Raw genomic sequence first — 114,783 nt, forward strand, 5'->3', positions numbered from 1 at the left:
AGCCCGCACCTGGAGTCGATCCGGGAGCGGATCGTGCTGGACGGCGAGCCGGTGAGCCCCGAGCGGTTCGTCGAGACCTACGAGGACATCGCGCCCTACGTCGAGATGGTCGACGCCGCCGGCGAGCACCCGCTCTCCTTCTTCGAGGTCATGGTCGGCATGGCCTACGCGCTCTTCGCCGAGGCGCCGGTCGACGTCGCGGTCATCGAGGTCGGCATGGGCGGCAGCTGGGACGCCACGAACGTCGCCGACGGGCGGGTCGCCGTCGTCACGCCCGTCGACCTCGACCACGCCGAGTACCTGGGGCCCGACGTCGCGACCATCGCGGGGGAGAAGGCCGGGATCATCAAGGCCGACGCCATCGCCGTGCTGGCCCACCAGCAGCCCGGCGCCCTGGACACGCTCGTCCGGCGGGCCGTCGAGGTGGAGGCCGTGGTCGCCCGCGAGGGCACCGAGTTCGGCGTGCTGGAGCGGCGGGTCGCCGTCGGCGGCCAGCAGGTGCGCCTGCAGGGCCTGGGTGGCGAGTACGAGGAGGTCTTCCTCCCGCTGTTCGGCGCGCACCAGGCGCAGAACGCGGTCACCGCGCTGGCGGCCGTGGAGGCGTTCCTCGGTGCCGGCGCCGCCACCGGGCCGATCGAGCAGGAGACGGTGCGAGCGGCCTTCGCCGGCGTCCGCTCCCCGGGCCGGCTCGAGCGGTTGCGCACCAGCCCGACGGTCCTGGTCGACGCCGCGCACAACCCGGCGGGCATGGCGGCCACGGTCGACGCGATCAAGGAGTCCTTCGACTTCACCCGGCTGATCGGCGTGGTCAGCTGCGTCAGCGGCAAGGACGTGCACGGCATCCTCGCCGCGCTCGAGGACGTGTGCGCCGAGGTGGTCGTCACGCAGAACGGCTCGCCGCGTGCCATGGCCGCCGACGAGCTCGGGGCCCTGGCCGTCGACGTCTTCGGCGCCGACCGGGTCAGCGTCCAGCCACGGTTGGCCGAGGCGCTGACCGAGGCGATGGAGCTGGCCGAGGCCGGTCCGGACGACGCGCTCGGTGGGTCCGGTGTCCTGGTGACCGGCAGCGTGATCACCGCCGGCGAGGCGCGCGCCCTGCTGGCCCGGCGGCCCGCATGACCGCGCCCGACCCGGTGCGTGCCGGTCGCGCCCTGGCCGGGGCGGCCGCCGGCGTCCTCGTGCTCGAGGGGCTGGCCGTGCTGTTCGTCCCCCGGGGCATCGCGCAGACCGGCGAGGGGCTCACCGGCGGGCGGCTGACCTACCTGCTCGTGCTGGCCGTCGTCCTCGTGCTGGCCGCGGGGATCCAGCGCCGTCCGCGGGGGGTGCTCGTCGGCACGGCGCTGCAGGTGCCGCTGCTGCTCACCGGGCTCCTGGACGGCGTCATGTGGTTCGTCGCCGGGGCGTTCGTGCTCATCTGGCTCTACCTGCTGCAGGTGCGCAAGGAGCTGCTGGGCTCGCCGTTCGGCCCGGTCGGGGTGGCGGTGCGGGGCGACGACGGCGGGGCGCCCGGACCCACCCCGTAGGCTGCCGCCCCGTGACCGAACGCACTCTCGTCCTCGTCAAGCCCGATGGTGTCGCCCGCGGCCTGGTCGGCGAGGTGATCACCCGCCTGGAGCGCAAGGGCCTGCGGCTGGTGGCCGCCGAGCTGCGCACGCTGAGCCGCGAGACCGCCGAGACGCACTACGCCGAGCACCGGGAGCGGCCGTTCTTCGGCTCGCTCGTCGAGTTCATCACCGGCGGCCCGCTCATGGCCCTGGTGGTGGAGGGGCCGCGGGCCATCGAGGCGTTCCGTGCGCTGGCCGGCGCGACCGACCCGGTGAAGGCGGCGCCCGGCACCATCCGCGGGGACTTCGCCCTCGAGGTGCAGAACAACATCGTGCACGGCTCCGACTCGCCCGAGTCCGCCGAGCGCGAGGTGGCGCTCTTCTTCCCCGACCTCGGCTGACCCGCCACGATCAGCCTCCCTGATCATCGGGCGTCCTCCCTCACGTCCTGCGGTGGGGGAGGACGCGTCATGATCAGGGGCGCTGATCGTGGCGTGTCCCCGGTGGGGGCGGCGGGTCAGAGGTCGGCGTCGGCGGGCTCCTCGGGGGAGGTCCAGGCCAGGTGCCAGTAGGTCAGCAGGCCGCTGGCGAACCACAGCAGGAACCCGAGGCAGAGCGCCAGCATCACGTGCCCGGTGAGGCCGACGACGGCGACCGCCCCGGTCCACGCCGCGAACGTCAGAGCCGTGCTCGGCCACGCCACCGCGGTGTGGGACCGTTCGCCGAGCCGCCGCTGGTGCTCGTCCAGCGATCGCTTGTCCCGGTCGAGGACGCCGCGGATGCCGAGGTTCAGCAGCGAGTGCAGCGGGATGAACCCGAGCATCCCGACCATCCAGGCGACGAAGAACCACGTCGGCCACTCCTCGTCGGTCGAGGCGGCGACGAGCGTGGCGGCCACGAGGGCCACCACGAGCGCGACCTCGGCGACGACGGCCCGCCGGCGCACCCGCGGCTCCCGGGTCCAGGCGTAGCGGTCGTCCTCGAAGGTCCGGGCGAGGTAGGTCTGCGCAGGGGAGTTGCTCACGACGTCCTCCTGAGGAGTTCCTGGCTGAGTGAGGGCAGGGGGTCGAGGGAGAAGATCGCCTCGACCGGCAGCTCGAAGTAGCGGGCGATGCGCAGGGCCAGGGCCAGGGACGGGCTGTACTCGCCGCGCTCCACGTAGCCGATGGTCTGCGGGTGGACGCCCACCGCCTCGGCCAGTTCCTTCCGGCTGACGCCACGGTCGGCACGCAGCACGCCGATGCGGTCGTGGACCTTGTCCGCCTCGCTCTTGGGCTGTCGTCCCATACGACGGACCGTAGCATTAATCGTACGAAGATACGCAACTGTGTGCGCTCAGGCCCGGTTCCATGCCCCGAAACCGGGCTCCAGCGCACGCGCTCATCGGTGTGGGACGGCGGCTACCCTGGGACGGTCATGACTGCAGAACTCCGCGCCTCCGCAGGCGAGTCGCTCTACGCCCGCCTCGAGCCGCTGCTGGCCCAGATCCAGAAGCCGATCCAGTACGTCGGCGGTGAGCTCAACTCCCAGGTCAAGCCGTGGGAGGACGCCGCCGTCCACTGGGCGCTGATGTATCCCGACGCCTACGAGGTGGGGCTGCCGAACCAGGGCTTGATGATCCTGTACGAGGTGCTCAACGAGCGCCCCGACGCCCTGGCCGAGCGCACCTACGCCGTCTGGCCCGACCTCGCCGGCCTCATGCGGGAGAACGGCGTCCCGCAGTTCACCGTCGACGGGCACCGGTCGGTGCGCGACTTCGACCTGCTCGGCGTCAGCTTCGCCACCGAGCTGGGCTACACCAACCTGCTGGAGGCCCTCGACCTCGCCGGCGTCCCCATCCAGGCCGTCGACCGGGACGAGTCGCACCCGGTCGTCGTCGCCGGCGGGCACGCCGCCTTCAACCCCGAGCCGGTCGCCGACTTCGTCGACTGCGCCGTCCTCGGCGACGGCGAGCAGGTCGTCGGCGACATCACCGACGTCGTCAAGGCGTGGAAGGCGCAGGGGCGGCCCGGCGGCCGGGTCGAGCTGCTGGCCCGGCTGGCCCGCGTCGACGGCGTCTACGTGCCGCGGTTCTACGCCGTCTCCTACGGTCCGGACGGCGCGATCGCCGGCGTGCAGCGCACCCGCGACGACGTCCCGGCGAAGGTCGGCAAGCGCACCGTCATGGACCTCGACGAGTGGCCCTACCCGAAGACGCCGATCGTGCCGCTGGCCGAGAGCGTCCACGAGCGGATGAGCGTCGAGATCTTCCGCGGCTGCACCCGCGGCTGCCGCTTCTGCCAGGCCGGGATGATCACCCGCCCGGTCCGGGAGCGGACGATCACCGGCATCGGCTCGATGGTCGAGCAGGGCCTGAAGGCCACCGGCTACGAGGAGGTCGGCCTGCTGAGCCTCTCCAGCGCCGACCACTCCGAGATCGGTCAGGTCGCCAAGGAGCTCGCCGACCGCTACGAGGGCACCAACACCAGTCTCAGCCTGCCGAGCACCCGGGTGGACGCCTTCAACGTCACCCTGGCCAACGAGCTCTCCCGCAACGGACGGCGCAGCGGCCTGACCTTCGCCCCCGAGGGCGGCAGCGAGCGGATCCGGCGGGTGATCAACAAGACGGTGTCCAAGGAGGACCTGGTCCGCACGGTCACCACCGCCTACGCCAACGGCTGGCGCCAGGTGAAGCTCTACTTCATGTGCGGGCTGCCCACCGAGACCGACGAGGACGTGCTGGAGATCGCCGACCTCGCCGTCGAGGTGATCAAGGCCGGCCGGGAGGCCAGCGGGCAGAAGGACATCCGCTGCACGGTGAGCATCGGCGGCTTCGTGCCCAAGCCGCACACGCCCTTCCAGTGGGCGGGTCAGGCCAGCGCCGAGACCATCGACCACCGTCTGCGGCTGCTCCGGCAGAAGATCAACGAGGACCGCCGCATCGGCCGGTCCATCGGCCTGCGCTACCACGACGGCAAGCCCGGCGTGATCGAGGGACTGCTCTCCCGGGGCGACCGCCGGGTCGGCCGGGTCATCGAGCGGGTCTGGCGCGAGGGCGGGAAGTTCGACGGCTGGAGCGAGCACTTCTCCTACGACCGCTGGACGCAGGCGGCCACCGAGGAGCTGCAGCCGTTCGGCGTCGACCTCGACTGGTACACCACCCGCGAGCGCACCGAGCACGAGATCCTGCCCTGGGACCACCTGGACTCCGGGCTGGACAAGGAGTGGCTCTGGGAGGACTGGCAGGAGGCCCTCAACGAGGAGGAGGTCGCCGACTGCCGGTGGACCCCCTGCTACGACTGCGGCGTCTGCCCGACCATGGGCACCGAGATCCAGATCGGGCCGACAGGGCGCAGCCTGCTGCCGCTCACCGTCGTCTGATGGCCCGCCAGCCCGAGGGCCCGCCCCCGCCGCCGACCGTCCAGAAGCTGCGGATCCGCTACGCCAAGCGGGGCCGGCTCCGCTTCGCCTCCCACCGCGACCTCGCGCGCACCCTCGAGCGCGCGCTGCGCCGCGCCGGGGTGCCCATGGCGTTCTCCGCCGGGTTCAGCCCGCACCCGAAGATCTCCTACATCGGGGCGGCCCCGACCGGATCCGCGAGCGAGGCCGAGTACCTGGAGATCGGCCTGTCCGTGGCCTGCGAGCCCGAGGCGGTGCGGGCGGCGCTGGACGGCGCCCTGCCGGCGGAGATCGCGATCCTGGACTGCGTGGCGGCGGGGGAGGGCACCGGGTCGCTGGCCGACCGGATCGACACCTCCGTGTGGCGGGTGGAGCTGCCGGGTGTCTCGCTGGCCGAGCTGCAGCCGGCCGTCGAGGAGTTCCTCGGGCGCGAGGTGGTCACCGTCGCCAAGCGGACGAAGAACGGCCTCAAGGACATCGACGCGCGCGCCTCGGTCGCCAGCGCGTCGGCGGCCGAGGAGGCAGGTTGTGCCATACTGCACATGGTCGTCCGGCAGCTGACGCCCGCTGTACGACCAGACGACGTGTTGGCCGCCCTGGCTGCCGTCGCCGACCTGCACCCGCCGTTGCCCGCCCGGGCCGTGCGTGAGGCGCAGGGCCGGCTCGACGACACCGGGACCGTGGCCGATCCGCTCGGTCCGGACCGTGCGGCGCGCATCCCTCGGGAGCACGCGGCGATCTGACCGGTGGGTCCCCGGAGGTCTCGCGACGTCGAGCGCCACGGCTGCCAGGCGTGACGCGCCCCGATCCGGGCCACCCGGTCCGGACCACGCAGACCCTCGCACCACCGACGGACCAGCACACGAACCGCACCACCACACGAAGAGCACCACCGCACCGGAGTTGCACCCGGGGCGGGCACCACCGCAGTCCGGCTCCCGCCGCGGCAACCGTCGCGCGGAGGCCGACATCAGACTTCCGCAGGGCGAGCCACCCCCGCCGTACCCCGTGCGACGGCCCGCCCCGCCCAACCCGTGCTCCTGCGCGGCCGCCAGTCATCCGATCGGCGCCCGGGAGCACATGAGGAGACGAGCCCTCGTGGCCGATTCAGACAGCACCCCCACCGACACGAACGACGACACCGTCGCCGGACCCGCCGCGGACAGCGAGGTCACCGAGCTCCCGGCGGTGTCCGAGGACTCCTCGGTTCCGGAGGACCCGGCCGACGACGAGACCGCGGCCGACGACGAGACCGACGCCGAGGCCGCCACCCCGAGCGAGACCGACGCCGAGGCCGCCGCCCCGAGCGAGGCCGCCGCCGAGCCGGCCGACCCGGAGCCGGAGCACGAGCTCCCGCGGTTCGCGACGGCGTTCAGCTCCCCCGAGCCCACCGCCGTGGTCGCCCGGCCGCGGCGCCGGGCCACCCGCGCGGTGATCGCGGCCGACCCCGACTCCGTCGAGGCGCCGGCCCCCGCCGCCCCCTCCATCCCCGCCTTCGTCAGCTTCGTGGCGCCCAGCGAGACCGACACCCCGCCCCCCGCGCGTCGCCGCGGACGCCGTCCCGCCGAGACGCCCGAGGTCGCCGACGCCGACGCAGGCACCGGCACCGAGGAGCCGGCGGCGACCGGCACCGAGGACACCGGTGACGGCGACAGCGGGCCCTCGCGCCCGCGCCGCAGCCGCTCCCGGCGCCGCCCGGCCGAGCAGCCGGACGCCGACGACACCACCGGGGACGGCGACACCGAGGACTCCGACGACACCGACACCGACGAGACCGGGGACCGCGACGAGGGTGGCACCGGCAGCCGCCGGCGTCGCCGCGGCCGCCGCGGGCGTGGCCGGGGCCGCACCGGCGAGGACAACGGCGACGAGGACTCCACCGAGGACACCTCCGACGACGACGAGGACGGCGAGTCCGCCGAGGACGACGCCGCCGACACCGACACCGACTCCGACGAGTCCGAGAGCGGCTCCAGCACCCGGCGCCGCCGGCGTCGGCGCCGGCGCAGCGGTGGCGGCGGGGGCGGCGACTCCGCCGGGGACGACTCCGACGACGACGACCGGCCCGAGCGCGCCGGCCGCAACGGCCGGCTCACCAGCGACGACGACGTCCGGGGGGTCGCCGGCTCCACCCGCCTCGAGGCCAAGCGCCAGCGCCGCCGGGACGGCCGGGACACCGGGCGCCGCCGCGCACCGATCCTGACCGAGAGCGAGTTCCTGGCCCGCCGCGAGGCCGTCGACCGGAAGATGGTCATCCGCCAGCGCGGCGAGCGCACCCAGATCGCCGTCCTCGAGGACGACGTGCTCGTCGAGCACTACGTGACCCAGGCGTCGGCGACCTCCTTCGCCGGGAACGTCTACCTCGGCCGGGTGCAGAACGTGCTGCCCAGCATGGAGGCCGCGTTCGTCGACATCGGCAAGGGGCGCAACGCCGTCCTGTACGCCGGCGAGGTCAACTGGGACGCCGCCGGCCTGTCGGGCAAGCAGCGCTCCATCGAGACCGCCATGAAGTCCGGCGACAAGGTGCTGGTGCAGGTCACCAAGGACCCGATCGGGCACAAGGGTGCCCGGCTGACCCAGCAGATCAACCTGCCGGGCCGCTTCCTGGTCTTCGTCCCCGGCGGCTCGATGACCGGGATCAGCCGCAAGCTGCCCGACACCGAGCGGCAGCGGCTCAAGGACATCCTCAAGAAGATCGTCCCCGAGGACGCCGGCGTGATCATCCGGACCGCCGCGGAGGGCGCCTCGGAGGAGGAGCTCACCCGCGACGTCAACCGGCTGACCGCGCAGTGGGACGTCATCCAGAAGAAGGCCGAGTCGACCTCCAGCGCGCCGACCCTGCTCTACGGCGAGCCCGACCTGGCGATCCGCGTCATCCGCGACGTGTTCAACGAGGACTTCAAGGACCTCGTCGTCCAGGGTGACGACGCCTGGGACACCGTCGAGGCCTACGTCGCGCACGTGTCCCCGGAGCTGACCGGCCGGCTGACCCGCTTCACCGGCGAGGGCGACGTCTTCCACGACCTGCGCATCGACGAGCAGCTGGCCAAGGCGCTCGACCGCAAGGTGTGGCTGCCCTCGGGCGGCTCGCTGGTCATCGACCGCACCGAGGCGATGACCGTCGTCGACGTCAACACCGGCAAGTTCGTCGGCTCCGGCGGCAACCTCGAGCAGACCGTCACGCGCAACAACATGGAGGCCGCGGAGGAGATCGTCCGCCAGCTCCGGCTGCGCGACATCGGCGGCATCATCGTCATCGACTTCATCGACATGGTCCTCGAGAGCAACCGCGACCTCGTGCTGCGGCGGCTCACCGAGTGCCTGGGCCGGGACCGCACCAAGCACCAGGTCGCCGAGGTGACCTCGCTGGGCCTGGTCCAGATGACCCGCAAGCGGGTCGGCCAGGGTCTTCTCGAGGTCTTCTCCGAGCCCTGCGAGCACTGCCGCGGGCGGGGCGTGATCGTCAGCACCGACCCGGTGGACGAGAAGCGTCGCGGTGGCGGTGGCGGTGGCGGGAACGCCGGCGGCGGCAGCGGCAACGGCGGCAGCAGCCGCCGGGACCGTTCCGGTGGCCGCGACGCCGGCAAGGACGCCGGCAAGGACACCGGCAAGGACACCGGCAGGGAAACCGGCAAGGAAATCGGCAAGGACGCCGCCAAGGACGACGCGACGCCGGTCGACGCGCCCGGTCAGGCGCCCGCCGACGCCGTCCCCGGGGACGGTGAGGAGTCCGAGGGCTCGCGTACCGGTGGCCGCCGCAACCGGGGTCGCCGCAACCGTGGCCAGTCGGGCGAGGAGCGTGCCGCGGAGGACGCCGCCGTGCTGACCGGAGCCGAGGACGGCGCCACGGACGGGGGCGCGGCCGAGGAGCCGGCGGGCACGCCGACCGAGGCGGTCGCCGAGCAGTCGCCGGCCTCGTCGGAGCCGGCCGCAGTCGGGGGAGCCGCCGACGAGACGGCTCCGGTGCAGTCGACGGCCGGAGAGCCCGCAGCCGAGCAGCCGGCAGCCGAGGAACAGGGTGTCGCGGCGCCGGTGGCGGCCGAGGCCACCTCCCGTCCGCGTCGCCGCCGGGCGGCCAGCCGACCGGCGGGTCCGCCGGTCTCCTGAGGCGTCGCCGGGGCCGTCGGGGTCACATCGACCGGCGCGGGGGCCTCAGGTACGCTGGTCGGGTTGCACCGCCACCGCGCGGGCGCCTTCGGGTGCCGCCGGGCAGGCGTACGCAGCCCGTCCAGCACCCGGCGATCGCTCCGGTCTGCGCGCCGGAACACAGAGCTAGCAACGAAGCGATACGAGGAGTCAGTGGTGTACGCAGTGGTGAAGGCCGGTGGCAGCCAGCACAAGGTGGCCGTGGGCGACACGTTCACGATCAACCGCCTGCAGGGCGCTGCCGGTGACACGGTGGCCCTCCCGGCCATCCTGCTGGTCGACGGCGACACCGTCACCAGCGACGCCGCGGCCCTGGCCAAGGTGACCGTGACCGGTGAGATCCTCGAGCACGGCAAGGGCCCGAAGATCCACATCCACAAGTTCAAGAACAAGACCGGGTACCACAAGCGGCAGGGGCACCGTCAGCCCCTGACCAGCGTCGTGGTCCGCGACATCTCGAAGGGCTGACGCCGACATGGCACACAAGAAGGGCGCTTCGTCGTCCCGCAACGGTCGCGACTCGAACGCCCAGCGCCTCGGCGTGAAGCGGTTCGGTGGCCAGGTCGTCAAGGCCGGCGAGATCATCGTCCGCCAGCGCGGGACCCACTTCCACCCGGGCCTGGGTGTCGGTCGCGGTGGCGACGACACGCTGTTCGCGCTCGCGCCGGGTGCGGTCACCTTCGGCACCCGCCGGGGGCGGAAGACCGTCTCCATCTCGGCCGTCGAGGCTTGAGCACGGTCCCCGCTGCCTTCGCAGGCTCGGGGAGGGCCCCGGAGCGGGGCCACACGCACGTTCACCACGCAGACGAGCGCACGGGCCAGCGGGCCCGTGCGCTCGTGGCGGTTAACAGCTAGGAGGCGGCGGACATGGCCGCTTTCGTCGACCGGGTAGTCGTGCACGTCGCCGCCGGGAACGGTGGCCACGGCGTCTCCTCGGTCCATCGGGAGAAGTTCAAGCCCCTCGGCGGGCCCGACGGGGGCAACGGCGGCGACGGCGGGGACGTCGTCCTCGAGGTCGACCCCAGCGTGCACACGCTGCTGGACTTCCACCACCGGCCGCACCAGAAGGCCGGCAACGGCCGCCCCGGTGAGGGCAGCAACCGGCACGGCGGCAAGGGCGAGGACCGGGTCCTCAAGGTCCCGGCCGGCACGGTGGTCAGCACCCCCGACGGCCGGGTCATCGCCGATCTCGTCGGCGCCGGCACCCGCGTGGTGCTCGCGAAGGGCGGCAAGGGCGGCCTCGGCAACGCCGCGCTGGCCAACGCCCGGCGCAAAGCGCCCGGCTTCGCCCTGCTCGGCGAGGAGGGCGAGGCCTTCGACGCGGTCATCGAGCTCAAGAGCATCGCCGACGTCGGCCTGGTCGGCTTCCCCTCGGCGGGCAAGTCGTCGCTGGTCGCGGCCATGTCGTCGGCCCGCCCGAAGATCGCCGACTACCCCTTCACCACGCTGGTGCCCAACCTCGGCGTGATCCGCTCCGGCGACACCGTCTACACGATGGCCGACGTCCCCGGCCTCATCCCGGGCGCGTCGGCCGGCAAGGGCCTCGGGGTGCAGTTCCTCCGGCACGTCGAGCGCTGCGCCGTCCTGGTGCACGTCGTCGACATGGCCACCATGGAGCCCGGCCGTGACCCGGAGAGCGACATCGAGGCCCTCGAGCACGAACTCGCCGAATACGGCGGGGACGAGCTCGACCTCGTGGGCCGGCTGCAGATCGCCGTCCTCAACAAGATCGACGTGCCCGACGGGCGCGAGCTGGTCGACCTGGTGCGCACCACGCTGGAGAAGCGCGGCCTGGACGTCTACCCGGTCAGCGCCGCCACGGGAGAGGGGCTCCGGGAGTTCGGCTTCGCCCTCGCCGCCCACGTCGAGGCGCACCGCGCGAGCCTGCCCACGATGGAGCCGGCGCGCGTCACCATCACGCCGAAGGCCGTGGACGACTCGGGCTTCACCGTCGAGCGCGCGCCCGAGTGGGAGGACGGGCCCGACGACCGGGCGTTCGTCGTCCGCGGTGTCCGGCCGGAGCGCTGGGTGCGGCAGACCGACTTCAGCAACGACGAGGCCGTCGGCTTCCTCGCCGACCGGCTCAACCGGCTCGGTGTGGAGGAGCAGCTGGCCAAGGCCGGCGCCCGCGAGGGCGACGCGGTCACCATCGGCGGCGTCACCTTCGACTGGGTGCCGACGCTGCCGGCCGGGACGCTGACGGTCGAGGAGTCCGCCGGGCTCGGCGGGCGCGGCACCGACTCCCGGGTGGACGCGCCGCACCGCGTCCGGGCGCAGGAGCGGCTGGCCGCGAAGAAGGCCCGCCGCACGCCCTACGAGCTGGGCGAGGAGACCTGGACCGACACCGATCTCCCGGACGACGCCCAGTGAGCGTCGCGCGTCCGCAGATCGCCGGTGCCCGCCGCGTCGTCGTGAAGGTGGGCTCCTCGTCGCTGACCACGCTGCCCGGGGGGCTCGACCCGGCCCGGCTGTCGGCGCTGGTCGACCACCTCGGTGCGGTCCGCGCCGCCGGGCGGGAGGTCGTGCTCGTGTCCTCCGGCGCGATCGCGGCCGGCCTGGCACCGCTGCGGCTGGACGGTAGGCCGCGGGACCTGGCCACCGCGCAGGCGGCGGCGAGCGTCGGTCAGCTCCGGCTGGTGCAGACCTACGCCGATGCGTTCGCCCGGCACGACATCACCGTCGGCCAGGTGCTGCTCACCTCCGACGACCTGACCCGGCGCAGCCACTACCGCAACGCCCAGCAGACGGTCGAGAAGCTGCTCAGCCTCGGCGTCCTGCCGGTGGTCAACGAGAACGACACCGTGGCCACCGAGGAGATCCGGTTCGGCGACAACGACCGGCTGGCGGCGCTGGTGGCGCACGTGGCCCGGGCCGACGCCCTCGTGCTGCTCTCCGACGTCGACGGCGTGTACGACGGCGACCCGCGCGTGGGCCCCGCCCAGCTGGTGGACACGGTGACCGCGCCGGCCGATCTCGCCACCGTCGCCCTCGGCACCGCGAAGCGCAACGGGGTCGGCACCGGCGGCATGGCCACGAAGGTGGAGGCGGCCTTCATCGCCGCCCATGCCGGCGTCCCGGTCGTCGTCACCTCCACGCCCCAGGCGGCCGCGGCGCTGGCCGGGGAGCAGGTGGGCACCCTCTTCACCCCGATGGGCCGCCGCCCCAGCGCCCGGCAGTTCTGGCTCCGCTACGCCAGCCGGCCCCGCGGCCGGGTGCTGCTGGACGAGGGCGCCGTGCGGGCCGTGCGGGAGCGGCACGCCTCGCTGCTGGCCGCGGGCATCACCGGGGTGACCGGCGACTTCCTGGCCGACGACCCGGTCGAGCTGGTCGGTCCGGACGGCGTCGTCGTCGCCCGCGGGCTGGTCGCCTACGACGCCCGGGAGATGCCCGCCCTGCTCGGCCGCAAGACCGGCGACCTGGCACCGGAGTACCGCCGCGAGGTCGTGCACCGCGACGAGATGGTCCTGATCGGGCGGCACGTCGGGCGCTGAACGGGAGCTGAGAGACTGCTGCCCGTGACGATCCGCCCCATCCGCGAGCTCGGCGACCCGGTCCTGCGCACCCCCTCCGACGAGGTCACGGCGTTCGACGGCTGGCTGGCCGCGCTCGTCCGCGACCTCCTCGACACCGTGGACCACCCCGGCCGGGCCGGGGTGGCCGCACCGCAGATCGGCGTGAACGCGCGCGTGTTCTCCTACAACGTCGACGGCGTCATCGGGCACATGGTGAACCCGGTGATCGTGGAGCGGTCCGAGGAGATCCAGGACGGCGACGAGGGCTGCCTGTCGGTCCCGGGCATCTGGGCGCCGACGGTGCGGGCGCTGAGCTGCGTCGCCGAGGGGTTCGACGTCGACGGCAACCCGCTCCGGCTGGAGGGCGAGGGCCTCATGGCCCGGTGCCTGCAGCACGAGGTCGACCACCTCGACGGCACGGTGTTCCTCGACCGGCTCACCGGCGACGCGCGGAAGGCGGCCCTCCGCGCGCTGCGCGACCGCTGATCAGCCGCGTCGGCTGCAGTCCGTGCAGGTGCCGAACACCTCGACCTGGTGCTGGACGTCGGCGAAGCCGTGCTCGGCGGCGATCCGGGCGGCCCACCGCTCCACCGGTGGGTCGGTGACCTCCACGGTCGTGCCGCACGAGCGGCAGACCAGGTGGTGGTGGTGGACCGGGGAGCAGCGGCGGTACGCCGCCTCGCCGTCGTCGCTGCGGAGGACGTCGAGCTGGCCGTCGTCCACCAGGGCCTGCAGCGCGCGGTAGACGGTCGCCAGCCCGACCGGGTCGCCACGGTCGCGCAGGAGGGCGTGCAGGTCCTGGGCGCTGCGGAAGCCGTCGAGGTCGTCCAGGAGGGCGAGGACGGCGCTGCGCTGCCGGCTGGGACGCCGGGCGCCGGCCCCGGCCGGCTCCGGGGCGCTCATTCGGCACCTCGTCCCGGGGACGCCGGGGCGGCGGCCTGATCCCCGTGCTCGTCGTAGTGCACGCCCGCGCCCGTCAGGTGCGGTGCGTGCCGGTGGCCGTCGTGGTCGTAGTCGACGTGGTCGCCGTGCGGCACCGGCTCGTGCCCGCACCCCGCGCCGTGCTCGTGCGGGTGGGCGGCGTGGACGTCGCCGCGCCGGTGGTGCCGGCGGTGCGCCGTCAGGTCGCGGAGGGCCACGCCGAGGGAGACCAGCAGGAACAGCGCGATGGCCAGCAGCACGATCGTCCCGCCGGACGGCGTGCCCGTGTAGTAGGACGCGGTCGTGCCGGAGAGGCTGACGACCAGCCCGATCGCGCAGGCGAGGTACAGCGCCTGCCGGAAACTGCGGGCGAGGAGCTGGGCGATCGCGCTGGGGACGATCATCAGCGCGCTGATCAGGAGCAGACCGACCACCCGCATCGAGAGCACGACGGTGGCCGCGACCAGGGCGGCGAGCAGGACGTTCAGCGCGAGCACCGGCAGACCCACGGCCCGGGCGTACTCCTCGTCGTCGCTGACCGCGTAGAGCCGCTGGCCGAGCAGCCCCACGACGGCGAGGACGAGGACGGTGATCACGGCGAAGACCGCGAGGTCGGCGGGTGCCGTGGTGGTGATCGCCCCGAACAGGTAGGCGTCGAGGTTGGTGGCCTGCCCGCGCGGGGCCAGGCTGAGCAGCACCACGCCACCGGCGATCCCGCCGTAGAACAGGACGGCCAGCGCCACGTCCCCGCTGGTCCGCCCGCGCGCCCGGATCAGCTCGATCAGGACGGCGCCGAGGACGGCGGCGACGAGAGCCGCACCGACCGGCGCGGTCGAGGTCAGCACGCCGACCGCGACACCGGTGAGGGCCACGTGCCCAAGCCCGTCGCCGAGCAGCGAGAGGCGCCGCTGGACGAGGAAGATGCCCACCGCCGGGGCGACCAGGCCGACCATCAGGGAGGCCAGCAGGGCGCGCTGCATGAAGCCGTACTCGAGCACCTCCACGTCAGCGGCTCCCGCGCGACCCGGTCGTGACGGTCGGCTGGTCGAGCCGGTAGCCGGTGCCGGCCGGCTCGGCCGGCGGGCCGCAGTGGTCGTGCCGTCCGGGGCCGGCCGCGGCGTCGGCGCCCGCCAGCGGGCCGTCGTAGCGGATGCGCCCGTGGTCGACCACGACCGCCCGCGTCAGCACACCGGACAGCGGCCCGGTCTCGTGGGTGACCACGAGCAGGGTGGTGCCGGTGGCGGACACGCGGGCGAGGACCGCGGCCAGGGCGTCCTGGCTCGCCGCATCCACGCCGGCGGTGGGCTCGTCCATGATCAGCAGCTCGGGCTGGGCCGCCAGGGCCCGCGCCACGAGCACCCGCCGCTGCTGCCCGCCCGAGAGCGAGGCGACCGGCTCCTCCATGCGGTCGGCCAGGCCGACGGCCGCCACGGCCTCCCCGACGGCGGCGCGGTCGGCGGCGCCGAGCCGGCGGAAGAGGCCCAGCCGGGCCAGCCGTCCGACCGCCACCACCTCGCGGACGGTGGCCGGCACCGCCCCGCTGACCGTGTGCCGCTGCGGCACGTACCCGACGCGGCCGCGCTCGCGCAGCCGGCCGACCGGCGCCCCGAGCAGCTCCACCTCGCCACCGAGGACCGGTGCCAGGCCGAGCAGGCCGCGGGCGAGGGTGGTCTTGCCCGAGCCGTTGGAGCCCAGGACCGCCAGTGCCTCGCCGTAACGGACGGTCAGGTCGACGCGCGAGACGATCGGGACGTCGCCGTAGCCGATGCTGGCATCACGGAGTCGGACGGCGGTCCCGGCCGCGGGGTGCTGGCTCATGCGCAGGACTGGCCTTCCTGCAGGGTGGCGAGGTTCGCGCGCATCACCTGCAGATAGTCCTCGCCGTCCGACTCGTCCGTCAGCCCCTCGATCGGGTCGAGCACCGCCGTCCGCACGCCGGCCTCCTCCGCCACCGTCTCGGCGACCGCGGGGTCGACCAGCGTCTCGGTGTAGACGGTGGTGACCCCGCGCTCCCGGACCAGCGTCGACAGCTCGGCCAGCTGGGCGGGCGACGGCTCCTGCGACGGGCTCAGCCCGCTGATGCCGACCACCTCCAGACCGTAGCGGTCACCGAGGTAGCCGAACGCCTCGTGCCCGGTGACCAGGGTGCTCACCGCACAGTTCGACAGGCCCGTCTCGATCTCCCCGTCGAGCTCCTCCAGGTCGGCCCGCAGGGCGGCCGCGTTCTCCTCGTAGGTGGCGGCGTTGTCCGGGTCGAGGTCGGCCAGCCGGTCGGCGAGCGCGTCACCGACCGATGCCAGGCGGGTCGGGTCCAGCCAGAAGTGCGGGTCGACGGCGTGCTCGTCCTCGCCGTGCTCGCCGTCCTCGTCCTCCGCGTGCTCGTGCGGGCCGCCCTCCACGAGGTCGGCCGCCTGGCCGGCGTCCCAGGCGGAGTCACCGCCCTCGGACCCGGCGGCCTCGTCCAGCGCCGGCTGGAAGCCGTCGAGGTAGACCAGCAGGTCGGCCTCCGAGACGGCGGCGACGTCGCGAGGTGCGAGCTCCAGGTCGTGGGCCTCGGCCCCGGGCGGGGTGAGCGAGGAGACGGAGACCAGGTCCCCGCCCACCCGGGCCGCCGTCCACTCGAGCGGGTAGAAGCCGGCCAGGACGGTGAGCCGGTCGGTCCCGCCGTCGGTGCCCGCGCTGTCGCCGGCTGCGCCGCAGCCGGTCAGCAGGGCGGCGGAGGTCGCGGTGAGGACGGCGGCCCAGCGGGCGGCTCGGGTGCTCATGAGAATCATTCTCGCATACGCGGGACGATGGCTGCCGGGGCCGTGCGCGGCGGGCATCCGCGTACCCTCACGGGCGTGTCCGACGTCTCTGCACTGCCGCTGATCGGTGCCGCCGCGCTGCGCGCGCGGGCGGCCGCCCGCACCCTGCGCACCCTGCCGACCGACGTGAAGGATGCGGCCCTGGGCGCGATGGCCGACGCGCTCGTCGAGCGCACCGAGGAGGTGCTGGCCGCCAACGCCGCCGACGTCGACGCGGCGGCGGCCGACGGCACGCCCGAGTCCGTGCTGGACCGGCTCCGCCTGGACGCCGGCCGGGTGGCCGGCGTGGCGGCCGCGCTGCGCGACCTGGTGGCCCTGCCCGACCCCGTGGGTGACGTCGTGCGCGGCTCGCGGCTGCCCAACGGGCTGCAGCTGCGCCAGGTCCGGGTGCCGCTCGGCGTCGTGGGCATCGTCTACGAGGCGCGTCCCAACGTGACCGTCGACGCCGCCGGGCTCTGCCTCAAGAGCGGCAACGCTGCGCTGCTGCGCGGGTCGGCCTCGGCCTTCCGCACCAACGCCGCGCTGGTCACCGTCCTCACCGAGACCGCCGAGAAGGCCGGGCTGCCCGCCGGCTCCGTCGAGCTGCTGCCGGCCGACCGGGCCTCGGTCGGGGAGCTGCTGAACGCCCGCGGCCTGGTCGACGTCGTCATCCCGCGCGGCGGGGCGTCGCTGATCGAGCGCGTCGTCCGCGAGTCGACGGTGCCGGTGATCGAGACCGGCGTCGGCAACTGCCACGTGTACGTCGACGCCTCCGCCGACGCCGCGATGGCCGAGGCCATCGTGCTCAACGCCAAGACCCACCGGGTGAGCGTCTGCAACTCCGCCGAGACCCTGCTGGTGCACCGCGACGTCGCCTTCCTGCCCCGCCTGCTCGCGGCGCTCGCCGACGCCGGGGTCACCCTGCACGGCGATGACCGGGCGCGGGCCGCGCACGATGCCGTCGTCCCGGCGACCGACGAGGACTGGGCCACCGAGTACCTGTCGATGGACATGGCCGTCGGGGTCGTCGACGACCTCCCGGCCGCGCTCGAGCACATCGACCGCTGGGGGAGCGGGCACAGCGAGGCGATCGTCGCCGACTCCGCGTCGGCCATCGCCGACTTCACCGCCGGGGTCGACGCCGCAGCCGTGCTGGTGAACGCCTCCACCCGGTTCACCGACGGCGGGGAGTTCGGCTTCGGCGCCGAGATCGGCATCTCCACCCAGAAGCTGCACGCCCGCGGGCCGCTCGGCCTGCCCGAGCTGACGTCCACCACCTACGTCGTCACGGGCAACGGCCACACCCGCTGACCCGTCCCCCTCGAGGAGCCCTGCCTTGCCCCGTCCGCCGTCCCAGTTCCCGCAGTTCTCCTCGGTCGCGGACGTCAGCAAGCGACTGTCGTCGGCGGGCTACCTGCCCGACGCGCAGATCGCGACGACCGTCTTCCTCGCCGACCGGCTGGGCAAGCCGCTGCTGGTCGAGGGTCCGGCGGGGACGGGCAAGACGGAGCTGGCCAAGGCGCTGGCCACGGCGACGGGCTCGGAGCTGATCCGGCTGCAGTGCTACGAGGGCCTGGACGAGGCGCGGGCGCTGTACGAGTGGAACTACAAGAAGCAGCTGCTGCGCATCCAGGCGTCCCAGGGGAGCTCCGGCGACGGTGGGGGCGCGGACTGGGACACCGTGCACGACGACATCTTCGGCGAGGAGTTCCTGCTGTCGCGGCCGCTGCTGACCGCGATCCGCCGCACCGAGCCGACCGTGCTGCTCATCGACGAGACCGACAAGGCCGACGTCGAGGTCGAAGGGCTGCTGCTGGAGGTGCTCTCGGACTTCCAGGTGACCATCCCCGAGCTGGGCACGATCACCGCCGCCCGACGGCCGATGGTCGTGCTCACCTCGAACGCCACCCGCGAGCTGTCCGAGGCGCTGAAGCGCCGCTGCCTCTACCTGGCCCTGGACTACCCGTCGGCCGAGCGCGAGCGGGAGATCGTGCTGTCCCGGGTGCCCGACCTCGCGCCCGGGCTGGCCGAGCAGCTCGTGCGCACCGTGCGGGCCATGCGTGCGCTGGAGCTGAAGAAGTCGCCGTCGATCTCCGAGACCCTCGACTGGGCCCAGACCCTGCTCGAGCTCGGGCTGGACACCCTGGACGAGTCGGCCGTGCGCTCGACCCTCGGCGTGGTGCTAAAGCACGCCAGCGACCAGGACCGCGCCGCCGCCGAGCTCCGGCTGAACTGATGACGGTCTCGGCCGCGCGCGACGCCGAGCCCGGCGGGCTCGCCGGTCACCTGGACGGGTTCGTCCGGGCGGTCCGGGACGCCGGCATCCCGGTCGGCATCAGCCAGGCCGTCGACGCCGCCGAGATCCTCACCGTCGTCGACCTGCTCGACCGCGAGCAGCTGCGGCACGGCCTGGCGGCGGTGCTGCTGCAGCGCGCGGCGCAGCGCCCCACCTACGACGTCCTGTTCGATCTCTGGTGGCCGCTGTCGGACCGGCCACGTCCCGGCGGGGAGGACGGTCCGGAGGGCGAGGCGGAGGGCGACCCGGGGGATCCCACCCTGGACGTGCCGGGGGACGACGGCGCCGACCTGGCCGTACTCATGCGGGAGAAGCTGCTCCAGCTCCTGCTGGACGGCGACCCCGAGGCCCTGCGGCGCTTCGCCCGCGAGGCCGTCGAGCTGCTCGGGCGCGGCCAGCCCTCGCCGTCGGGCCAGTCCTTCTTCAGCTACCGGGTCCTGCGCGCGCTCTCCCCGGACACCCTGGTCGCCCAGCTGCTCGCCGGGCTGCTCGCCGAGGGTGACCGCGGCGGCCTGGCCGAGCAGGTCGCCCGCCAGACCATCCGGGAGCGGCTGACCGCGCTGCGCGCGGCGATCGAGTCCGAGGTCCGCCGGCGGACCGCTGCGGAGAAGGGCCGCGACAAGGTGGCGAAGAACGCCGTCCGGCCGCTCGCCGACCAGGTCGACTTCCTGCGTGCACAGGCTGCCGACCTGGCCGAGCTGCGCCGGGCGGTCGCACCGCTGGCCCGCCGGCTCGCGGTCCGGCTCTCGGCCCGCCGGCGACTGGGCCGGGAGGGGCGGTTGGACTTCCGCAAGACGGTGCGCGCCTCGCTGGGCACCGGGGGAGTGCCGGTGGTGACCCACCACCGGCCGCGCAAGGTGCACAAGCCCGAGCTCGTGGTCCTCTGCGACGTCAGCGGCTCGGTGGCCGGGTTCAGCCACTTCACCCTGATGCTCACCCAGGCGCTGCGCGAGCACTTCACCGGCGTGCGGGCGTTCGCGTTCGTCGACACCACCGACGAGGTGACCCGGTTCTTCCGGCCGGGTGCCGACGTGGCCGACGCGGTGTCCCGGATCGGCCGCGAGGCCGACGTCGTGGGCTTCGACGGGCACAGCGACTACGGGACGGCGTTCGAGGTGTTCGCCGACCGGTACGCCTCGGCCGTCGGGCCGAAGACGTCTCTGCTGGTGCTCGGTGACGGCCGGACCAACTACCGGCAGCCGGGCCTGCCGGTGCTCGCGGACCTGGTCCGCCGCTCCCGCTCGGCGCACTGGCTGAACCCGGAGCCGCAGCGGCTGTGGGGGAGCGGGGACTCGGCGGCGAACCGGTACGGCGAGGTCATCGACATGGTGGAGTGCCGCAACGCCGCCCAGCTGGCGGACTTCGTCACCACGCTCTGACCCCGGCGCGCCGCCGGGCCGACATGTCGCCGTGTCGGCTGGTCGATCCGGCGCTCCGTCGCCTGGTCGCCTCGTCGCCTCGTCGCCTCGTCGATCCGTCCGGCGCCTAGCGCAGGTGTGTCGACCGCCACGAGGCGACACGCCGAAGGGCCGTAACCCATCCCGTGACGGTGCGTTGGTCAGCGCGGCGCCGGGGTGACCGACCGCGCCGAACGATCCGTGCGACGACGCACGGCGCGGACTGCGACCGGCTGCACGGGGGAGCCGGTCGCGGCGGATCCGTGGTCCCGCCTGCGGGCGGGCGCCCGGACCGTGCACCGGGGCCGGTCCTGGCGGGGCCGGCCCCGGGGGTCCCGGCTAGGCTCGTGCGGTGGCAGGTGGCCGGGTCGGGATCATGGGCGGGACGTTCGATCCCATCCACCACGGCCACCTGGTCGCCGCGAGCGAGGTCGCCGGGCTCTTCGGTCTGGACGAGGTCATCTTCGTGCCGACCGGCCAGCCGTGGCAGAAGAGCGAGCGCGAGGTCAGCCCGGCCGAGGACCGCTACCTCATGACGGTCATCGCCACCGCATCCAACCCCCGGTTCTCCGTCAGCCGCGTGGACATCGACCGGGGAGGGCCGACGTACACCATCGACACCCTCACCGACCTCCGGCAGCAGCGGCCCGACGCCGAGCTCTTCTTCATCACCGGCGCCGACGCGCTGGCCCAGATCGTCAGCTGGCGGGACAACCAGCAGCTGTTCGACCTGGCCCACTTCGTCGGGGTGACCCGGCCCGGATTCCACCTCGCCGACGCCCACCTGCCCGAGGGGGTCGTCAGCCTCGTCGAGGTCCCTGCCCTGGCGATCAGCTCCACCGACTGCCGTGACCGGGTGGGCCGCGGGATGCCCGTCTGGTACCTCGTGCCCGACGGCGTCGTGCAGTACATCGAGAAGCGGGGGCTCTACCGCGAGCCCCCGCGCCGCGCGGTCGCCGACGGTGCCCGCCGGCACGAACCCCAGCCCCCCACCGACCACCTCCAGGAGGTACCCCGATGACCGCCTCGGCCGAGGCGCGGGACACCGCGCTGCTCGCCGCACAGGCGGCTGCGGACAAGCTCGCCACCGACGTCTCCATCGTCGACGTGAGCGACCGACTCGCCATCACCGACGCCTTCGTGCTGGCCGCGGCGCCCAACGAGCGCCAGGTGCAGGCCATCGTCGACGCGGTGGAGGAGAAGCTCCGCGAGCGCGGGATCAAGCCCGTCCGCCGGGAGGGGGTCGCCGAGTCACGGTGGGTGCTGCTCGACTTCGTCGACGTCGTGGTGCACGTCCAGCACGCCGAGGAGCGGGCCTACTACGCCCTCGAACGGCTCTGGAAGGACTGCCCGACCATCCCGTTCGTCGACAACGCGCGGTCGGCGACCGCGGGCGACTCCGCGCCGGTGCCCGCGGACGCCCCGACGTCGGGCAGCACGGCGCCCGACGGTACGACGCCGGACCACGCGGCTCCCGGCGACGGGGAGACGGCCACCCGGTGACCCCCGGAGCGCTGCCCGCCCTGCCCGTCCCGCGCCTCGTCCTGTGGCGGCACGGGCGGACCGAGTGGAACGCGGCCGGCCGCTTCCAGGGCCAGCTCGACCCGCCGCTGGACGAGCGGGGCCGGCGCCAGGCCGCCGCGGCGGCGCCGTACGTCGCCGCCGGGCTCGCCCCGCAGGACACCGTCGTGGTCTCCAGCGACCTGGTCCGGGCGGCGGAGACCGCGCGGACGCTCAGCGGGCTGCTCGGTGTCGAACTGCGGCTCGACGAGCGCCTGCGCGAGCACGGGATGGGTTCCTGGGAGGGGCTTACCCGCGACGAGGTCGCCGACCGGTTCCCCGAGCAGTACGCCGACTGGGTGGCCGGTCGACCTGTCCTGGGCCGCGGAGGGGAGCTTCCCGCCGAGGTGGCCGAGCGCGCGGTGGCGGCGCTGGCGGATCTTCCCCCGGCGGCGACCGCCGTCGTCGTGACGCACGGGGGCACGGCCGGGCGGCTGCTCGAACGACTGCTCGACCTCGGGTCGGACCACCGTCGCGTGTTCGGCCCCCTGGGCAACTGCGCCTGGAGCGAGCTGGTCGTCCAGGGTGACCGCTGGCGGCTGCTGCGGCACAACAGCGCCGTGCAGCAGCCCGCAGGGCGGGTGGAAGGCCTCGGACCGGCGCCCGCCGCGGATGCCCGGGCGACACCGGAGGCCGGTGCTCCGGCGCCACCCGGGGACGCCGACGCCGTGTGAGCAGCCGGCCTGACGTCCGCGGCCCGTGCGGGTGCCCGCGGACGGCGGGCTAGCCTCGCCGCGTGTCCGTCGCCGTCGTCACCGATTCGTCGGCCTACCTCCCCGACGAGCTGGTCGAGGGCTACGGGATCCACCTGGTCCCGCTCTACGTGGTGCTGCCCGGCTACTCCGGCCGCGAGGGGCAGGAGATCGGACCCGACGAGGTGGCCCGGACGCTCGCCGTGCGCGGGCAGACGGTGTCCACCTCCCGCCCCACCCCCGGCGATTTCGTCGCCGCCTACCGCCGGGCGCTGGACGAGGGCGCGGAGCGGCTGGTCTCGATCCACCTGTCCGCCGAGCTCTCGGGCACCTGGGACGCCGCCCGGCTGGCAGCCTCCCAGGTGGGGGAGCACATCGTCACCGTCGTCGACTCCCGGTCGGCGGCCATGGGCGCCGGGTTCGCGGTGCTCGCCGCTGCGCGGGCCGCTGCGGCGGGTGCCGACGCGGACGCCGTCGCCCGGACGGCGCGGGACACCGCCGCGGCGACCACGACGCTGTTCGTCGTCGAGACCCTCGAGCACCTGCGCCGCGGGGGGCGCATCGGCGCGGCCGCCGCGGTCCTGGGCTCCGCCCTGGCCGTGAAGCCGGTGCTGCACGTGCAGGACGGCCGGGTCGTCCCCCTGGAGAAGGTGCGGACGTCGGCGCGGGCGCTGAACCGGCTCGTGCAGCGGGCGGTCGAGGCGGCCGGCGAGGGCGCGGTCTCCATCGCGGTCCACCACCTCGCCGCACCGGAGCGGGCGGAGCGGCTGGCCGCGGAGCTGCGCGACCGGTTGCCGCAGCTGCGCGAGCTCCACGTCAGCCAGCTCGGCGCCGCGATCGGGGCACACGTGGGACCGGGTGCCGTCGGCATCGTCGTGGCGCCGTTCTGGCAGGGCGCCGACAGCGACGTCTTCCCGGCGGAGGGCTGAACGCGGGGCCTGGCTGGGCATGCGGAGCAGCCTCCCGCCCCGCTGGGCGAAGCGGTCGGCGGTCGTCCACAGGTGGCACCCCGATCCACAGATCCATCGACCGACCGGCCCCGCGCGACCCGGCTCCCTAGCGTCCCGTCGGTGCGCTTCCCTCCCCGCCGCAGTGACGACGCCGACGTCATCCGGGCGCGGCTGCGGCTCCTGCTGGCCGAGCGCGACCGTGCGAGCGGCTGGGTGCCCGAGGACGCGGAGGAGGGCCTGGACGCGGAGGGCCTGGACGCGGAGGGCCTGGACGCGGAGGGCCTGGACGCGGCCGAGCGCCGGACGGCGGGGGGTGGCCCGGAGGCATCCGAGGGCGTGCGGAGCGCTCCCCGGTCGTCCGGCACCCGCCGGCCGGGGGAGGACACCGTCACCGGACCGCTGACCGACGGGTCCCCGACCGGCACGGACCTCCCCGGCGGGATCGGGCGGCACCGGGTCCCCGGCACGGCGGCGCGCTGGGACCCGGGCCGCCCGGGCGCGCGGGCGCTGTGGCTGTCCGGTCTGATGGCCGCGCTGGCGCTGGCCGGCTGGACGTGGCTCGAGCGGCCCCGGGTCGAACCCGTGTCGGGGGTGCCCGTGCCGTCCAGCGCCCCGGCCACGACGGCCGTGGGTGAGGCGGCCGAGACGTCGGAGACCGTCGTGGTGTCCGTGGTCGGGCAGGTCACCAGTCCCGGTCTGGTGACTCTCCCGACCGGTGCACGGGTGGCCGACGCGCTGGCGGCCGCCGGCGGGCTCCTGCCCGGGGCCGATCCCGCGTCGGTCAACCTCGCCGCCGTGGTGGTCGACGGCGAGCAGCTCGCGGTCGGGCTCCCCGGCGCGCCACCCCCGGCCGCGACCGGTCCGGCCGGCGCGGGCTCCGGGGGGCGGGTCGACCTCAACACGGCGGACGTCGGCGCGCTGGACGCGCTGCCGGGGATCGGCCCGGTGCTCGCCCAGCGGATCGTGGAGCACCGCACCCGCGAGGGCCCCTTCCGGAGCGTCGACCAGCTCGACGACGTTCCCGGCATCGGGCCGACGATCGCCGCGGAGCTGGCCGACCTGGTGGACGTGTGACGGCGCCCGGGACGGCGCGCTGGACCTGGGTGGACCTGCGCCTGGTCCCGGCGGCGGCCGCGATCTGGGGGACGACGCTGCTGGCACCAGGGCTCGGAACCGTGGCATCCGGCTGGCTGGGCGTCGTGGCGTGCTTCGCGGCGCTGGCGGTCCGGCGGCGTCGGGAGCGGGCGACCGCCGCGGTGCTGGTGCTCCTGGCCGGGGTGGTGGCCGCGTCGTGGACGGCGGCTGTCCGGGGCGCCGCCCGCGACGTCTCTCCGCTGCGCGTCGTCGCCGAGGAGGAACGGACCGTGGAGGTCACCCTGGAGCTGGACGGTGATCCGCACGTCCTGGCGGGCGCCGGAGCCGTGCGGGCCGTCGTCGACGCGACGGTCACCCGGTTCGGTGACGGCGCGACGACGGTGGTGCTGCACGCGCCCGTCGTGCTCTTCGGGCCGGCGGCCGACTGGCGGGAGCTGCTCCCTGGCCAGCGGGTCCGTGTCCGGGCCGGGGTCAGGCTGCCCGGGGCAGGGGACGACGCGGTGGCCGTGCTCTCTGCCCGCGGGCCCCCGCGGCCGGTCGGCGGACCCGGCCGGCTGCAGTCCGCGGCGGGGAATCTCCGGACGGGGCTGGCCGCCTCCGCTCAGCGCGTGCTCGAGCCCTCGGCCGCCGGGCTGCTGCCGGGGCTGGTCGTCGGGGACACGCGGGCCATGGACCCGGTGCTGACGGAGGACTTCCGCCGGGCCGGCCTGGCACACCTCACGGCGGTGTCCGGTGCGAACGTCGCGATCGTGCTGGCCGGCGTCCTGCGGCCGCTGCGCCGTCGGGCGGTGGACCGGAGGGTGCAGGCCGTCGTCGCCGGCCTGGCGCTCGCCGGGTTCGTCGTGCTGGCCCGTCCCGACCCGAGCGTCGTCCGCGCGGCCGCGATGGGTGCGGTGACCCTGCTCGCGCTCGCGTCGGGCCGTCCGCGCGCGGCCGTCCCGGCCCTGAGCGCGGCGGTCTGCGTCCTCCTCCTGCTCGATCCCGGGCTCGCCACCGAACCCGGGTTCGCGCTGTCGGTCGCGGCCACCGCGGGGATCGTGCTCCTGGCCCCCGGCTGGTCGCGCCGGCTCCGCGCACGCGGCTGCTGGCCCCTCCTCGCCGATGCGGTGGCCGTGAGTGCCGCTGCGGGCGTCGTGACCGCCCCTCTCGTCGCCGGGGTGTCGGGAACGGTCAGCCTGGTCTCGCTGCCGGCCAACCTGCTCGCCGCGCCCGCGGTGCCCGTCGCCACGGTCCTCGGGCTGCTGGCGGCGGTGGTGGGCGTGCTCCTGCCCTGGGTGGCCGACGCGCTCGCGTGGGGGGCGGGGTGGCCGACACGGTGGCTCGTCCTCGTGGCCGAGCGGGCGGCCGCCGTGCCGGACGGCGCCACGGCCTGGCCGGCGGGGACGGCCGGTGCCGCCCTGTTGACCGCCCTGCTGGTCGCCGGCGGCTGGATGCTGTGGCGGTTCCGGGCGCTGCGCCCCCTCGCGCTCGCCGCGCTGGTGGGGCTGCTCGTGCTCGGCTGGCCGGTGCGGCAGGCCGTCCGGGGCTGGCCACCGGCCAGCACCCTGGCCGTCGGCTGCGACGTGGGGCAGGGGGATGCGTTCGTGCTGCCCACCGGCGCCGGCTCCGGGGTGCTGATCGATGCCGGGCCCGATGTGGCGGCCGTGGACCGCTGTCTCGACCGGCTCGGCATCGACACGCTGCCGCTGGTGCTCGTCTCGCACCTGGACGCCGACCACGTGGCCGGCCTGGCCGGTGCGCTCGCCGGACGCGACGTGGGCGTCGTCGCGACCGGCACCCTGTCGCCGGCCGACGACCGGGCGGGCGCCTTCGCGACCCTCGTCCGGCGCGCCGGCGGCCGGTCCGCAGTGCTGGTCCCCGGTGACCGGCGGATCGTGGGCGACGTCGACGTGGAGGTGCTGGCCCCCGCTCCCGAGCGGGCCACCGCCGCGGCGGAGGCCAACGACCTCTCCCTCGTCGTCCGGGTGACGGTGCGGGGCGTGCGGATCCTCTTCACCGGCGATCTCGGCGCCGAGGCCGAGGCGCGCCTCGTGTCGGCCGGGACGGACCTGCGCGCCGACGTCCTCAAGGTGCCGCACCACGGCAGCGGGGACGCCGATCCCGGCTTCCTCGCCGCGAGCGGCGCCCGGGTCGCGCTGATCTCGGTCGGCGCCGACAACACCTACGGGCACCCGACGGGCCGGCTGCTCAGCTGGCTCACCCGGGCCGGCATGCGGGTGCACCGCACCGACCGGGAGGGCGACCTGGCGGTGGTCGGCACGGGGGAGAGCTGGGGAGTGGCGGCACGGGGTGACACGTCCGGGCGGTCGGCCGCCGCCGGGCCGGGAGAGGTGCCCGGCCGGCCGGTCGGCATCGAGGTCGGCCGCCCCGCGCCCCGGCGGGACCGTCGGCCCTCCGTGGCACCATGCGGACGTGGCCGCTCAACCCGTGGAACCCACCTCCCGGCTGCGCGTCGTGATGGGGGAGGAGGAGCTGCTGCGGTCACGGGCCGTCGGCGCCGTCCGCACCGCCGTGCTCGGCCGCCACCCCGACGCCGAGGTCCACGAGCTGCCGGCCGCCGGGCTGCCGATCGGTCAGCTGGCCGACGTCCTGGCGCCGTCGCTGTTCGGCGAGCACCGGCTCGTCGTGGTGCTCGGCGTCCAGGAGGCCGCCGCCGCGCTGTCGGACGCCCTGATCGGCTACGCGAAGGACCCCGACCCGGAGCTGACGCTCGTGATCGTCCACTTCGGCGGGAAGCGGAACGAGGCGCTGGTCAAGGCCTTCACCGCGGCCGGGGCAGCGCTCGACGAGTGCCCCAAGCTGAAGTCACCCGGCGACCTGGCGGCGTTCGCCCGCAACGAGGTGCGCCGGCTCGGCGGTCGCATCACCGGGGACGCGCTGAGCGCCCTCGTCGACGCGATCGGCAACGACCTGCGGCAGCTCTCGTCGGCGGCGAGCCAGCTGGTGTCGGACTTCGGGGGCAGCATCGATGCGGACGCCGTGGCCCGGTTCCACCGCGGCCAGGCGGAGGTCTCCGGCTTCACGGTCGCGGAGCGGGTGCTGGTGGGCGACCGGGCCGGCTCGATCGAGATGCTGCGCTGGGCGCTGGAGCGTGGGGTGCCGCACGTCCTCATCGCCGACGCCATCGCCGACGGCGTGCGCACGGCGGCCCGCGTCGCCTCGCTCAGCTCGACCAACATCGGTGAGCTGGCGCGCACCCTCAAGATGCCGCCGTGGAAGGTGAAGAAGGCGCAGGCCCAGTCGCGGGGCTGGAGCATCGACGGCCTCCAGCAGGCGATCGGTGTCGCCGCCGGGCTCAACGCCGACGTCAAGGGGGTCGCGGCCAGCGCCGACTACGCGCTCGAACGGGCCGTCCGCCGCATCGTCACCATCCGGGCCGAGACCGGCCGCGGTGGCCGCGCGCCCTACACCGGGCGCTGACCCCCCGGAACGCGACGAGCCCCCCGTCCCGCAGGGGGAGGGGGGCTCGTCGCGGCCGCGCCGGAGCACGGCTCACCGGCTCAGAGGCCGGCGACCTGCTTGGCCAGACCGGACTTGCGGTTGGCCGCCTGGTTCTTGTGGATGACGCCCTTGCTGGCCGCCTTGTCGAGCTGCTTCGCGGCGACCTCGTAGGCGGTCGCCGCGGCGGCGGCGTCACCGGACTCGGCAGCGGTGCGGACGCGCCGGACGGCGGTCTTCAGGGCGGACTTGACGGCCACGTTGCGCTGGCGCGCCTTCTCGTTGGTCTTGATCCGCTTGAGCTGGGACTTGATGTTCGCCACGCGTGAGCCTCGGTGTCTCGACAGGAGGGAGTACTTCTGACAGTCGTTCGTGCGTCCGGGCGGCATGCGCCACAGGACCGGCCTGCAAGATTACCAGCGTCGTCCTCCGGAGCCCAACCCGCCGTCCGGCGACCCTCGGCACATGCCGCGCGGCCGGCCGTGCGGCCCCGGGGCGCACCGGTTTCGCGGTACTCGCCCGGGCCGGCCCCGGGCCGTGGGACGATGGCCGCACTGTGACGACTCCTGCCACCACCGATCCGGCCCTCATCCGGAACTTCTGCATCATCGCCCACATCGACCACGGCAAGTCGACGTTGGCCGACCGGATGCTCGAGGTCACCGGACTCGTCGAGGGGCGGCACATGCGCGCCCAGTACCTCGACCGCATGGACATCGAGCGCGAGCGCGGCATCACCATCAAGGCGCAGAACGTCCGGCTGCCGTGGACCCCGCGCTCGGGCGCGCACACCGGCACCGAATACGTGCTCGACATGATCGACACCCCGGGCCACGTCGACTTCACCTACGAGGTGTCCCGGTCGTTGGCGGCCTGCGAGGGCGCCGTGCTGCTGGTCGACGCGGCCCAGGGGATCGAGGCCCAGACGCTGGCCAACCTCTACCTGGCGCTGGAGAACGACCTCACGATCATCCCGGTGCTGAACAAGATCGACCTGCCGGCCGCGCAGCCGGAGCGGTACGCCGAGGAGATCGCGCACATCATCGGCTGCGAGCCCGACGACGTGCTGCGGGTCAGCGGCAAGACCGGGATCGGCGTGCCGGAGCTGCTCGACCGGATCGTCGAGGAGATCCCGGCGCCCACCGGAGAGGCGCAGTCCCCGGCCCGGGCGATGATCTTCGACTCGGTCTACGACATCTACCGCGGCGTCATCACCTACGTCCGCGTCGTCGACGGTCGCATCTCCGCCCGGGACAAGATCAAGATGATGTCGACCGGAGCGACCCACGAGCTGCTGGAGATCGGCGTCATCTCGCCCGAGCCCAAGCCGGTGGAGAGCCTGGGCGTCGGCGAGGTGGGCTACTTCATCACCGGCGTGAAGGACGTCCGCCAGTCCCGCGTCGGTGACACGGTGACCCTGCAGCACAAGCCGGCGGCGGAGTCGATCGGCGGCTACCGCGACCCCAGGCCGATGGTCTACTCCGGCCTGTACCCGATCGACGGCAGCGAGTACCCGCTGCTGCGCGAGGCGCTGGACAAGCTGCTGCTCAACGACGCCGCCCTGACCTACGAGCCGGAGACGTCGGCGGCCCTGGGCTTCGGCTTCCGCGTCGGCTTCCTCGGCCTGCTGCACCTGGAGATCGTCCGCGAGCGGCTGGAGCGCGAGGCCGGGATCAGCCTGATCTCCACCGCGCCGAACGTCGTCTACCGCGTGGTCATGGAGGACGGCACCGAGATCACGGTGACCAACCCCAGCGACTGGCCGGCCGGCAAGATCGCCGCCATCTACGAGCCGATCGTCAACGCCACGATCATCGCGCCGAGCGACTACACCGGCGCGATCATGGAGCTGTGCCAGGCCCGTCGCGGCCAGCTCGGCGGGATGGACTACCTGTCGGAGTCCCGCGTCGAGCTGCGCTACACCCTGCCGCTCGGTGAGATCATCTTCGACTTCTTCGACGCGCTGAAGTCGCGCACCCGCGGCTACGCCTCCCTCGACTACGCCGAGGCCGGTGAGCAGGAGTCGAAGCTGGTGAAGGTCGACATCCTGCTCCAGGGCGAGGCCGTCGACGCGTTCAGCGCGATCGTGCACAAGGACAAGGCCTACAGCTACGGCGTGATGATGGCCGGCAAGCTCCGCGAGTTGATCCCGCGCCAGCAGTTCGAGGTGCCGATCCAGGCCGCCGTCGGCTCCCGGGTGATCGCCCGGGAGACGGTCCGCGCCATCCGCAAGGACGTCCTCGCCAAGTGCTACGGCGGTGACATCACCCGCAAGCGGAAGCTGCTGGAGAAGCAGAAGGAGGGCAAGAAGCGGATGAAGATGGTCGGCCGCGTCGAGGTCCCCCAGGAGGCGTTCGTCGCCGCGCTCTCCACGAACGAGTCCACCGCCAGCAAGAAGTGAGCGAGCGGGCGAGCGCACCGGTGAACGGCACACCGGGCGGAACCGGCCGTCTCGAGGCGGTCTGCGTCTCCGCGGCGCGGCCGATCCGGCTGCCACGGGCAGGGGACACGCAGAGCGCGATCGACAAGCGGCCGGTCGACGGGCGGGTCACCGTCGGCCCGCTCGGCCTGGACGGTGACGTCCAGGTCAACCAGAAGTTCCACGGCGGGGAGGGGCAGGCGCTCTACGCCTACGCCCAGGAGGACGCCGACCGGTGGGCCGCCGAGCTCGACCGCGACCTCCCGGCCGGCCGCTTCGGCGAGAACCTCCGGACCAGCGGCCTGGACCTGACCGGCGCCGTCCTCGGTGAGCGCTGGCGGATCGGCGGGGTGCTCGTGGAGGTCACCGCCCCGCGCACCCCGTGCGCGAAGCTCCAGGCGCACTGGGGCGTGCCCCGGCTGATCAAGCGCTTCACCGAGCGCGGTCTGCCCGGTGCCTACCTGCGGGTCCTGCAGACCGGTGACCTCGGCGCCGGGGACGCCGTGGAGATCGTCGAGCGGCCCGACCACGGGATCACGATCGGCACGACGTTCCGCGCGTTCACCACCGAGCGAGCGCGGCTCGCCGACCTGGCTCCCGCGCGGTCCGCCCTGCCCGCGCGGAACCGGCCCGCGGTCGACGCCGCGGTGGCCGCGCGGGCGGACGTCGGCGGCTGACGACGGCCGGCGCGCTACTGTCCGCCGCGGTACGCCGGGACCCGGAACCCGGCCCACGGGAGGTCTCCATGCGCCGCACGGCGGTACCCCTGCTCGCCCTCGCGCTGCTCGCCGGCACGGCGCTGACCGCCTGCGGGGGATCCGACGCCGCCGACACCGAGTCGGCCGCCGACCTGCTGGCGCAGGCCAAGCAGACCCTCGACGAGGCCGACAGCGTGCACTTCCTGCTCGACAGCGAGGGCGCGCCCGACACCGGTACCGCGCTGGTCGGTGGCGAGGGCGACATCGCCCGGCCGGCCTCGTTCGAGGGCACGCTCCAGGTGCTCGCGATGGGTTCCACGCTGGACCTCGCGGTCGTGTCGGTCGACGGCACGGTCTACGCCGAGCTGCCGTTCACGTCCGGCTTCAGCGTGGTCGACCCGGCGCAGTTCGGCTTCGGGGACCCGGGCGAGCTCATCGACGCCGACACCGGCATCTCCCAGCTGCTGTCGTCGGCCGAGTCCGCCGAGCTGGGCGAGGAGCGGCGGGTGGACGGCGAGGTCGTCCGCGAGGTGACGGCGGAACTCCCCGGGGAGCTCGTGGAGCAGCTGCTCACCAGCGAGGACCCGAGCCGGCCGGTGCAGGCCCGCTTCTCCATCGCGGCCGACAGCGGGGAGCTGCTGCGGGCCGACCTGACCGGGCCGTTCTTCACGGCCGAGGACGACGCGACGTACACCCTCGAGCTGAGCGACTACGGGGCCGATGTCGAGATCACCGCACCGACCACCGGCTGAGCAGGCGGTCGGTGCGCGTCGACCGGCACCCGGCCTCCCGCTCGTCGTCCTCGCCACGCTGGCGGTGCTCGTCACCGCGGCCGACACCTACGTCGTGGTCCTCGCGCTGCCCGACATCCTCGCCGGCGTGGGCGTGGGGCTCGACGAGCTGCAGCGGGCCACCCCGATCGTCGGCGGCTTCCTGCTCGGGTACACCGCCACGCTGCCGCTGCTGGGGCGCCTGGCCGACCTGCGCGGCCGGGTGCCGGTGCTGGTCGGCTGCCTGCTGCTGTTCGCGCTCGGCTCGCTGCTCACCGCCACCGCGGACACCCTCGGTCCCGCCGTCCTCGGGCGGGGTCTGCAGGGCGTCGGCGCCGGCGGGCTGGTGCCGGCAACCCTCGCGCTCGTCGCCGACCGCTGGCCGCCCGAGCGGCGGGCGCTGCCGCTCGGGGTGGTGGGCGCGGTGCAGGAGGCCGGCGCGGTGCTCGGCCCCCTGGCCGGGGCCGCCGTGCTGGCGTTCGCGGACTGGCGGGCGATCTTCTGGCTGAACCTGCTGCTCGGGCTGGCCCTCGCGGTCGGCGCCGCCGTGACCGGAGGGGTGCGCCGCCCGGATCCGTGGGGGCTGGTCCTCGCCGTGGTCACCGCGGTCGCGCTCGGTCTGCAGCTCGCGGCGCCGGTGGCGCTGGCGGAGGACGTGACCCTCGGCCTGCTCTACGTGCCCGTCGTCGGATCCCTGGGATGGACGACACCGCTCTGGCTGGCCGCGATCGTGACCGGGGCCGCCCTGGTGGTGCGCAGCCTGACGGCGCCGGTCCGCGCGGTGCTGCCGCTGCGCGGGCTGCGGCGGCTGGCCCGGCAGATCGACGTGCTCGGCTCGGCGCTGGCCGTCGTCGCGCTGGGCAGCCTGGTCTGGGCGTTCGCCGCCGCCGACCCGGCCACCCAGGTCGTCGCGCACGGCCCGGTGCTGCTCCCGGTCGCCGTCCTGGCCACCGCCGCCTTCTTCTGGCACGAGCGCCGGACGGCCGAACCGGTCCTGCCCCTGCGCGCGCTCCGGCCGGTCGGCGCGTGGGGCGCCCTGCTGGTCAACCTGCTGGTCGGGGTGGCGCTGGTGGCCGCCCTCGTCGACATCCCGCTCTTCGCCCGCGCCACGACGACGCCAGGCGACCAGCTCGGCGCCGCGCTCGTGCTGCTGCGGCTGCTGGTCGCCGTCCCGGTCGGTGCGGTCGCGGGCGGCTGGCTGTGCCGCACGGTGCCCGCCCGCGCCGTCGCCGCCGGCGGGACGGGGCTGACCGCGGTCGCCTTCGTGCTGATGACCACCTGGGACGCCCGGTCCCTGGACGGGGCCGCCTCGACCGTCGTCCTGCTGGCCGCCGGTCTCGGGTTCGGGCTGGCCATCGCACCGGTCAACGCGGTGCTGCTGGGCGTGACCCGCGCCGAGGTCCACGGCAGCGCCAGTGCGCTCGCCGTCGTCGCGCGCACGGTGGGCATGCTGACCGGGCTGTCGCTGCTGACCGCGGTGGCGCTGCGCCGGTTCACCGCCGAGGTGGACGCCATCGGCAGCCCCTTCGAGCTGTGCCCCGACACGCCCGCCGACTGCGCCGCCTTCGACGCCGCCACCGACGCCGCACTGCTCACCCAGCTGCACACCGTGTTCGCCGGGGCGGCGGTCGCGGCCGGGCTGGCCGCCGTCGCGGCGCTGGTGCTCCTCCGCGACGAGCGGCACCCGGCGAGCTGAGACACTGGTCGGCGAGCCGTGATCCGGCTCCCGGACGAGGGGTGCCGTACCCGGAGTGCGACAAGACGGCGCCGGGGAGGCCGTCGTGTCGTGGTTGGTGCTCGTCGTGTCCGGCGTGCTGGAGGCGGTCTGGGCCACGGCCCTGGGCCGGTCGGAGGGCTTCAGCCGCGTCGTCCCGTCGATCGTGTTCGGGATCGCGCTGGTGCTCAGCATGGCCGGGCTGGCGTACGCGATGCGGGAGCTGCCGGTCGGCACGTCCTACGCCGTCTGGGTCGGCATCGGCGCCTCGCTCACCGTCGTCTACGCGATGGTGACCGGCACCGAGCCGGTGTCGGTGGTCAAGGTGCTGCTGATCCTCGGGCTGATCGGGTGCGTGGTCGGGCTGAAGCTCGTCCACTGAGCCCGCCGCCGGTCAGTCCGCTGCGAGCGTGGCGGTCAGGTCGCGGCGGAGCTCGACGGGATCGACGCCGCGATCGGTCAGCACCCGCATGGCCAGTCCCTCGCTCTCGCGGAGCAGCCCCAGGGTGATGTGCCCGTCGGAGATGCTCTTCGACTTCATCGCGAGGGCCTCCCGGAGAGCCAGTTCCAGCACCTTCTTGGCCCGGGGGGTGAACGGGATGTGCCCCGTCGGACCGCGGGAGCCCGCCGGCCGGTCCAGGGCGCCCGGACCGAAGCTCGCCTCGACGGAGCTGCGGACGGCATCGAGGTCGATGCCCAGCACCGTCAGCGCCCCGGCGTCCAGGTCGTCCGATCCGACGTATCCGACGACGGCCTCGGCGACGGCGTCCTGGCTCAGCCCGTGGGCCTTGAGCACGGCCGCGCTGGCGGTCGGCTGGCGGACCAGGCTGAGCAGCAGGTGCTCGGTGCCGATGCGCCCGGAGTGCAGCCGGCGTGCCTCGTGCTGGGCACCGACCACGGTCTGCCGGGCCTCGAGGGTGAAGCGCTCGAACATGGGTCAGTCCTTCCGCCGGAGCGGCCCGCGACCGCTCGCGTACTTCTTGTGCACCGCCTGCCGGGTCACGCCCAGGAGCTGGGCGATCTGCTCCCACGTCCAGCCCTGGTCGCGCGCATTGCCGACCTGGAGCGCCTCCAGCCGCTCGACGAGCGTCCGGAGGGACCGCACGGCCCGCAGGCCGATCGCCGGATCCCGGCTGCCGGCGGCCGATGCCACCTGCGCTGTGTCCGCCATGGCTGTCAACGTAAGTTGCCTCAGGGCGCCGTGTCAACCTTTGTTGACTCGGCGCTCGAGGGAGCAGTTGCGGGTCGCCGACACGCGCGGACGCGCCGAACGGAACGACCACAACTGCACGCTCGTCCGGCCGGGGCGCCGCTCAGGGTTCGGGGTGCACCTCGAAGTGCGTCGCCGTGGTCTCCCGGTCGACCAGGTACCGGTCGTCCTCGGGGTAGAAGACCGCGCGGGCGATGTCGCTCCCGGCGAAGCCGACGATCACGTCTCGGGAGTCCCAGAAGCTGAGCGTCACGATCTCGGTGCGGCCGTCGTCGAGGTCGCGGGTGAGCAGGTGGGCACCGCGATTGTCCGGTGTCCGGCGGTACTCCGCCATGCCGGTGTCCTCGACGTAGCCGGCGTAGGCGTCGCGGTCCACGGTGGCGACCCATCCCCGCCACATCCGAGCGATCACCACGCCACCTCCGGGTCTTACAGCGTGAAGACGATCTTTCCGTTGGTGCGGCCCTCGAGCATCCGCTCGAAGCCCTCGCGGGCCTGGGGCAGCGGCAGCTCGACGTCGATCTGCGGCCGGATCCCGGTGACGCTGCACAGCTGGATCAGCGACTCGAGCTCCGACTTCGTACCCATGGTCGAGCCGATCACCGACAGCTGGGTGAAGAACACCCGGTTGAGCTCGGCGCCGGGATTGAAGCCCGTCGTCGCTCCGGAGGTCACGATCACGCCGCCGGGCTTGAGCGACTTGACGCTGTGCGACCAGGTGGCTTCACCCACGGTCTCCATGACGCCGTCCACCCGCTCGGGCAGCCGGGCACCGGACTCGAACGCCTGGTCCGCGCCGAGGGCGAGCGCTGCGGCGCGCTTCTCCTCGCTGCGGCCGGTCACCCAGATCCGGTAGCCGGCGGCACGGCCGAGCACGATCAGCGCCGTCGCGACGCCGCCGCTGGCGCCCTGCACCAGGACGGTCTGGCCCGGACGGAGCCCGGACTTCACGAAGAGCATCCGGTAGGCCGTGAGCCAGGCCGTGGGCAGGCAGGCGGCCTCGGCGAAGGAGAGCTCCGCCGGCTTGGGCAGCAGGTTCCGCGTCGGGACGGCGACCTTCTCCGCCATCGAGCCCTGGTGCACCTCCGACAGCAGCGAGCGCTTCGGGTCGAGGGTCTCGTCGCCCGTCCAGCCGGGGGTGGAGATGACGCCGTGCACGACGACCTCGTTGCCGTCCTCGTCGATCCCGGCGGCGTCGGTGCCGAGGATCATCGGCATCCGCTCGGCGGGCAGCCCGATGCCCTGCAGGCTGAACAGGTCGTGGTGGTTGAGCGACACGGCCTTCACCTGGATCGTCGTCCAGCCCTCGGGCGCCTCCGGTTCCGGCCGGTCGCCGACCTCCAGCACGGAGAGCGGGTCCTTCGGGGCGGGGGCGGAGACGAAGGCAGCGAGCATGATCGGACGCTAACCGAGTCGGCGGCCGGCAGCGACGTCGGGGACCGTCGTCGCGACCGGTCCCGGCGGTCAGCGGACGACGACGACGAACTCCCCGGGCTCCACAAACTGCCCGATGACCGGCGCGCCGGGGACCTCGCCGCCGAGCAGCAGCCCGCCGGAGGTCTGCGCGTCGGCCAGCAGCAGCGCCTCGTCCTCGGTCACCGCCGACAGGTCGGTGTGCGGGCGCACCCAGTCCAGGTTGCGCCGGGTGCCGCCGGACACGAAGCCGCCGGCCAGCGCGGTCCGGGCGCCGGCCAGGTAGGGGACGGCGGCGGCGTCGACCACCGCCGTCACGCCGCTGGCGCGCGCCATCTTGTAGAGGTGCCCGAGCAGGCCGAAGCCGGTGACGTCGGTGCCGGCCCGGATCCCGGCGGCCACCGCGGCCTCGCCGGCAGCCCGGTTCAGCGAGGTCATGGACGCGACCGCCTCCTCCGACACCTCGCCGGTCGCCTTCATCCGGCTGTTCAGGACGCCCACGCCCAGCGGCTTGGTCAGCGACAGCGCGGTGCCGGCCACCGCGGCGTCGTTCCGGATGATGCGGTCCAGGTCGACCAGGCCGGTCACGGCCATCCCGTACTTGGGCTCCGGGTCGTCGATCGAGTGCCCCCCGCCCACGTGGCAGCCCGCCTCCTGGGCCACCTCGAGGCCGCCCCGCAGCACCTCCGCCGCGAGCTCGGCCGGGAGCACGTCGCGGGGCCAGCCCAGCAGGTTGACGGCCACCACGGGGGTGCCGCCCATCGCGTAGACGTCCGACAGCGCGTTCGCCGCGGCGATCCGGCCGAACGTGTACGCGTCGTCGACCACGGGGGTGAAGAAGTCGGTGGTCAGCACCAGGCCCTGGCCGCCGGGCAGGCGCACGACCGCCGCGTCATCACCGTCGTCCAGGCCCACGACGAGCTCGGCGTTCGGCGCGGCCGGGCCGGTGGCGGTGAGCCCGGCGACGACGGACTCCAGCTCCCCGGGCGGGATCTTGCAGGCGCAGCCCCCGCCGTGCGCGTACTGGGTGAGCCTGATGCGGGCCGGTGCGGTGGTCACGCCCCGACCGTAGCCGCGGCCGTCGCTCAGCCGCGCCCGCCCCGGAGGACGACCAGGCGGGGCGGCCCCTCCGGCTCGCCAGCGGGGCGCCGGGCCCGGCCGGCCGGATGCCGCTCGCGGGCGCTCGCCGGGGATGCGCCGGCGGGTCGGGCGGCCGGGCCGGCACCGGCCGGCGGGGCACCCAGGCCGGTGAGGTCACGCCGGGGAGCGGTCTCCCCGGTCAGGTCGGCGGCCTCGATGCGGTCCAGCCGGAACCAGCGGAGCGCGTCGCGCTCGCGGCACCACGCCACCAGGAAGGACTGGTCGCTGCTGCGGACGAGCAGCTGCGGTTCCACCTGGCGCCGCGACGGCCTGCCCTTCCCGTCGTGATAGCGCAGCGACACGACGAGCCGACGGGTGACGGCGTGCTCGACGACCGCGCGGATCTCCGCGGACCGGCCCGCCTCCGCGCTCACCCAGAGACTGGTGGCCAGCAGCTCGGCCCGCCGGCGCGGATCGGGTTCGAGGACGGCGAGCACCTTCTCCAGGGCGCCCCGCCCGGCATCGGCGTACGGGCCGTCCGGCCGGGACGCGAGGGCGACCGCGACGGCTGCCGCCTCCTCCGGGCCGAGGCTGACCGGTGGGAGGGAGGCGGCGGGGCGGGACTCGGAGTGGTTCACGGGTCGGATGCTGGCACCGGCCTCCGACAGTTTCGCCGCGCACGTACAGTCTGCGGCGGAGGCGTCAGGGTGTCTGGTGACCCCCGCGGCCTCTAAAGCCGACGTGGCCGAGCATCTCGGCCAGGCGGGTTCGATTCCCGTCCGCCTCCGCCAGACTGCCTCGGGAGCGGTCCCGATCCGGCCGCCGGTGCCGACGAACCGCTGGGAACGACGCGGCTCCGCCTACGATCCGGGCGATGAGCGCCGATCCACGCCGGCAGGTGCCGCGCACCGACACCCTGCTCGCCGACCCCCGGCTCGCCGCGGCCGGCGAGCGGCTGGGCCGCGGCCTGGTGAAGGGCGCCGTGCAGCGGGTGCAGCAGCGGATCCGGGACGGCGAGGTCGCACCCCCGCAGGCGGTCGAGGCGGTGCTCGCCTCGCTGCCCGGCACGGCGAGCAGCCTCCAGCCGGTGCTCAACGTGACCGGCGTCCTCGTGCACACCAACCTGGGCCGCTCCCCGCTGTCGCCGGCCGCCGTCGACGCGATCACCGCGGCCGCGGGGACCACCGATGTCGAGCTCGACCTGTCCACGGGGCGCCGTGGCCCGCGGGGAGAGGCGGCCATCGCCGCGCTGCTGGCCGCGGTCCCCGCCGCCGAGGCCGCGATCGTCGTCAACAACTGCGCGGCGGCGCTGGCCCTGGTCGCCACCGCGCTCGGGCAGGACCGCGAGCTGGTGCTGGCCCGCGGCGAGCTGGTCGAGATCGGTGACGGGTTCCGCATCCCCGAGCTGCTGACCGCCACCGGCGCCCGGCTGCGCGAGGTGGGCACGACGAACCGGGTCACGCTCGCCGACTACCGGGGGGCGCTCGGCCCGGAGACCGGCGCGGTGCTCAAGGTGCACCCCTCGAACTTCGTCGTCCGCGGCTTCACCCGGCAGGTCGAGGTCGGCGAACTAGCAGCGGCACTGGCCGGCACGGGCACCCCGCTGGTGGCCGACGTCGGGTCCGGGCTGCTCCGGCCCCACCCGCTGCTGCCCGAGGAGCCCGACCTGCAGTCCACGCTCGCGGCCGGCGCCGACGTCGTCCTCGCCAGCGGGGACAAGCTGCTCGGCGGCCCGCAGGCGGGGCTGGTCCTGGGCCGCGCCGACCTCGTGCAGCGGCTGCGCCGGCACCCGCTCTACCGCGCGCTGCGGGTGGACAAGACCACCCTCGCCGCGCTGGAGGCGACGCTGCGCGGCCCGCTGCCGCCGGTGCAGGAGATGCTCGCCGCGGACCTCGACGGGCTCCGGGCCCGGGCGGGGGCCCTCGCCGCGCGGCTCACCGAGGCCGGCCTCGACGCCCGGGCCGTCGACGCGGACGCGCGCGTGGGCGGGGGAGGGGCGCCCGAGCACCCGCTGCCGAGCGCGGCGGTCTCGCTGCCGGGGTCCTTCGCCGAGCTGCTGCGCCGCGGCACCCCGCCGGTGGTCGGCTACGTCGAGGGCGACCGCACCCTGCTGAACCTGCGCAGCCTCCCGACGTCCGCCGATGAGCAGCTCGCCGGCGCCGTCCTGGCCGCCGCGGCGCGATGACGTCCACCGACGGGGCCCCGGACGTCAACCACATGGACGTCGTCGCGACGGCCGGGCACGTGGACCACGGCAAGTCGGCCCTGGTCCGTGCGCTGACCGGGATGGAGCCCGACCGCTGGGCGGAGGAGCGGCGCCGCGGGCTGACCATCGACCTGGGTTTCGCCTGGACGACGCTGCGCTCCGGCCGCCGGGTGGCGGTCGTCGACGTGCCCGGGCACGAGAAGTTCGTGGGCAACATGCTGGCCGGGGTGGGCCCGGTGCCCGCGGCGCTGCTGGTGGTGGCCGCCGACGACGGCTGGTCGGCGCAGACCGCCGAGCACGTCGCGGTGCTCGACGCGCTCGGCGTCCAGCACGCGCTGGTCGCGGTGACCAAGTCCGACCTGGCCGACCCGGCACCCGTCGTCTCCGACGTCCGCCGGCGGCTCGCCGACACCTCGATGGGCGTGGTGCCCGCCGTGCCGGTGAGCTCCGTGACCGGGGACGGGGTCGCCGAGCTCGGGGTCGCCCTCGAGGCGCTGCTGTCCGAGCTCCCACCGGCGGACCCGGACGCACCGGTCCGGCTGTGGATCGACCGCGCCTTCACCATCCGGGGGGCCGGCACGGTCGTCACCGGGACCCTCGCCGCCGGCAGCGTGGCGGCCGGTGACCGGTTCCTGCTCGGGGAGCGTGAGGTGGTGGTCCGCCGGGTGCAGTCGCTCGGGGCGCCGGTGGAGCACGCGAGCGCGACCGCCCGGGTGGCCCTGAACCTCCGGGACGTCGCGGTGGAGGACCTCTCGCGCGGCGACGTGCTGCTCACGCCGGGAGCCTTCCGGGTCACCGACGTGGTCGACGTGACGCTCGACGCCGAGCCGGGGGAGCGGCTGCCGGCCGAGCCGGTGGTGCACATCGGCTCGGCGACGGTCGGCGCCCGGCTGCGGCCCCTGGAGGGAGCGGCGGTGCGGCTCCGTCTGGCCGGCGCCCTGCCGCTGCGGGTCGGCGACCGGGTGCTGCTGCGCGATCCGGGGACCCGGCGGGTGCTCGGGGCCGACGTCCGCGACGTCGACCCGCCGGAGCTGCGGCGCCGGGGTGCCGCCCGGGCGCGGGCGGCGGACCTGGTCGCCCAGCCCGGCGGCGCCGCGGGTGCCGCGGTGGATCTGGCGCGCCGCCGGATCGTCCGGGTCGAGGACTTCACGGCCATGGGCTGGCCGGTGCCGGAGGGCGCCACCGTCCACGGGCCCTGGCTGCTGGCGGCCGGGCTGCGGGACGACCTCGTCGCCCGGGTGCCCGACGTCGTCGCCCGCTACCGGCGGCTGCGGCCGCTGGAACCGGGCCCGCCGGTCGAGGTGGTGCGCCGGGCCCTGGACCTGCCCGACGCGGACCTGGTGGCCGCCGTGGTCCGGCCGCCGCTGGAGCTGCGCGGGGGCCGGGTCGTCGACGGGACCGCCGCGCTGCCGCCGGAGGTGCAGCGCGCCGTCGAGGAGGTCCGGGCCCGGCTGGCCCAGGACCCGTTCGCGGCACCCGAGGCGCCGGACCTGGTCGCGGCCGGTCTCGGCGTCCGGGAGCTGGCGGCCGCCGTTCGCAGCGGCCAGCTCGTGCGGATCGCCGACGGCGTGTACCTCGCGCCCGGGATCGCCGAGGTGGCCAGGGCCCGCCTGGCGGACGTGCCGCAGCCGTTCACGCTCAGCCAGGCCCGGCAGGCGTGGGGCACCACCCGGCGCGTCGCCGTCCCCCTGGCGGAGTGGCTGGACGCCCAGGGCGTCACCGTCCGCCTCCCGGACAACACCCGCCGGCTGGCCTGAGCCGCCTCAGTCCGCGGTGGGAACCCAGCGGGCGGGGCGCTTCTCGCGGAAGGAGGCGATGCCCTCCTGACCCTCCTCGCCGGCGAAGAACCGCGCGGAGAGGTCGAGCAGCTCGTCGAACTCCAGGGTCGTGCCGGCCCGCAGCAGGCGCTTGGTCTCGGCCAGTGCCGCCGGTGCGCCGGCGGTCAGGTGCACCAGCTGGGCGCGGACCTCCGCGTCGACCACGTCGTCGGGCACGACCAGGTCGACGAGCCCGCCGTCCACCGCGAGCGAGGCGTCGAACACCTGGCCGGTCAGCATCAGCCGGTGCGCCACGTGCGGCAGCATCCGGGGGAGGACGACGGCGGAGATCACGGCCGGGACCAGCCCCAGCCGCACCTCGGAGAAGGCGAACGTGGCTGAGCTGCCCGCGACCACCACGTCGCAGGCCGCCAGGAGCCCCACCCCGCCCGCCCGCGCCGGGCCGCGGACCACCGCGACCACCGGCTTCGGTGACGACCAGATCAGCTCGAGCAGGTCGGGGAACTCGCGGACTCCCTGGTCCTGCACGCCGCCGCCGGCCGCCTCGGCCAGGTCCATCCCCGAGCAGAAGACCCGGCCGGTGTGGTCGAGCACCACCGCCCGCACCGCGTCGTCGGCGAGCGCCTCGGCCAGCGCCGCCCGCAGCTGCGCGCGCATCGCCCGGGACAGGGCGTTGCGGTTGGCGGGGGAGTCGAGCGTCAGGGTCGCCACCCCGCGCGCCACCTGGACCTGGACCACACGATCGGACGTCACAGACGGCATCCTGCCGGTCCCGCAGCCGGGCGCGGCACACTGGGAGCAGATGACCACCGTCCTGCCGCTGCTGCCGGCCCCCGGGTTGCCGGCCGGGTCGCCCGGCCCCGACGCTCTGCCCGACAGCGCGCGCGAGCACCTCACGGCCACGCCCTTCGGGCTCTACGTGCACGTGCCCTTCTGCGCGACCCGCTGCGGCTACTGCGACTTCAACACCTACACCTCCGACGAGCTCGGCCCCGGTGCCAGCCGCGCCGAGTACGCCGGGACGGCGATCGCGGAGCTGCGCCGGGCCGCCGCGACGCTCGGCCCGGACCTGCCCACCGTCTCCACCGTCTTCGTCGGTGGCGGCACCCCGACCCTGCTCCCAGCCGACGACCTGGCCGCCGTCCTCGCCGAGGTCCACCGGCTGTTCCCGGTGGCCGGCGACGTCGAGGTGACCACCGAGGCCAACCCGGAGACCGTCGACCGCGGCTACCTGGCCCGGCTGCGCGAGGCCGGCTTCACCCGGGTCAGCCTGGGCATGCAGTCCGCCGCCGAGCACGTGCTCGCGGTGCTCGACCGCCGGCACACCCCGGGACGGGCGCTCGAGGCGGCGCACGAGGCGCGGGCCGCCGGCTTCGAGCACGTCAACCTCGATCTCATCTACGGGACACCGGGGGAGACCGACGCCGACTGGGCGGCCTCGCTCGACGCCGTCCTGTCCGGCCCCGTCGACCACGTGAGCGCCTACGCCCTCATCGTCGAGGACGGCACCCGGCTGGCCCGCCGGATCTCCCGCGGCGAGCTGCCGATGCCCGACGACGACGTGCTGGCCGACCGCTACGAGCAGGCCGACGCGACGCTCCGGACGGCGGGGTTCGACTGGTACGAGGTGTCGAACTGGGCCACCTCGGACGCTGCCCGGTGTCGGCACAACGAGCTGTACTGGGCCAACGCCAACTGGTGGGGCGTCGGGCCGGGGGCGCACAGCCACGTCGGCGGGCTGCGCTGGTGGAACGTCAAGCACCCGGCCGCCTACGCCGACCGGCTCGCGGCCGGGACGAGCCCGGCGCAGGACGCCGAGCTGCTGGACGAGGCCGACCGGGCGCTGGAGACGATCATGCTCGGCCTGCGTCTCCAAGAGGGGCTGGCCCTGGGGCTGCTGTCCGACACCGGTCGGGCGCGGGCCGCGGCCGCCGTCGAGCGGGGGCTGCTCGACGCGGACGCCCACGAGGCGGGTCGCGCCGTCCTCACCGACCGGGGCCGACTGCTGGCCGACGCCGTCGTCCGCGACCTGACCGACTGAGGAGGGGCGCGGACGCCGTTCCGCACGGGGTCCCACCCCGCTCGGCGGGAGTTGCGACACTCCCATCACCCGAAAGGGCCGGGTAGCCTCGGCCGTTCTCGGCTAGAGTGCTGGGTTCTCGGCAACGGCGCCGGGTCGTGCAAGGGGGTGACCGGCGATGGACGCGTACACGTTCCGAGACGCCGGCTCCCCGCCCGGCTTCCGCGCCGCCGCCGTCCCCGCCCTCTCCGGCGGGATGCTGCTCGCCCTGGCGATGAATCGGCGAGCACGCGGCCTCCGAGGACTCGACGTCCTCCGCCGCAGCCAGGACAGGGCCCCGCCCCAGGCCGCCTGACTCCCTCCCGGAGTCCCGACCGCCCGTCCTGACGCGACACCCACCGGTGACCGCGTCTTCCCGCGTTGCCCGAAGGAGTTCCACATGTCCACCTCGCTCGACACCCAGACCGTCCCCTCCGGCTCGTCCGACCGGTTCCGCGCCCTGCTCGAGGAGCACCGCGCCGACGCCGTCCGCCAGCGGGACGAGGCGCTCGCCGAGTGCGCCCAGTCCGTCCCCGACCCGGTCGCCCAGCGCCGCAGCGCAGACCTGGCGGACACCATCGAGGCGATCGACGCCGCGCTCGCCCGGATCGAGGCCGGCACCTACGGCCGGTGCACCGGCTGCCAGCGCGAGATCCCGGAGGAGCGCCTCGAGCTGCGGCCGTTCGCGGGCACCTGCGTCGCCTGCAGTTCCGCGCGCTGACGTGCCCGGCGGCCGCCCTCGGGACGTCGCCGTCGTCGGCGCCGGCATGGTCGGCCTGGCGACGGCCTGGTTCCTGCAGGAGGGCGGGGCGGCGGTCACCGTCTACGAACGGGACCGGGTCGGGGCCGGGGCGTCGTGGGGGAACGCCGGCTGGCTCACCCCCGCCCTGGCCGCGCCACTGCCCGAGCCGGCCGTCCTCCGGTACGGGCTGACGGCCGTCCTCGACCCCAGCTCGCCGGTCTACCTGCCGCTGCGGGCCGACCCCCGCCTGCTGCGCTTCCTCGTCTCCTTCGCCCGCAACAGCACGCACCGGCGGTGGCGCCGGGGCATGGCCGCCCTCGTGCCGCTCGACGAGCGGGCGCTGGACGCCTTCGATGCGCTGGCGGCCGGTGGGGTGACGGCCCGGACTCCGCGCAGCGAGCCGTTCCTCGCCGTCTACCGGTCCGAGCGGCAGCGGGAGGGGCTGCTCGCCGAGCTCCGCGGCGTCCGGGAGGCCGGGCAGCGCGACGTCCGGTTCAGCCTTGTCTCCGGCGCCGAGGCACGGTCGATGGAACCGGTCCTGACGGCCGAGGCCGGCTCCGCCATCCGCATCTCCGGCCAGCGCTACCTGGACCCGCCGGCGTTCCTGGCGTCGCTCGCGGCGTCCGTCCGGGCCCGGGGCGGTGCCGTCGCCGAGGGGCACGGGGTGACCGGCATCGCCGACACGGGGGACGGCGTGGTCGTCGGCACGGGCGCAGGCGAGCAGCGGCACGACGCCGTCGTCGTCGCGACCGGCGCCTGGCTCGGGACGCTCGCCCGGCGGTTCGGCGTCCGGCAGCCGGTGCAGGCCGGCCGCGGCTACAGCTTCAGCGTGCCGGTCCGGCGGATGCCGGGCGGACCCCTGTACTTCCCGGTGGAGCGGGTGGCCTGCACGCCGCTCGGCGACCGGCTGCGGATCGCCGGGATGATGGAGTTCCGCCGCCCGGACGACGCCCTGGACCCCCGCCGGATCGACGCGATCGTGGCCGCTGTCCGGCCGTTCCTCTCCGACGTCGACCTCGACGACCGGCAGGACGAATGGGTCGGTTCCCGGCCGGTCACCGTCGACGGCCTGCCGCTGCTGGGCGCCACCGCCTCACCCCGGGCCTTCCTCGCCGGCGGGCACGGCATGTGGGGCATCGCGCTGGGGCCGGTGACCGGCCGGCTCCTGGCGCGCGCCGTGCTCGACGGGGAGGCGCCCCCGGAGCTGCGCCCGTTCGACCCGCTGCGCTGACCCCTCTGACGGATGTCAGACACGACCGGCGACGTTCCGCACTACTGGCCGGACCGCCGGTCCACCAGCCTGGAGCCGTGCCTGACTCGCCAGCCCTCGACGTCCGCGGCCTCACCGTCCGCTACGTCGGCACCGTCGCCGTGCACGACCTCGACCTCACCATCCCGGCCGGCCAGACCGTGGCCCTGCTCGGTGCCAACGGCGCCGGCAAGTCCTCGGTCGTCAACGCCGTCCTCGGCCTGATCACCCCCGCGGCGGGCGCCGTGCGCGTCCTCGGCCGGACCCCGCACGACGCGGTCCGGTCCGGGTGCGTCGGCGCGATGCTGCAGCACGGTGGGCTGCCCGGCGAGGCCCGCGTCGGGGAGGTCCTCGACCTCGTCCGCCGCAGCTACCCGACCTCGTGGCCGCTGGACGACCTCGTCGTCACCGCCGGCATCGACGGCCTCCTCGCCCGCCCGGTCGACGCCCTGTCCGGTGGGCAGCGCCAGCGCGTGCTGCTCGCCCTGGCGCTGGCCGGCGCCCCGCCGCTGCTGCTGCTCGACGAGCCGACGTCGGCCATGGACGTCGAGGGCCGGCGCGCCTTCTGGACGACGATGCGCGGGCTGGCCGGGGGCGGGCACACCGTCGTCTTCGCCACCCACCACCTCGAGGAGGCCGACGCCGTCGCCGACCGGGTGGTCGTCGTGGCGGACGGTCTGGTGGTGGCCGACGGGTCCACCGCGCAGGTCAAGGCGCGGGTCGCGGGCCGCACCATCGCCTTCACCGCCACCCCCGGCCGCCGGCTCGAGGGCCTGCCCGCCGTCACCGGCGTCACCCGGCAGGGCACCACGGTCACCCTCGCCACCGCCGACGCGGACGCGACGCTGCGCGCGCTGCTGGCCGACGGCGGGCTGCCCGACCTGGAGGTCCGGGGCGCCACCCTCGAGGACGCCGTCCTCTCCATCGTCAGGGACCACCCGATCGGAGCCGCACGATGACCCCGCTGTTCGCCTTCCAGCTGCGCCGCGTCGGCCGCAACAAGCAGTTCCTCTTCTTCACGGTGGCCCTGCCCGCGCTGTTCACCGTCTTCATCACGAAGATCATCGGTGGGCAGATGGGTGACGCGGCCGGGTTCCAGGACGTCGCCGCGTCGGTGATGGTCTCGATGATGGCCTACGGCGCGCTCGGAGCCGCCCTCGGCGCCACCATCCGGGTCTCCTTCGACCGGGCGTCGGGCTGGCTCCGGCAGCTGCGCGTCACGCCCGTGCCGCAGACCCGGGTGGTCGCCGTCGACGTCGCCGTCGGGGGGCTGCTGACCCTGCCCGGCCTGCTCGTGGTCGCGCTCGTCGGCCGGTTCGTCAACGGCGTCGCGCTGCCGCTGGGCACGTGGATCGCCCTGGTGGGGGTGCTCTGGGCCGGCTCCGTCGCCTTCGTGGCGCTCGGGCTGCTGATCGGCTGGAGCCTCGAGGAGAAGGCGGCCGGCGGGGCGATCGGCATCCTCGGGGTGATCCTGGCCGCCCTCGGCGGGCTGTGGTGGCCGGTGGAGCTGTTCCCCGGGCCGATGCAGGTCCTCGCCCGCTTCATGCCCTCCTACTGGTACGCCGAGATGGGCCGCGACGTGGCCGCGGGCGGTTCGCCGGCGGTCCTGACGGTGGCGGCGCTGGCGGCGTTCACCGCGGTCTTCGCCGTCCTCGCGGTGACGGTGGCGAGGCGGCGACCGCTGCATGCCGTCTCCGGATGACCCGGGCTAGCGTCGCCGTCATGGACCCGCAGTCCCCGTGGCACCGCCTGGGCTGGGCGGCGCCGTGGCTGCTCTTCCAGGCCTTCCCCGTCGCCGACCTCGTCCGCACCCCGCGACCGCCGCTGGTCATCGCGGTGGCCGCGCTCGCCCTGCTGCTGTTCACCGTGGCCTACCTGCGGATCTTCAACCGGATGTTCGGCGGGTGCGGCGGCGTCCAGCGCGAGATGGTGCTGGTCGCCGTCGTGGGCGTCGCCCTCGCGGTGTGGCTCGGACCCGCCTGGTCGGGCCTGATGATCTACGTGTCCGCCGCCGCGGCAGCCAGCCTGCCCGAGCGCTGGACGTGGCCCGCGGTGGTCGGTGCGGCCGCCGTGTGCGCCGGCGTCATCGGCGCGCACGGGGAGCTCGGGGGCATGTTCATCCTCCCGGTCATCTGCCTGCTCACCGCGTTCGCGCTGCGCGGCACCCGCTACCTCGTGTCGGTCAACGCGGAGCTGACCCAGGCGCGGGAGGAGCTGGCCCGCAGCGCCGTAGCCGAGGAACGGATGCGCTTCGCCCGGGACCTGCACGACCTGCTGGGTCACAGCCTCTCCCTGATCGCGCTGAAGAGCGAGCTCGCCGGCCGGCTGGCCGAGCGTGACCCGGCCCGGGCGCGGCAGGAGATGGCCGACGTCGAGGACGCCGCCCGGCGGGCCCTCGCGGAGGTCCGCGACGCGGTGAGCGGGTACCGGCAGGTGAGGCTCGCGCAGGCGCTCGTCGAGGCGCGGTCGGCCCTGTCGGCCGCCGGGATCGGCCTGCGCGCCCCGGCCGTAGGCGAGCCGCTGCCGGCCGCCGCGGACGCTGTCCTCGGCTGGGTGGTGCGAGAGGCGACGACGAACGTGCTGCGGCACAGCGGCGCCCGCTCGGTGGTGGTGGACCTGGCCACGACGGACGACGACGTCAGGCTCACGGTCACCGACGACGGCCGGGGCGGCACCGGACCGCGCGGGGCGGGGCTCTCGGGCCTGGAGGAGCGGGTCGAGGCCGTGGGTGGTCGGCTGGAGGCCGGTCCGGTCGACGGGCGGGGGTTCCGGCTGGCCGTCGTCGTCCCGGTGCGGCTGGCCGCCGAGCCGGCGGTGGCGCGGTGATCCGGGTGCTCATCGCCGAGGACCAGGCCCTGGTCCGCGGTGCGCTCCGGGCCCTGCTGGAGCTCGAGGACGACCTCGAGGTGGTCGCCGAGGTCGGCCGGGGCGACGCCGTGGTGCACGCGGCCCGGGAGCACCGGCCCGACGTGGCGCTGCTCGACATCGAGATGCCCGGTGGCGACGGCATCGAGGCGGCCCGCGCGCTCGGCGCCGCCGTCCCCGGTTGCCGGGCGGTCATCCTCACCACCTTCGGCCGTCCGGGCTTCCTCCGCCGAGCCATGGAGGTCGGCGCGGCCGGCTTCCTCGTGAAGGACGCGCCGGTCGCCGAGCTGGCCCGGGGCATCCGGGCGGTGATGGCCGGGGAGCGGGTCATCGACCGCGATCTGGCGGCCGCCGCGCTGGCGATCGGGGCCACGCCGCTGTCCACCCGGGAGGCCGACGTGCTGCGCGCCGCGGTGGACGGCGCGACCGTGGCCGACATCGCCGGGAGGCTGTTCCTGTCGGAGGGGACGGTCCGGAACTACCTGTCCTCGGCGATCGGCAAGACCGGCGCGCGGACCCGCGTCGAGGCGGCGCGGGTGGCCGCCGAGAAGGGCTGGCTCTGAGCAGGTTGCCCCCGGGACGTCGTGCGCGGATCGGCAGTTACCGGGCGGGAAACTGCTGATCCGCGCACACTGTTCGACCGCGACGGGGCGAGCGGTCCTAGAGGCGGCGCGGGTTCGGGACGGGCGGCTGGGCCGGGATCGACGCCGTCGCGGGGTGGGCAGGCGCCTGCACCGGGGTGAGCGCGTCGAGGTCGAGCACCCGGACGTGGATGACGTTGCGCTGCTGCAGCGCCGCCCGCAGCGCGCGGTGCAGCCCGTCCTCCAGGTAGAGCTCGCCGTGCCACTGCACCGCGTGCGGGAACAGGTCGCCGTAGAAGGTCGAGTCGTCGGCGAGGAGGGCGTCGAGCGCCAGCTCCTTCTTCGTCGTCGTCAGGGTGTCCATCCGCACCTGCCGCGGCGGGATCATCGCCCAGTCCCGGGTGGACAGCCCGTGGTCGGGATACGGGCGGCCGTCACGTACCGCTTTGAAGATCAGGGAACCGACCTCCGCTCTCTGCCCCGTGCGGGGCGCCGACGGACCCACCCTAGCGGCCGGACGGGGTGGACGTCGCCGCCCTCGACGCCCCCGGACAGCGGCTCGGCACGGGCGCGCGAACGCTGAGGAGGGTGGGGTCCGTCGCGTATGCTGGGCTGGCACTCTGCCCGTGCGAGTGCCAGTGAGATCGGGGTGCGACACCTGGACCACGGCGCCGCACGGCACGTCGACCGGTACGGGGAGGTGTCACCGTGGCGCACGACGAACGCCGCCTGGAGGTCCTCCGGGCCATCGTGCAGGACTACGTCTCGACGAACGACCCCGTGGGCAGCAAGGCCCTCGCCGAGCGGCACGACCTCGGTGTCTCCCCGGCCACCATCCGCAACGACATGGCGGTGCTGGAGGAACAGGGCTACATCACCCAGCCGCACACCAGTGCCGGCCGGGTGCCCACCGACAAGGGCTACCGGCTGTTCGTCGACCGGCTGTCGGCGGTCAAGCCGCTGTCGACGGCCGAGCGCCGGGCGATCGAGCGCTTTCTCGACGGCGCCGTCGACCTGCATGACGTGCTCAGCCGGAGCGTCCGCCTGCTGGCGCAGCTGACCCGCCAGGTCGCCGTCGTCCAGTACCCGGCGCTGTCGCGCAGCGCCGTCCGCCACCTCGAGGTCGTGCAGCTGGCGGCCGCCCGGCTGATGCTGGTGCTCATCACCGACACCGGCCGCGTCGAGCAGCGGATCGTCGACACGCCCGTGGACGTCGGAGCCGATGCCGTCGCCGAGCTGCGCACCCTGCTGAACGCCGCGTTCGCCGGCGCCAAGCTCGTCGACGCCGGCGGCAAGGTGCCCGACCTGCTGGACACCGCCCCGCCGCACCTGCGCGGGCTGGTCGCGACGGTGAGCGCGACCCTGCTGGAGACCCTCGTGGAGCCCGGCGAGGACCGCCTGGTCATCGGCGGGACGGCGAACCTCGCCCGCGGCAACGCCCTCGACTTCCCGGGCACCCTGCAGCCGCTGCTGGAGGCGCTGGAAGAACAGGTGGTCGTCCTGCGGTTGATGACCCAGGTGGACGCGAGCACGGTGCTGGTGCGGATCGGTGAGGAGAACGCCCACGAGGCGCTCACCGGCGCATCCTTCGTCTCCGTCGGCTACGGCGCCGGCGACCGTGCCCTCGGCGGGCTCGGCGTCGTGGGCCCCACCCGCATGGACTATCCGATGAACATGGCCGCGGTTCGCGCCGTGGCCCGCTACGTCGGCCACCTGCTGGCCGAGAGCTGAGGCTGAGAACCCCCGATGGCAACCGACTACTTCGCCGTGCTGGGCGTCTCCCGTGACGCCAGCGACAGCGACCTCAAGCGCGCCTACCGGAAGCTGGCGCGGGACCTGCATCCCGACGTCAACCCCGACCCGGGGGCGAAGGAGCGGTTCCAGGAGGTCACCCGCGCCTACGAGGCGCTGACCGACCCGGAGAAGCGCCGCATCGTCGACCTGGGCGGCGACCCGTTCGACGCCGCCGGGGCCGGCGCCGGGGCCGGGGGCTTCGGCGGTGCCGGGTTCGGCGGGCTCGGCGACATCATGGACGCGTTCTTCGGCGGCGCGGCCACCCGCGGGCCGCGCAGCCGCACCCGGGCCGGCCGGGACGCGCTCATCCCGGTCGAGCTGGACCTGGACGAGACGGTCTTCGGGACGACGAAGGACATCACCGTCGACACCGCCGTCCTCTGCACCGTCTGCACCGGCGCCGGCACGGCGCCCGGCACCCACCCGACCACCTGCACGACCTGCTCGGGTCGCGGCGAGGTGCAGAGCGTGCAGCGCGGCTTCCTCGGCCAGGTGGTCTCCAGCCGGGTCTGCCCCACCTGCGCCGGGACCGGCCAGGTCATCCCCGAGCCGTGCCCCGAGTGCGCCGGCGACGGGCGGGTCCGCTCCCGTCGGACGCTGCAGGTCAAGGTCCCCGCGGGTGTCGAGGACGGCATGCGCATCCGGCTGACCGGCCAGGGCGAGGTGGGCCCCGGCGGCGGGCCGGCCGGCGACCTGTACGTGGAGATCCACGAGCGGCCGCACGATGTCTTCACCCGGGACGGCGAGGACCTGCACTGCCGCGTGACGCTGCCGATGACGTCGGCGGCCCTCGGCACGACGCTGAACCTCACGACCCTGGACGGCGACGAGGACCTCGACATCAAGCCGGGCACCCAGTCCGGCAGCGTCCTCACCCTCCGGGCGCACGGCGCGCCCCGGCTGCGCGGCACCGGCCGCGGCAACCTGCTGGTCCACGTGGAGGTCGCCACGCCGACCCGGCTGGACGCCGAGCAGGAGAAGCTGCTGCGCGAGCTGGCCGCACTCCGCGGGGAGGACCAGCCCGACTCCCACCGCGAGGCGCAGGGCGGGCTCTTCTCCCGGGTCCGTGACGCGTTCAACGGGCGCTGAGATGACCGAGGTCGGCGTCCCGGAGCTCGACGGCGCCCCGCTCTTCCTGCTCGACGCCCTCCCGGAGACCGACGAGGTGCTGGTGGACGGCGCCGAGGGCCGGCACGCCGTCGACGTGCTGCGGCTCGCACCGGGGGAGCGGGTGCGGGTGGGGGACGGCCGGGGCGCGGTCGCGGAGGGCGCCGTCGTGGCCGCCGGGGCGGAGGGCCTGCGGGTCGCCGTCACGGCCCGCTTCGAGGTGCCCGAGCCGGATCCGGAGTTCGTGCTGGTGCAGGCGCTGCCGAAGGGCGACCACGGGCCGCTGGCCGTCGACCTGGCCACCGAGCTCGGCGTGGACCGCATCGTGCCGTGGACGGCCGCCCGCTGCGTCACCCGCTGGCGCGACGACCGGGTGGCGAAGGGCGTGGCCAAGTGGCGCGCGGCGGCCCGTGCGGCGGCGAAGCAGTCGCGGCGGCCGCGGGTGCCCGAGGTGGCCGAGCCGATGACCACCCGCGAGGTGTGCGGCGTGCTCGCCGACGTCGACCTGGCCGTGGTGCTGCACGAGCAGGCGCGCCGGCCGCTGTCGGGATTGCAGATCCCGCGCACCGGCACCATCGCGGTGATCGTCGGCCCCGAGGGCGGGCTCACCGACGGCGAGGTGGTGGCCTTCCGCGCGGCCGGCGCCGAGGCGGTCCGGCTGGGGCCCGAGGTGCTGCGGACGTCGACGGCCGGTGCCGCCACCCTGGCCGCCCTGAGCATGCGCACCCGCTGGGCCTGACCCGCCCTCGCTGACGATCGAGGGAGGACGGCGCGCGCGGGGCCTGCGCAGAGTCAGCGCAGGGCGGTCCGGGTGCGCTCGCTGAGCAGGTCGACGGCCAGGCTGAGCAGCACGATCGTGGCGAGCACCGTGGTGACGGCGGCCCAGTCGAAGGCCGCGATCCGCCCCGACAGCAGGACGCCGATCCCGCCCGCGCCGAGCAGCCCGACGAGCACGGTGTCGCGGATCGCCACCTCCCAGCGGTAGAGCGCCAGCGCCAGCACCGGCCCGCTCAGGGCCGGCAGCACGCCGTACAGCCACCCCCCCAGCCGCGAGGCGCCGGCCACCCGGAGCGAGGCCCGCGGCCGGGGGTCGACCTCCTCGGTCGCCTCGGCCACCAGCCGGCCCAGCACGCCGAGCGTGTACACCCCGAGTGCGAGCGCCCCGGGCAGGACGCCGGGCAGCAGGACGAAGAGCAGCACGAGGGCCCACACCGGGGGAGGGACCGCGCGCAGGAGGAGCAGGGCGAAGCGGATCCCGGCGCCCAGCGCCCACCGCCCCGGGCCGGCTCCCGGCCGCCGGGCGGCGAGCCCGGACACGCCGAGGGCGCTGGCCGTCGCCAGGGCGATGGCGATCACCGACATCTGGACGGTGTCGACGGCGGCCACCGCGACGGCGGCCAGCAGGTCGCCGTCGGCCGCCGGGGGCCATGCCGCGCGCAGCACGTACCCCAGCTGGTCGAGCGTGCGGCCGGCGGTGAGCGTCGCCGGCGTGAGCGCCAGGAACCACCACGACCACGCCATCAGCGCGAGGCTGCCGACGACGGCTCCGGTGAGCAGTGGGTCACGGGTCGGGGCCTGCCCGCCGGCCGGGCGCGGCGCGGCCACCCGGCGGCGGACCGCGCGGCCGCCGAGGTCGGCCAGCATGCACAGGGCGGCCAATGCGTAGACGGCCGCCCACACCTGCTCCCAGCGCAGCGAGGCGAACGACAGCGCGAGCTGGTAGCCGAGCCCCCCGGCCCCGATCAGGCCGAGGACGACGGCCGACCGGACGGCGCACTCCAGCCGGTAGAAGGAGTAGGAGAGCAGGCCGCCGGCCGCCGACGGGAGCAGGCCGTACAGCGCCGCGCTGCCGCGTCCGGCGCCGGCGGCGAGCAGCGCCTCGTAGCCGCCCCGGGGCACCTCGTCGAGCAGGTCCGCGAAGACCTTGGCCGTGACGGCGCCGTAGGGGATGCCGATCGCGAGGACGCCGACCCAGGGGTCCAGGCCGAGCACGTTGAGCAGGAGCAGCCCCCACACCGCCTCGTGCAGCCCGCGCGGCACCGCGAGCAGGCTCCGGCTCACCGTCCAGCCCGCGCGGCGTCGTCCCCAGGTGGTGCGGGCCAGGCCCACCGCACCGATCGCGCCCAGCGCGACCGCCAGGGCCGCGCCGAGGGCGGCGTAGGCGACCGTCACCAGGGTGGCCTCGGCGAGCACCCCGAGGAACTCGGCGTCGTGGGCGGGGGAGAGCGCCGCGGAGGCGAACCGGCCGAACTGCCGCACGCCCGCCGGGTTCACCACGGGCCCGGAGAAGAGCCCGGCCCCGGCCAGCGACCAGCCGAGGACGGCGACACCCCCGAGGCCCCACGCCCACCGCCGCCGGTCGCGCCGCAAGCGCGGCGCGACCGGTGGGGTGCGGACCGCGGTCACCGCACCACCCCGTAGAACCGCTCCAGCCCGGCGACGGTCAGTGCCGACGCCGGGGCGTCGAGGGTGACCCGGCCATCGGTCAGGCCCACGACGCGGTCGCAGTGGCGAAGCGCGAGAGCCGGGTCGTGCAGGCAGGCGAGCAGGGCGCCGCCCCGGTCGGCCGCGAGCCCGGCCAGCAGCTCGAGCGCCTGGTCGGCCAGGGCCGGATCCAGGGCGGAGGCCGGCTCGTCGGCCAGTACCAGCTCGGGGCGCTGCACCAGCAGGCGGGCCAGGGCCACCCGCTGCCGCTGCCCGCCGGAGAGCCGGTCGGTGCGCTCGAACATCCGGTCGGCCAGGCCCACCCGGTCCAGCGCCGTCCGGACGTCGTCCAGCCCCTGGGGCTGCACGAGCGAGCGGAGCGCCCGGGCCGCCGACCAGGTGCCCAGCCGTCCGGCGTTGACGTTGTGCACCACCCGCAGCGGGCCGACCAGTTCCAGGTGCTGGTGCACGGTGCCCGTCCGGGCCCTCAGCCGGCGCAGGGCCGGTCCGCGCAGCCCGGCGGGATCGGCGCCGAGCACGCGCACCGATCCCGCCGTCGGGGGAACCGACCCGTTCAGCACACCGAGGAGCGTCGACTTGCCCGCCCCCGAGGCGCCGACGACGGCGACGCGTTCACCCGCGGCCACCGTGAGGTCCACCCCGGCCAGGGCCGTCGTGGCGCCGAAGCGGACCTCGAGATCGGTGAGCCGCACGGCCTCGCTCAGTTGACCAGCCCGAGGTCGCGGCCGATCCGCTCGATCTGGTCGTAGTTCGAGGCCTCGGTCGGGACGAAGGAGCCGGCGCCGAACAACTCGAGCACCTCGGCGTCGGCGGGGTCCTCGGCGGACAGGCCGGTGAAGTACCCGGTCAGCCGGTCGGGGAGGTCCTCGCCGAAGCGGTCGATCGCGCCGGGCCCGAGCAGCCAGTGGTAGTCGTGGTACGCCGGGGTCCGCGCGTAGCGGACGACGGACGGGTCGATCTCACCCGCCGCCGCACGGGCCTCGTAGACCTGCTCGTTGAGCACCCCGGCCTCGTAGGTGCCGGAGGCGACCAGCGCCAAGGTGGCGTCGTGCGACCCGGAGAATCCCGGGCCGCCGGGGAAGCCTCCCGGCTCCACACCCTGCTCGGTGAGGAAGTGGGCGGGCATCAGCCGGCCCGAGGTGGAGGTCTCGCTGCCGTAGGTGAACCGCAGCCCGGCCAGCGGCGCGAGGTCGTCGGAGGGGGCCAGCCCGGTGGCGGAGTTCACCACGAAGACGGAGTGGAACTCCTCGTCGATGTCGCGCTGGGCGATCGGGACGGCGCCCGGCGTCTGGAGCCGGGCCTGGACGCCGGTGAGCCCGCCGAACCAGACGAGGTCGAGGTCGCCGGTGCGGAAGAGCGAGACCGCCGCGGCGTAGTCGGTGACCGGCACGTACTCGACGTCGACGTCGAGGGCGTCGGCGAGGGAGTCGGCGACGGTGCCGTAGAGCCGCTGCAGGACCTCGGGGTCCTGGTCGGGGATCGCTCCGATGCGCAGCGGGCCGGCCGTGGACGAGGTCTCCTCGGCGGAGTCGGAGACGGGGGAGGTGCGGCCGCAGCCGGCCAGTGCGGCGACGAGCAGCAGGTAGATCAGCAGCAGGGAGGAACGGTGGACTCTGGCGACGGGGCCACCCGACCGGGCGGCGCGGGGCATGGGCACTACGTCCTCGTGCAGGGACGGGGAGCGGGCACGGGTCGAACCTCCGGAGTCGGGGCCGGCCGAGATCGCCGGCCTGCTCATCCTCCCCCGGCCGTCGAGGCGCCGCGGCGACCGGGTGCGGGTTCGCTTTCCACGCATGCTGTTGACGTCGGTGTCACTTTCTCGGAGTATCCGGCGATGGCGACGAGGGAGGCGCGGTGCAGCACGCACATCGACCGGACCTGATGGACAAGGTGGTCCTCGTCACCGGGGGCAGTCGCGGTCTGGGACGCGAGATGGCACTGGCCATGGCGGCGGCGGGGGCCCACGTGATCGTCGCGAGCCGGAACCTCGACAGCTGCCGAGCGGTCGTGGCGGAGGTGGAGGCGCTCGGCAGGTCGGCCCTGCCCTATTCGTGCCACGTCGGGAGGTGGGACGACCTCGATGGTCTGGTGGAGGCCTCGTACGCCCGGTTCGGCCGGGTGGACGTCCTGGTCAACAACGCCGGGAAGTCGCCGCTCTATCCATCCCTGCCAGAGGTCACCGAGGCGATGTACGACAGCGTCTTCGGCCTCAACCTCAAGGGTCCGTTCCGGCTCTCGGTACTGGTCGGCACGCGCATGTTCGACGGGGCCGGGGGCACGATCGTGAACATCTCGAGCATGGCCTCCCTCCGCCCCCGACCCGATGTCGTGCCCTACGCCGCGGCGAAAGCGGGGCTCAATGCGACGACCGTCGCGCTGGCCCACGCCTTCGCGCCCAAGGTCCGGGTCAACGCGATCGTCGCCGGCGGCTTCCGCACCGACATCAGCAGGCACTGGACTGCCGAGTTCGCCGCGGGCCTGGCCGGTCAGGCGGCGCTGGGTCGGCTGGGCGAGCCGAGCGAGATCGTCGGGGCAGCCCTGTTCCTGGCGGGGGAGGCCTCCAGTTTCACCACGGGTGCACTCGTCCCGGTGGACGGCGGGACGATGTGAGCCGGGCACGCCGGTCGCGACCCCCGGCCGGTACCGCCGGGCACCCTGCCGCTCCGGCGGGGGAGGCGGAGGCTGTCGATGCCTGGCTCGCCTAGGACTTTCGACGCCGAGACGATCCGGCCCCTCCTCCAGCGATGGGCACGGGCGGTCGTCCGGCCGGACGCCCGGGTCGAGGCTATCCGACCGATGCCCGGCAACTCGGGCATCAGCTTCGGCTTCACCACGGTGCAGGACGACGGCGGGCGGGAGACCTTCGTCGTCCGGCTGGCGCCTCCCGGCGTGCGCCGTCGGGGCAACACGGACGTCCTTCGACAGGTCCCGCTCCTCCGCGCCCTCCACGAGCACTCGGTGCCCATCGCGCAGGTGCGGTGGTGGACCGACGACCCGGACTGGTTCGGGACGGACGCGCTCGTCCAGGAGTACGTGCCCGCGCTTCCGCTGCACATGACGGACGGATCGCTCAGCGCCGGCGTGCCGGAGACCAGGGTGCCCGTCCTGCTCGACCGCGCGGTGGACACGCTGGTCGCGATCCACCGGGTGCCGGTCGCATCGCTGTCCGGCTGGGAGGAGCCCCGCTCCATCGACACGGAGCTCTCGTTCTGGGGCGACGTGCTCAGGTCCGCCGGCGACGCCGCCCGGCTCGCGGCCGGCCGTGACCTGCGAACGCAGCTGGCCGACGCCGCGCCGCACGCCCCCCGTGCGGGCCTCTTCCACGGCGACTATCAGACCAACAACATCCTCTTCGACGACCGTGAGCAGGTGGCCGCGGTGGTCGACTGGGAGATCGCGGGGATAGGGCCCCAGGGACTCGATCTCGGCTGGCTGATGATGATGTGCGACCCGACGTGCTGGCATCCGAGCTACCGGGCCCGGATGCGCGTCGTGGCGCGGCCGCAGGATCTGCTGCGCCGTTACGAGGCCACCGACGGCGGCGAGGTGGACCGGCCGCACTGGTACCAGGCTCTCGCGTGCTATCGGTTCGGAGCGATCGCCGCCTATAACTACCGCCTGCACCGCACGGGGCGGCGGATCGACGAGTTGTACGCCGCCATGGCGCCGTCCGTCGGCGTCCTCCTCGGGCGGGGGGTGCAGCTGCTGCGCGAACTCGACGGCTAGGTGTACTGACCGGTGGATCACCGGTGGGACCCACCCCGATCCACGGGGCTCCTTCGCGGCCCGGTGCCCGGAGGCCCCGGACCCCACACGCTTCGGAGGGCAGATGAAGTTCGACCTCAATCTCGTCACCGCGTCGCTGGCCGAGATGCCGGATCGAGTCGACCAGGCGCGGTCGGCTGGCTACGACGGGCTCTTCGTCGCCGAAACCCGCCAGGATCCGTTCTCCGCCTTGGCCATCGCGGGTAGCCGGGTGAACGACATCGACCTGGGCAGCTCCATCGCGCTCGCGTTCACGCGAAGCCCCATGACGACGGCGGTCGCCTCGTGGGAGCTGCACCGTCCCCACGGCCGATTCATCCTGGGATTGGGCAGTCAGGTCCGCAAGCACATCGAGCGCCGCTACTCGTGCGCCTACGACCCCCCGTTGCCTCGGCTCCGCGAGTACGTCGCCGCCGTGCGCCACATCTGGGGCGCCTTCCAGGGCGTGCACCCGCTCGACTTCCAGGGCGAGTTCTTCACGCTGGATTTCCTGCCCGACGTCGTCAACCCCGGGCCGATCGAGCACCCGGAGCCCGAGATCTACCTGGCCTCCTTGGGGCCGCTCATGTACAGGACGGCGGGGGCCGTGGCCGATGGCGCGTTCGTGCACCCCTTGCACACGGTGGACTACCTCAGGGACGTCGCCGAACCCGCCATCGCCGAGGGGCTGGCGGTGCAGGCCAAGGACCGCGAGCGGTTCGCGTTGTCGGTCACGGTCTTCACGGTGATCGGTACCGGGGAATCGGCTGATCGCATGCGGGAGTCGGTGCGCAGCCAGCTGGCCTTCTACAGCTCGACACCGACGTACCGACGCGTCCTGGAGCATGCGGGTTGGGACGGGGTCGGGGAGCGACTCCAGGGCCTCGTCAGGGCCGGTCGCCATGCCGAGATCGCGGCCGAAGTGCCCGACGACATGCTCGACGAATTCTGCATCGTCGCCGAGACGTGGCCGGAGGCGGCCGACGTCGCCCGCGCCCGGTACGCAGGCGTCGCAGATCGCATCTCCTTCTACAACCCGCCTGCGCCGGGGCAGGCGCTGAGGTGAGCGGCGATCAGGCGGCACCCCGGACCGGCCAGGTGCGTGACCTCTACGGGGAGGACATCGAGGTGGGTGTCGACCTCGTGACGGGTGCCTACACCCTCACCGCCGACGAGATCGTCGACTTCGCGAGCGTGTGGGACCCGCAGTACTTCCACGTGGACGCGGGCGCCGCGGCCGAAGGACACTTCGGTGGGCTCATCGCGAGCGGGGTGCACACGCTGGCCGTCTACCAGCGGCTGGCCGTCCAGGCGCACTTCGCCCGTTGGAACGTCATCGCCGGACGGCGCATCCGCGACCTGCGCTTCCTCGTGCCCGTTCGTGCCGGCGACCGGCTCACCGGCCGCCTCGTCGTCGACGCCATCGACGAGGATGACCGCGGACGGGCCGTTCTCCAGGTTCGGGGCGAGCTAACCAACCAGCACGGTGCGGTCGTCATGTCGCTGACCATGGAGACGCTCATCCTCATGAGGCCCGCCACGCCGTAGGTGGACGGGCGGCACCGCCCAGAACCCGGCCGGACACCGGACGCTCCTGGTCCGATGGGGGCTGCCCGCCCCGGCTCGACTGCCGGGGCCACCCCGTGTGAGCGGGTCTGGAGATTTAGCGGCGAGGTGCTTCGGCGGACCTCACTCCGGGTGGCTCTGAGGCGAGGCGCCGCAGGCTCGCCCACCGTCGGCAATAACTGATACACATGTCAACATGACCCGTGCAGCCGCCTCGAGCCTCGGTGGGTGACCAGTGAGTGGACGCGCCGGAAGAGACGGTTGGGCGGACCAAGGCGTCTTCGAGGTGGCGTCCGGGGTGCACCGGATCCCGCTCCCACTGCCCGATGACGGTCTTCGCGCGGTCAACGTTTACGTGGTGGATGGCGACGACGGTCCGGTCCTCATCGACTCGGGCTGGGCGATCGCCGCCGCGCGGGAGCAACTGGAGATGGGCCTGCGCCAGCTGGGCTACCAACTGGGGGACGCCCGCCGCTTCCTCGTCACGCACGCGCATCGCGATCACTACGAGCAGGCGATCTTCCTCCGTCGAGAATTCGGCACGGCGATCAGCCTGGGGAGCGGGGAACAGCCTGCGCTCGACGTCCTCCAGGCCGGGAAGCGTCACCCCTTCGAACCGCAGCTGCAATTGCTCTCCATGATGGGAGCGGACTCCCTCGTCGACGAACTCACGGCCGCGGTGGCGTTCGTGCAGCCCGATCCGGAGAACTGGCAGTCGCCGGACACCTGGCTGGCGGCCGACGACGTCGCGGTCGCGGGCCGCCGAGCACTGTCCGTCGTGCCGACGCCTGGGCACACGGCGGGACACGTGGTCTTCCACGACGCCGCGGACGCGTTGCTCTTCACCGGTGACCACGTGCTCCCCACCATCACTCCCTCGGTGGGCTTCGAGCCCGTCCTCTCCCCGACGGCGCTCAGCGACTTCCTCGGGTCGCTCGCACGCGTCCGGCAGCTCCCGGACGCGCTCATGCTGCCCGCTCACGGACCGGTGTCGCCGAGCGTCCACGCGCGGGTGGACGAGTTGTTGGAGCACCACGACATCCGGCTGGCGGAGGTGCTCGCCTTCGTCCGCGGCGGAGCCCACACGGGGCTGGAGGTGGCCAAGGCGATCCGGTGGACGCGGCGGGAGCTCTCGCTGAGCGATCTCAACGCTTTCAACCAGTTGCTGGCGCTCGCGGAGACGGCCGTCCACCTCGACCTCCTGCAGGCGCAGGGGCGCGTCACCTTCGCGACGGATGGCGAGGTCCGCCTCTACCAGGCCTCGTGACCCGTCGACCTCGGCGGCACCCGCATTCACCCGTCACCGATCGGTGACTCCTCGAAAGGGACCAGGCATGTCGGATCTGCTGGACCTGAAGGGCCGTGTGGCCATGGTGACCGGCGCCGGGCAAGGCGTCGGTCGTCAGGTCGCGCTCGACCTCGCGGCGCACAACGCCGGCGCCGTCATCGTCAACGACTTCTTCCCGGAACGGGCCGAAGCCGTCGCGGAGGAGATCAGGTCCGACGGCGGCAAGGCCGTCCCGGTGTCCTTCGACGTGACCGACCACCAGGCCGTACTCGCAGGCGTGGCGGCGGCGGTCGACGGATCGGGGCCGGTGGACATCCTGGTGAACAACGCCGGGAACGCCGGGCCCGAGCACTCGATCTCCGATGCGCGGCCGTTCTGGGAGACCGGGCCGGAGGAATGGGCCCCGTGGATCGGGTCGAACTTCTTCGGTGTCCTGAACTGCGCCCGGGCGGTGGTCCCCGAGATGGTGTCTCGGGGATACGGCCGGATCGTCACGGTCATCTCGGACGCGGGACGGGTCGGGGAGCCGAACCTCGTCGTCTACTCGGGGGCGAAGGCCGGTGCGGCCGGCTTCACGCGCGGGCTGGCCAAGGCAGTCGGGCGGCACGGGGTCACGGCCAACTGCGTCGCACTGTCGGCGATGCGCACGCCCGCCAGCGAGCCGCTGCTGGGCGACCCCGAGATGGTGCACAAGATGCTGCGCAGCTACGTGATCAAGCGGCTCGGCGAGCCGTCGGACGCGTCGGCGATGGCAGTGTTCCTGGCTTCCGACGCAGCGTCCTGGATCACCGGTCAGACGTACCCGGTCAACGGTGGCTACGCCTTCGCCCAATGAGGTCCCGGACGATCCCGTCGACGCTCGGACGAGTGCTACTCCTCCGGGGCGGCGACCGGACCGGCGGGGACCCCGTTGGACAGGTACCCGACCGTCCGGCCCCACACGGTCACGATGTGGTCGACCAGTACGTCCTGGGGCCAGGAGCGGCCCCTCAGGAACCGGGCGGTGCAGGCCTCGTCCACCATGCCGGCGAGGAGCTCGGCGACGATCCCCGGTTGCATGCCGTCCATCCGGGCACGGGCACCGGAGCTCTCGATGCCGCGCTCGATCTTGCGGACGAACTGCCGTCGGTAGTCGTCGCGGAGCCGGGTGAAGCGCGGATTGGTGGCCGACATCTGATCGAGCAGGAGCCACAGGTCGACGTTGTCCGCGAAGCCGGACACGTAGCGGGCGACGGTGACGCGGACGCTCTCCAGCGGGGTGTCCCGGCGCCAGACGCTGCGCGACTGCTCCTTGAGATCGGTCCACATGTTCTCGAGCAGGAGCGAGTAGATGTCCTCCTTGTTCTCGAAATAGAGGTAGAAGGTGCCGTGCGCGCGGCCGGCGACGCGGGCGATCTGGGCAACGGTCGCGCGCGCGTAGCCGTGCTCGTTGAGGACCGTTCGCGCGGCCGCGAGCAGGGCCCGTCTGGTCGCCTCGGTGCGTCGCTGCTGGCCCGTCGGCGGTGGCTGTTCCGTCAGGCTCAGGTCCGGCCGAGATGTCATCGCATTCCCCATCGTCCTGAGAGCAGAGCTGCTCGCGGTCACATCCCGTCCGGCAGGCCGCGCCCACCACTATCGATTGCAGAGGTTACCGATGACGAAAGAGTCACGGCGGGCCGGAATGACCCTCGGGGTGCAGAACGGGCTCCGGGTGGAGCATCTCCCTGAGGTCGCCCGAGGGGTGGAGGCGCTCGGTTTCACCGAGCTCTGGAGCGAGGAGGCCGGAGGCGGCGACGCGGTGACGGGCCTCGCGGCAGCCGCCATGACGACGCGCTCGGTAACCCTCGGCACGGGCATCGTCCCCGTCTTCGGGCGGGCGCCGGCGGTCGTCGCCATGGAGGCGGCAAGCCTGCAGCTGCTGTCCGGCGGGCGGTTCCGGCTCGGTCTCGGGGCCTCCACGCCCACGATCGCCACCTCCTGGCGAGGCGAGGTCTACGAGCGGCCGCTCGCTCGACTCATGGAGTACGTGGACGTCGTGCGGCGACTGCTGGCGGGCGAGAAGGTGACCCATCACGGTCAGGTCCACCTCGACGGCTACCGCCTCCAGCTGCCCACCCCTCTGCCACCGGTGCCACCCCTCTACCTCGCGGCGCTGGGCGAGCGGGCGCTCACCCTCGCCGGGCAGCACGCCGATGGAGCGATCCTCGGCAACATGACGCCGCGGGGCGTGGCCCAGGCAGTGGAGGTCCTGCGCAACGCGGCCGCCGACAGCAACCGGGCACCGGCCGCCGTCGACGTCATCGGCCGCGTCACCCTGCTCGTCGACGAGGACCTCGACCGTGCCCGCGCGCGCGTCCGGCGCATCGCCGGGTTCTACCTCAGCACCGACGTGTACCGGCGGTCGCTGACCCGGCAGGGGTTCGGCGACGAGGTGGGCCGCTTCGCGGCGAGCTGGGACGCCGGCGAGCGGAGCAGGGCGGTCGAGCAGCTGAGCGACGAGGTCCTCGGCGCCTTCGCCGTCTTCGGGGACGAGCAGACGGTCAGGAGCGGGATCGCACGGTTCCGGGAGGCGGGGCTCGAGGCGCCCATCCTCTACCCGATCGTCTCGGTCGAGGGTGCGCCCGCCACCGACGGCGAGGGCGACGGTGCCGCGCGGCTGCTGGCCGTGGCGTCCCGCCTTCGAGAGGCGTGACGCGCGGCAAGTCACAACACGGCCTCGATTGCAGCCGCCCACGGCAAACTCTTGACACCGATGTCAGTTATGCAACAGCCTCCTGTGAGCCACCTCACCCGACAGGGGGATCGCTTCGTGCAGCCAGCAACCGCCAGCCAGCCGACAGTCGCTGATCGCGTACCGTCGCCCGCTCTAAGCGCCGAGGGTCTGTCGCTCTCCTTCGGCGGCGTGAAGGCCCTGCAGGACGTCGCGATGGAGCTCCGCAAGAGCGAGCTGCTCGCCGTCATCGGGCCGAACGGCGCGGGGAAGACGTCGCTCCTGAACTGCCTGACCGGGTTCTACCGGCCTCAGCAGGGCCGGGTCGTGCTCGACGGCGACAAGGTGATCTCAGGGCTGCCGACGCACAAGATCGCGCGGCTCGGCGTGAGCCGAACGTTCCAGGGGACGCACCTGTTCACCGGGATGACGGTGCTCGACAACATCATGATCGGCCGCTACTCCCACATGCGGACCAACCTGGCGCAGGCCTTCCTCTACGTGCCGTGGACGCGGCGCGAGGAGGTGCAGCACCGGGAGTTCGTCGAGGACATCATCGACTTCCTCGAAATCACCACGGTGCGCAAGCGGGTCGTCGGTGAGCTCGGCTACGGCCTGCGCAAGCGGGTCGACCTCGCCCGCGCGCTGGCGATGGAGCCGTCGGTCCTCCTGATGGACGAGCCGATGGCCGGGATGAATCTGGAGGAGAAGGAGGACCTTGCCCGATTCATCCTCGACGTCCGCGAGGCGCGCGGCATCCCCATCGTCATCGTCGAGCACGACATGGCCGTGGTCATGGACATCGCCGACCGGATCGTCGTCCTCGACTTCGGTCGCAAGATCAGCGAGGGCACGCCCGCCGAGGTCAGCGGCGACCCGGTCGTCATCAAGGCCTACCTCGGGGAGGCGCATTGAGCGCGCACGGCTCGACCGCTACGGCCCCCGCCGCCGGGACCGGGACCGGCGCCGAGGTCCGCACCCTGCCGCAGATCCTGCTCGACCAGGCGCGTCGTCGACCGGCGGACATCGCGCAGCGCGACAAGGACTTCGGGCTGTGGCGCCCCCACACGTGGACCGACGTCGTCACCCAGGTCCGGAACTTCGCGCTCGGCCTTCGGGAACTGGGGCTCCAGCGGGGAGAGACCGTCGGGATCATCGGGGAGAACGAGGTCGAGCACTTCTGGACCGAGTACGCGGTCCAAGGGCTCGGCGGCAAGGTCGTCTCGATGTACCCCGACCTCACGCCGGACGAGGCCAAGTTCCTGCTCGAGGACTCCGAGGCCGTCGTCGTGGTCGCGGAGGACCAGGAGCAGGTGGACAAGATCCTCGAGATCCTCGAGCAGCTGCCCAAGGTGCGAGCGGTCGTCTACTGGGACGACCGCGGCATGTGGTCCTACTCCGACACCCGGCTCAAGACGTTCCAGGAGGTCCAGGCCGCGGGGGCGACGGTCCACCAGGCCCAGCCCGAGCTCTTCGAGAGCATCGTCGGCCAAGGCACTCCCGACGACGTCGCCGTCCTGAGCTACACGTCCGGCACCACGGGCCGCCCGAAGGGCGTCGTGACCACCCACCGGATGCTGCTGGACAACGCCTACCGGGTGCTCGACGCCCACTCGCTCAAGCCCGGGAGCGAGTACCTCAGCTACATCTCCCCGGCGTGGGCCACCGAGCAGATCTTCGGCGTCACGATGGGGTTGGTCGTACCTTTCGTCGTCAACTTCCCGGAGGAGCCGGAGACCGTCCGGGACAACATCCGCGAGTTGGCCGTCGACGCCCTGGTCTTCAGCCCCCGGCAGTGGGAGAGCCTCGCCGCCTCCGTGCAGGGGAAGATGGCCGAGGCCGGCCGGGTGCGCCGGGCGGTCTATGGCTGGGGCCTCAAGGCCGGGCACGCCTACAAGGTCGCCCGCCTCGACGGTAGGCAACCCGGCCTGATGGCGCGGCTGAACCACGCGCTCGCCCGCTGGGTCGTGCTCCGCCCCGTCTTGGACCAGCTGGGCCTGATCAAGGCCCACTTCGCCGTCTCCGGCGGTTCCTCCATGGCGCCGGACGTCTTCCGCTTCTTCCACGCCCTGGGCGTCCCCCTGCGCAACATCTACGGCACCAGTGAGATGGGGTTGTTCACTCTGCACCAAGGCGACGCCTACAACGTGGAGACCGTCGGCCACTGGATGAAGACGCGGCCCACGGTCGGGCCGCCGCTGGAATCGCGCATCAGCGAGGAAGGCGAGCTTCAGGTGCGCGGCGGAGCCGGCTTCTCCGGCTACTACAACCAGCCGGAGAAGAGTGCCGCGAAGTACACGCCGGACGGCTGGTTCATGACCGGCGACGCGGTTACCGAGACCGACGACGGCGAACTGGTCTTCCTCGAGCGGCTTGAGGACATGCGGCGGCTGGCCACCGGCGTGCCGTTCCCGCCCCAGTTCATCGAGATCCGGCTCCGATTCAGTCCCTACATCCGGGACGTCATGGTGCTGGGTGACGAGACCCGCGACTTCGTGGCGGCGCTGGTCAACATCGACAGCGAGATGATCGGCAACTGGGCCGAGGAGCGGGGTATCGGCTACACGACCTTCCAGGACCTCTCCCAGAAACCGCAGGTCCGGGAACTGATCCGTCGCGAGATCGACCGGATCACCGAGCTGCTGCCCGAGGGAAGTCGAGTACGGCGCTTCATCAACCTGCCCAAGGAACTCGACGCCGACGAGGGCGAGTTGACCCGTACCCGCAAGCTCCGCCGGGACTTCCTCGAAGTCCGCTACAAGACCCTCATCGACGGCATCTACGACGGGAGCTCCACCGTCGACGTCGAGATCCCCATCACCTATCAGGACGGGCGCAAGGGCGCGCTTCGCGCGACGACCGTAGCTACCGACGTCGACCAGCCCGTTGCGGGCGGAGAGGAGGTCCGGTGATCCAGCTCATCGAGTACGCCCTGAACGGGGCGCTGCTCGGCCTGCTGTACGCCCTCATCGCCATGGGCTTTGTGGTGATCTACCGGGCGTCGAAGGTCTTCAACTTCGCCCAGGGCGAGCTGGTCGTCGTCGGTGCATTCCTGGTCTGGTTCTTCACCCTCGACCTCGGGCTACCGCTCTACGTCGGTTTCGCGCTCGCTCTCATCGGAGCCGCGATCTTCGGACTCATCATCGAGCCGCTCCTGTTCCGGCGCCTGGTGGGCCAGTCGACCTTCTCGATGGTCATGGTGACGATCGGGCTGCTGATCCTCCTGCGCGGGCTGGTACTCGTAATCTTCGGGCCTTCGGTCCGGCCCTTCCCCGACCTCATCTCCACCGCGCCCATCACCTTCGGGGACATCACGCTGAACCGCGGACTCGCCTACGGTGGCATCTTCACGATCCTGCTGGCGATCGGCGTCTCGCTGTACTTCTCCCGGACGAGGCCGGGTCTGCGGATGACCGTGGTCGCCGAGGACCACCAGATCGCCCAGTCCATGGGGATCTCGGTCCGACGTTCCATCGCCTACGCGTGGGGCATGGGCATGGTCCTGTCGACGCTGGGCGCCGTCTTCTACCTGAACGGAAAGTCGGTCACTTTCCTGGTCGCCGAGATCGGTTTCGCGGCCCTGCCGGTCGCGCTGCTGGCCGGCCTCGAGTCGGTGGGTGGACTGATCCCGGCCGGAATCATCGTCGGAGTGGCCCAGGGCCTCGCGGCCGGCTACATCGACCCCGTCGTCGGCGGAAGTTTCTCCGCCGTCTTCCCGTATCTGGTCATGGTGATAATTCTGTTTCTTCGGCCGTCGGGTCTGTTCGGCTGGCGAATTGTCGAGAGGGTTTAGATGTCCATGCAACCGGCGGGCGTCTTCGCCCAGAGCTACGTACGGGACATGGCCATCTTCCGGACGTGGAAGCAGGGGGCGGCCCTCGGCTTCTTCGTGCTGGCGCTGCTCCTCGTCCCCACCATCCTGGGCCCGCGCTACGTCGCCATCGCCAACATCATGTTGATCACCTCGGTGGTGGTGCTGGGCCTGCAGATCACCACGGGCCTGGCCGGGCAGGTGAACCTCGGGCAGGCCGCATTCATGGGAATGGGGGCCTACACCGCTGCCGCGCTGTCATCGGGGCAGCAGTGGCCCTTCCTGGTGACGGTTCCGCTCGCGGGCCTCGTCGCGGCACTGTTCGGCGCCATCTTCGGGCTGGCGGCGGTCCGGATCCGGGGCTTCTACCTCGCCCTAACGACGATCGCGGCGCAGTTCATCTTCGTGTTCGCGATCCTGAACCTGCCGGCGTCCTGGACCGGCGCGGCCCAGGGACTCCGGGTGGAGACCGCCTCGGTCTTCGGATTCGTGTTCAACACCGACAACCGGATGTACTTCTTGATCCTGGCAATCACCGCGATCATGACCGTGGGGGCCTACGGCATCGCCCGAAGCCGGCACGGGCGCGCCTTTGTCGCCGTCCGTGACGACGACCTCGCGGCCGGCTTCACGGGTGTGAACGTCGTGCGGGCCAAAGCGACGGCCTTCTTCGTCGGTGCCTTCTACGCGGGCGTCGGCGGTGCTCTGTGGGCGTACTACATCCGATTCGTGGCAGTCGACCAGTTCAGCCTCTTCAACTCGGTCTACTACATGGGAATGGTCATCGTCGGTGGTCTGGGCTCCATGGCGGGAGCGTTCGTCGGCGTGTTCCTGATCCGGGCCGCTCAGGAAATTCTCACCTCGGTCGGGCCATCGGTCGCCGACATCTTCCCGGCGCTGGGCAGCAGCGTCGTGTTCGCCAGCGTCAACATCATCCTAGGAGCCGCGATCGCGCTCATGCTCATCCTCGAACCGCGAGGCGTGATGCACCGGTTCAACATCCTCAAACGTGCCTTCAGACTCTGGCCATATCCGCATTGATGGATTGTTGACCGGCCTTTTCAGCGCGATCCCATGCACGCCCCAGCGAATCTCTAGAAGTGGAGAACACAGTGGTCACAAGAATGAACGGCCGTGCACTCGCGGCCACGGTGGCGGCAACGACCCTGCTCACCGCCTGCGGCGGAGGGGACGAGGACTCCGGCGGTGACGCCGGCGCGGGGGGTACGACGTACAACCAGGCCTGGCTCGTCGACTTCTCCGGCCCGTACGCCGACGTGTACAACGAGCTCCAGGCCGCCCGTGAAGCCACCAACGAGTGGTGGAACGAGACGGTCGGCAGCGAGATCGGCGTGCAGCTCGCCGGTGAGCCCTACGACCACCGCTACGACGCCGCTCAGGTAGCCAGCCTCTGGCCGGGCATCCTGTCCGAGCTCGAACCGATCATGGCCATGGGCGTCGGCGGCCCCGACGTCGCGGCGCTCCAGCAGCGACTTCCGCAGGACCAGGTCCCGCTGCTGATGAACACCGCCGGCTACGGCTATGCCTGGTCGGCGGACCAATGGGTGTTCAACCCGCGGGCCACCTACGCGCACGAGGCCACCGGGTTCGTGGACTGGTTCAAGGAGGACCGAGGCCTCGACCGGCCGGTTCGAGTCGCCATGATCTCCTCCGAGGCGGCGCCTGCCTACGTCGACATCGTCGACGGGATGGAAGCCTTCGCCGAGGACTTCCCTGACATGGCCGAGGTCGTCGCGGTCGAGTTCGCCGACGTGCAGCCCGCCGCTCTGAACAGTCAGGTGAGCCGGATCGTCGACGCCGAGGCCGACGTGATCATCATCCAGACGAACACGACGCAGGCGGTCGTGACCAAGCAGGCACTGGAATCTCTCGGCGTCGAGATTCCGATCATGCTGAGCTCGCACAACAGCCTGCAGGCGACCGGTGCGGCCGCCGGCGGCATTGAGGAGCTGGAGGGCGACTACGAGTCGTACGGTTTCGTCGTCCCTGCTGCTCAGGAGGGCACCGCGTACGACTTCTACCAGATGCTGGTCGAGGACTACGGCCTCGAGGCGGAGTGGACCGTCCCGACTGTCCAGGGGATCGCGCACCAGCTGTACGCGAACCGCACCGTGGAGCACGCCGTGGAGATGGTGGGGGCGGAGAACCTGACCGGGCAGGCGATGTACGACGCCCTGCTCGACGTCGAACTCACCGCGGAGGACCTGTTCGAGTTCCTGCCGCCCCTCGACTGGACTGAAGAGGCGCCGTTCCCGACGTCCGGACTCACGACCAGCATCGGCACGATCGAGGACGGGGAGTACGCGCGGGCGGAACTGGACCACGAGATCCCGGAGCTCGAGAAGTGGTAGCAGGCCCAGGAGCACGGCCCGGGGGTGCCCTCACCGAGGGCGCCTCCGGCTCCGCGCCATCGACCGAGAGCTCCGGCGGGCCGGGTGGGTCACCTCTGCTGGAGTTGAGCAATGTCGAGGTGACCTACAGCGGCGTGATCCTCGTTCTCAAGGGCATCAACATCATCGTGCCCGAGCGTGGCTGCGTGGCGCTCCTGGGCCCCAACGGCGCCGGCAAGAGCACCACTCTCAAGGCGGTCTCGGGGGTGCTCAAGACCGAGGAGGGCCTCGTCAGTGCGGGGCAGGTGCGGTTCGCCGGCGAGCGGATCGACACGCTCGCGGCGGAACGGACCGTGCGCAGGGGCATCCTCCACGTGATGGAGGGCCGCAAGGTCCTCGAGCACATGACGGTCGAGCAGAACCTCGTGGCCGGTGGGCACCTCCAGCGCAGCAGGGACGCCAAGGAGTCGCTCGAGCTGACCTACGAGTACTTCCCGCGCCTGGCCGACCTGCGCGGCCGGACGTCCGGCTACCTCTCCGGCGGCGAGCAGCAGATGCTCGTCATTGGCCGCGCGCTCATGGCCAGGCCGAAGCTCATGATGATCGATGAGCCGTCACTCGGCCTGGCGCCGCTGATGGTGGAGGAGATCTTCTCGATCCTGCACCGGCTCCGTCAGGAGGATCTGGCGCTGGTGATCGTGGAGCAGAACACCGCCGCGGCCCTGGCGCTGGCCGACTACGGGTACGTCCTGGACAACGGGCGCATCGTGCTGGACGGCACGGCGGAGAGCCTCCGGTCCAACGAGGACATCCGCGAGTTCTACTTGGGCCTCGGCGCCACGGGTGAGCGCAAGAGCTTCCGCGACATCAAGCACTACCGCCGTCGCAAGCGGTGGCTGGGGTGAGCGGCGACGGCGTGGACGCCGGCGAGGGCGACCCGGCCCCGGTCGACTACATCGCCCGCACGCGGGACACGTACACCAAGCTGGGCTACCGGCCCTATGCATGGGTGCACAGCGACGAGGACCCGCCCATGGCGGAGCTGTCGAAGCCGCTGTCGGAGTGCCGGCTCGGCCTCGCCTCTTCCGGAGGCGTGTACCGCGTCGGCCAGGTGGCCTTCCACTACAAGGACGACACGAGCTTCCGGGCGATCGACACCGCGGTGCCGACCTCGGAGCTCCGGGTGACCCACTTCGCGTACGACACCACTGACGCACGCCGCGATCCCAACTGCGTCCTGCCGTTGGACCCGCTGCGGCACCTCGTGTCCCAGGGGCGGATCGGCGCGCTAGCGCCCACCGCCTTCGGTTTCATGGGCGGCATCTACTCCGCGCGCCGGGTTCGGGAGCAACTCGCTCCCGAACTCGCCCGCCACATGCTGGCCGAAGGCATCGACGCCGCCCTGCTGGTGCCCGTCTAGCCGGTGTGCCATCAGTCAGTTGGACTGATCGCGCGTCATCTGGAAGCCGCCGGCATCCCCACGGTCACGCTCTCGAGTGCGCGGACCATCACCGCTGCCGTTCGTCCTCCACGGAGCGTGTTCGTGGACTTCCCCCTCGGCCACACCGCGGGGCCCCCCGGCGACCCGATCGCCCAGACCGCCATCGTGGGAGCGGCGCTCGACTGCCTCGAGCGGGTACGAAGCCCAGGAACGATCATCGACCTGGACCTGGCTTGGCCCGGCGACCGTTCCTGGAAACGCGCGGACGCCGGCGAGACGCGGAAGCCACGGGACGACACGCCGCAATATCAGAGCGACGACGACCGTGCGGCCGCCGAGGAAGTCCACCGCGCCGGGCGCTGCCGACTCTGCCTGGGCATCGATGGACAGTGAGGGGTAGGCGCCCCCGCAGCGGTCGTTCCAACCCCTTGGGCTGGCGCCCCAGAGGCGGGCCGCAGAAGGTCCTGTCGGCGCTCCTGCCCCTGGTGCAGGAGCTTCTGGCAGACGGCTCGACGGTCTCGCTGACGGCGCCCGCTGTGAAGAAACTAACAGGGTTGACACGGTCGGGGGCACTCGACAAACTCGGTCTGTACCGATCAGTCAGTACGTCCTGCTGCGGAGAAGTGGTGCGCGCAGGGTGACCTTTCTTGCGATGTCGAGATGCAGCAGAAGGAGTTGAGGTCCGTGGTAGACGTGCCGACTCGAGGGCCCTGGTGGTTCGGCATCGACGTGGGTGGCACTTTCACCGACGTCGTGGGCATCAACCGGGAGACCGGTGAAACGCGGGAGCACAAGGTGCTCACGACCAAGCCTCGGCTCGAGGAAGGCGTCATCGCGGCGCTGCGCGAGACGGGGGTCCCCATCGGCGATGTCGCCGAGATCGTGCACGGGCACACCAGCGGCATCAACGCCGTGCTCAGTCGGACGGGTGCTCGTGTCGCCCTGCTCGCCACGGCGGGTCACCGCGATCTGCTGGACATCGGACGGCAGGACCGCGAGTTCGGCCCTGACTTCTACGATCCGAGCTGGCTGCGTCCCCACCAGGCCCGGCCGATCGTCAAGCGACAGGACCGCTACGGGATCGTCGAGCGGATCGGGTGGGACGGCACGCAGGTGCTCCCACTCGATGAGAACCAGGTCCGCACGGCCGCCCGCAAGCTCCGCGACGAGGGCATCGAGTCCGTTGCCGTGTGCTTCCTGAACTCCTACATCTCACAGGAGCACGAGCAGCGCGCAGCCGCCATCGTGCGTGAGGAGCTTCCCGAGGCCTATGTGCAGACGTCAGCCCTCTACCCGGTGACGAAGGAGCACGAGCGGACGGCGACCATCGCCCTGGATGCCTACGTCGGCCCGATCGTCACCCGCTACCTCGAGCGACTTGTCGAGGGACTGGACGGCACGGGCTTCTCCGGCTCGCTCTGGATCATGACGATGAACGGCGGAATCGGTACGGTCGCCGAGACATCGAAGGCGCCCGTCTTCCAGCTGGTTTCTGGGCCGGTCGGTGGCGTGAACGGCGCGGTGCACCTCGCCCGTACGGCGAAGAGCCCGAATCTGCTCACGATGGACGTCGGCGGCACCAGCACCGACATCGCCGTCGTGCAGGACGGCGAGGCGCCGATGACCGACCTGTGGTCCATCGAGAACGGCCTCACGATGACGATGCCGGTCCTCGACATCCACAGCGTCGGGTCCGGCGCCGGAAGCATCGTCCACATCGATGCCGTGGGCAATCTCCGCGTCGGTCCCCAGTCGGCGGGTTCCACCCCAGGTCCCGCCTGCTACGGCCGCGGTGGCACCGAACCCACGCTCACCGATGCCTGTGTGGCGTTGGGCATGCTGCAGCCGGACCTGTTCGCCGGCGGGGCCATCACACTGGAAGTGGAGCTCGCCCGCAAGGCGCTGGGAACGGTGGCCGACCAGCTGGGCATGTCCGTGGAGGAGCTGGCCGACGCGGCCTACCGACTGGCGTGCAGCGACATCGCCGGCTCGATCCGATCCATCTCGACCTACCGCGGTCTGGATGTGCGCGATTTCGGATTGCTGGCCTTCGGTGCCGCGGGACCGATGGTGGCAGACCGGGTGGCACGCGAGCTCGGCTCACGGAAGGTACTCGTCCCCGCGAGCCCCGGAGAGTTCTCCGCTTTCGGGCTGCTGACCAGCGATCTGCGCGTGACCCGTGCCCGTTCGCCGCTCACCACGCTCGCCGACCACGACCCCGATGCACTCGAGGTCGCCTACGGCGAGATGGAGAAGGACATCATCGAGGACCTCGGCCGACAGGGCGTCGCAGCGGATGCCATCGAGTTCGAGCGGGCGTTCTTCGCCATGTACCGCGGCCAGACCTGGGACAACCGGCTCCCGCTCCAGAGCGGGACGATCGACTCGGAGAGCATCGGCAGGATGCTCCGTCAGGTCCACGAGCTCTACGAGCAGCGGTACGGATTCAGCGCCGAGGAGATCCCCGTGCTGGTGAGCACGCTCGAGGTGACCGGTGTGTCGCGCCGGCCGGAGATGACGACAGCGTTCCGGCCATCGGCCGCAGCGGTTTCGACAGAGCCGCAGCGCCGGGTGAGCCTTCGCCTCGCCGGCCAGGTCCACGACGATTCGCCGGTCTACACGCGTGAGCAGCTGTCCGGCGGTCTGACGGTCAGCGGTCCGGCGATCATCGTCGAGTCCTACGCGACCACCGTCGTGAATGCCGGATCCACCGCTTCAGTCACCGACACCGGTGAACTTCTGCTGACGCTCGACCAGGCCTGAGGGGATTGAGCACCGTGACCATCGATATCGACATCGACGACAACCAGCATCTCTCGAATCTCGATGCCAAGGACATCGCCCGCCGGTACGGCGCGGAGCTGGTCGAGCTGGAGACACTCCGGTACGGCCTGCTCGAAGTTGCGCGGGACATGCACGAGTCACTCGTCCGCAGCTCGTTCTCGCCGATCGTGCGTGACATCCAGGACTGCACGGCGGCGATCCACATGCGCACGGACGCAGGCTGGGAGACCGTCGCATCCCGTGAAGGCGCCATGCAGCACGCCTTCACCGCGCAGCACATGTGCAACTTCCTCATGGAGGAGTGGGACGAGGCGTCGCTGCAGCCCGGGGACACGATCTTCGTCAACGACCCGTGGCGTGGCGCCATCCACCAGTCCGACGTCAACCTGTTCCGGCCGATCATCATCGATGGGCGCGTCGAGTTCGTGCTGCACTCGACCTCCCACGTCCTGGACCTGGGCGGCGCCGTTCCCGGCGGTTTCGCCAACGGCGTCCAGACGCACTTCGAGGAGCAGCTGAAGTTCCCGCCGACGCTGCTCTACGCGGGGGACGTCCCCGTGCGCCCCGCGTTCAACTACATCCTGGAGAACACCCGGGTCCCGTCCAGCCTGCTCGGGGACCTCAGGGCGCTCTACGGCTGCCTGGCCGTGGGCGATGCGCGCCTTCGGGAGCTGGTCGACCGCTTCGGCCTCGCCTTGGTGCGCGCCGGCGGTCAGTACGGCACGGACCGCATCGAGCAGTCGATGCGAGCGGCCATCGCCGCGCTGCCCGATGGCGACTACCCCGTCGAGGACTTCATCGACGAGGACGGCGTTACCGACGAGGAGTTGAGGATCGCGGCCACGGTGCGCGTTCGCGGGGACTCCATCGAGGTCGATTTCTCGGGGACCAGCCGTCAGCCGCTGGGCAACGTGGGGACGGCGTGGATCGAGGGCACCCGATGCGTGCAGGGCATCAAGATGGTCCTCGACCCGCACTCGCCAGTGAACAGCGGAACCCTCCGTCCGATCGAGGCCCTGCTGCCTGCCGGTAGCGCGGTGTGCACCCTTCCGCCGTCGAGCGTGTCCAACCACCTCGACATCGGCAGTCGCAACATCAACATGATGACCACCGCGATGAGCATGGCTCTTCCCGAGCACGGCGTCGCGCCCGACAGCGGCAACTTCGCCGCGATGATGATCGGCGGGTTCGACGACCGTCATGGGCACGAGGGCCCGTGGGCCGGGGCCATCCTGCCGGGCGGTGCGTGGGGAGGTACCTACAAGTCGGACGGGCTCACGAGCGTCACGCCCGCGATCGGCGCCTGCCGCTCCTCGGTGTGGGAGCACATCGAACGGGAAAGCCCGATCGTGCCGCTGATGCACGAATTCCTGCCGGATTCGGCCGGTGCCGGCTTCCACCGCGGCGGATTCGGCGGCATCTTCACGCTCCTGCCGCTGGCCACGACGTACGCCACTATCACCGGCGACCGGAGCAAGCGGGGCGCCCCCGGCGTCAACGGCGGTGGCTCAGGCTTTCCGTTCTACGCCTGGCTGGTACCGGGGGACGACCCGTCGGTGGTGCTCGATCCGTTCGACCTTCGCGGGTGCGAGCCGCTCTTCGGGGTGTTCGACGGGCAGGGCCGGCCAGTCGCGGATGACGGTGTGTTCGGCCGCGGTGCCCGGTACCAGACGGCGAAGGTCGCCGGCCTGGAGCTGAAGCCGGGATACGCCCTGCGGGTCCTGTTCGGTGGCGGCGGCGGATGGGGCGACCCGCTCGAGCGCCCGGTGGACCGGGTTCTCGAGGACGTCCAGGCCGGTCTGTACAGCCCGGAGTTCGTCGAGCGTGCCTACGGCGTCGTCCTCTCCTCCTCGGACGAGGTCGACGTCGATGCGACGACGCGTCTGCGCGCCGAGCTGGCCGACGCCCGCAAGGACGGCAAGTGGACTGTGCCGGCGGCCTGTCCCACCAACTGGATCGTCTGACCCGAACCCTCCGCAACTACTGAAAGGACAACCGTCATGGGAGTCGAACGGCTGATCTTCGCGCCCCCCTCGGAGCAATTCCTGCACGTACAACGCACCCCCGTCGAGGCGACCTGTCCACAATGCGGTTCCGGTGACGTGGCTCGCTATCCGGTAGCCAACTACGTCGGACCGCGCATCGTCACCAAGTGCCAGACGTGCTTCCACCACCTGTCCGTGGACGTGCCGACCGCGGACGACCACTGGCCGCCGTGGCGGTCGGCCACGCTGGACTGGCCCTCGTCGCGGGCCGGCTGAGCCGCCGGACGTCACCCGGATCGATACCCCGAGGAGAGGCATGGTCTTCGCCGCACGCCGGCCATTGAGCGGCCGTCGCGTCGTCCGGTCCGGACGACCCTTGTGCAGGGCTCGTGCGGCGAAGCACCTTCGCCGGAGAGGGAGCGATTCGGGTGAACAGTGAGCCGCAGGTGATGAACCGGCTCGGGCTGGCAGTGGGGCTCCGCAACCTGGGGGCCCTCGAACTGGCGGACCTCGCGCAGGCCGCCGAGAGCACCGGGCTGGGCCGGTTCGTCGCCATGGAGGCGTGGCGGGAGACGGTCGTGCCGTTGTCCGCGTGCGCCATGCGCACGGAGCAGATGGGGCTGGGTACGGGGGTGATGCAGATCTTCCCTGTCAACCCGGTCATGGTGGCCCTGCAGGCAAGCGCGCTGCAGGAGCTCAGCGGCGGCCGCTTCTCGCTCGGTCTCGGACTCGGTGCGGCCTTCGTGGTGCCGCGATGGTTCGGCGTGCCGTACGAGCGTCCGATGACCCGGATGCGGGAGTTTCTGGAGATCGTGCGTGGGGTGCATGCGTCGGCTGGTGCCGCACCGTTCTCCTATGACGGGGAGCTGTTCACCATCCGCAAGTACAGCCTTGGTGATGCTCCTGTGCGCCCGGTTCCACTGCACATCGCTGCCATCGGCCCCAAGATGCTGGAGCTGGCCGGCGAGCTCGCTGACGGAGTGATGGTGGGGGCGCTGTACTCGCCGGACCACCTCGTGGACGTGCGCGAGCGGCTCGCCGTCGGTGCCGCGCGAGCTGGTCGGGATCCTGCCGAGGTCGAGATCTCCTATCACCTGATCGCGGCGTGCGACGACGACGGCGATCGCGCCCGTTCGCTGGCACGACGGTCGATCACGTACTGCACGCAGTACCCCCACTACCTGAAGCGGTTCGCTGCCGAGGGATTCGGGCCGCTGGCAGAGGAGATCGGCCAGCTGATCCGGGCGCACGAGAACGACGCGGCCGAAGCGCGGGTGAGCGACGCCATGCTGGAGAGGTTCGCCGTCGCGGGCACGCCGGCCGAATGCCGCGACCAGCTGCGCCGCCATCTGGCGGGGGAGGCTCTTCCCTCGCTGACGCTCTTTCCGTTCCGGGTGTCGGAGCAGGACGTCATGTCCTCGCATTACCTGTTGCTGAAGGAGCTGGGCAGTCTGGCGGTGTGACAACAGCACGAGCCGACTGTGTACGACCGGACGCTACACAGGTGAGGACTTCTCAGCGTGATGAACCGGTCGGTATCTGCCGGGCGCGGCGTCCAGCCGCGGCAACGGGGTGAAGGAGCTGGTTGTGCAGGGCCTGATGCGAGCAGTCCGCCTCGACAGCGTGGGCGTGGACCCGTCACTGGTGGAGGTGCCGGTCCCCGAGCCGGGCGGGGGAGAGGTGCTCATCGCGATGCGGGCATGCGGCATCTGCGGCTCGGATCTGCACGTGATCGAGGGCTCCACGCGCACGGCGCATCTGCCCATGACGATGGGCCACGAGCCCTCCGGTGTGGTGCATGCGCTCGGCGCCGGAGTCGATTCTCTGTCGACCGGTCAGCGCGTCGTGGTCAACGGCTTGGTCGCATGCGGGTCGTGCGGGCTGTGCAGACACGGGAAGCTCAACCTGTGCGAACGGCTCAGCATTCTCGGCCTCGGCCGAGATGGAGCGCATGCCGACTACTTCACCGTCCCGGCCGGCAATGTCATCCCGCTGCCGGACGAGATCGACTTCCCGTTGGGCGCCATCATCACGGACGCGATCGCTACGCCGATGCACGCGATCCGCAAGTCTGGGGTGCAAGAGGGCCAGACCGCAGCCGTCTTTGGACTCGGTGGACTCGGCATCCACGCAGCCATGATCCTGCAGCAGCTGTACCAGGTCGAGGTGATCGGCATCGACGTGGACGACGCTGCCCTCGCCAACGCCCGGCGGCTGGGCGTGTCCAGCGTCGTCAATGCCCGCGACGACCAGGTGATCCAGCGGGTTCGTGAGCAGACGCGCGGAGGCGTCGATGTCGCTTTCGAGTTCGTCGGTTCGGCTGCGGTGGTCGATCAGGGCTTGCGCTGCTTGCGACCCGGCGGGACCTGCGTCGTGGCCGGGGTGCATCCGAACCGGTTGGAGCTGGGTCTGCGGCAGGAGACGTTGGTGGCGAGGGAGCTCACGCTCACGGGGTCGTTGGGTTTCACCAACGAGGACATCACCGACCTGCTCCGCTTGGTGAGCACCGGACAGTTGGCGTTCGGTGACACGGTCAGCCACACCTTGGATCTGGACGAGTACCAGATCGGTCTGGACGCCCTCCGACAGCCGGACTCCGCCGCGATCCGCGTCGTCATCACCGCTGAATGACCGAGGCGCCCGGCGCGGTCGCGAGGTGTGTTCCGGACCTCGGTCGCGAGGCGTGCTCCACACCTGGACCCCAGACCAAGCGGGCCGGTCCCGCACCGAACGGAAAGGGCTGACATGATCCCGGCAAACGACAACGTCACCGTCCGCGCCTTCTGGGAACAACGCGTCGACACCAATCCTGACGCACCATTCCTGGTCTACGGACAAGAGCGGTTCTCCTACGGCGAGTTCGACGCGTCTGTGAACCGAGTGGCGAACGGGCTGCTCGCCGAAGGGGTGGGCCAAGGCGACAAGGTAGCCATCCTGCTCCCCAGCGACATACGGCTGCTGCGTCTGCAACTGGCGATCCAGAAGATCGGCGCGGTGATGGTGCCGATGATTCCGACGCTCACCCATGGCGAGATCACCTACGTGCTGCGCCACTGCGAGCCATCGGTCCTCGTCACGGACAACCGAGGGTACGGCGTCATCGCCGACGGAGGTGGATTCAGCATCGACCACAAGATGCGGGCCTTCAGCTTCGGTGGAGGGTTCCGGCAAGCCGGCGGCGACGGGCAGCCGCTCGACGCTGCGGTCCTGGAGAGCGAGGATGAAGGACGTCCACCCGCTCTCGGCATCGACCCCGCCGATCCGATGGCCATCATGTACACGTCGGGGAGCACCGGGAAGCCCAAAGGCGTCGTCCAGCCCAGCAACGGCTTCGTGGCGGCCGGCCGGGCGATCGCGGACCGTCTCGGGGCCACCGAGGCGGACAACTTCTTCTCCTGTCTGCCGCTGTTCCATGCGGCGGCGACGCACATGCTGCTGTCCCCGGCCATTGCGGTCGGTGCCCGATTCACCCTGGAACCGACGTTCAGCCGCAGCGCGTTTTGGGAGCAGGTCAACCGGTCGGGCGGGACGATCACGCTGATGATGCCGGCTCAGCTGTCCATTCTGATGACCGCGCCGGCGCGGGAAGACGACCGCGCGCACAGCATGCGCATCGTGTTCAGCCACATCAGGCCCGAGGACTTCTGTGAACGGTTCGGCGTCGAGGTGTGCACCACGTGGGCCATGACGGAGACATGTGGGCTGGGCACGCTCACGGCCCCCCACGAGGGGGACCTGGCTCCCAAGCTGATCGGAGGTCCCTTGGGTAGCGGGGAGATCAAGATCGTTGATGGGAACGGGGACCGCGTTGCGGCCGGTGAGCTCGGCGAGCTGTGCTTCCGTCATCCGTACGTGATGCGCGAGTACTACAACGACCCCGACAACACCGCACGGACCTTGCAGGACGGGTGGGTGCACTCCGGCGACCTGTGTGCCATGGATGAGCGCGGTCGCGCGTACTTCCACGGCCGCATCAAGCACATCATCAAGCGCGCCGGGGAGAACATCGCGGGCGAGGAAGTGGAGTTCGCCATCGCTGCCCACCCCGCCGTGGAGGAATGCATAACGTCGGGTGTGGAGGATCCGATCTATACCGAGGAGGTCCACGCCACGGTTCGCGTCGGCGAGGGGCACGACCTGACCGAGCAGGGCATCATCGAATGGTGTTCCACTCTGCTCGCTGACTGGAAGATTCCGCGCTACATCAGCCTGGCTGACGCCGAGCTTCCCAAGCTGGCGAATGGCAAGACCGACCGCCAGACGATCAACCGGAACCTGGATGTGAGCCGGGCCTGGGACCGTTCTAAGCACATGGGCAAGGCCACGAGCTAGGTCGCCCACGGTGGTGAGTTGCCAAGCGACGAGGGCTTGCCCGCTGGCTGGACCTGCCAGGACCGCGGAATGTCGGACATTATGCAATCGAGCTGCTGTGACCTGCCCGTGCGCCGTGCCCGGCCGACCGTCATCGCGATAACGGAGGTCACATCTTTGTCCGTCCCCGACATCGACGTCATGGGTGCCCGGCTGCTCCACTGGGCGCGCTGCGAGTACGACGCATCAGCGCACGTGCCCGAGGTCTGGCCCATGCCGGGCAACGCGGGACTCAGCTTCGGCTTCGATGTCGTCGTTCCCGGCGACCCGTCGCGCCGGTGGCCACTGGTCGTTCGGCTCAGCCCACCGGGCGTGACGCGGCGTGGGAACACTGACGTGCTTCGGCAGGTGCCGCTGCTGCGGAGCCTGCACGCCAGCGGCATCCCCGTCGCTCCGGTGACGTGGTCGACCGCGGATCCGGTCTGGTTCGGCACCGACGCAGTCATCCAGCAGCGCCTCGACGCCCGCCCACTGCACATGTGGGACGCCGCGCTGAGCCACCGGGCAGCCTGCGGCGGTACCGATGCCTTTCTCGCGCAGGCAGTCGACGCCATGGCTGCGATCCACGAAGTCCCGTGGGAAGACACGCTGCGCGACTGGGAAGAGCCGAGGTCGCTGGAGTCCGAGCTGTACTTCTGGGACGAGGTCCTCGGCAAGTCCGACGAGCCGGCCTGGGTGCGGGCTGGGCGGGAGCTGCGCGACGAGCTGCTCGAAAGCTGCCCGGAGGGGTCTCCGTGCGGCATATTCCACGGCGACTTCCAGACCAACAACGTCCTGTACGACGACGAAGGAAAGCTCGTCGCGGTGGTCGACTGGGAGATCTCCGGGCTGGGGGCCCAGCTCATCGACCTGGGCTGGCTGACTATGTTCACCGACCCCTCCTGCTGGGAGCCGACCTACGTACGCGGAATGCAGGTGCGCAGTGAACCCGAGGCGCTGCGGTCCATGTACGAGCATGCCAGCGGGCGCACCGTCGACTCGTTCGACTGGTTCCGCGCCATGGCGTGCTTCCGGTTCGGGGCCATCGCCGCGTTCAACGTCCGGCTCCACCGCACCGGTAGGCGCTCGGATCCGATCTGGCAGCGCATAGCGCCGTCGGTCACCACCCTGTTCACGCGCGGCCGCGACCTGGCCGCGGGTTAGAGACGTCACCACCGTGAGCGCTACGGCAGGACGCTGAGGTGCGTCTTGTCGAACGTCCAACTTCTCAGGAGGACCCCTGTGATCGATTTCGCGCTGGATCCCGAGCTCGAAAAGCTTCAGAGCAGAGCGCGGGAGTTCATTCGAGAGGTGGTCATCCCGAAGGAGCTCGACCCGCGGCAGGACCACCACGGCCCGAGCGACGAGCTGCGGCTCCAACTGGTGGCGGAGGGGCGGGCAGCCGGCCTGCTGTCTCCGCATGCTCCCGCCGAGTGGGGTGGCCTCGGGCTCGATCACCGGGGGAGGGCGCTGCTGCTGGAAGAGGCGGGTTACTCCCCGCTCGGCCCGCTCGCACTCAACGTGCAGGCACCGGACGAGGGCAACACGAATCTGCTGGAGCAGGTGGGCACCCCGGAACAGAAGGAGCGCTACCTACGCCCACTCGTCTCTGGGAGGCAGCGGTCGGCCTTCTGCATGACGGAGCCGGACGGAGGAGCCGGATCGGATCCTCAGCTCATGCGGACCACTGCCACTCCGGACGGCGCGGGCGGCTACGTCATCAATGGCCGCAAATGGCTTATCACAGGGTTTCCCGGAGCAGCGTTCGTCATCGTCATGGCCAGAACCGAGGACGACGGGGGTAACGACCTGGGAGCCAGCATGTTCCTGTTCGAGAGCGGCCGAGCGGGCATGACGATGGTGGACCAGCTCAACACCATGGACAACAACTCGCCGGGCGGCCACGCCACCGTCGACTTCAAGGATGTTCATGTCAGCCAGGACGAGATCCTGGGTGAGCTGGGCCGAGGCTTCCGCTACGCGCAGGTTCGGCTCGGGCCGGCCCGCATGACGCACTGCATGCGCTGGCTCGGTGCGGCGCGCCGCTGCCACGACATCGCCGTCGGCTACGCCCGCGAGCGTCATGCCTTCGGCAAGCGGCTAGGCGACCACGAAGGGGTCGGGTTCATGCTGGCGGACAACGAGATGGATCTGCACGCCTCGAGGCTGTTGATCTGGCAGGCCTGCTGGTTGCTCGACCGGGGCGAGCAGGCCCGGACCGAGACCAGCATGTCCAAGGTCTACTGCTCCGAGGCGCTCGGCCGCGTCGTGGACCGGTCCGTCCAGGTCCTCGGGGGGCGTGGCGTCACCGACCAGACGGTGATCGAAAGGATCTACCGGGACATTCGTGCGTTCCGCATCTACGACGGGCCATCTGAAGTGCACCGCTGGGCGCTGGCGCGCAGCATCATCGGCAAGCCTGGAGCCGCAGCGCAACTATGACGCGAGCGGTCCCGCAACGGCGGCGGAGCTGGGCCCCCGGCCCCATGAAGAGGCACCCTGCTGGGGCCTGTGGGGCGGCCGCGTGCGGCTCTACGCCGCAGGTGTGTCCCGCTGTGGCAGTTGGACGCCGTGCAGGATGAGGTCGGCCAGCCGATCGGCGATCTCGTCCACCGAAACGGGACCATTCGGGTCGAGCCAGACGTAGGTGTAGTTGAGCATGCTCAGGACTCCGAGGACCTCGATGCGGTCAGCGCTGCGGAAGGCGCCTTCCTCGACCCCCTCCTGGAGGACGGTTGCGAACAGCTCTTCGTACTCCGAGCGGAGCGCCTTGAGCTGCACGGCCCGTTCGCCGGTCAGCGCGTGCATTTCATGCATCACGACGATGACTTCTGACCGCCGCTCAGCGAGCGTGCGGAGATGCTCCCGTACGAGAAGCCTGAACTTACCGACCGCGCCCACGGCATTCGCCATCACGGCTCGGCCCCGTGCCAGGGCCTCTTCAACGTGTCGTCGGGACAGGCGGAACAGTAGGTCCTCCTTCGACCCGATGTGGTAGTAGAGGGCTCCGCGCTTGATACCGGCGGCATCGCCGAGTTCCGCCACGCCGGTCCCGTGATAGCCCTTCTCTGCGAACTTCTCGGCAGCGACCCGCAGGATCCTCTCCCCAGTTGTTTCCTCGTGCTGACGGTTTTTCGAAACTGGTATACCGCTCATAGCGTCCGCGTCCTCCGACATTGCATGTCCCGGGAGTTCTCCCCACGGCTGCCAAATGTGAGCGTACCGGTCGGTACACATCAAGGCCCGACATGGTGTTCGACCGGCCGAATGAGTCGCCCCTGCTCTACCCCCTGCGCCCCGCCCGGACGGCTGAGAACGCCCGTCGGTTGTCGGGTGATCGACAGGTGCTCCCCTCGCCGACGATCCGGGGCGGCCCAGGCCTTGACTGCCGGGCCCGCGGTCCGCAAAACTGATACCAACGTCAGATGCGTTTTTCACAGACCTGGAGATGGTCAGGGGAGCATGGAAGACACGGCGTACGAGAGCTTCAGGCAAGGGCTGTTCGAGGCGATCTGGCGGGACTTGGACCCGCTCGAAGAGGAGATCGAGAACACGGAGAGTCTTCCGTACGACCGGCTGATGCCCTTGCTCCGGGGCATGCGCGCCTTCGGGCTGACCATCCCCGAGGAGTACGGCGGCGTGGGGCTGTCGATGTCGCAGTACCTACCGGTGCTGGGAGAGTTCGCGAAGGTCCAGGGTGGTATCCGCGTCGTCGTCCACGTCCACAACTCCATGGCGCATGCGCTGTGGGAGCTGGGCAACGAGCAACAGCGCAAGGAGATCCTCCCGGGGTGCGTCGACGGCACGAACTCCGTCGCCTTCGCACTGACCGAGCCCGATCACGGCAGCGGGGCCGACCTGGGCACCACGATCGTGCGCGACGGCGATGACTACGTGATCAACGGCCGCAAGTGGCTGATCACCAACTCCGACTTCGCCACCCACTTCATCGTGTTCGGCAAGACCGATCCCAGCGGCGGCGAGGAGGCGGTCAGCGCCGTCCTCGTGGAGCGGGACACTCCGGGATTCACCATCGAGGCGCTCCCCGAGACCATGGGCTGCAAGGGCGGCCAGCACGGTCTGCTGACCTTCGTCGACGTGCGTGTCCCGGTGGCGAACCTCCTCGGCGAGGAGGGGCGAGGCCTGGCGCAGATGGAGCAGGCGCTGGAGATCAGCCGGGTCTTCATCGCGGCCACGTCCCTCGGTACCGCCGAGCGGTCGCTGGAACTCGCCCTGCGGTACTCGAAGGAGCGGGTGACCTTCGGCAAGGCGCTCGCCGCCCGGCAGGGCATCCAGCGCTACCTCGCCGAGATGGCCACGGACGTCTACGCGCTCCGGAACATGATCAGCGACGCCGCCGAGAAGTGGGACCGCGGCCTGCGCATCCCGGCCGAGGCGTCCATGTGCAAGCTGTTCGGGCTCGAGGCCGTGGGGCGCGTGACCGATCGCGCCCTGCTCGTGTTCGGGGGCATCGGCTACACCCGCAAGCACCCGATCGAACGGCTGTACCGCGACGCGCGGCTCAACTGGCTGGAGGAGGGTCCGCCCACCATCCAGTACATGGTCGCCGCCTCCGCGCTGCTGAACGGCTACGCATGGGACCGGTGACGGGATCATGCGCCGGCAAGGTGGTGCTCGTCGCGGGCGGCACCCGGGGCATCGGGCGCGCCTGCTGCCTGAACCTCGCCCGCGCCGGCGCGACGGTCGTGGTCTCCGGCCGCTCGGAGAAGAACGCCGACGAGGTGGTCCAGGCCGTCAGCGACCTGGGCGGTGTGGCGAGCACGGCGATCCACGACATCAGTGACGTCGACGCGACCGCGGCGGTGGTCGACGACGTCCACGGGAAGTACGGGCGGATCGACGCCCTCGTGGCCAACGCCGGGATGAACCCGTACTTCATCCGGGCGGAGAAGCTGACTACCGAGGAGTGGGACGACTCCCTGGCGGTCAACCTCCGGGGCCTGTTCTTCGCGATCCAGGCGGCGGGCAAGCACATGCTGGCCGCCGGTCGCGGGTCGATCGTCACCATGTCGTCGGTGACCGCGCAGCGGGGGACCCTGCGCGGTCTGCCCTACGTCGCGGCGAAGGGCGGCTTGGACGCCATGACGCGCACGCTGGCCGTCGAGTGGGCCGACCGTGGCGTGCGGGTCAACGGGGTGGCGCCCGGCTACATCGAGACGGACCTGACCGAGGGGATGCGGCAGAACGACAGCCTGCGCGACATGGTCCTGCGCAAGGTGCCGGCCGCCCGGTTCGGCACCCCGGACGAGGTGGCCGCGCTGGCCACGTTCCTGGTCTCCGACGCGGCCGCGTACATGAGCGGCCAGGTTGTCACCGTGGACGGCGGCTACGTCGTCTCCTAGCAGTACCCGATGAGGAGTGCACCATGAGAGACGTCTTCGTGGGCGGCGTGGGAATGACCGCCTTCGGCAAGTTCCCCGAGCGCACGGTGGGAAATCTCGCCGTCGAAGCCACCACCGGCGCGCTGGAGGATGCTGGACTCGGCGTCCCCGACGTCGAGACGGTCTTCTACGCCAACGCGACCGCCGGGCTGATGACCGGCCAGGAGATGGTCCGCGGCCAGATCGCCCTGCGCGAGACGGGACTGCTCGGCAAGCCGATCGTCAACGTGGAGAACGCCTGCGCGTCCGCGTCGACGGCCGCCAATCTCGCGTGGCTCTCCGTCGCCTCGGGGCAGGTCGACGTCGCCCTGGCCGTCGGCGCCGAGAAGCTGTCGCACCCGGACAAGACCCGCGCGTTCACCGCGCTGGCGGCGGCGGTCGACCAGGAGCGGCTCGACGAGCTCAAGGCCGCGCTGTACAACGAGCAGGCCGATCCCGCCGCGACCGGCGACCGGTCGTTCTTCATGGACGTGTACGCCGACATGGCCAAGAAGTACATGGCGCGCAGTGGCGCGACCGCCGAGGACTTCGCCGCCGTGGCGGTCAAGAGCCACCGGCACGCGGCGCTGAACCCGCGGGCGCAGTACCGCAACCAGGTGACGGTGGAGGAGGTGCTCGGGAGCCGGCAGATCAGCGGTCCGCTGACGCTGCTGATGTGCTCGCCCATCGGTGATGGGGCGGCGGCGATCGCGTTCTGCTCCGAGGAGATCGCGTCCCGACTGGAGACGCCGAAGGTGCGTGTCCGCGCGTCGTCCCTGGTGTCCGGCCGCGAGGGCCACTCGTCCGAGACCGCCGCCGAGCGCGCGGCCAAGCGGGCCTACGAGGTGGCCGGCCTCGGGCCGGAGGACGTCGACGTCGCGGAGGTGCACGACGCGGCTGCCCCCGCGGAGCTGATCATCTACGAGGAGCTCGGTCTGTGCGGGCCCGGCGAGGCCCCGAAGCTGCTGGCCTCCGGTGACACGGCGCTCGGCGGCCGGGTCCCGGTCAACACCAGCGGCGGGCTGATCAGCAAGGGGCACCCAGTCGGCGCCACGGGCCTCGCCCAGCTGGTCGAACTCACCGAGCAGCTGCGCGGCACGCTGGGGGAGCGGCAGGTCGAGGGTGCTCGGGTCGCCCTCGCCGAGAACGGCGGCGGCTACCTGGGGCCCGACCCGGCCGCGGTCTGCGTGACGATCCTGTCGCGGGACTGATGGGCGGCGGGGTGTCCGCGGTCGGGGCACCGCGGCCGGTTCCCAGCGTCACCGTGGCCGACCTGCTGCGACGGAGCTACGAGCAGTTCGCGCCGCGCACCGCCGTCGTCCAGGACGGCGGGGCCGTCACGTACGGGGAGCTAGGCGCGCGCGCCCTGCGGGTCGCGGCTGCCCTGCGCGCCCACGGGCTCGTCCACGGGGACCGGGTCGTGCTGCTGACCTCGAACCGCGCCGAGTTCTTCGAGGTGGAGCACGCCGCCTTCCTGGGCGGGTTCGTCCGGCTGGCGCTGAGTCCTCGGCTGCATCCCAAGGAGGTCGCGCACATCCTGCGCGACGCCGGGGCGCGTGCCCTGTTCGTCGATCCGGAATGGGCGGGCCGGATCGACGACGTCCTGGCCGGTTGTCCCGACGTCGTGCTCGCCGTCGGGTTCGGGGAGCCGCCCCCGGACACCCCGATCCAGCAGTCCTACGGCGATCTCCTCGCTGGGTCACCGGATCCCGAGCCGGTGCCCTGGCCGGTGGAGCCGGAGGACATCGCCGCGCTCCTGTACACGTCGGGCACCACCGGACTGCCCAAGGGCGCCGCGCTCAGCCACCGCAACTGGGTCGCCATGATGCGCAACTGCCTGGTGGAGATGCCCCCGGTCGACGAGTCGGACCTCCTGCTCCACGTGGCTCCGCTGAGCCACTTCTCCGGTTACACCGCCAGCCCCTGCTTCGCGCGGGGGGCAGGGAACCTCGTGCTGCCCCGGTTCGACCCGCGGGAGACGCTCCGGGCCCTGCGCACCCATCCCGTCACGATCCTTCCCATGGTGCCCACCATGATCAACATGGTGACTGCCGCGGCAGAGGACGAGGGCGGTGAGATCCACACGTCGCTGCGGGCGGTCATCTACGGAGGCGCCGCCATCGCGCCGGACCGGCTCCGCCGGGCCACGCGCGTCTTCGGTGACGTGTTCCTCCAGTTCTACGGCCTGTCCGAGACGCCCATGCCGCTGACCTCGCTGTCCCGGGCGGCGCACGTGTTCGACCCGGCCGAGCCGGTGCCCGAGCGGCTGGCCTCGGCCGGCCGGGTGAACCCCTTCGTCGAGCTCCGGCTCGTAGGGGACGACGGCGCGGACGTGCGGCCGGGCGAGGTGGGGGAGATCGTCGTCCGCGGGGACACGATCATGCGCGGCTACTGGAACAAGCCCGACGAGACCGCGCACATGATCGAGGCCGACGGCTGGGCCGCCACCGGTGACCTGGGGCGGACGGACGCCGAGGGCTACCTCTACGTCGTCGACCGCAAGAAGGACATGATCGTCACCGGCGGCTACAACGTCTACCCGACCGAGGTCGAGAACGCGATCGCCACGCTGCCCGGAGTCGCCGAGGTCGCCGTGGTCGGTGCCCCCGACGAGCGCTTCGGCGAGTGCATCGTGGCGGTCGTCGCCCCGCGCGCCGGCCACACTGTCACCGACCGGGACGTCGTCGGCGTCTGCACCGACCAGCTCGCCGACTACAAGAAGCCCCGCAGGGTCCTGTTCGTGGACGAACTGCCCAAGACGGGCTCGGGGAAGATCCAACGCAAGCGAATCCGGGAGCCGCTGTGGGCGGCCGAGACACGACGGGTGGGCGGTTGACGTGACGGTGACGGACAACGGGGGGCGTGGTCCCCTGAGCGGGATGGTCGTCCTCAGCCTCGCGGAGCAGTACCCGGGGCCGTACGCCACGTTGCTCATGGCGGACATGGGCGCCGACGTGATCCTCGTCGAGCGCCCCGCCGGTGGTGACCCGGCCCGGCAGTTCCCGGCCTTCTACGAGGCGCTGAACCGGAACAAGCGGTCGGTGGCGCTCGACCTGAAGTCCGCCGAGGGACGGAAGGCGCTGCTACGGCTCGTGCGCACCGCCGACGTGCTGCTCGAGGGGTACCGGCCGGGGACGATGGGCCGCCTCGGACTCGGACCTGATGTGCTGCAGGAGGTGAACCCGCGGCTGGTGATCGCCTCCATCAGCGGGTTCGGGCAGGACGGCCCGTATCGCGACCGGCCGGCGCACGACCTGTCGTACATGGCGACCGCCGGCATGCTCCACGAGTACGTGTCGGGGGAGCGCACCGGACCGGTCGGCCAGCTCGCCATCGGCGACCTGTCGAGCGCCATGTTCGCGACGGTGGGGGTGCTCGCGGCGCTGCTCCAGCGGGCCAGCACCGGCAAGGGTGCCCACGTGGACGTGTCCATGACCGACGGCCTGGTCTCGTGGATGAGCACCCAACTGGTCCCCGTGCTCAACGGCGAGCCGTTGGCCGGCATCGAGCGCGAGCCCGGGTACGGGCTCTACCGCGCCTCGGACGGCTTGATCAGCCTGAGCGTGGCCCACGAGGACTGGTTCTGGCGGCCGCTGTGCGAGGTGCTCGGGATGCAGGACGTGGCCGCCCTCGCGGGCCCGGAGCGGATCGCCCGCGAGGACGAGCTGCGCAGCCGGATCGGCAAGGAGCTGGCCACGCGGACCCGGGACGAGTGGGTGGCGGTGCTCGACGCGGCCGGGGTGCCCGTCGGGCCCGTCCATACCCTCGAGGAGGTTGGCGACGACCCGCACGTGCAGGCACGGGGGCTGCTGGTCGACATCCCGCCCGACGACGTCCGACCGCGGCGCCGGCACGTCCGCCAGCCCCTGCTGTTCGACGGGGTCGCGGCCGCGCCGACGCGGCACGTCCCTGCTCTTGGGGAGCACACCGACGAAGTGCTGGCCGCCGCCGAGGAGCCCGCCGGCGCGCAGGGCTCGGGGGCGCCGGACGGTGCCCTCCGACCGGTCGCGGGGAGCTGACGGGGTGGAGCTCTACGAGGTCATGCGGACCGCACGCACCGCCAGGTCCTTCGATCCGCGTCCGGTTCCCGACGAGGTGCTGCACCGCGTGCTCGACAACGCGCGATTCGCCCCCAGCGGCGGCAACCGGCAGGGCTGGCGCGTGGTCGTCGTCCAGGACCAGGCGCGCAGGACCGCGCTCAAGGACCTGTACATGGGGCCGTGGAAGGCCTACAGCGGCAAGGCGCGGGCGCTCGCGGGCAACCCGGACGCCGAGGCGCTCTACGACCGCGCCGACCGGTTCGCCGAACGCCTCGACCAGGCGCCGGTGCACGTCCTGGTCTTCGTGCGGCTCGACGCCCTCGCGATCGCCGACAAGGACCTGGACCGGCCGAGCATCGTCGGGGGAGGCTCGATCTACCCCTTCGTGCAGAACGTCCTGCTCGCCTGCCGGGAGGAAGGCCTGGGCGCCTCCCTGACCACGATCCTGTGCATGGTGGAGCCGGAGGTGCTCGCCATGCTCGGGGCCCCCGAGGGCCTGGCTCTGGCGGGGTTCATCGCCGTCGGCTACCCGCCGCCCGGGTTCACCGGCAAGCCGCTGAAGCGGAACCCGGTCGAGGACTTCGCCTTCTCGGAGACGTTCGCGGAACCCTTCGTCGTCCCCGCCTCGTAGCCGGGAGCCGGCCCCGCGCTACACCGTGAGGATGTGGACGCTCGCCGCCCCGGCGTCGAGCCCCGTCGCAGCGCCGCCGAGCATCTGCGCCAGGCCGACCTTGGCCCCCGGCACCTGACGGTCACCGGCGCGCCCGCGCAGCTGGTCGGTGAGCTCGCAGATGATCCGGACCCCGGAGGCGGCCAGCGGATGTCCCAGGGAGAGCAGTCCGCCGCTCGGGTTGACCGGGACGCGACCGCCCAGGGACGTCGCGCCGGAGCGCAGCAGTCCCACCGACTCGCCGCGCGGGCACAGCCCGAGGTCCTCGTAGTGCACGAGTTCCTCGGTGGCGAAGGCGTCGTGCAGCTCCACCACGTCGACGTCCTCCGGCCCGATGCCGGCCTGCTCGTACGCACTGGTCGCGGCCTTCACACCGAGCGGCATCGTGGTGAGGTCGGCCCGCTTGAAGTCGTAGTCGCCCGAGATCAGCGACGACCCGGTGATCCGGACCGGCTTCTCGGTGTACTTCCGGGCGAAGTCCGCCGACGCGAGCACGACGGCCGCCGCTCCATCGGTGTTGGGGCAGCACTGCAGGAGGGTGATCGGGTCGGCGACCATCCGGGAGCCGAGCACCTCCTCGACGGTGAACCGCTTGCGGTACTGCGCCTTGGGGTTGAGCGCGCCGAACTCGTGCGCCTTCACCGAGACCTGCGCGAAGTCCTCCTCCTTGGCCCCGTGGGTCTCCATGAGCCGCTTGGCCTGCAGGGCGAACAGCACCGGCATCGACAGGCCCATCTGGCCGTCGAGGTCGTCCTTGTCCGGCGGGATGAGCTTGCCGGCGACCGGGCTGGTGGTCATCGACTCCACCCCGATGGCGATGCCGACGTCGACGTAGCCGGCGGCGATGTCCTTGTACAGGCTCCGCACGGCGGTGGAGCCGCCGGCGCACGCGTTCTCCACGTTGACCATCTCGATCCCGGTGACCCCGAGGTCCTTGAGGATGGTCTGGCTGGTGATCATGGCCTCGTACACGCGCGAGGAGAACGCGGCCTGCAGGTCACCCGGATCGATGCCGGCGTCGGCGATGGCCGTCCGGGCGGCAGCGCCGCCCAACTCCGCGATGCCGCGCTCCGGGAACTTGCCGAACTCGCTCTGGCCCACGCCGAGGACGACGACGTCTTGCATGGTGGAACCCCTTTCAGGCAGGGACGAAGCGGTAGGCGAGCACGTCTGTGTCGTCTTCCCGCCACAGGGGGGCGATCTCGAGCTTCATGGGCATCCCCGACCGGAAGGGCTTGGCGTCGACCGGTCGCAGCTGGGTGAAGATGCGCACGCCCTGCGGCAGCACCACGAATCCGACGGCGTGCCCGGGCGGGAAGTGCCGGTTGGGCATGTGCACGGTCGTGGCGCACAGGAGCTCCGCATCGCCACCCAGTTCGACGGCATCGATGTCCTGGCCCCGGCACTGCAGGCACATGTCCGGCACCGGGAAGGAGACGCGGCCGCAGCTCGTGCAGCGGCCGGCGAGCAGGGTCGGCCCGTCGGAGCCGTCTCGGAAGAGGCCCTCGCGGAACGGGGTGGAGGTGGTGGACGTGGTCATGGCCGCTCTTCTCGGGAGGAGGTCAGGAGGGGCTGAGGATCATGCCGCCGTCGAGACGGATGGTCCGGCCGTTGTGCATGGGATTGCGCACGATCTCCTCGACGAGCATGGCGAACTCGTCGGGATGACCCATGCGCCGCGGGAAGAGGGACTGGGCGATCAGGCCCTCCTTCACCGAGGGCGGGACCTGTGCGTACATCGGGGTGTCGAAGGCGCCCGGCGCGATGGTCATCACGCGGATGCCGTGCTCAGCCAGCTCCCGGCTCAGCGGCAGCGTCATGCCGACCAGGGCCGCCTTGGACGCGCTGTAGGAGACCTGGCCGATCTGGCCCTCCCACGCGGCACCGGAGGAGACGTTGATGATGACGCCCCGCTCGCCGTCCTCCCGCGGTTCGTTGCCCGCCATCCCGGGAACGGCCGCCCGCATCACGTGCAGCGGGCCGTAGAGGTTGACCTTGATCCCCTTGTCGAAGGTCTCCAGCGGGATGGGGCCCTTGCGGCTGAGCAGCTTCGCCGGGGCGGCGATGGCCGCGGCGTTGACCACGATGCGGATCTCGCCGATCTCCCGGGCGTCGGCCAGGACGGCGTCGACCTCCTCGGGGTCGGTGATGTCGGTCCGGGCGAACCGGTAGCGGTCGCCCAGCTCCGCGGTCAGGTCCTTGCCCCGCTCGGCATTCACGTCCAGGGCGACGACCGCCCGCGCTCCGCGGTCGAGCAAGCGACGGGCGGTCGCCTCCCCGAGCCCGGACGCGCCGCCGGTCACGACGGCGACCGAGTCCTCGATCTTCACGGCTGTCTCCTTCCGGGGTGGGGCCGGCCGGCCCCGTGGGTCCAGGGCGTGCTTACGGCGAGTCCGCGGCGCGCTCGGCCTGCGGGAGGTCGAGCGCGCGCAGCTGCTTCTTGTCGATCTTCCCGACCAGCGTCATGGGGAGGGCGTCGATGACGACGACGTGCTTCGGCGCCTGGTGTGCGCCCTTCGCGCGCTTCACCAGGTCCTTGAGCTCCTCGCCGTCGAGGGTCGCGCCCGGCCGCGGGACGACGTAGGCGGTGACGGCCTCACCCCACCTCGGGTCCGGCCGTCCGAGCACCGCGACCGAGGCGACGTCCGGGTGTCCGCTCAGGACGTTCTCGATCTCCTTGGGGAAGACGTTGAAGCCGCCGGTGATGATCATGTCCTTCTTGCGGTCGACGATGTGGAGGAACCCCTCCTCGTCGCGGACGCCGATGTCGCCGGTGTGCAGCCATCCGTTGCGCAGGGTCTCGGCCGTCAGCTCGGGCAGCTTCCAGTAGCCCGACATCACCGCCTGCGAGCGGACGCAGATCTCACCGGGTGTGCCGGGCGGCACCTGGCGGTCGGACTCGTCGAGGACGGCGACCTTCGTGCCGAGGGCCGGCCGTCCGCACGCGGTCAGCAGCTCCGGCCGGTTCACCGGGTCGTGTTCCTCGCGCAGCAGGCTGGTCGTGATCCCGACGCACTCGGTCTGCCCGTAGATCTGGACCAGCTTGGGGCCGAAGCGCTCCAGGGCCTCGGTCAGCCGCGCGGGGGTGATCGGGGAGGCGCCGTAGAGCATCACCTCGAGCGAGCTGAGGTCGTGCTCGCCGGGGGCGGTGTGGTCCAGGAGCGCGTAGATCATGGTGGGCACCACGAGGGTGACGTTGACCCGTTCCTGCTCGATGGTCCGCAGGAACGAGGCGGGTTCGAAGCCCTGCAGGAGGACGACGGTGCCGCCGCTGACCAGCGTCGGGAACAGCGGCATCACCCCGGCGTGGGTGATCGGAGGGGCGACCAGGTACCGGGGGTGGATCGGGAACTGCCACGAGGCAAGCCCGGCGCGGGCGAGCTCCACCATCGCGCGCTGGGACAGCATCACGCCCTTCGGGCGGCCGGTCGTCCCGCCGGTGTACTGCAGCCACGCGATGTCCTCCGGGCCGGCCGGCCCGGGGGCCTCCAGGGGCCGGGGTTCGTGACGCTTCATGGCGGCGAAGAGGTCCTCACCCACCTCGGCCTCGCCGAAGACGAGCACGTGCCGGACGGTGGTGGCACGCTCGAGGATCTGCTGACCCGCCGCGGCGAAGTGCGGGTGGACGACGAGCACCTCGATCTCCGCGTCGTCGCAGACCCACACGTGGTCGTCGACCGACCCCATGGGATGCAGCCCGGTGTACCGCCCACCGAGCAGGTACGTGGCCGCCTGCGTCAGCCAGACCTCGGGCAGGTTGACGCTCAGCGCGCCGACCGCCCCCCGGTACCCGATGCCCAGCCCCGCGAGGACCTGCTGGATCCGGCTCATGGACGCCGCGCCCTCGGCGAAGGTCATCCGCCGGTCGCCGAGGACGAACGCCTCCCGCTCGGGGAACCGCTGGAAAGCCTCGACGATCGCTGCGCTGTAGACGGCGCCGCCGCTGTAGAGCTCCGATCGGTCGTCCGCGGACGGGGGGCACATCAGCGCCGACCTCCCGCCAGGAACGTGCCGACCCGCTCGGCTACGGACGGGTCCGCAGCCAGTGACGTCAGCGACCGGATCTCCGCCTGCAGGTGGGCCTCGAGGGAGTCGGTCGCGTCGATCAGCGCGCGGCTGGCGACGACGGCTCCGCGCGGAGCCCGTCCCAGCGCGGCGGCGACGGTGCGCGCGGCCTCGAGCACGGTGCCCTCCGGCGCGATCTCGTCCACCAGGCCCCACGCCAGGGCCTGGTTGGCGCTGATCCCCGCCGGGTCCAGCAGCAGCCGCAGCGCCCGCGATCGGCTGACGGTGCGCGGGAGGAAGTACGACGTCCCCGTGTCGGGCGAGAGCCCGAGCGCCCCGAAGCCGCCGACGAACCGCACCCCGGGTGCGCTGATGCGGACGTCGCAGCTCACCGCGAGACCGACCCCGGCGCCCGCCACCGCGCCGTTCAGCGCGGCGACGACCGGCGGGCCGGCGCGCAGGGCGCGCACGATCTCGGCCCCGGCGTGCGCCGTCTCCGACAGCGTCTCGACCGAGAGTACCTCGCCGTCGACGAAGCTGCCCAGGTCACCGCCACCGCAGAACAGCCGTCCCTCGCCGGTGAGCACGATCGCCCGCGCGGAGGCGACGGACCTGAGCGTCTCGGCCAGCGCCTCGCAGGTCTCGGTGTCGAGCGCGTTGGCGGGCGGGTGGTCGAGCCGGACGACGGCGATCTCGTCGGTACCGACCTCGGCGTGCGCGCGACGGGCCACGGTGGTCACGGCTGCCTCCGGTCGATCACGAGGGGCTCGTCGGCCGAGATGGCCCCCGGCGCCTCGAACCGGACGTCGTCGGGGCGCATCCGCGCCAGCGCGAGGAAGGTCTCGGACGCCTGCTGCGCCAGGTCGGGTGCCGCCTCGCCGCCGGGGGTCTCGAGCCGGAGGAGGACGTGGTCACGGGACCCGTTCCGCGTGACGACGACCTGGGCGCGGTCGACCCCCGCGAGCCGCAGGCCCGTCTCCTCCGCCTGGCGCGGGTAGATGAAGATCTCCTTGGCCTTCACCGCCTGACCGACGCGCCCCTGCAGCGGGGCCAGCCGCAGGGCCGGGTCCCCACAGGAGCACGGGGGCAGCACGTAGGAGACGTCGCCGGTGCCGAAGCGGGTCAGGGGGTAGGTGCGGTTCGAGGTCGTGACCACGACTTCGCCGCGCTCCCCGTCGGGCAGGGGCGCGCCACTCGTCGGGTCGCAGATCTGCACGAGCAGGTTGTCCCCGACGTGGTAGCCCTCCTGCGCCGGGCACTCGTAGCCGATGAGCCCGACATCCCCGGTCGCGTAGGCCGACGACGTGGTCAGTCCGTACTGCTGCTCGAGCCTCCGGCGCTTGGCCATCCAGTCCCCGAACTCGCCGCCGAGGAACGCGAGGCGGACGTTCCACTCGTCCGGCAGGTGGTGCCCGCGGCTCGTCAGCGCCTCGGCGAGGGTGATGAAGAACGGCGTGCTGGCCAGGACGACGGTGACGCCCAGCGTCCGGATGAGCTCCGCCTGCACCTCGCTGTTCCCGACGCCGCCGGGCACCACCGTGGCGCCCACCTCGACGAGGGCCTCGTCCATGACCAGGCCGGCCGGCACGAGGTGGTAGGACCACGTGTTCAGCACGGTGTCACCGGGGCCGATACCCGCCGCCCGGAAGGCGCGCTGGAAGCCGAGCCCGATCTCGTCGTGGCCCTGGGGGTCGAACAGTGGTCCCGGGGAGACGAAGACGTGGCGCAGGTCGTGGGGTTCGACGGCCAGGAAACCGCCGAAGGGCGGGTCGGCGTGCTGCAGTTCGAGGAGCCGGTCCTTGGTCGTGACCGGGATGCGGACGAGGTCGTCGACGGACCGGACGTCGTCCGGGGCGATCGACGCCTCGTCCATCAGCCGCCGCACAGCGGGCGCGTTGTCGTAGGCGTGACGGAGCTGGCCGGGCAGCCACTCCGGCAGGGCGGCCGTCATGACGTCGCCTTGGGGGCGGCGTAGGGCAGGTACTCCCGACCGAACATCTCCCGGGCGACGATCATCTTCTGGATCTGCGGGGTGCCGTCGCCGATCTCCAGACCGCTCACGTCACGGAGCAACTGCTGGAGGGGGAGGTCCTCGGAGTACGCGACGTGTCCGTGCAGCACGATGCAGTCGTGGATCGCCCGCACCGCCGCCTGCGGGCCCCACCATTTGATCATCGCAGCCTCCTTGGTATGTGGCCGTCCGGCCATGCGCAGGGCCAGCGCGTGATAGGACAGCCACTTCACGCCCTCGAGATAGGTGGCGTGCTCGGCGAGGGGGAACGACACCCCTTGGAACCGGCCGATGGGCTGACCGAACGCCTTGCGCTGCTTGGCGTAGGCCACGGTCATGTCGATGGCGGCCTGGGCGCTGCCGTAACACATGAGTCCGAGCAGGGATCGGGTGTAGTCGAACTCGCCCATGACCATCTGGAAGCCGCGACCGACTTCGCCCATCAGGTTCTCGTCGGGGACGAAGACGTCCTCGAATGCCACGGCGGCCCGCCCGATGGGTTTGAAGCCGATGTCGTTGAGCGCGTGGCGGGTGATGCCGGGCGCGTCCAGGGGGACGAAGAAGGCGGTGACCGAACGCGTGCCGCCGTCCTGCGACGTCTTGGCGAAGACGACCAGACCGTGCGCGTGGGCGGCCAGGCTCGACGAGGTCTTCTCGCCGTTGAGCAGCCAGCCCCCCTCGACTCTCGTCGCCTTCATGCGCATGGCCTGCGCGTCGGATCCGCTCTCCGGCTCGGTCAGCGCCAGCCCGGTGAGCAGCTCTCCGCTGAGCACCCCGGGCAACCATTTCTCGCGGAGCCCCGGCTGGAGGTTCTTCTCCAGCATCCCGCCCGCCACAGAGGCGTTGAACACCGTGAACGCGGCGTTGTAGTCGGCGCCGGCGATCTCCTCGCAGGCGATGCCCACGGTGATGAGGTCGGCACCCTGGCCGCCGTTCTCCTCGGAGACGCCCAGGCCGAGCAACCCCTGCCGGCCCAGCTCTCGGTAGGTGTCCCAGAAGAATTCCGAGGAGGAGGCCCGGGCCATGTATCCCGGCGCCAGGCGACTCTGGCTGAAGCTGCGGACGGAGGCCCGGAAGTCGTCGTGCGCGTCGGTGAAAAGGAAGGTGGACACGAATACCTCTCGACGGTGGGAAGTGGTCAGCGGCCGGAGAACTGCGGCGAGCGCTTCTCCTGGAAGGCGCGGAGTCCCTCGGTCATGTCCTCGGAGTGCTGGTGCAGCGCGGAGGCGAGCAGTTCCAGACGCAGACCGGTCTCCATGGGCTGCTCGAGTCCGTCGTTGACCAGCTGCTTGGCGCGGCGCATGGCCAGGGGGCTGCGGGATGCGAGCGTGTCCGTCAGAGCGTTGACGGCCTGCTCGAGTTCGCCGTCGGGCACCACGCTGTTGATCAGGCCGGCCCAGGTGGGGTCGGTGGCGGGCAGGAAGTCGCCGGTGAAGATGAGCTGCTTGGCACGGTTGACGCCGATCTTCCGGGGCAGCCGGATGGAGGCCCCGCCGCCGGGCAGCAGCCCGTAGTTGGCGTGCGCGTCGCCGAGCCGGGCGCCGGAGGCGGCGACGACGATGTCGCAGCAGAGCACCGTCTCGAGCCCGCCGGCGAGGGCCAGCCCGTTGACCGCGGCGATGACGGGCTTGGGGAAGGTCTCGATCCGGCCGAGCAGGACGCCGACCCGTTCGAGAAAGCGGTTCTGCGCCTCGCCGGCGCCGTCACCGGCCTGCCGGACGAACTTCAGGTCCGCACCGGCGCAGAACGCCCGGCCGGTCCCGGTCAGGACGACGCAGCGGACCGCGGCGTCGGACTCGGCACGGTCGAGGCCCTGTTCGAGGCCGCCGACGACGTCCGGGTTGAGGGAGTTGAGCGCGTCGGGCCGGTTGATGCGCAGCCACACCGCGGCCCCGCGCTGCTCCACGACGACCGCGCCGGTGCCGGCCCCCGTCTGGTCCTGTGCCACGCCTTCAGTCACGAGTCCTCCGCCTGCGCCGGAATACTGATACCGGTGTCATCTTTACCCATTTCGGGTCGGCAAGTCGAGAGTGCGGCGCGCCTGAATGTGGGTTCCGGGGAAACGGCCCGGCGGAGCCGCCGTCGAGGGCTCCGCCCTGCGGCAGTGGTCATGATCATGGGTCGCGGCCGCGCGGTCCGACCGACGGCGTTCAGCTCGTCCGTGCTCGTCGGACGAGGTCGCGTCCGATGAGCAGGCGCTGCACGTTCTGCGCCCCGTCGGCCATCGTCAGGAACTGCGCGCCGGCCAGGATCCGGGGCAGGCCGCGGTCCACCAGGACGCCCCGGCCGCCCATGACACGGGCGCACACGACGGCGGCGTTCACCGCGGCGTCGGTCGCGAAGCGCTTGGCGTGGGCCGCGGCGAGGGCGCCCGCCCGCGTGCCCACCAGCTCCGCGGCGTGCCGGTACATCAGCCGGCTCGCGTGGGTGTCGGTCGCGACGTCGGTCAGCGGGAACAGGTTGCCCTGCAGTTCCAGGACGCCGGCGCCGAACAGCCGGCGGTCGGCGGCATCGTGCAGGGCCGCGCCCATCGCCGCCGTGCACAGCCCCGTCGCTCCGGAGGCGACGTGCACGCGCGCCATGTCCAGGGTGGACATCACCGCGGCGAACCCCTGTCCTGGAGGAGCCAGGACGCGCCCCTCGTCCAGGTGGACGTCGGCGAAGACGACGTCGGCCACCGGCATGAACGACGCCGAGGACTTCTCGTAGGCGGGCCCGACGGTGACGCCGGGATCGTCCGCCTCGACCAGCACCACCATCATGTCGTCGGTGCCGGTGGTCGCGTCCCCGCTCCGGCAGATGACGACGAAGACGTCGGCCTGGCCCGCGAAGGTGGCCCACGCCTTGCGCCCGGACAGTCGCCACCCGCTGCCGTCGCGGACCGCCCGGGTCTCCATCCGCCCGGCGACGTCCGAGCCTCCGTTCTCCTCCGTGATCAGGATCCCGGCCAGCGCGCGTCCGGCCGCCAGTTCCTCGACCCAGGCCTCCGCCGACGAGCCGGGAGCGGCCAGCGAGGCCGCGCGCGTCGCGAAGTTGTGCACGGACAGGCTCAATGCGTAGAAGCCGTCGGCCTCGCTGAGGACCTCGAAGATCGGGGCGACGTCGGCGCACGACAGCTCCTGGCCGCCGTATCGGCGCGGGACGTAGTAGCCGGCCAGGCCGAGCTCGCCGGCGGCGCGCAGGGCGTCGCGAGGGAAGACGCCGGACCGGTGCCACGCGTCGGTCGACGGCTGCACGGTCTCCTGCGCGTGGACGCGGGCCGCCTCGACGATCGCGGTCCCGGTGAGGGTGGAGGCAGGAGTCGGCATGGACGCCCCTTCCGGTCGGACGTGCGCGGGTGCCCGTCGAGTCCGGGCGTCCCGCTGACAACTGATGCTCATGTCATCTTTGCCGACCGGCGCGGTCACGTCGAGGGTTGCGGCGCCGGCGGCGGAGGGCCGATCGCGCCGCTCTCGTCGAGTGGCGAGGGAACTAGGGTCGGCCGGGTGAATGAGTGCCTCTTCTGTCGCATGGCCGCTGGGGAGGTCCCGGCGGACGTCGTGCTGGAGACCGATCGCGTCCTCGCCTTCCGTGACATCGATCCGCAGGCGCCGGTCCACGTGCTGGTCATCCCGCGGGAGCACCACGCCACGCTCGGTGCGCTGGCCGGCAGCGATCCGGGGCTCCTCGGCGAGGTCGTGGCCGCGACGCACGCGGTGGCCCGTCAGGAAGGCCTGGTCGGTGCCGACGATCCGGAGCCCGGCTGGCGCCTGGTGGTCAACTCCGGCCCCGCCGGTGGTCAGGTCGTCCACCACGTGCACATGCACGTGCTCGGCGGCCGGCAGATGCGCTGGCCGCCGGGCTGACCGCCGGCTCGGGTGACAAGCTCGGCACATGACCGACAACGCGCCCCTCCGGATCGAGCGGGACGGCGACGTCGCCGTCGTCGTGCTGGACAACCCGCCGCTGAACCTCTTCGACGGCGCCACGTTCGACGCCCTCGAGGCCGTGGCCGCCGAGCTGGTCACCCTCACCTCGCCCGCCCGCGCCGATCGCGCGCGGGCGGTGCTGGTCGAGGCGCGGGGGAAGGTCGTCTCCGGCGGGGTGGACGTGACCGAGTTCCAGGCGATCGCGGAGGGGCCCGAGCCGGCCCGCTGCGGCGCGGAGCTCTGGGAGCGGCTGCTGAGGGTCTCGCAGACGATCGAGGACCTGCCTGTCCCGACCGTCTTCGCCGCGCACGGGCTCACGCTCACCGCGGCCTTCGAGCTCGCCCTGGCCTGCGACGTCCTCCTGGCCGCGGAGAAGGCGTCCTTCGGCCTGGTGGAGATCGTCGTCGGCCTGACCCCGTCGATGGGCGGGCCGCAGCGGCTCGCCGAGCGCGCCGGGCCGGCGCGGGCCCGGGAGCTGGTGTTCACCGGCGAGCGCTACCCGGCCGCCGTCCTGGAGCGCTGGAACGTGGTCAACCGGGTGCTGCCGGACGAGGGCTTCGCCGTGGCCGCCCGCGAGTACGCGCACCGGGTCGCGGCCGGGCCCACCGTCGCGCACGCGGCCACCAAGCGGCTGGTGGCCGAGACGGTCCGCCACGGTGCCCGGGCCGCCGACGCCCTCGTGCCCGAGGTGTCGGGGGCGCTGTTCGCCACCGGCGACCTCCGCGGCGCGGTCGCGTCGTTCCTGCGCGAGGGCCCCGGGAAGGCGTCGTACTCCGGGCGCTGAGCCGCCCGGACGAGCGAGGCCGGGATTCCGGTCGCCCGGCGCGGGTAGACTCGACCAGTCCGCTCGTCTCTCTCAGGAAGGCAGGGTCGAGGGTTCTTGGCCGACACCTCCCCAGGCGTCCCCACGCCGGGTGCCCACATGTCCCGTGAGGCCTCAGCGCAGGCCGCCGCCGCGGACGTCGCCCGCTCGGCAGCGTCCGCCGGATCCGCCCCGCCCCCGGTCCGGACCACCATCACCGTCCCCGAGTCCGTCTCGATGGTCGCCCTGCTGGGCTCGGCCGACGAGCTGCTCCGCCTGGTCGAGGCGGAGGTCGACGCCGACGTGCACGTGCGCGGCAACGAGATCGCCGTAACCGGGCAGCCGGCCGACAACGCGTTCGCCGTCCGTGTCTTCGACGAGCTGATCGCGCTCCTCGGCACCGGGCAGGGCCTGCGCCCGGACTCGGTGCGCCGGGTGATCGCGATGCTGAAGAGCGGCGGGTCCGAGCGCCCGGCCGACGTGCTGAGCCTCGACATCATCAGCCGCCGCGGCCGCACGATCCGGCCCAAGACGCTGAACCAGAAGCGCTACGTCGACGCGATCGACGAGCACACGATCGTCTTCGGCATCGGCCCGGCCGGCACCGGCAAGACCTACCTGGCCATGGCCAAGGCCGTGCAGGCGCTGCAGACCAAGCAGGTCAACCGGATCATCCTCACCCGCCCGGCGGTCGAGGCCGGCGAGCGGCTGGGCTACCTGCCCGGCACGCTGAGCGAGAAGATCGACCCCTACCTGAGGCCGCTGTACGACGCGCTGCACGACATGGTCGACCCCGAGTCGATCCCGCGGCTGATGGCCTCCGGGACGATCGAGGTCGCACCGTTGGCCTACATGCGCGGCCGGGCTCAGCCGTACGACGCGAAGGTCCTCACGCCGAACGGGTTCATGCCGATCGGCTCGCTGCAGGTCGGTGATCTCGTGGTCGGCTCCGACGGCTTGCCGATCCCGGTGCTCGGCGTCTATCCGCAGGGCAAGAAGGTCGTCTACCGCGTGACCGCCCAGGACGGCGCTTCGACCCTGGCCTGCGGTGAGCACCTGTGGACGGTGACGACGCCGGACGACCGCCGTCGCGGGACGACGCGCACCCTCGAGACGCAGGAGATGATCGGGAACCTGCGCTGGGGCGCTGGTGCTCATCGCTACGAACTCCCGGTGGTCGATGCGGTCGAATTCGAGCCCCAGGAGGTGCCGCTCGATCCCTACGCGCTCGGGTTGCTGCTGGGGGATGGCTGCCTCACCACCGCGACGACGCCTTCCTTCTCCACGACCGATCCGGAGTTGGTCGTCGCCCTCGAGTCGGCGCTCGAGGGAATCGAGGTCACGCACAAGGGAGGCCCCGACTACGTGCTCCGGCACGTGGGCGGCGGCCGCGGTGGCCTGCGGATCGCCAACCCGGTCACCGAGACCGTCAGAGAACTGGGCCTCGCTGGGACGCGGTCGGCTACGAAGTTCGTTCCTTGGCTGTACTCGCACAACTCGGCGGAGGTCCGCGCTGCCCTCCTTCAAGGGCTGCTGGACTCGGACGGGGGCCCGGTCACACAGCGCGGACGAACCTGCCGGATCCAGTACACGACGACGTCCGAGCGGCTGCGGGACGACGTCATGTTCCTCGTCCGTTCCTTGGGCGGGACCGTCACCTCCCGCACCCGAGTGGCTACCGGTCGACGTCCGGGACTGGCACAGGGGCGGCCAGTCCACCACCGGCACGCGGCCCACATCCTCGAGATCCGGTTGCCGGCCGGGATCTCGCCGTTCCGGCTGGAGCGGAAGCGGCGTGCCTACGACGCTGCCGGCGGCGGGCGGCCGATGCGTTTCATCCACAGCATCGAGCCGGTGGGCGAGATGGACACCATGTGCATCCAGGTCGCCGCGCAGGACTCCCTGTACGTGACCGACGACTTCCTCGTCACCCACAACACTCTCAATGACGCGTTCGTGATCCTCGACGAGGCGCAGAACACCACCGCCGAGCAGATGAAGATGTTCCTCACCCGGCTCGGCTTCGGCTCCAAGATCGTGGTCACCGGCGACGTGACCCAGGTCGACCTGCCCGGTGGTGCGCAGAGCGGCCTGAAGATCGTCCGCGAGATCCTGGACGGGCTCGAGGACGTGCACTTCGCGAACCTGACCAGCTCCGACGTCGTCCGCCACCGCCTGGTCGGCAACATCGTCGACGCCTACGAGCGGTGGGACGCCACCCGGCAGCCCACCGCGACCCGACCGGGCGCCGGCGCCCCGGTCCGGACCTCCCGCCAACGCCGACCGGGGAGCTGAGCGGCATGCCCGTCGAGGTGGCGAACGAGTCCGAGATCGCCGTGGACGAGGCCGAGCTGGCCGGGATCTGCCGGTTCGTGCTCGGTGAGATGCAGGTCAACCCCATGGCCGAGCTGTCGGTGCTCTGCGTCGACGTCGAGTACATGAGCAGCCTGCACGAGCGCTGGATGGGGGAGAAGGGGCCGACCGACGTCCTCGCCTTCCCCATGGACGAGCTCGACACCGCCCGTCCCGACGACCCCGAGCCCGGCCCGGCCCTGCTCGGTGACGTCGTCCTGTGCCCGGCGGTGGCCGTCCGCCAGGCCCGGGCCGCCGGGCACTCCATGGACGACGAGCTGATCCTGCTGGCCACGCACGGGGTGCTGCACCTGCTCGGGTACGACCACATGGAACCCGACGAGGAGAAGGAGATGTTCGGTCTCCAGCAGAAGCTCATCGACGGGTGGCGGACGGCGCCCCGCGAGCCGGTCACTGGCGCCCCCGTGACGCGGGAGCCGCGCCCCGGCGCCCCCGTGACGCGGGAGCCGCGCACCTGATGGGCACTCCCCGATGAGCTCCGGTGCGATCACCCTGCTGGTGATCGCGATCCTGCTCGTCCCTCTCGCCGGCCTGTTCGGTGCGATGGAGGCCGCCCTGCAGCGGGTCTCCAAGGCGCGGGTCGAGGAGATGCGCCGGGACGGGGTCAAGCGCGCCGACGGCCTCGAGCAGGTCGTGCTCGAGCGCGCCCGCCACGTCGCGCTGCTGCTCCTGCTGCGGATCGTCTGCGAGATGTTCGCGGCGGTCATCGTCGCGCTGATCTTCTTCGACCTGTGGGACAGCACCTGGCAGGCCGTCTTCGCTGCCGCGGGCACCATGGTGGTGGTCAGCTACGTGCTGGTCGGCGTCGGCCCGCGCACGCTGGGCCGCCAGCACTCCTACGGGGTCGCGCTCGCGACCGCCGGGCTCGTCAAGCTGCTCGGCCGCGTCCTCGGACCGGTGGCGACCCTGCTGATCCTGATCGGCAACGCGCTGACCCCCGGCCGGGGCTTCCGCGACGGCCCGTTCTCCTCCGAGGTCGAGCTGCGCGAGCTGGTCGACATGGCCGAGGAGCGCGGCGTCGTGGAGTCCGGCGAGCGCAACATGATCCACTCGGTGTTCGAGCTCGGCGACACGATCGCCCGCGAGGTCATGGTGCCGCGCACCGACGTCGTCTGGATCGAGCGCACCAAGACGGTGCGCCAGGCCCTGGCGCTCGCGCTGCGCAGCGGCTTCAGCCGCATCCCCGTCATCGGCGAGAACGTCGACGACGTCGTGGGCGTCGTCTACCTCAAGGACCTCGTCCGGCGGTCGCAGAACACCGGCGACGGCCGCGGCCCCAAGGTCGAGGAGCTGATGCGCACCCCGACGTTCGTGCCGGAGTCCAAGCCGGTCGACGAGCTGCTCCGGGAGATGCAGGCGGCCCGTGTGCACATCGCGATCGTCGTCGACGAGTACGGCGGCTTCGCCGGCCTGCTGACCATCGAGGACATCCTCGAGGAGATCGTCGGGGAGATCGCCGACGAGCACGACGCCTTCCAGCGCCCCCCGGTCGAGGAGCTGCCCGACGGGTCGATGCGGGTCACCGCCCGGCTGCCGGTCGAGGACCTCGCCCAGCTGTTCGGCGTCGAACTGCCCGAGGACGACGACGTCGAGACCATCGGCGGCCTCCTGGCCCGCGAGCTCGGCCGGGTGCCCATCGAGGGGGCCGCGGCGGAGATCGGCGGGCTGCGGCTGGTGGCCGAGAGCACCGGCGGACGCCGCAACCGCATCGACACCATGCTGGTCTGCCGGGTCGAGGAGCCGGCCGACGAGGACGCCGCCGAGGCGTGCGGAACGGATGCGAAGGGGGCCACCCGCGTCGAGGAGCCGGCCCCGGTGGAGAGCTGAGGTAGCGGCCTCCCCGCCCTCCGTGGAAGGACCCCGGCCCCTGCGGGAAGGCCGATCGCCACCGGTAGGCGAAGATGCTCCCGTGGCCGATGACCTGCAGCCCGAGGACGCCAAGCTCGTCACCCTCGCCCGCTCCGCGCGCGGCCGGACCGGCGCCGCCGAGGGGGCGGCCGTCCGCGACACCGACGGCCGCACCTACCTCGCCGCCACCGTCGACCTGCCCTCGCTGAAGCTGTCGGCGCTGCAGGCCGCGGTGGCCGCCGCCGTCTCCAGCGGGGTCGAGGGCCTGGAGGCCGCGGCGATCGTCTCCGCCGCCGACGCGGTCGAGGCCGACGGGCTGGCCGCGGTCCGCGACCTCGCGGCGTCCGCCCCGGTGCACCTGGCCGGCCCCGACGGGACCCTGCGCGCCACCGTCTGACGATCGAGGGCCTAGCGCTCGAGGGGGACACCGAGGGCGGCCGCGACATCCTCGGGATCGCGCACCCAGAGCGTGAACGCCTGCTCGCCGCCGGCCTCGTCGTCGGCCAGGTGCCGGACGGCGACCCGCGTCCGGCCCGGCCACCAGCCGCCGCGGCGCCGCGGCTTCGGCCAGCCCTCCGGCGGGCGGCCGACGCGGACCTCGCGCACCAGCAGCAGCGGGACCACCCGCGCCGGCTCGGTGCGGGTCGCGGCCACGTCGAAGGACATCCCGTGCGCGGAGACGGTGAACCGGCCGGTGCTCAGCACCAGCACGGACAGCCCCGCGATCAGGGCCAGGGGCAGTTCACCGCGGACCTCGGGCCAGCCGCCGACCCACGCGAACGCCCCGAGCCAGAGGCCGACGACGAGGACGACGAACGCGATCGCCGTCGGCCCCGCGGGGCGGTACTGCCAGTAGCGCAGCGGAGCCGGCACGACGGTGGCCGAACGCTTCAGCCCCCAGCCCACGACGAAGCGGAAACCACGGGTCTGCTCCACGTGCAGCCGGCGCTCCCGGGCCACGGTCGCCTGCGGGGGTCGCGCGCTGCTCCGTCGTCCTGCCACGCCGGCGATCCTCCCAGCCCGCTCCCGGTGTGGTGCGCCTGCTCCCGGAGTGGTGCGGAACCACAGGAACACCCCCGGGCGCGGGGCGGTGTCGTCGCACCCCGGTGGGAGACTGGTCCGGTGAGCCCTCCCGAGCAGCCGCCGCACCGCAGCGGCTTCGTCGCCCTCGTGGGCCGCCCCAACGCCGGGAAGACCACGCTGACCAACGCGCTGGTCGGCGAGAAGGTCGGCATCGTCAGCAACCGCCCGCAGACCACGCGGCACGCGATCCGTGGGGTGGTGCACAAGCCGCACGGGCAGATCGTCCTGGTCGACACCCCCGGCCTGCACAAGCCGAAGAGCCTGCTGGGCAGGCGGCTCAACGACGTCGTCCGGGACACCCTCGCCGACGTCGACGTGATCGTCTTCTGCATCCCCGCCGACCAGCCCGTGGGCACCGGCGACGCGTTCATCGCACGCCAGCTGCGCGAGGTGAAGGCGCCGATCGTCGTCGTCGTCACCAAGACCGACGCCGCGTCGAAGAAGCAGGTCGCCGAGCAGCTGATCGCCGCCAGCGCGCTGGTCGAGGCCGCCGAGGTCGTGCCGCTCAGCGCCGTCGGCGGCGACCAGGTCGAGCTGCTGGAGGACCTGCTCATCGGGCTGCTGCCCGACGGGCCGCCGCTCTACCCGGAGGAGCAGACCACCGACGAGGACGTCGAGCGCCAGCTCGCCGAGCTCGTCCGCGAGGCCGCCCTGGAGAAGGTGCGCCAGGAGGTGCCGCACTCCCTGGCGGTCAGCATCGAGGAGATCGTCCGCCGTCCCGATGCCGGCCGCGGCGAGCTGGTCGAGGTGCACGCCCTGCTGCACGTGGAGCGCAACAGCCAGAAGCCGATGCTGCTGGGCAAGGGCGGGCAGATCATCAAGGCGATCGGCAGCGAGGCCAGGGCGGGCATGGAGACGCTGCTGGGCGCCCGGGTGCACCTGGAGCTGCACGTCACCGTGCTCGGTGAGTGGCAGGACGACCCGAAGAAGCTGAACAGGCTGGGCTATTGAGCACGACCCCGAAGTCCCTCTACCGCGACGAGGGCATCGTCCTGCGCACCCAGAAACTGGGCGAGGCCGACCGGATCGTCACCGTGCTCACCCGACGGCACGGCAAGGTGCGGGCGGTGGCCAAAGGCGTGCGGCGCACCAAGAGCAAGTTCGGGTCGCGGCTCGAGCCGTTCAGCCACGTGGACCTGCAGTTCTACACCGGGCGCACCCTCGACATCGTCAACCAGGCGGAGTCCATCCGCTCCTACGGCAACGACGTCGTCGACGACTACCCGTCCTACACCGCCGGCACCGCCGTGCTGGAGACCGCCGACCGGCTGACGTCGGAGGAGAAGGAGCCTTCGCTCCGGCTGTTCCTGCTGGTCGTGGGGGCGCTGCGCGCGCTGGCCGACCGCACGCACCCGGCCGGCCTGGTCCTCGACGCGTTCCTCCTGCGGGCGATGTCGGTCGCCGGGTGGGAGCCGGCGCTGTCGGACTGCGCCCGCTGCGCCGAGCCCGGCCCGCACCGGCACTTCTCCGTCCCCGCCGGCGGCTCGGTGTGCCCGGCCTGCCGGCCGACCGGCTCGGCCATGCCCAACCCGGTGACGATCGAGCTGCTCGATGCCCTGCTCACCGGCGACTGGGACCGGGCCGAGGCGGCGCAGACCACCAACCGGCGGGAGGGCAGCGGCCTGGTCGCCGCCCTGCTGCAGTGGCACCTGGAGCGCGGGCTGCGCTCGCTGCCGCTGGTCGACCGGTCCGAGCAGGCAGCGGCCCGCCGGGAAGCGAGCGTGCAGCTGTGAGCGGAGCGCCCCGCGGACGGGAGCTGAGGACGCCGTGAAGCGCGAGGTGAAGGCGCCGAACCCGCACCCCTCGGGTGCCCGCCCGCCGCAGATCCCGGCGGACAAGGTGCCCGGGCACGTGGCGATCGTCATGGACGGCAACGGACGGTGGGCCAAGCAGCGCGGCCTGCCCCGGACGGCGGGCCACGAAGCGGGGGAGTCCTCGCTGTTCGACTGCGTCGAGGGCGCGATCGAGCTCGGCATCACCGCGATCAGCGCCTACGCCTTCTCCACCGAGAACTGGCGGCGCAGCCCCGACGAGGTGCGCTTCCTGATGGGCTTCAACCGCGACGTGATCCGGCGCCGGCGCGACGAGATGCACGAGCTCGGGGTGCGGGTGCGCTGGGCGGGCCGCCGTCCCCGGCTGTGGCGCAGCGTCATCAGGGAGCTCGAGGTCGCCGAGGAGCTGACCCGGGACAACGACGTCCTGACGCTGACCATGTGCGTCAACTACGGCGGCCGGGCGGAGATCGCCGACGCGGCGGCGGCGATCGCCCGGGAGGTGGCCGCGGGGCGGCTCAACCCGGACAAGGTCGACGAGTCCACGGTGGCGCGGTTCCTGGACGAGCCGGACATGCCCGACGTCGACCTGTTCGTGCGCAGCTCGGGGGAGAACCGCACCAGCAACTTCCTGCTGTGGCAGTCGGCCTACGCGGAGCTGGTCTTCCTGGACACGCTCTGGCCCGACTTCGACCGCCGGCACCTGTGGGCGGCCTGCGAGGAGTACGCGTCGCGGCAGCGGCGCTTCGGCAGCGCCTGAGAAACACCCCCTGCCCCCCACCACTCGCAAGCTCGCGGCGGGCCCCTCCAGGGGGCCGCCCTCCCCACCCTTCGCGAGCTCCGGGCGGGACCCCGCACAGGGCCGCGACGCCGTATCCGGTCCCGGATGCGGTGGCTCCCCAGTACGGTGCTCATCCGCCGGGCGAGCACCGCCCCCGCACACGCTGCCCGAGAGAGCTCCCGAGAACCATGATCCAGCCCCCCGGGCCGTACGGCCCGCCCGCTCCGCAGGACCAGCCCGGCCCCTACGGCCAGCAGCCTCCCCAGCACCAGCCGGCGCCGTACGGGCAGCCCGGTCCGTACGGTCCGCCGGCGCAGCCCCCGGGGAGGCGGAACCTGCTGCCCTGGCTGATCGTCGGTGGTGCGGTGCTGCTGTCCGGGCTGGGCATCGCCCTGGTGCTGCTGCTGACCGGCGGCGACCCGCGTGCCGAGAACCGGGCCGCCGCGTCGTCGGGCGCCGCCACGTCGTCGAGCGCACCCACGACCTCGTCCCCGGCCGAGCCGACGCGGGAGCCCGCGCTCGGCGGTCTCCCCGGCGGGGCGCAGTTCGCCGAGCCCACCGCCGTCGCGGCCAACGCGTTCCCCGGGTCCGACGAGGTCGCCCTCGCCTGGGTCGAGGCCCTGGCGGACGGGCAGTGGCAGACCGCGTTCGACCTCTCGTGCGCCGAGGTGCAGGCCGCCGCCACCACCGCGGCCGGCGGGGTGGACCCGCCGTACGAACTCGGCCGCTACTTCTACACGCAGGTGCTCGGCGGCGTCGGGTTCACCGAGGGGACGTTCGACGACATCCGGTACGACGAGCTCAGCGGCGCCGACGTCGGCACCTTCTCGCTGGCCATGGACGACGGCACGACGTTCACCCTGCTGGTCTACGTGCAGGCCGACCTGACGGTCTGTGATTTCTTCTGACCCGGCCGCCCGGAGGCGCGGGTGGAGCCGCATGGCAGGGTCGGCGGGCACAGGGACGACGGACGGGAGAGCTCGGTGTTCGCGGTGACACGGCTTCGGGCCGCAGGGGACGACGGCGCGGCGCTGGCGGCGGCCGTCGAAGCCCTGCTGGCGGCGCTGGCGGCCCGGCCGGGGTTCCTGCACGGCGAGCTGGGCAGGTCCGCCGACGACCCGTCCCTGTGGGCCCTGGTCACCCGCTGGGACGGGGTGGGCTCCTACCGGCGCGGGCTCTCGGCCGCCGATGTGAAGATCGCCGGGGCGCCGGTCTGGGTGCACGCCCTCGACGAGCCCGGGGTCTACCTCACCGACTGACTCGTTCCCCGCGCGGCCTCGGCCGGTCCTCCCCGGTGGGCCATACGATCCGGGCGTGGCCGGGCAGACGCGCAGGGCGAGGAGTGCCCGGAAGCGGCAGCGGCGCATGGCCCGCGTCGAGCACGACCTCAGCGCCGAGCAGTGGGTGGCGCTGCAGGCGGCCTGGGGCGGCTGCGCCTACTGCGGCGCGGCCGACGGTCCGCTGCAGCGGGACTGCGTGCTGCCGATCTCGCGCGGCGGGCGGTACACCCTCGACAACATCGCGCCGGCCTGCCGGTCGTGCAACGCCAGCAAGTGCAACGACGAGGTCACCGGCTGGCTCCGCCGCAAGCGACTGGACGAGCGGGCCTTCCTGGTCCGGCACCTCGAGGTCCGGGCCGCGCTGGCGCTGCGGTTCGGGACGCCGGACGACGAACCGGCCACGGCGGGTGTCGCCGCCGTGGAGCATCGCCCGTAGCCGGCCCGGTGCCCGGCGACGCTGTGCGAGGCGGCGCCGGGGCGGCAACTACCGTGGGCGGGTCAACCACCGACCGCCAGCCGGATGGAGCCCCCCGCCGTGAGCGAGAGCACCGCCAAGCACGACCCCGCCCGCCTCGACAAGGTGGTGAACCTCTGCAAGCGCCGGGGGTTCGTCTTCCCGTCGGGGGAGATCTACGGCGGCACCCGCTCGGCGTGGGACTACGGCCCGCTCGGGGTCGAGCTCAAGGAGAACATCAAGAAGCAGTGGTGGCGCACCGTCGTCCAGAGCCGGGACGACATCGTCGGCCTGGACTCCTCGGTGATCCTCCCGCGCCAGACCTGGGTGGCCTCCGGCCACGTCGGCGTCTTCACCGACCCGCTGACGGAGTGCCAGAGCTGCCACAAGCGGTTCCGGGCCGACCACCTCGAGGAGGCCTACGAGGAGAAGAAGGGCCGGCTGCCCGAGAACGGGCTGGCCGACATCTCCTGCCCGAACTGCGGCACGAAGGGCGCGTGGACCGAGCCGCGCGACTTCAACATGATGCTCAAGACCTACCTCGGCCCGGTCGAGGACGAGTCCGGCCTGCACTACCTGCGCCCGGAGACCGCCCAGGGCATCTTCGTCAACTTCGCCAACGTGATGGGTGCCGCGCGGAAGAAGCCGCCGTTCGGCATCGGCCAGATCGGCAAGTCGTTCCGCAACGAGATCACCCCCGGCAACTTCATCTTCCGCACCCGCGAGTTCGAGCAGATGGAGATGGAGTTCTTCGTCGAGCCGGGCACCGACGAGGAGTGGCACCAGTACTGGATCGACCAGCGGACCAGCTGGTACACCGGCCTCGGCATCGACCGGGACAACCTGCGGCACTTCGAGCACCCGAAGGAGAAGCTGTCGCACTACTCCAAGCGCACCGTCGACATCGAGTACCGGTTCGGCTTCCAGGGCTCGGAGTGGGGTGAGCTGGAGGGCATCGCCAACCGCACCGACTTCGACCTGTCGACGCACAGCGAGCACTCCGGCACCGACCTGTCCTACTTCGACCAGGCCAGCAACACCCGCTGGACGCCGTACGTCATCGAGCCCGCAGCGGGCCTGACCCGGTCGCTCATGGCCTTCCTCGTCGAGGCCTACACCGAGGACGAGGCGCCCAACGCCAAGGGCGGGGTCGACGTCCGGACGGTGCTGAAGCTCGACCCGCGGCTGGCGCCGGTGAAGGCCGCCGTCCTGCCGCTGTCGCGCAACGCCGACCTCTCGCCGAAGGCCAAGGACCTCGCCGCCACCCTGCGGCGGAACTGGAACGTGGACTTCGACGACGCCGGTGCGATCGGCCGCCGGTACCGCCGGCAGGACGAGGTCGGGACGCCGTTCTGCATCACGGTGGACTTCGACACCCTCGAGGACCAGGCCGTGACCATCCGCGAACGGGACTCGATGAGCCAGGAGCGGGTCGGGCTGGACGCCGTCGAGGCCTACCTGGCGGCCCGCCTCCCCGGCTGCTGAGCTCCCACCGGCTGCTGAGCCACACCGGCTGCTGAGCCACACCGGCTGATGGGGAGCCGCGCCACGGCACGGCTCCCCATCAGGTTGGGCGGTCCTGAATGCCGACGCGATCGTCGGCGCGCGGCAGCCAGCCGTCCTCCTCCGGCCTTCGTCGCGCACGCGTCCGACGGCCCGCGTGATCTCCCGGAACCGGCGCTCCACCGGGCCGGGACGGCCCAGTTCCCGGCGTACGTGGCCGCCGAGCCCCTGCCGTCGTCCTTCGCCGAGGTCCTCGCCGGCCACCCGGACGAACCGGACGCCCAGCGAGCGCAACTGGTCCTCGACCCGCTTCTCCCGCCAGAGTTCCTCCTCCGGCGTCCGCCCGTATCCCGGCCGCCGGTACTTGACCCGGCCGTCGAACTCCACCGCCAGCGCGGCATCGGCGTACCAGCCGTCCACGACCTTCAGCAGTCGGTGACCGGACCAGAGCTCGACCTGGGGAACGAAGGGTGGCAGCCCCAGCGCGGCGAAGACCAGGCGGCCGTAGGTCTCCAGCCAGGACTCCGCCCTGCCGTCGGCCAGGCCGATAGCGCGCACCGACCGTGGTATCCCGGCCACCCGCGACTGCCGCTCGAGCACGCGGCTCAGCTCTGCCCGCGTCGTCAGCCCGCGCAGCAGCGCGGCGTCGACGGCCGCGACCGCGTGCACCTCGGCCCACGACCGAGCCACGTCGACCAGCGTGCGTGCCGCCGTGGTCACCCGGTAGGCCCCGCGCACGGTGACCTCGTCGTCCGGCAGTGCCGCCCGGGTCATCAACCAACCGCGACCCCGGCGCCACCGGTGCGGATCCGTCAGCTCTACCGTCGAGGTCGCCGTCCGCGGCCGCGGCAGGCCCCAGACCCAGGCCGCGGTGCCACCACTGAGGACGGTGGAGCGCCGGTCGAAGCCGACCGTCACGGCGAGAGCGTCCAGTCCCGGACGGCGGCCGGTCCGTTCGACCTCGGCGAGGTCGGCTGCGGTCACGAACACGCCGGTGCGCAGCCGCACCCATGTCCCGTCGCGGACGGCGGTGCGGATCTCGCTCTCACCGATCCCGTGGTCGGCGAGGTCGGAGGTGGTGAAGATGCCCAGCCGGCGGCGGACGGGCTCGTCGACGGCGAGGGGGACAGCGACTGTCGGAGGCACGGACGCACGGTGCGGGACAGTGGGTCCGGACCGACACGGTCGCCCATGATCTGTGGACAGCGCACCCGGTCGTGGACGGACCCGGGTCCGGGTTCCTCGGATGGCCTCGGGATTGTCGGAAGGCTTCGGCGTCGCCGCTTCCCCTGATGGTGAGCCGCGCCACGGCGTGGCTCACCATCGGCCAGCGCGGCTCACCACCAGCGCCCGGGGCTTCTCGGGAGTTGATCGACGGCACCTACTCTGGGTGGCGTGACCACGACGCTCGAGCCGACGACGACGGCTGCCCTGCCGCCGCTGAAGCTCGGTGCGCTCGCGGTCGACCCCGCGGTGGTGCTCGCGCCGATGGCCGGGATCACCAACCCGGCGTTCCGCACGCTGTGCCGGGAGTTCGGGGCGGGCCTCTACGTCTGCGAGATGATCACCACGCGGGCCCTGGTCGAGCGCAACGAGAAGACGCTGCGGATGATCCGGGCGACCGCCGACGAGAAGGACGCCTTCTCCGTGCAGCTCTACGGCGTCGACCCGGCCACCGTCGGCCGGGCCGTGGAGATGCTGGTCGACGAGGGGGTCGCCGGCACCCGGCCGGCGCACATCGACCTCAACTTCGGCTGCCCGGTGCCCAAGGTGACCCGCAAGGGCGGGGGCTCGGCGCTGCCCTGGCACCGCGTGCTGCTGCGGAACATCGTCCGCGAGGCCGTGCGCGCGGCGAAGGACGTGCCGGTCACCGTCAAGACCCGCATCGGCATCGACGCCGACCACGTCACCTACCTCGACGCGGGCCGGATCGCCCAGGACGAGGGCGCCGCCGCCATCACGCTGCACGGGCGCACCGCCGACCAGCTCTACAGCGGCACCGCCGACTGGGCGCCGATCGCGCGGCTCGTCGAGGCGGTCGACATCCCGGTGCTCGGCAACGGCGACATCTGGGAGGCCGACGACGCCCTGCGCATGGTCGCCGAGACCGGCTGCGCGGGCGTGGTCATCGGGCGGGGCTGCCTCGGCCGGCCCTGGCTGTTCGGTGACCTGGCCGCCGCGTTCACCGGGGCGCCGCGCCGGGCCCTGCCGACCATGGCCGAGGTCGCGGCGATCATGCACCGGCACGCCACGCTGCTGAGCGAGGAGCAGGGCGAGGTGCACGGCTGCACCGACTTCCGCAAGCACGTCGCCTGGTACCTCAAGGGCTTCTCGGTCGGCTCGGAGACCCGCCGCGCGCTGGCGATGGTGAGCGGCCTCGACGAGCTGGCCGGGCTGCTCGCCGGCATCCCCGACCAGCCCTATCCGGCCGCCGTCCTCGGCGCACCGCGGGGGCGCACCAGCACGCCCCGGCCGGTGGCCCTGCCCGAGGGCTGGCTGACCGACCGGGACGACCCACACCCGCCCGCGGGCGCCGAGCTGGAAGTGAGCGGCGGATGACGACCGGCCCGTTCCTCTACGACGACGGACCGGAGCCGCTGCACACCGGCGCCCCCCAGCGGTCGGGCAAATGGCTGGTGCTGATCTTCGGCGGCACCGTCCTCTTCGCCGTCCTCATGGTGGCGATGACGCTCCTCCTGCGCGGCTCGGGCGCCGACCAGGCGCGCGAGGTCGCCGGCGTCTTCGTCGAGGCGCTGTCGCAGGACGACCTCGAGGTCGCCTACGAGCTCCTCTGCGTGGAGGAGCAGGCCCGGCTGGCACCGGAGGACGTCGCCGCCACGTACTTGGGCGAGGGCACCGCGCGGATCGGCACGCCCGTCGAGGACGGTGACGCCCGCCTCGTGCCGGTGGAGTGGTCGGACGGCGCCACGGTCGAGCTGACGGTCGTCGGCCAGGACGGGCTGCGCGTCTGCGGGATCGCCGCCGGGGGCTGATTGCCCACATCGGTGATCGTGATCCGCG

111 protein-coding genes, 1 tRNA gene, 3 pseudogenes and 1 riboswitch (1 of these 116 cut by a window edge) are annotated in these 114,783 nt (G+C 72.7%); of the genes and pseudogenes, 84 read left to right on the forward strand and 31 right to left on the reverse strand.

Going from position 1 to position 114,783, the window contains the following annotated elements; genetic code table 11:
• The 3 genes in view from BM142_RS05285 to ndk are tightly spaced (at most 11 nt apart) and all read left to right on the forward strand, a layout consistent with a single transcriptional unit that may run on beyond the window.
• Positions 1-1,119 carry the 3' portion of a bifunctional folylpolyglutamate synthase/dihydrofolate synthase gene (locus BM142_RS05285; RefSeq protein WP_254790554.1) on the forward strand. The gene continues 249 nt to the left of window position 1, outside the view, so only the last 1,119 of its 1,368 coding nucleotides appear in the window; the start codon falls outside the window, past its left edge; its stop codon occupies positions 1,117-1,119.
• Positions 1,116-1,523: a DUF4233 domain-containing protein gene (locus BM142_RS05290; RefSeq protein WP_092195721.1), complete on the forward strand. Its 408-nt coding sequence runs from the start codon at positions 1,116-1,118 to the stop codon at positions 1,521-1,523. Before BM142_RS05285 ends, BM142_RS05290 begins: the two co-directional genes overlap by 4 nt.
• Positions 1,524-1,534: 11 nt before the next feature.
• Positions 1,535-1,945, forward strand: a complete 411-nt coding sequence (gene ndk / locus BM142_RS05295) for a nucleoside-diphosphate kinase (protein WP_092195722.1) — start codon at positions 1,535-1,537, stop codon at positions 1,943-1,945.
• Between the two features lie 116 nt (positions 1,946-2,061).
• Here ndk and BM142_RS05300 read toward each other — a convergent pair whose 3' ends face one another.
• Positions 2,062-2,568 (reverse strand): hypothetical protein, encoded by a 507-nt coding sequence (locus BM142_RS05300; RefSeq protein ID WP_092195723.1) that lies wholly within the window; start codon positions 2,566-2,568, stop codon positions 2,062-2,064.
• On the reverse strand, positions 2,565-2,831 hold the full coding sequence (locus tag BM142_RS05305; protein WP_092195724.1) for a helix-turn-helix transcriptional regulator: 267 nt from the start codon (positions 2,829-2,831) through the stop codon (positions 2,565-2,567). Before BM142_RS05305 ends, BM142_RS05300 begins: the two co-directional genes overlap by 4 nt.
• Positions 2,832-2,960: 129 nt before the next feature.
• Here BM142_RS05305 and BM142_RS05310 point away from each other — a divergent pair, with 129 nt between their 5' ends.
• The 8 genes from BM142_RS05310 to BM142_RS05345 all read left to right on the forward strand — a co-directional run bounded on the left by BM142_RS05310 (position 2,961) and on the right by BM142_RS05345 (position 13,066).
• On the forward strand, positions 2,961-4,904 hold the full coding sequence (locus BM142_RS05310; protein WP_092195725.1) for a TIGR03960 family B12-binding radical SAM protein: 1,944 nt from the start codon (positions 2,961-2,963) through the stop codon (positions 4,902-4,904).
• Complete coding sequence (locus BM142_RS05315; protein WP_092195726.1) at positions 4,904-5,665, forward strand: TIGR03936 family radical SAM-associated protein; 762 nt, start codon at positions 4,904-4,906, stop codon at positions 5,663-5,665. Before BM142_RS05310 ends, BM142_RS05315 begins: the two co-directional genes overlap by 1 nt.
• 355 nt (positions 5,666-6,020) lie before the next feature.
• Positions 6,021-9,029 (forward strand): Rne/Rng family ribonuclease, encoded by a 3,009-nt coding sequence (locus BM142_RS25485; protein ID WP_305764363.1) that lies wholly within the window; start codon positions 6,021-6,023, stop codon positions 9,027-9,029.
• Positions 9,030-9,224: 195 nt separating this feature from the next.
• Positions 9,225-9,536: a 50S ribosomal protein L21 gene (gene rplU, locus BM142_RS05325; RefSeq protein ID WP_092195728.1), complete on the forward strand. Its 312-nt coding sequence runs from the start codon at positions 9,225-9,227 to the stop codon at positions 9,534-9,536.
• A 7-nt stretch (positions 9,537-9,543) separates the two neighbouring features.
• Complete coding sequence (rpmA, locus tag BM142_RS05330) at positions 9,544-9,801, forward strand: 50S ribosomal protein L27 (protein WP_092195729.1); 258 nt, start codon at positions 9,544-9,546, stop codon at positions 9,799-9,801.
• Positions 9,802-9,935: 134 nt separating this feature from the next.
• On the forward strand, positions 9,936-11,438 hold the full coding sequence (gene obgE / locus BM142_RS05335; RefSeq protein ID WP_092195730.1) for a GTPase ObgE: 1,503 nt from the start codon (positions 9,936-9,938) through the stop codon (positions 11,436-11,438).
• Entirely contained in the window at positions 11,435-12,559 is a 1,125-nt protein-coding gene (gene proB, locus BM142_RS05340; RefSeq protein ID WP_092195731.1) for a glutamate 5-kinase, read from the forward strand. Before obgE ends, proB begins: the two co-directional genes overlap by 4 nt.
• 24 nt (positions 12,560-12,583) lie before the next feature.
• Positions 12,584-13,066 (forward strand): peptide deformylase, encoded by a 483-nt coding sequence (locus tag BM142_RS05345; protein ID WP_092195732.1) that lies wholly within the window; start codon positions 12,584-12,586, stop codon positions 13,064-13,066.
• Here BM142_RS05345 and BM142_RS05350 read toward each other — a convergent pair whose 3' ends face one another.
• From BM142_RS05350 to BM142_RS05365, 4 genes are read right to left on the reverse strand one after another with little or no spacing between them, the layout of a single operon-like run.
• Positions 13,067-13,483, reverse strand: coding sequence for a Fur family transcriptional regulator (locus BM142_RS05350; protein ID WP_092195733.1), 417 nt, complete (start codon positions 13,481-13,483; stop codon positions 13,067-13,069).
• Positions 13,480-14,505 (reverse strand): metal ABC transporter permease, encoded by a 1,026-nt coding sequence (locus BM142_RS05355; protein WP_092195734.1) that lies wholly within the window; start codon positions 14,503-14,505, stop codon positions 13,480-13,482. The genes BM142_RS05350 and BM142_RS05355 overlap by 4 nt, the downstream gene beginning before the upstream one ends.
• A 1-nt stretch (position 14,506) precedes the next feature.
• Complete coding sequence (locus BM142_RS05360; protein WP_092195735.1) at positions 14,507-15,319, reverse strand: metal ABC transporter ATP-binding protein; 813 nt, start codon at positions 15,317-15,319, stop codon at positions 14,507-14,509.
• Positions 15,316-16,266 carry a metal ABC transporter substrate-binding protein gene (locus BM142_RS05365; protein ID WP_092195736.1) on the reverse strand — a complete coding sequence of 317 codons (951 nt, stop codon included), beginning with the start codon at positions 16,264-16,266 and terminating at the stop codon, positions 15,316-15,318. Before BM142_RS05365 ends, BM142_RS05360 begins: the two co-directional genes overlap by 4 nt.
• Before the next feature lie 75 nt (positions 16,267-16,341).
• Between BM142_RS05365 and BM142_RS05370 the strand changes: the two genes are divergently transcribed.
• The 10 genes and pseudogenes from BM142_RS05370 (at position 16,342) to holA (ending at position 27,694) form a co-directional block, all read left to right on the forward strand.
• Positions 16,342-17,595: a glutamate-5-semialdehyde dehydrogenase gene (locus BM142_RS05370; protein ID WP_092195894.1), complete on the forward strand. Its 1,254-nt coding sequence runs from the start codon at positions 16,342-16,344 to the stop codon at positions 17,593-17,595.
• A gap of 25 nt (positions 17,596-17,620) precedes the next feature.
• Positions 17,621-18,520: an AAA family ATPase gene (locus tag BM142_RS05375; protein WP_092195737.1), complete on the forward strand. Its 900-nt coding sequence runs from the start codon at positions 17,621-17,623 to the stop codon at positions 18,518-18,520.
• The gene (locus BM142_RS05380; protein WP_175527106.1) at positions 18,520-19,959 is read left to right on the forward strand and encodes a vWA domain-containing protein; all 1,440 of its coding nucleotides are present in this window, start codon (positions 18,520-18,522) and stop codon (positions 19,957-19,959) included. The genes BM142_RS05375 and BM142_RS05380 overlap by 1 nt, the downstream gene beginning before the upstream one ends.
• 370 nt (positions 19,960-20,329) lie before the next feature.
• Positions 20,330-20,998: a nicotinate-nucleotide adenylyltransferase gene (nadD, locus tag BM142_RS05385; protein ID WP_254790556.1), complete on the forward strand. Its 669-nt coding sequence runs from the start codon at positions 20,330-20,332 to the stop codon at positions 20,996-20,998.
• Complete coding sequence (rsfS, locus tag BM142_RS05390; protein ID WP_254790558.1) at positions 20,995-21,480, forward strand: ribosome silencing factor; 486 nt, start codon at positions 20,995-20,997, stop codon at positions 21,478-21,480. Before nadD ends, rsfS begins: the two co-directional genes overlap by 4 nt.
• On the forward strand, positions 21,477-22,211 hold the full coding sequence (locus BM142_RS05395; RefSeq protein WP_092195739.1) for a histidine phosphatase family protein: 735 nt from the start codon (positions 21,477-21,479) through the stop codon (positions 22,209-22,211). The genes rsfS and BM142_RS05395 overlap by 4 nt, the downstream gene beginning before the upstream one ends.
• Before the next feature lie 62 nt (positions 22,212-22,273).
• Positions 22,274-23,158 carry a DegV family protein gene (locus BM142_RS05400; RefSeq protein WP_092195740.1) on the forward strand — a complete coding sequence of 295 codons (885 nt, stop codon included), beginning with the start codon at positions 22,274-22,276 and terminating at the stop codon, positions 23,156-23,158.
• A gap of 141 nt (positions 23,159-23,299) precedes the next feature.
• The gene (locus BM142_RS05405) at positions 23,300-24,253 is read left to right on the forward strand and encodes a ComEA family DNA-binding protein (RefSeq protein WP_139228774.1); all 954 of its coding nucleotides are present in this window, start codon (positions 23,300-23,302) and stop codon (positions 24,251-24,253) included.
• A 629-nt stretch (positions 24,254-24,882) separates the two neighbouring features.
• Positions 24,883-26,349: pseudogene (locus BM142_RS25105) on the forward strand (ComEC/Rec2 family competence protein); the annotation flags it as partial.
• A gap of 337 nt (positions 26,350-26,686) precedes the next feature.
• The gene (holA, locus tag BM142_RS25110; protein WP_254790560.1) at positions 26,687-27,694 is read left to right on the forward strand and encodes a DNA polymerase III subunit delta; all 1,008 of its coding nucleotides are present in this window, start codon (positions 26,687-26,689) and stop codon (positions 27,692-27,694) included.
• 80 nt (positions 27,695-27,774) lie between these two features.
• Here the strand turns inward: holA and rpsT are convergent, their stop codons facing one another.
• Positions 27,775-28,035, reverse strand: a complete 261-nt coding sequence (gene rpsT / locus BM142_RS05420; protein ID WP_092195743.1) for a 30S ribosomal protein S20 — start codon at positions 28,033-28,035, stop codon at positions 27,775-27,777.
• A 233-nt stretch (positions 28,036-28,268) separates the two neighbouring features.
• Between rpsT and lepA the strand changes: the two genes are divergently transcribed.
• From lepA to BM142_RS05445, 5 genes are all read left to right on the forward strand, one after another.
• Positions 28,269-30,113, forward strand: a complete 1,845-nt coding sequence (lepA, locus tag BM142_RS05425) for a translation elongation factor 4 (protein ID WP_092195744.1) — start codon at positions 28,269-28,271, stop codon at positions 30,111-30,113.
• A gap of 20 nt (positions 30,114-30,133) precedes the next feature.
• On the forward strand, positions 30,134-30,808 hold the full coding sequence (locus tag BM142_RS05430) for an MOSC domain-containing protein (RefSeq protein WP_175527107.1): 675 nt from the start codon (positions 30,134-30,136) through the stop codon (positions 30,806-30,808).
• Positions 30,809-30,876: 68 nt separating this feature from the next.
• Complete coding sequence (locus tag BM142_RS05435; protein ID WP_092195745.1) at positions 30,877-31,581, forward strand: LppX_LprAFG lipoprotein; 705 nt, start codon at positions 30,877-30,879, stop codon at positions 31,579-31,581.
• The gene (locus BM142_RS05440; protein WP_092195746.1) at positions 31,550-33,295 is read left to right on the forward strand and encodes an MFS transporter; all 1,746 of its coding nucleotides are present in this window, start codon (positions 31,550-31,552) and stop codon (positions 33,293-33,295) included. The genes BM142_RS05435 and BM142_RS05440 overlap by 32 nt, the downstream gene beginning before the upstream one ends.
• Before the next feature lie 10 nt (positions 33,296-33,305).
• A riboswitch (guanidine-III (ykkC-III) riboswitch) is annotated at positions 33,306-33,370 on the forward strand.
• A gap of 10 nt (positions 33,371-33,380) precedes the next feature.
• Entirely contained in the window at positions 33,381-33,695 is a 315-nt protein-coding gene (locus BM142_RS05445) for a DMT family transporter (protein WP_092195747.1), read from the forward strand.
• A gap of 12 nt (positions 33,696-33,707) precedes the next feature.
• Here BM142_RS05445 and BM142_RS05450 read toward each other — a convergent pair whose 3' ends face one another.
• The 6 genes and pseudogenes from BM142_RS05450 to BM142_RS05475 all read right to left on the reverse strand — a co-directional run bounded on the left by BM142_RS05450 (position 33,708) and on the right by BM142_RS05475 (position 37,654).
• On the reverse strand, positions 33,708-34,247 hold the full coding sequence (locus BM142_RS05450; RefSeq protein WP_092195748.1) for a Clp protease N-terminal domain-containing protein: 540 nt from the start codon (positions 34,245-34,247) through the stop codon (positions 33,708-33,710).
• 3 nt (positions 34,248-34,250) lie between these two features.
• The gene (locus BM142_RS05455; protein WP_092195749.1) at positions 34,251-34,484 is read right to left on the reverse strand and encodes a helix-turn-helix domain-containing protein; all 234 of its coding nucleotides are present in this window, start codon (positions 34,482-34,484) and stop codon (positions 34,251-34,253) included.
• Positions 34,485-34,626: 142 nt separating this feature from the next.
• Positions 34,627-34,935 (reverse strand): hypothetical protein, encoded by a 309-nt coding sequence (locus BM142_RS05460; protein WP_175527108.1) that lies wholly within the window; start codon positions 34,933-34,935, stop codon positions 34,627-34,629.
• Positions 34,936-34,952: 17 nt separating this feature from the next.
• Positions 34,953-35,918, reverse strand: coding sequence for a zinc-binding dehydrogenase (locus BM142_RS05465; protein WP_092195750.1), 966 nt, complete (start codon positions 35,916-35,918; stop codon positions 34,953-34,955).
• 43 nt (positions 35,919-35,961) lie between these two features.
• A pseudogene (gene selD, locus BM142_RS05470) lies at positions 35,962-36,974 on the reverse strand (selenide, water dikinase SelD); the annotation flags it as partial.
• Positions 36,975-37,021: 47 nt separating this feature from the next.
• Positions 37,022-37,654, reverse strand: coding sequence for a helix-turn-helix transcriptional regulator (locus BM142_RS05475; protein WP_139228775.1), 633 nt, complete (start codon positions 37,652-37,654; stop codon positions 37,022-37,024).
• Positions 37,655-37,711: 57 nt separating this feature from the next.
• Between BM142_RS05475 and BM142_RS24380 the strand changes: the two genes are divergently transcribed.
• From BM142_RS24380 to selB, 3 genes are all read left to right on the forward strand, one after another.
• Positions 37,712-37,807: transfer RNA gene (locus tag BM142_RS24380), tRNA-OTHER, on the forward strand.
• Between the two features lie 83 nt (positions 37,808-37,890).
• A complete protein-coding gene (selA, locus tag BM142_RS05480; protein ID WP_092195752.1) occupies positions 37,891-39,201 on the forward strand; it encodes an L-seryl-tRNA(Sec) selenium transferase in 1,311 nt (436 codons plus the stop codon).
• Positions 39,198-40,979: a selenocysteine-specific translation elongation factor gene (selB, locus tag BM142_RS05485; protein WP_254790561.1), complete on the forward strand. Its 1,782-nt coding sequence runs from the start codon at positions 39,198-39,200 to the stop codon at positions 40,977-40,979. Before selA ends, selB begins: the two co-directional genes overlap by 4 nt.
• A gap of 6 nt (positions 40,980-40,985) precedes the next feature.
• Here selB and BM142_RS05490 read toward each other — a convergent pair whose 3' ends face one another.
• Positions 40,986-41,762 carry an enoyl-CoA hydratase-related protein gene (locus tag BM142_RS05490; protein ID WP_175527109.1) on the reverse strand — a complete coding sequence of 259 codons (777 nt, stop codon included), beginning with the start codon at positions 41,760-41,762 and terminating at the stop codon, positions 40,986-40,988.
• Between the two features lie 40 nt (positions 41,763-41,802).
• Between BM142_RS05490 and hemW the strand changes: the two genes are divergently transcribed.
• The 8 genes from hemW to BM142_RS05525 all read left to right on the forward strand — a co-directional run bounded on the left by hemW (position 41,803) and on the right by BM142_RS05525 (position 48,478).
• Positions 41,803-43,041: a radical SAM family heme chaperone HemW gene (hemW, locus tag BM142_RS05495; protein ID WP_217640583.1), complete on the forward strand. Its 1,239-nt coding sequence runs from the start codon at positions 41,803-41,805 to the stop codon at positions 43,039-43,041.
• A gap of 157 nt (positions 43,042-43,198) precedes the next feature.
• Complete coding sequence (locus BM142_RS24385; RefSeq protein WP_175527110.1) at positions 43,199-43,375, forward strand: hypothetical protein; 177 nt, start codon at positions 43,199-43,201, stop codon at positions 43,373-43,375.
• A gap of 84 nt (positions 43,376-43,459) precedes the next feature.
• Positions 43,460-43,780, forward strand: a complete 321-nt coding sequence (locus BM142_RS05500; RefSeq protein ID WP_092195754.1) for a TraR/DksA family transcriptional regulator — start codon at positions 43,460-43,462, stop codon at positions 43,778-43,780.
• A 1-nt stretch (position 43,781) separates the two neighbouring features.
• On the forward strand, positions 43,782-45,032 hold the full coding sequence (locus BM142_RS05505) for an NAD(P)/FAD-dependent oxidoreductase (protein ID WP_217640584.1): 1,251 nt from the start codon (positions 43,782-43,784) through the stop codon (positions 45,030-45,032).
• Positions 45,033-45,109: 77 nt separating this feature from the next.
• On the forward strand, positions 45,110-46,009 hold the full coding sequence (locus tag BM142_RS05510) for an ATP-binding cassette domain-containing protein (protein ID WP_092195755.1): 900 nt from the start codon (positions 45,110-45,112) through the stop codon (positions 46,007-46,009).
• On the forward strand, positions 46,006-46,752 hold the full coding sequence (locus BM142_RS05515) for an ABC transporter permease (RefSeq protein WP_092195756.1): 747 nt from the start codon (positions 46,006-46,008) through the stop codon (positions 46,750-46,752). Before BM142_RS05510 ends, BM142_RS05515 begins: the two co-directional genes overlap by 4 nt.
• Before the next feature lie 20 nt (positions 46,753-46,772).
• The gene (locus tag BM142_RS05520; RefSeq protein ID WP_092195757.1) at positions 46,773-47,876 is read left to right on the forward strand and encodes a sensor histidine kinase; all 1,104 of its coding nucleotides are present in this window, start codon (positions 46,773-46,775) and stop codon (positions 47,874-47,876) included.
• Positions 47,873-48,478, forward strand: coding sequence for a response regulator transcription factor (locus BM142_RS05525; protein ID WP_092195758.1), 606 nt, complete (start codon positions 47,873-47,875; stop codon positions 48,476-48,478). Before BM142_RS05520 ends, BM142_RS05525 begins: the two co-directional genes overlap by 4 nt.
• Before the next feature lie 97 nt (positions 48,479-48,575).
• On the opposite strand, the gene BM142_RS25750 is transcribed toward BM142_RS05525, so the two are convergent.
• The gene (locus tag BM142_RS25750; RefSeq protein ID WP_470277741.1) at positions 48,576-49,178 is read right to left on the reverse strand and encodes a type II toxin-antitoxin system VapB family antitoxin; all 603 of its coding nucleotides are present in this window, start codon (positions 49,176-49,178) and stop codon (positions 48,576-48,578) included.
• A gap of 26 nt (positions 49,179-49,204) precedes the next feature.
• Here BM142_RS25750 and hrcA point away from each other — a divergent pair, with 26 nt between their 5' ends.
• The 3 genes from hrcA to BM142_RS05545 are packed head-to-tail and all read left to right on the forward strand — an operon-like array spanning position 49,205 to position 52,136.
• Entirely contained in the window at positions 49,205-50,227 is a 1,023-nt protein-coding gene (gene hrcA, locus BM142_RS05535) for a heat-inducible transcriptional repressor HrcA (protein WP_092195759.1), read from the forward strand.
• A 15-nt stretch (positions 50,228-50,242) separates the two neighbouring features.
• Positions 50,243-51,379: a molecular chaperone DnaJ gene (gene dnaJ, locus BM142_RS05540; protein ID WP_092195760.1), complete on the forward strand. Its 1,137-nt coding sequence runs from the start codon at positions 50,243-50,245 to the stop codon at positions 51,377-51,379.
• Between the two features lies 1 nt (position 51,380).
• On the forward strand, positions 51,381-52,136 hold the full coding sequence (locus BM142_RS05545) for a 16S rRNA (uracil(1498)-N(3))-methyltransferase (protein ID WP_092195761.1): 756 nt from the start codon (positions 51,381-51,383) through the stop codon (positions 52,134-52,136).
• 53 nt (positions 52,137-52,189) lie between these two features.
• Here the strand turns inward: BM142_RS05545 and BM142_RS05550 are convergent, their stop codons facing one another.
• Genes BM142_RS05550 through BM142_RS05560 form a run of 3 tightly spaced genes read right to left on the reverse strand, consistent with a single transcriptional unit; the run spans position 52,190 to position 55,493 of the window.
• A complete protein-coding gene (locus BM142_RS05550) occupies positions 52,190-53,803 on the reverse strand; it encodes a PhnE/PtxC family ABC transporter permease (RefSeq protein ID WP_092195762.1) in 1,614 nt (537 codons plus the stop codon).
• Positions 53,800-54,534, reverse strand: coding sequence for a phosphonate ABC transporter ATP-binding protein (locus BM142_RS05555; protein WP_254790562.1), 735 nt, complete (start codon positions 54,532-54,534; stop codon positions 53,800-53,802). Before BM142_RS05555 ends, BM142_RS05550 begins: the two co-directional genes overlap by 4 nt.
• An 8-nt stretch (positions 54,535-54,542) precedes the next feature.
• Positions 54,543-55,493, reverse strand: coding sequence for a putative selenate ABC transporter substrate-binding protein (locus BM142_RS05560; RefSeq protein WP_175527111.1), 951 nt, complete (start codon positions 55,491-55,493; stop codon positions 54,543-54,545).
• 203 nt (positions 55,494-55,696) lie between these two features.
• Between BM142_RS05560 and BM142_RS05565 the strand changes: the two genes are divergently transcribed.
• From BM142_RS05565 to BM142_RS05590, 6 genes are all read left to right on the forward strand, one after another.
• Positions 55,697-56,452: an SDR family NAD(P)-dependent oxidoreductase gene (locus tag BM142_RS05565; protein ID WP_092195764.1), complete on the forward strand. Its 756-nt coding sequence runs from the start codon at positions 55,697-55,699 to the stop codon at positions 56,450-56,452.
• Between the two features lie 186 nt (positions 56,453-56,638).
• On the forward strand, positions 56,639-57,568 hold the full coding sequence (locus tag BM142_RS05570) for a phosphotransferase family protein (RefSeq protein WP_175527112.1): 930 nt from the start codon (positions 56,639-56,641) through the stop codon (positions 57,566-57,568).
• A 103-nt stretch (positions 57,569-57,671) separates the two neighbouring features.
• Positions 57,672-58,652, forward strand: a complete 981-nt coding sequence (locus BM142_RS05575) for a TIGR03617 family F420-dependent LLM class oxidoreductase (protein ID WP_092195766.1) — start codon at positions 57,672-57,674, stop codon at positions 58,650-58,652.
• Positions 58,649-59,134, forward strand: coding sequence for a MaoC/PaaZ C-terminal domain-containing protein (locus tag BM142_RS05580; RefSeq protein ID WP_217640585.1), 486 nt, complete (start codon positions 58,649-58,651; stop codon positions 59,132-59,134). Before BM142_RS05575 ends, BM142_RS05580 begins: the two co-directional genes overlap by 4 nt.
• Positions 59,135-59,450: 316 nt before the next feature.
• Positions 59,451-60,419 (forward strand): MBL fold metallo-hydrolase, encoded by a 969-nt coding sequence (locus tag BM142_RS05585; RefSeq protein WP_256381279.1) that lies wholly within the window; start codon positions 59,451-59,453, stop codon positions 60,417-60,419.
• Between the two features lie 67 nt (positions 60,420-60,486).
• Positions 60,487-61,275 carry an SDR family NAD(P)-dependent oxidoreductase gene (locus BM142_RS05590; RefSeq protein WP_092195769.1) on the forward strand — a complete coding sequence of 263 codons (789 nt, stop codon included), beginning with the start codon at positions 60,487-60,489 and terminating at the stop codon, positions 61,273-61,275.
• 35 nt (positions 61,276-61,310) lie between these two features.
• Here the strand turns inward: BM142_RS05590 and BM142_RS05595 are convergent, their stop codons facing one another.
• Positions 61,311-61,982: a TetR/AcrR family transcriptional regulator gene (locus tag BM142_RS05595; protein ID WP_175527113.1), complete on the reverse strand. Its 672-nt coding sequence runs from the start codon at positions 61,980-61,982 to the stop codon at positions 61,311-61,313.
• Positions 61,983-62,073: 91 nt separating this feature from the next.
• Between BM142_RS05595 and BM142_RS05600 the strand changes: the two genes are divergently transcribed.
• The 17 genes from BM142_RS05600 to BM142_RS05680 all read left to right on the forward strand — a co-directional run bounded on the left by BM142_RS05600 (position 62,074) and on the right by BM142_RS05680 (position 82,293).
• A complete protein-coding gene (locus BM142_RS05600; RefSeq protein ID WP_092195771.1) occupies positions 62,074-63,111 on the forward strand; it encodes an LLM class flavin-dependent oxidoreductase in 1,038 nt (345 codons plus the stop codon).
• Between the two features lie 210 nt (positions 63,112-63,321).
• Positions 63,322-64,044 (forward strand): ABC transporter ATP-binding protein, encoded by a 723-nt coding sequence (locus tag BM142_RS05605; protein WP_217640587.1) that lies wholly within the window; start codon positions 63,322-63,324, stop codon positions 64,042-64,044.
• On the forward strand, positions 64,041-66,041 hold the full coding sequence (locus BM142_RS05610) for an AMP-dependent synthetase/ligase (protein ID WP_092195773.1): 2,001 nt from the start codon (positions 64,041-64,043) through the stop codon (positions 66,039-66,041). Before BM142_RS05605 ends, BM142_RS05610 begins: the two co-directional genes overlap by 4 nt.
• Positions 66,038-66,922, forward strand: coding sequence for a branched-chain amino acid ABC transporter permease (locus BM142_RS05615; RefSeq protein ID WP_092195774.1), 885 nt, complete (start codon positions 66,038-66,040; stop codon positions 66,920-66,922). The genes BM142_RS05610 and BM142_RS05615 overlap by 4 nt, the downstream gene beginning before the upstream one ends.
• Positions 66,923-66,970: 48 nt before the next feature.
• The gene (locus BM142_RS05620) at positions 66,971-67,981 is read left to right on the forward strand and encodes a branched-chain amino acid ABC transporter permease (RefSeq protein ID WP_217640588.1); all 1,011 of its coding nucleotides are present in this window, start codon (positions 66,971-66,973) and stop codon (positions 67,979-67,981) included.
• A gap of 83 nt (positions 67,982-68,064) precedes the next feature.
• A complete protein-coding gene (locus BM142_RS05625) occupies positions 68,065-69,312 on the forward strand; it encodes an ABC transporter substrate-binding protein (RefSeq protein WP_092195775.1) in 1,248 nt (415 codons plus the stop codon).
• Positions 69,313-69,416: 104 nt separating this feature from the next.
• Positions 69,417-70,196, forward strand: a complete 780-nt coding sequence (locus BM142_RS05630; protein ID WP_254790563.1) for an ABC transporter ATP-binding protein — start codon at positions 69,417-69,419, stop codon at positions 70,194-70,196.
• Positions 70,193-70,711 (forward strand): glycine/sarcosine/betaine reductase selenoprotein B family protein, encoded by a 519-nt coding sequence (locus tag BM142_RS05635; protein WP_092195776.1) that lies wholly within the window; start codon positions 70,193-70,195, stop codon positions 70,709-70,711. Before BM142_RS05630 ends, BM142_RS05635 begins: the two co-directional genes overlap by 4 nt.
• Positions 70,712-70,834: 123 nt before the next feature.
• The gene (locus BM142_RS05640; protein ID WP_139228776.1) at positions 70,835-71,125 is read left to right on the forward strand and encodes a hypothetical protein; all 291 of its coding nucleotides are present in this window, start codon (positions 70,835-70,837) and stop codon (positions 71,123-71,125) included.
• Between the two features lie 267 nt (positions 71,126-71,392).
• On the forward strand, positions 71,393-73,495 hold the full coding sequence (locus BM142_RS05645) for a hydantoinase/oxoprolinase family protein (protein ID WP_092195778.1): 2,103 nt from the start codon (positions 71,393-71,395) through the stop codon (positions 73,493-73,495).
• 14 nt (positions 73,496-73,509) lie between these two features.
• Positions 73,510-75,480, forward strand: a complete 1,971-nt coding sequence (locus BM142_RS05650; protein ID WP_217640590.1) for a hydantoinase B/oxoprolinase family protein — start codon at positions 73,510-73,512, stop codon at positions 75,478-75,480.
• A 36-nt stretch (positions 75,481-75,516) separates the two neighbouring features.
• Positions 75,517-75,777: a hypothetical protein gene (locus BM142_RS05655; protein ID WP_092195779.1), complete on the forward strand. Its 261-nt coding sequence runs from the start codon at positions 75,517-75,519 to the stop codon at positions 75,775-75,777.
• A 152-nt stretch (positions 75,778-75,929) separates the two neighbouring features.
• Positions 75,930-76,964, forward strand: coding sequence for an LLM class flavin-dependent oxidoreductase (locus BM142_RS05660; RefSeq protein WP_092195780.1), 1,035 nt, complete (start codon positions 75,930-75,932; stop codon positions 76,962-76,964).
• Between the two features lie 124 nt (positions 76,965-77,088).
• Positions 77,089-78,132, forward strand: a complete 1,044-nt coding sequence (locus tag BM142_RS05665; protein WP_092195781.1) for a zinc-dependent alcohol dehydrogenase — start codon at positions 77,089-77,091, stop codon at positions 78,130-78,132.
• Between the two features lie 114 nt (positions 78,133-78,246).
• Positions 78,247-79,833 (forward strand): class I adenylate-forming enzyme family protein, encoded by a 1,587-nt coding sequence (locus tag BM142_RS05670; protein WP_092195782.1) that lies wholly within the window; start codon positions 78,247-78,249, stop codon positions 79,831-79,833.
• A 156-nt stretch (positions 79,834-79,989) separates the two neighbouring features.
• Entirely contained in the window at positions 79,990-81,015 is a 1,026-nt protein-coding gene (locus BM142_RS05675) for a phosphotransferase family protein (protein WP_175527114.1), read from the forward strand.
• A gap of 78 nt (positions 81,016-81,093) precedes the next feature.
• On the forward strand, positions 81,094-82,293 hold the full coding sequence (locus tag BM142_RS05680) for an acyl-CoA dehydrogenase family protein (RefSeq protein WP_217640591.1): 1,200 nt from the start codon (positions 81,094-81,096) through the stop codon (positions 82,291-82,293).
• A 90-nt stretch (positions 82,294-82,383) separates the two neighbouring features.
• Here the strand turns inward: BM142_RS05680 and BM142_RS05685 are convergent, their stop codons facing one another.
• Entirely contained in the window at positions 82,384-83,028 is a 645-nt protein-coding gene (locus BM142_RS05685) for a TetR/AcrR family transcriptional regulator (RefSeq protein WP_175527115.1), read from the reverse strand.
• 285 nt (positions 83,029-83,313) lie between these two features.
• Between BM142_RS05685 and BM142_RS05690 the strand changes: the two genes are divergently transcribed.
• Genes BM142_RS05690 through BM142_RS05715 form a run of 6 tightly spaced genes read left to right on the forward strand, consistent with a single transcriptional unit; the run spans position 83,314 to position 89,903 of the window.
• Complete coding sequence (locus tag BM142_RS05690; protein WP_092195785.1) at positions 83,314-84,459, forward strand: acyl-CoA dehydrogenase family protein; 1,146 nt, start codon at positions 83,314-83,316, stop codon at positions 84,457-84,459.
• On the forward strand, positions 84,456-85,214 hold the full coding sequence (locus BM142_RS05695; RefSeq protein WP_175527116.1) for an SDR family NAD(P)-dependent oxidoreductase: 759 nt from the start codon (positions 84,456-84,458) through the stop codon (positions 85,212-85,214). Before BM142_RS05690 ends, BM142_RS05695 begins: the two co-directional genes overlap by 4 nt.
• A gap of 23 nt (positions 85,215-85,237) precedes the next feature.
• Positions 85,238-86,443, forward strand: coding sequence for a thiolase family protein (locus BM142_RS05700; protein ID WP_092195787.1), 1,206 nt, complete (start codon positions 85,238-85,240; stop codon positions 86,441-86,443).
• A 53-nt stretch (positions 86,444-86,496) separates the two neighbouring features.
• Positions 86,497-88,068, forward strand: coding sequence for a class I adenylate-forming enzyme family protein (locus BM142_RS05705; protein WP_175527117.1), 1,572 nt, complete (start codon positions 86,497-86,499; stop codon positions 88,066-88,068).
• Positions 88,069-88,111: 43 nt separating this feature from the next.
• Complete coding sequence (locus BM142_RS05710; RefSeq protein ID WP_092195909.1) at positions 88,112-89,251, forward strand: CaiB/BaiF CoA transferase family protein; 1,140 nt, start codon at positions 88,112-88,114, stop codon at positions 89,249-89,251.
• 4 nt (positions 89,252-89,255) lie between these two features.
• The gene (locus BM142_RS05715; protein ID WP_092195910.1) at positions 89,256-89,903 is read left to right on the forward strand and encodes a nitroreductase family protein; all 648 of its coding nucleotides are present in this window, start codon (positions 89,256-89,258) and stop codon (positions 89,901-89,903) included.
• A gap of 18 nt (positions 89,904-89,921) precedes the next feature.
• Here the strand turns inward: BM142_RS05715 and BM142_RS05720 are convergent, their stop codons facing one another.
• The 9 genes from BM142_RS05720 to BM142_RS05760 form a co-directional block, all read right to left on the reverse strand.
• Positions 89,922-91,067, reverse strand: coding sequence for a thiolase family protein (locus tag BM142_RS05720; protein ID WP_092195789.1), 1,146 nt, complete (start codon positions 91,065-91,067; stop codon positions 89,922-89,924).
• Positions 91,068-91,080: 13 nt separating this feature from the next.
• A complete protein-coding gene (locus BM142_RS05725) occupies positions 91,081-91,482 on the reverse strand; it encodes a Zn-ribbon domain-containing OB-fold protein (RefSeq protein WP_092195790.1) in 402 nt (133 codons plus the stop codon).
• Between the two features lie 22 nt (positions 91,483-91,504).
• Positions 91,505-92,272, reverse strand: a complete 768-nt coding sequence (locus tag BM142_RS05730) for an SDR family NAD(P)-dependent oxidoreductase (RefSeq protein ID WP_092195791.1) — start codon at positions 92,270-92,272, stop codon at positions 91,505-91,507.
• 52 nt (positions 92,273-92,324) lie between these two features.
• Complete coding sequence (locus BM142_RS05735; protein ID WP_092195792.1) at positions 92,325-93,926, reverse strand: AMP-binding protein; 1,602 nt, start codon at positions 93,924-93,926, stop codon at positions 92,325-92,327.
• Positions 93,926-94,687 carry an enoyl-CoA hydratase/isomerase family protein gene (locus BM142_RS05740; RefSeq protein ID WP_092195793.1) on the reverse strand — a complete coding sequence of 254 codons (762 nt, stop codon included), beginning with the start codon at positions 94,685-94,687 and terminating at the stop codon, positions 93,926-93,928. Before BM142_RS05740 ends, BM142_RS05735 begins: the two co-directional genes overlap by 1 nt.
• Positions 94,684-95,898 carry a phenylacetate--CoA ligase family protein gene (locus tag BM142_RS05745; RefSeq protein ID WP_092195794.1) on the reverse strand — a complete coding sequence of 405 codons (1,215 nt, stop codon included), beginning with the start codon at positions 95,896-95,898 and terminating at the stop codon, positions 94,684-94,686. The genes BM142_RS05740 and BM142_RS05745 overlap by 4 nt, the downstream gene beginning before the upstream one ends.
• Positions 95,895-97,070, reverse strand: a complete 1,176-nt coding sequence (locus BM142_RS05750; protein WP_217640592.1) for an acyl-CoA dehydrogenase family protein — start codon at positions 97,068-97,070, stop codon at positions 95,895-95,897. The genes BM142_RS05745 and BM142_RS05750 overlap by 4 nt, the downstream gene beginning before the upstream one ends.
• A gap of 26 nt (positions 97,071-97,096) precedes the next feature.
• Positions 97,097-97,918, reverse strand: coding sequence for an enoyl-CoA hydratase/isomerase family protein (locus tag BM142_RS05755; protein ID WP_217640593.1), 822 nt, complete (start codon positions 97,916-97,918; stop codon positions 97,097-97,099).
• Between the two features lie 190 nt (positions 97,919-98,108).
• Complete coding sequence (locus BM142_RS05760; RefSeq protein WP_175527118.1) at positions 98,109-99,266, reverse strand: acyl-CoA dehydrogenase family protein; 1,158 nt, start codon at positions 99,264-99,266, stop codon at positions 98,109-98,111.
• A 177-nt stretch (positions 99,267-99,443) separates the two neighbouring features.
• On the opposite strand from BM142_RS05760, the gene BM142_RS05765 reads away from it, so the two are divergent.
• The 6 genes from BM142_RS05765 (at position 99,444) to BM142_RS05790 (ending at position 105,286) form a co-directional block, all read left to right on the forward strand.
• Complete coding sequence (locus BM142_RS05765) at positions 99,444-99,803, forward strand: HIT domain-containing protein (RefSeq protein ID WP_092195797.1); 360 nt, start codon at positions 99,444-99,446, stop codon at positions 99,801-99,803.
• A gap of 28 nt (positions 99,804-99,831) precedes the next feature.
• A complete protein-coding gene (locus BM142_RS05770) occupies positions 99,832-100,650 on the forward strand; it encodes an enoyl-CoA hydratase/isomerase family protein (protein WP_092195798.1) in 819 nt (272 codons plus the stop codon).
• A 138-nt stretch (positions 100,651-100,788) separates the two neighbouring features.
• The gene (locus tag BM142_RS25755; RefSeq protein ID WP_092195799.1) at positions 100,789-102,963 is read left to right on the forward strand and encodes a PhoH family protein; all 2,175 of its coding nucleotides are present in this window, start codon (positions 100,789-100,791) and stop codon (positions 102,961-102,963) included.
• A gap of 5 nt (positions 102,964-102,968) precedes the next feature.
• Positions 102,969-103,499 carry an rRNA maturation RNase YbeY gene (gene ybeY / locus BM142_RS05780; protein ID WP_092195911.1) on the forward strand — a complete coding sequence of 177 codons (531 nt, stop codon included), beginning with the start codon at positions 102,969-102,971 and terminating at the stop codon, positions 103,497-103,499.
• Positions 103,500-103,512: 13 nt separating this feature from the next.
• A complete protein-coding gene (locus BM142_RS05785) occupies positions 103,513-104,868 on the forward strand; it encodes a hemolysin family protein (protein ID WP_092195800.1) in 1,356 nt (451 codons plus the stop codon).
• Between the two features lie 82 nt (positions 104,869-104,950).
• On the forward strand, positions 104,951-105,286 hold the full coding sequence (locus BM142_RS05790) for a cytidine deaminase (protein WP_092195801.1): 336 nt from the start codon (positions 104,951-104,953) through the stop codon (positions 105,284-105,286).
• 11 nt (positions 105,287-105,297) lie between these two features.
• Here the strand turns inward: BM142_RS05790 and BM142_RS05795 are convergent, their stop codons facing one another.
• On the reverse strand, positions 105,298-105,891 hold the full coding sequence (locus BM142_RS05795; protein WP_139228778.1) for a hypothetical protein: 594 nt from the start codon (positions 105,889-105,891) through the stop codon (positions 105,298-105,300).
• A 120-nt stretch (positions 105,892-106,011) separates the two neighbouring features.
• On the opposite strand from BM142_RS05795, the gene era reads away from it, so the two are divergent.
• The 7 genes from era (at position 106,012) to BM142_RS05830 (ending at position 111,744) form a co-directional block, all read left to right on the forward strand.
• Positions 106,012-106,923 (forward strand): GTPase Era, encoded by a 912-nt coding sequence (gene era, locus BM142_RS05800; protein ID WP_092195803.1) that lies wholly within the window; start codon positions 106,012-106,014, stop codon positions 106,921-106,923.
• Positions 106,920-107,705, forward strand: a complete 786-nt coding sequence (gene recO, locus BM142_RS05805) for a DNA repair protein RecO (protein ID WP_092195804.1) — start codon at positions 106,920-106,922, stop codon at positions 107,703-107,705. The genes era and recO overlap by 4 nt, the downstream gene beginning before the upstream one ends.
• 34 nt (positions 107,706-107,739) lie before the next feature.
• Positions 107,740-108,504 (forward strand): isoprenyl transferase, encoded by a 765-nt coding sequence (locus BM142_RS05810; protein WP_092195805.1) that lies wholly within the window; start codon positions 107,740-107,742, stop codon positions 108,502-108,504.
• Positions 108,505-108,713: 209 nt separating this feature from the next.
• Positions 108,714-109,433, forward strand: a complete 720-nt coding sequence (locus tag BM142_RS05815; protein WP_092195806.1) for a hypothetical protein — start codon at positions 108,714-108,716, stop codon at positions 109,431-109,433.
• Positions 109,434-109,517: 84 nt separating this feature from the next.
• Positions 109,518-109,784 carry an antibiotic biosynthesis monooxygenase gene (locus BM142_RS05820; protein ID WP_254790566.1) on the forward strand — a complete coding sequence of 89 codons (267 nt, stop codon included), beginning with the start codon at positions 109,518-109,520 and terminating at the stop codon, positions 109,782-109,784.
• Positions 109,785-109,839: 55 nt separating this feature from the next.
• The gene (locus BM142_RS05825) at positions 109,840-110,241 is read left to right on the forward strand and encodes an HNH endonuclease (protein ID WP_254790568.1); all 402 of its coding nucleotides are present in this window, start codon (positions 109,840-109,842) and stop codon (positions 110,239-110,241) included.
• Positions 110,242-110,340: 99 nt separating this feature from the next.
• Positions 110,341-111,744, forward strand: coding sequence for a glycine--tRNA ligase (locus BM142_RS05830; protein ID WP_470277779.1), 1,404 nt, complete (start codon positions 110,341-110,343; stop codon positions 111,742-111,744).
• 1,011 nt (positions 111,745-112,755) lie between these two features.
• Here BM142_RS05830 and BM142_RS25600 read toward each other — a convergent pair.
• A pseudogene (locus BM142_RS25600) lies at positions 112,756-112,908 on the reverse strand (type IV toxin-antitoxin system AbiEi family antitoxin domain-containing protein); the annotation flags it as partial.
• Between the two features lie 249 nt (positions 112,909-113,157).
• Between BM142_RS25600 and dusB the strand changes: the two are divergent.
• Positions 113,158-114,321 carry a tRNA dihydrouridine synthase DusB gene (dusB, locus tag BM142_RS05835; protein ID WP_092195809.1) on the forward strand — a complete coding sequence of 388 codons (1,164 nt, stop codon included), beginning with the start codon at positions 113,158-113,160 and terminating at the stop codon, positions 114,319-114,321.
• Positions 114,318-114,755 carry a hypothetical protein gene (locus BM142_RS05840; RefSeq protein ID WP_092195810.1) on the forward strand — a complete coding sequence of 146 codons (438 nt, stop codon included), beginning with the start codon at positions 114,318-114,320 and terminating at the stop codon, positions 114,753-114,755. The genes dusB and BM142_RS05840 overlap by 4 nt, the downstream gene beginning before the upstream one ends.
• Positions 114,756-114,783 lie beyond the last annotated feature (28 nt).

The organism is Blastococcus tunisiensis (genome assembly GCF_900112815.1).
GTDB classification, from domain to species: Bacteria; Actinomycetota; Actinomycetes; order Mycobacteriales; family Geodermatophilaceae; genus Blastococcus_B; species Blastococcus_B tunisiensis.

Excerpts from the sequence above, each read along its gene's own strand:
- BM142_RS05815 (WP_092195806.1), top strand. The coding sequence starts at position 108,714 with ATGATCCAGCCCCCCGGGCCGTACGGCCCGCCCGCTCCGCAGGACCAG.
- obgE (WP_092195730.1), top strand. The coding sequence starts at position 9,936 with ATGGCCGCTTTCGTCGACCGGGTAGTCGTGCACGTCGCCGCCGGGAAC.
- BM142_RS05515 (WP_092195756.1), top strand. The coding sequence starts at position 46,006 with ATGACCCCGCTGTTCGCCTTCCAGCTGCGCCGCGTCGGCCGCAACAAG.
- BM142_RS05840 (WP_092195810.1), top strand. The coding sequence starts at position 114,318 with ATGACGACCGGCCCGTTCCTCTACGACGACGGACCGGAGCCGCTGCAC.
- BM142_RS05735 (WP_092195792.1), bottom strand. The coding sequence starts at position 93,926 with ATGTGCCCCCCGTCCGCGGACGACCGATCGGAGCTCTACAGCGGCGGC.
- BM142_RS05490 (WP_175527109.1), bottom strand. The coding sequence starts at position 41,762 with ATGCCGTCTGTGACGTCCGATCGTGTGGTCCAGGTCCAGGTGGCGCGC.
- BM142_RS05315 (WP_092195726.1), top strand. The coding sequence starts at position 4,904 with ATGGCCCGCCAGCCCGAGGGCCCGCCCCCGCCGCCGACCGTCCAGAAG.
- BM142_RS05700 (WP_092195787.1), top strand. The coding sequence starts at position 85,238 with ATGAGAGACGTCTTCGTGGGCGGCGTGGGAATGACCGCCTTCGGCAAG.
- BM142_RS05655 (WP_092195779.1), top strand. The coding sequence starts at position 75,517 with ATGGGAGTCGAACGGCTGATCTTCGCGCCCCCCTCGGAGCAATTCCTG.
- BM142_RS05360 (WP_092195735.1), bottom strand. The coding sequence starts at position 15,319 with ATGAGCCAGCACCCCGCGGCCGGGACCGCCGTCCGACTCCGTGATGCC.
- BM142_RS05770 (WP_092195798.1), top strand. The coding sequence starts at position 99,832 with ATGACCGACAACGCGCCCCTCCGGATCGAGCGGGACGGCGACGTCGCC.
- BM142_RS05710 (WP_092195909.1), top strand. The coding sequence starts at position 88,112 with ATGGTCGTCCTCAGCCTCGCGGAGCAGTACCCGGGGCCGTACGCCACG.
- BM142_RS24385 (WP_175527110.1), top strand. The coding sequence starts at position 43,199 with ATGGACGCGTACACGTTCCGAGACGCCGGCTCCCCGCCCGGCTTCCGC.
- hemW (WP_217640583.1), top strand. The coding sequence starts at position 41,803 with ATGACCACCGTCCTGCCGCTGCTGCCGGCCCCCGGGTTGCCGGCCGGG.
- BM142_RS05690 (WP_092195785.1), top strand. The coding sequence starts at position 83,314 with ATGGAAGACACGGCGTACGAGAGCTTCAGGCAAGGGCTGTTCGAGGCG.
- BM142_RS05785 (WP_092195800.1), top strand. The coding sequence starts at position 103,513 with ATGAGCTCCGGTGCGATCACCCTGCTGGTGATCGCGATCCTGCTCGTC.
- BM142_RS05570 (WP_175527112.1), top strand. The coding sequence starts at position 56,639 with ATGCCCGGCAACTCGGGCATCAGCTTCGGCTTCACCACGGTGCAGGAC.
- BM142_RS05625 (WP_092195775.1), top strand. The coding sequence starts at position 68,065 with ATGAACGGCCGTGCACTCGCGGCCACGGTGGCGGCAACGACCCTGCTC.
- BM142_RS05365 (WP_092195736.1), bottom strand. The coding sequence starts at position 16,266 with ATGAGCACCCGAGCCGCCCGCTGGGCCGCCGTCCTCACCGCGACCTCC.
- BM142_RS05760 (WP_175527118.1), bottom strand. The coding sequence starts at position 99,266 with ATGCCGACTCCTGCCTCCACCCTCACCGGGACCGCGATCGTCGAGGCG.
- BM142_RS05545 (WP_092195761.1), top strand. The coding sequence starts at position 51,381 with ATGACCGAGGTCGGCGTCCCGGAGCTCGACGGCGCCCCGCTCTTCCTG.
- BM142_RS05670 (WP_092195782.1), top strand. The coding sequence starts at position 78,247 with ATGATCCCGGCAAACGACAACGTCACCGTCCGCGCCTTCTGGGAACAA.
- BM142_RS05520 (WP_092195757.1), top strand. The coding sequence starts at position 46,773 with ATGGACCCGCAGTCCCCGTGGCACCGCCTGGGCTGGGCGGCGCCGTGG.
- BM142_RS05560 (WP_175527111.1), bottom strand. The coding sequence starts at position 55,493 with ATGCCCCGCGCCGCCCGGTCGGGTGGCCCCGTCGCCAGAGTCCACCGT.
- BM142_RS05600 (WP_092195771.1), top strand. The coding sequence starts at position 62,074 with ATGACGAAAGAGTCACGGCGGGCCGGAATGACCCTCGGGGTGCAGAAC.
- BM142_RS05435 (WP_092195745.1), top strand. The coding sequence starts at position 30,877 with ATGCGCCGCACGGCGGTACCCCTGCTCGCCCTCGCGCTGCTCGCCGGC.
- BM142_RS05685 (WP_175527115.1), bottom strand. The coding sequence starts at position 83,028 with ATGTCGGAGGACGCGGACGCTATGAGCGGTATACCAGTTTCGAAAAAC.
- BM142_RS05720 (WP_092195789.1), bottom strand. The coding sequence starts at position 91,067 with ATGCAAGACGTCGTCGTCCTCGGCGTGGGCCAGAGCGAGTTCGGCAAG.
- BM142_RS05380 (WP_175527106.1), top strand. The coding sequence starts at position 18,520 with ATGACGGTCTCGGCCGCGCGCGACGCCGAGCCCGGCGGGCTCGCCGGT.
- selA (WP_092195752.1), top strand. The coding sequence starts at position 37,891 with ATGAGCGCCGATCCACGCCGGCAGGTGCCGCGCACCGACACCCTGCTC.
- BM142_RS05455 (WP_092195749.1), bottom strand. The coding sequence starts at position 34,484 with ATGGCGGACACAGCGCAGGTGGCATCGGCCGCCGGCAGCCGGGATCCG.
- BM142_RS05440 (WP_092195746.1), top strand. The coding sequence starts at position 31,550 with ATGTCGAGATCACCGCACCGACCACCGGCTGAGCAGGCGGTCGGTGCG.
- dnaJ (WP_092195760.1), top strand. The coding sequence starts at position 50,243 with ATGGCAACCGACTACTTCGCCGTGCTGGGCGTCTCCCGTGACGCCAGC.
- rsfS (WP_254790558.1), top strand. The coding sequence starts at position 20,995 with ATGACCGCCTCGGCCGAGGCGCGGGACACCGCGCTGCTCGCCGCACAG.
- BM142_RS05575 (WP_092195766.1), top strand. The coding sequence starts at position 57,672 with ATGAAGTTCGACCTCAATCTCGTCACCGCGTCGCTGGCCGAGATGCCG.
- rpmA (WP_092195729.1), top strand. The coding sequence starts at position 9,544 with ATGGCACACAAGAAGGGCGCTTCGTCGTCCCGCAACGGTCGCGACTCG.
- BM142_RS05290 (WP_092195721.1), top strand. The coding sequence starts at position 1,116 with ATGACCGCGCCCGACCCGGTGCGTGCCGGTCGCGCCCTGGCCGGGGCG.
- BM142_RS25755 (WP_092195799.1), top strand. The coding sequence starts at position 100,789 with ATGTCCCGTGAGGCCTCAGCGCAGGCCGCCGCCGCGGACGTCGCCCGC.
- BM142_RS05590 (WP_092195769.1), top strand. The coding sequence starts at position 60,487 with ATGTCGGATCTGCTGGACCTGAAGGGCCGTGTGGCCATGGTGACCGGC.
- BM142_RS05465 (WP_092195750.1), bottom strand. The coding sequence starts at position 35,918 with ATGCTCGCTGCCTTCGTCTCCGCCCCCGCCCCGAAGGACCCGCTCTCC.
- BM142_RS05745 (WP_092195794.1), bottom strand. The coding sequence starts at position 95,898 with ATGACGGCCGCCCTGCCGGAGTGGCTGCCCGGCCAGCTCCGTCACGCC.
- BM142_RS05305 (WP_092195724.1), bottom strand. The coding sequence starts at position 2,831 with ATGGGACGACAGCCCAAGAGCGAGGCGGACAAGGTCCACGACCGCATC.
- BM142_RS05450 (WP_092195748.1), bottom strand. The coding sequence starts at position 34,247 with ATGTTCGAGCGCTTCACCCTCGAGGCCCGGCAGACCGTGGTCGGTGCC.
- BM142_RS05310 (WP_092195725.1), top strand. The coding sequence starts at position 2,961 with ATGACTGCAGAACTCCGCGCCTCCGCAGGCGAGTCGCTCTACGCCCGC.
- BM142_RS05645 (WP_092195778.1), top strand. The coding sequence starts at position 71,393 with ATGCAGCAGAAGGAGTTGAGGTCCGTGGTAGACGTGCCGACTCGAGGG.
- BM142_RS05595 (WP_175527113.1), bottom strand. The coding sequence starts at position 61,982 with ATGACATCTCGGCCGGACCTGAGCCTGACGGAACAGCCACCGCCGACG.
- BM142_RS05620 (WP_217640588.1), top strand. The coding sequence starts at position 66,971 with ATGGCCATCTTCCGGACGTGGAAGCAGGGGGCGGCCCTCGGCTTCTTC.
- BM142_RS05725 (WP_092195790.1), bottom strand. The coding sequence starts at position 91,482 with ATGACCACGTCCACCACCTCCACCCCGTTCCGCGAGGGCCTCTTCCGA.
- BM142_RS05500 (WP_092195754.1), top strand. The coding sequence starts at position 43,460 with ATGTCCACCTCGCTCGACACCCAGACCGTCCCCTCCGGCTCGTCCGAC.
- selB (WP_254790561.1), top strand. The coding sequence starts at position 39,198 with ATGACGTCCACCGACGGGGCCCCGGACGTCAACCACATGGACGTCGTC.
- ybeY (WP_092195911.1), top strand. The coding sequence starts at position 102,969 with ATGCCCGTCGAGGTGGCGAACGAGTCCGAGATCGCCGTGGACGAGGCC.
- BM142_RS05350 (WP_092195733.1), bottom strand. The coding sequence starts at position 13,483 with ATGAGCGCCCCGGAGCCGGCCGGGGCCGGCGCCCGGCGTCCCAGCCGG.